100 protein-coding genes, 2 tRNA genes and 1 riboswitch (2 of these 103 running past the window's edge) are annotated in these 113,262 nt (G+C 70.1%); of the genes, 61 read left to right on the forward strand and 41 right to left on the reverse strand.

Annotated elements, in window-relative coordinates; all coding sequences use genetic code 11:
- A protein-coding gene (locus tag ACFPA8_RS05390) for a magnesium transporter MgtE N-terminal domain-containing protein (RefSeq protein WP_386443084.1) crosses the window boundary here: on the reverse strand, positions 1–630 show its start. It extends 705 nt beyond the left edge of the window; the window shows 630 of its 1,335 coding nt (coding positions 1–630); its start codon is at positions 628–630; its stop codon lies off the left edge, out of view.
- Positions 631–808: 178 nt separating this feature from the next.
- Between ACFPA8_RS05390 and ACFPA8_RS05395 the strand changes: the two genes are divergently transcribed.
- Positions 809–1,567: a hypothetical protein gene (locus ACFPA8_RS05395; RefSeq protein WP_386443087.1), complete on the forward strand. Its 759-nt coding sequence runs from the start codon at positions 809–811 to the stop codon at positions 1,565–1,567.
- Between the two features lie 78 nt (positions 1,568–1,645).
- Here ACFPA8_RS05395 and ACFPA8_RS05400 read toward each other — a convergent pair whose 3' ends face one another.
- Together ACFPA8_RS05400 and ACFPA8_RS05405 are read right to left on the reverse strand one after the other, a co-directional pair.
- A complete protein-coding gene (locus ACFPA8_RS05400) occupies positions 1,646–2,176 on the reverse strand; it encodes a hypothetical protein (RefSeq protein ID WP_386443090.1) in 531 nt (176 codons plus the stop codon).
- Positions 2,177–2,306: 130 nt separating this feature from the next.
- A complete protein-coding gene (locus tag ACFPA8_RS05405; protein ID WP_386443092.1) occupies positions 2,307–3,422 on the reverse strand; it encodes a magnesium and cobalt transport protein CorA in 1,116 nt (371 codons plus the stop codon).
- Between the two features lie 480 nt (positions 3,423–3,902).
- Here ACFPA8_RS05405 and ACFPA8_RS05410 point away from each other — a divergent pair, with 480 nt between their 5' ends.
- The 4 genes from ACFPA8_RS05410 to ACFPA8_RS05425 all read left to right on the forward strand — a co-directional run bounded on the left by ACFPA8_RS05410 (position 3,903) and on the right by ACFPA8_RS05425 (position 7,077).
- Positions 3,903–4,490 (forward strand): suppressor of fused domain protein, encoded by a 588-nt coding sequence (locus ACFPA8_RS05410; protein WP_386443095.1) that lies wholly within the window; start codon positions 3,903–3,905, stop codon positions 4,488–4,490.
- A gap of 119 nt (positions 4,491–4,609) precedes the next feature.
- Positions 4,610–5,248 (forward strand): DUF6758 family protein, encoded by a 639-nt coding sequence (locus tag ACFPA8_RS05415; RefSeq protein ID WP_386443098.1) that lies wholly within the window; start codon positions 4,610–4,612, stop codon positions 5,246–5,248.
- Between the two features lie 196 nt (positions 5,249–5,444).
- A complete protein-coding gene (locus ACFPA8_RS05420; RefSeq protein ID WP_386443101.1) occupies positions 5,445–6,290 on the forward strand; it encodes a PHP domain-containing protein in 846 nt (281 codons plus the stop codon).
- A gap of 178 nt (positions 6,291–6,468) precedes the next feature.
- A complete protein-coding gene (locus ACFPA8_RS05425; protein WP_386443104.1) occupies positions 6,469–7,077 on the forward strand; it encodes a MarC family protein in 609 nt (202 codons plus the stop codon).
- Between the two features lie 47 nt (positions 7,078–7,124).
- On the opposite strand, the gene ACFPA8_RS05430 is transcribed toward ACFPA8_RS05425, so the two are convergent.
- Entirely contained in the window at positions 7,125–8,087 is a 963-nt protein-coding gene (locus ACFPA8_RS05430; RefSeq protein WP_386443107.1) for an alpha/beta fold hydrolase, read from the reverse strand.
- Between the two features lie 142 nt (positions 8,088–8,229).
- On the reverse strand, positions 8,230–9,840 hold the full coding sequence (locus ACFPA8_RS05435; RefSeq protein ID WP_386443110.1) for a DEAD/DEAH box helicase: 1,611 nt from the start codon (positions 9,838–9,840) through the stop codon (positions 8,230–8,232).
- Between the two features lie 488 nt (positions 9,841–10,328).
- Here ACFPA8_RS05435 and ACFPA8_RS05440 point away from each other — a divergent pair, with 488 nt between their 5' ends.
- Positions 10,329–11,060, forward strand: coding sequence for a ferritin-like fold-containing protein (locus tag ACFPA8_RS05440; protein WP_386443113.1), 732 nt, complete (start codon positions 10,329–10,331; stop codon positions 11,058–11,060).
- Positions 11,061–11,270: 210 nt separating this feature from the next.
- Here ACFPA8_RS05440 and ACFPA8_RS05445 read toward each other — a convergent pair whose 3' ends face one another.
- From ACFPA8_RS05445 to ACFPA8_RS05460, 4 genes are all read right to left on the reverse strand, one after another.
- Complete coding sequence (locus ACFPA8_RS05445) at positions 11,271–11,558, reverse strand: hypothetical protein (protein WP_386443115.1); 288 nt, start codon at positions 11,556–11,558, stop codon at positions 11,271–11,273.
- Between the two features lie 135 nt (positions 11,559–11,693).
- Positions 11,694–11,924: a DUF3107 domain-containing protein gene (locus tag ACFPA8_RS05450; RefSeq protein WP_386443116.1), complete on the reverse strand. Its 231-nt coding sequence runs from the start codon at positions 11,922–11,924 to the stop codon at positions 11,694–11,696.
- Between the two features lie 166 nt (positions 11,925–12,090).
- Positions 12,091–12,714, reverse strand: a complete 624-nt coding sequence (locus ACFPA8_RS05455; RefSeq protein ID WP_386443118.1) for a TetR/AcrR family transcriptional regulator — start codon at positions 12,712–12,714, stop codon at positions 12,091–12,093.
- A gap of 124 nt (positions 12,715–12,838) precedes the next feature.
- On the reverse strand, positions 12,839–13,069 hold the full coding sequence (locus ACFPA8_RS05460; protein ID WP_386443120.1) for a hypothetical protein: 231 nt from the start codon (positions 13,067–13,069) through the stop codon (positions 12,839–12,841).
- 113 nt (positions 13,070–13,182) lie between these two features.
- Between ACFPA8_RS05460 and ACFPA8_RS05465 the strand changes: the two genes are divergently transcribed.
- The 7 genes from ACFPA8_RS05465 (at position 13,183) to moeZ (ending at position 23,284) form a co-directional block, all read left to right on the forward strand.
- Positions 13,183–14,223, forward strand: coding sequence for an alpha/beta fold hydrolase (locus ACFPA8_RS05465; RefSeq protein WP_386443123.1), 1,041 nt, complete (start codon positions 13,183–13,185; stop codon positions 14,221–14,223).
- 731 nt (positions 14,224–14,954) lie between these two features.
- Positions 14,955–15,806, forward strand: a complete 852-nt coding sequence (locus ACFPA8_RS05470; protein ID WP_386443126.1) for a DUF3152 domain-containing protein — start codon at positions 14,955–14,957, stop codon at positions 15,804–15,806.
- Between the two features lie 359 nt (positions 15,807–16,165).
- A complete protein-coding gene (locus ACFPA8_RS05475) occupies positions 16,166–18,295 on the forward strand; it encodes a DUF3492 domain-containing protein (protein WP_386443129.1) in 2,130 nt (709 codons plus the stop codon).
- The gene (locus ACFPA8_RS05480; RefSeq protein ID WP_386443132.1) at positions 18,292–20,007 is read left to right on the forward strand and encodes a hypothetical protein; all 1,716 of its coding nucleotides are present in this window, start codon (positions 18,292–18,294) and stop codon (positions 20,005–20,007) included. The genes ACFPA8_RS05475 and ACFPA8_RS05480 overlap by 4 nt, the downstream gene beginning before the upstream one ends.
- A gap of 150 nt (positions 20,008–20,157) precedes the next feature.
- Positions 20,158–21,225, forward strand: coding sequence for an NAD-dependent epimerase/dehydratase family protein (locus tag ACFPA8_RS05485; protein ID WP_386443134.1), 1,068 nt, complete (start codon positions 20,158–20,160; stop codon positions 21,223–21,225).
- Positions 21,213–22,043 carry a spherulation-specific family 4 protein gene (locus ACFPA8_RS05490; RefSeq protein ID WP_386443137.1) on the forward strand — a complete coding sequence of 277 codons (831 nt, stop codon included), beginning with the start codon at positions 21,213–21,215 and terminating at the stop codon, positions 22,041–22,043. Before ACFPA8_RS05485 ends, ACFPA8_RS05490 begins: the two co-directional genes overlap by 13 nt.
- A 62-nt stretch (positions 22,044–22,105) precedes the next feature.
- The gene (gene moeZ / locus ACFPA8_RS05495) at positions 22,106–23,284 is read left to right on the forward strand and encodes an adenylyltransferase/sulfurtransferase MoeZ (RefSeq protein WP_386443140.1); all 1,179 of its coding nucleotides are present in this window, start codon (positions 22,106–22,108) and stop codon (positions 23,282–23,284) included.
- Positions 23,285–23,461: 177 nt separating this feature from the next.
- Here the strand turns inward: moeZ and ACFPA8_RS05500 are convergent, their stop codons facing one another.
- A complete protein-coding gene (locus ACFPA8_RS05500) occupies positions 23,462–26,278 on the reverse strand; it encodes a flippase-like domain-containing protein (protein ID WP_386443142.1) in 2,817 nt (938 codons plus the stop codon).
- 297 nt (positions 26,279–26,575) lie between these two features.
- Here ACFPA8_RS05500 and ACFPA8_RS05505 point away from each other — a divergent pair, with 297 nt between their 5' ends.
- The 5 genes from ACFPA8_RS05505 to nudC all read left to right on the forward strand — a co-directional run bounded on the left by ACFPA8_RS05505 (position 26,576) and on the right by nudC (position 37,055).
- Entirely contained in the window at positions 26,576–26,959 is a 384-nt protein-coding gene (locus ACFPA8_RS05505) for an MGMT family protein (protein ID WP_386443145.1), read from the forward strand.
- A gap of 173 nt (positions 26,960–27,132) precedes the next feature.
- Complete coding sequence (locus tag ACFPA8_RS05510; protein ID WP_386444622.1) at positions 27,133–30,723, forward strand: ATP-dependent helicase; 3,591 nt, start codon at positions 27,133–27,135, stop codon at positions 30,721–30,723.
- A gap of 210 nt (positions 30,724–30,933) precedes the next feature.
- Positions 30,934–34,389, forward strand: coding sequence for a UvrD-helicase domain-containing protein (locus ACFPA8_RS05515; protein WP_386443148.1), 3,456 nt, complete (start codon positions 30,934–30,936; stop codon positions 34,387–34,389).
- Positions 34,390–34,462: 73 nt separating this feature from the next.
- Positions 34,463–35,986, forward strand: a complete 1,524-nt coding sequence (locus ACFPA8_RS05520; protein ID WP_386443151.1) for a dipeptidase — start codon at positions 34,463–34,465, stop codon at positions 35,984–35,986.
- A gap of 112 nt (positions 35,987–36,098) precedes the next feature.
- Positions 36,099–37,055: an NAD(+) diphosphatase gene (gene nudC, locus ACFPA8_RS05525; RefSeq protein WP_386443154.1), complete on the forward strand. Its 957-nt coding sequence runs from the start codon at positions 36,099–36,101 to the stop codon at positions 37,053–37,055.
- A gap of 97 nt (positions 37,056–37,152) precedes the next feature.
- Here nudC and ACFPA8_RS05530 read toward each other — a convergent pair whose 3' ends face one another.
- Positions 37,153–37,392 (reverse strand): mycoredoxin, encoded by a 240-nt coding sequence (locus ACFPA8_RS05530; RefSeq protein WP_386443157.1) that lies wholly within the window; start codon positions 37,390–37,392, stop codon positions 37,153–37,155.
- A 199-nt stretch (positions 37,393–37,591) separates the two neighbouring features.
- On the opposite strand from ACFPA8_RS05530, the gene ACFPA8_RS05535 reads away from it, so the two are divergent.
- The 5 genes from ACFPA8_RS05535 to ACFPA8_RS05555 all read left to right on the forward strand — a co-directional run bounded on the left by ACFPA8_RS05535 (position 37,592) and on the right by ACFPA8_RS05555 (position 41,466).
- On the forward strand, positions 37,592–39,835 hold the full coding sequence (locus ACFPA8_RS05535) for an ATP-dependent DNA helicase UvrD2 (RefSeq protein ID WP_386443159.1): 2,244 nt from the start codon (positions 37,592–37,594) through the stop codon (positions 39,833–39,835).
- A 274-nt stretch (positions 39,836–40,109) separates the two neighbouring features.
- A complete protein-coding gene (locus tag ACFPA8_RS05540) occupies positions 40,110–40,385 on the forward strand; it encodes a hypothetical protein (protein ID WP_386443162.1) in 276 nt (91 codons plus the stop codon).
- 133 nt (positions 40,386–40,518) lie between these two features.
- Positions 40,519–40,884, forward strand: coding sequence for a WhiB family transcriptional regulator (locus ACFPA8_RS05545; protein WP_386443165.1), 366 nt, complete (start codon positions 40,519–40,521; stop codon positions 40,882–40,884).
- Entirely contained in the window at positions 40,881–41,204 is a 324-nt protein-coding gene (locus tag ACFPA8_RS05550) for a hypothetical protein (RefSeq protein WP_386443167.1), read from the forward strand. The genes ACFPA8_RS05545 and ACFPA8_RS05550 overlap by 4 nt, the downstream gene beginning before the upstream one ends.
- Positions 41,205–41,268: 64 nt before the next feature.
- Complete coding sequence (locus tag ACFPA8_RS05555) at positions 41,269–41,466, forward strand: hypothetical protein (RefSeq protein ID WP_386443170.1); 198 nt, start codon at positions 41,269–41,271, stop codon at positions 41,464–41,466.
- Between the two features lie 105 nt (positions 41,467–41,571).
- Here ACFPA8_RS05555 and ACFPA8_RS05560 read toward each other — a convergent pair whose 3' ends face one another.
- The gene (locus tag ACFPA8_RS05560) at positions 41,572–42,954 is read right to left on the reverse strand and encodes an ABC1 kinase family protein (protein WP_386443172.1); all 1,383 of its coding nucleotides are present in this window, start codon (positions 42,952–42,954) and stop codon (positions 41,572–41,574) included.
- Between the two features lie 54 nt (positions 42,955–43,008).
- Positions 43,009–44,118, reverse strand: coding sequence for a ThiF family adenylyltransferase (locus tag ACFPA8_RS05565; protein ID WP_386443175.1), 1,110 nt, complete (start codon positions 44,116–44,118; stop codon positions 43,009–43,011).
- Between the two features lie 199 nt (positions 44,119–44,317).
- Between ACFPA8_RS05565 and ACFPA8_RS05570 the strand changes: the two genes are divergently transcribed.
- From ACFPA8_RS05570 to ACFPA8_RS05585, 4 genes are all read left to right on the forward strand, one after another.
- Positions 44,318–44,869 carry a M48 metallopeptidase family protein gene (locus ACFPA8_RS05570; protein ID WP_386443178.1) on the forward strand — a complete coding sequence of 184 codons (552 nt, stop codon included), beginning with the start codon at positions 44,318–44,320 and terminating at the stop codon, positions 44,867–44,869.
- A gap of 72 nt (positions 44,870–44,941) precedes the next feature.
- The gene (locus ACFPA8_RS05575; protein ID WP_386443181.1) at positions 44,942–46,603 is read left to right on the forward strand and encodes a TerD family protein; all 1,662 of its coding nucleotides are present in this window, start codon (positions 44,942–44,944) and stop codon (positions 46,601–46,603) included.
- A gap of 10 nt (positions 46,604–46,613) precedes the next feature.
- A complete protein-coding gene (locus ACFPA8_RS05580; RefSeq protein WP_386443184.1) occupies positions 46,614–47,297 on the forward strand; it encodes an AIM24 family protein in 684 nt (227 codons plus the stop codon).
- Between the two features lie 19 nt (positions 47,298–47,316).
- Positions 47,317–48,075 carry an AIM24 family protein gene (locus tag ACFPA8_RS05585; protein WP_386443186.1) on the forward strand — a complete coding sequence of 253 codons (759 nt, stop codon included), beginning with the start codon at positions 47,317–47,319 and terminating at the stop codon, positions 48,073–48,075.
- A gap of 113 nt (positions 48,076–48,188) precedes the next feature.
- On the opposite strand, the gene ACFPA8_RS05590 is transcribed toward ACFPA8_RS05585, so the two are convergent.
- Both ACFPA8_RS05590 and ACFPA8_RS05595 read right to left on the reverse strand, forming a co-directional pair.
- A complete protein-coding gene (locus ACFPA8_RS05590) occupies positions 48,189–48,731 on the reverse strand; it encodes an NUDIX hydrolase (RefSeq protein ID WP_386443189.1) in 543 nt (180 codons plus the stop codon).
- A complete protein-coding gene (locus ACFPA8_RS05595) occupies positions 48,728–50,284 on the reverse strand; it encodes a zinc-dependent metalloprotease (protein ID WP_386443192.1) in 1,557 nt (518 codons plus the stop codon). The genes ACFPA8_RS05590 and ACFPA8_RS05595 overlap by 4 nt, the downstream gene beginning before the upstream one ends.
- Positions 50,285–50,536: 252 nt before the next feature.
- Between ACFPA8_RS05595 and ACFPA8_RS05600 the strand changes: the two genes are divergently transcribed.
- The 3 genes from ACFPA8_RS05600 (at position 50,537) to ACFPA8_RS05610 (ending at position 53,872) form a co-directional block, all read left to right on the forward strand.
- Positions 50,537–51,634: an SDR family oxidoreductase gene (locus ACFPA8_RS05600; RefSeq protein ID WP_386443194.1), complete on the forward strand. Its 1,098-nt coding sequence runs from the start codon at positions 50,537–50,539 to the stop codon at positions 51,632–51,634.
- 148 nt (positions 51,635–51,782) lie between these two features.
- On the forward strand, positions 51,783–52,241 hold the full coding sequence (locus tag ACFPA8_RS05605) for a molybdenum cofactor biosynthesis protein MoaE (protein WP_386443197.1): 459 nt from the start codon (positions 51,783–51,785) through the stop codon (positions 52,239–52,241).
- Positions 52,242–52,777: 536 nt separating this feature from the next.
- On the forward strand, positions 52,778–53,872 hold the full coding sequence (locus tag ACFPA8_RS05610; RefSeq protein WP_386443200.1) for a YlbL family protein: 1,095 nt from the start codon (positions 52,778–52,780) through the stop codon (positions 53,870–53,872).
- 188 nt (positions 53,873–54,060) lie between these two features.
- Here ACFPA8_RS05610 and ACFPA8_RS05615 read toward each other — a convergent pair whose 3' ends face one another.
- Positions 54,061–54,633: a PPA1309 family protein gene (locus ACFPA8_RS05615; protein WP_386443203.1), complete on the reverse strand. Its 573-nt coding sequence runs from the start codon at positions 54,631–54,633 to the stop codon at positions 54,061–54,063.
- Positions 54,634–54,744: 111 nt separating this feature from the next.
- On the opposite strand from ACFPA8_RS05615, the gene ACFPA8_RS05620 reads away from it, so the two are divergent.
- The 4 genes from ACFPA8_RS05620 to ACFPA8_RS05635 all read left to right on the forward strand — a co-directional run bounded on the left by ACFPA8_RS05620 (position 54,745) and on the right by ACFPA8_RS05635 (position 59,926).
- Complete coding sequence (locus ACFPA8_RS05620) at positions 54,745–57,630, forward strand: UPF0182 family membrane protein (protein WP_386443206.1); 2,886 nt, start codon at positions 54,745–54,747, stop codon at positions 57,628–57,630.
- 86 nt (positions 57,631–57,716) lie between these two features.
- Positions 57,717–57,790: transfer RNA gene (locus ACFPA8_RS05625), tRNA-Met, on the forward strand.
- Positions 57,791–58,071: 281 nt separating this feature from the next.
- Positions 58,072–59,745 (forward strand): tetratricopeptide repeat protein, encoded by a 1,674-nt coding sequence (locus ACFPA8_RS05630; protein ID WP_465270229.1) that lies wholly within the window; start codon positions 58,072–58,074, stop codon positions 59,743–59,745.
- Positions 59,746–59,852: 107 nt separating this feature from the next.
- Positions 59,853–59,926, forward strand: a tRNA-Met gene (locus tag ACFPA8_RS05635).
- 193 nt (positions 59,927–60,119) lie between these two features.
- Here the strand turns inward: ACFPA8_RS05635 and ACFPA8_RS05640 are convergent.
- A complete protein-coding gene (locus ACFPA8_RS05640) occupies positions 60,120–60,536 on the reverse strand; it encodes a Fur family transcriptional regulator (protein ID WP_386443211.1) in 417 nt (138 codons plus the stop codon).
- A 110-nt stretch (positions 60,537–60,646) separates the two neighbouring features.
- On the opposite strand from ACFPA8_RS05640, the gene ACFPA8_RS05645 reads away from it, so the two are divergent.
- Positions 60,647–62,134, forward strand: a complete 1,488-nt coding sequence (locus ACFPA8_RS05645) for a catalase (RefSeq protein ID WP_386443214.1) — start codon at positions 60,647–60,649, stop codon at positions 62,132–62,134.
- 74 nt (positions 62,135–62,208) lie between these two features.
- Here the strand turns inward: ACFPA8_RS05645 and ACFPA8_RS05650 are convergent, their stop codons facing one another.
- Together ACFPA8_RS05650 and hisN are read right to left on the reverse strand one after the other, a co-directional pair.
- Positions 62,209–62,619, reverse strand: a complete 411-nt coding sequence (locus ACFPA8_RS05650) for a CBS domain-containing protein (RefSeq protein ID WP_386443216.1) — start codon at positions 62,617–62,619, stop codon at positions 62,209–62,211.
- 194 nt (positions 62,620–62,813) lie between these two features.
- A complete protein-coding gene (gene hisN / locus ACFPA8_RS05655) occupies positions 62,814–63,608 on the reverse strand; it encodes a histidinol-phosphatase (protein WP_386443218.1) in 795 nt (264 codons plus the stop codon).
- A 167-nt stretch (positions 63,609–63,775) separates the two neighbouring features.
- Here hisN and ACFPA8_RS05660 point away from each other — a divergent pair, with 167 nt between their 5' ends.
- Entirely contained in the window at positions 63,776–64,366 is a 591-nt protein-coding gene (locus ACFPA8_RS05660) for a TetR/AcrR family transcriptional regulator (protein ID WP_386443221.1), read from the forward strand.
- 72 nt (positions 64,367–64,438) lie between these two features.
- Here the strand turns inward: ACFPA8_RS05660 and rsgA are convergent, their stop codons facing one another.
- From rsgA to ACFPA8_RS05675, 3 genes are all read right to left on the reverse strand, one after another.
- The gene (gene rsgA / locus ACFPA8_RS05665; RefSeq protein ID WP_386443224.1) at positions 64,439–65,449 is read right to left on the reverse strand and encodes a ribosome small subunit-dependent GTPase A; all 1,011 of its coding nucleotides are present in this window, start codon (positions 65,447–65,449) and stop codon (positions 64,439–64,441) included.
- A gap of 11 nt (positions 65,450–65,460) precedes the next feature.
- Positions 65,461–66,834, reverse strand: coding sequence for a 3-phosphoshikimate 1-carboxyvinyltransferase (aroA, locus tag ACFPA8_RS05670; RefSeq protein WP_386443227.1), 1,374 nt, complete (start codon positions 66,832–66,834; stop codon positions 65,461–65,463).
- A gap of 120 nt (positions 66,835–66,954) precedes the next feature.
- Positions 66,955–67,668, reverse strand: a complete 714-nt coding sequence (locus tag ACFPA8_RS05675; RefSeq protein ID WP_386443230.1) for a M50 family metallopeptidase — start codon at positions 67,666–67,668, stop codon at positions 66,955–66,957.
- Between the two features lie 117 nt (positions 67,669–67,785).
- Here ACFPA8_RS05675 and ACFPA8_RS05680 point away from each other — a divergent pair, with 117 nt between their 5' ends.
- The 10 genes from ACFPA8_RS05680 (at position 67,786) to ACFPA8_RS05725 (ending at position 77,388) form a co-directional block, all read left to right on the forward strand.
- Positions 67,786–68,604, forward strand: coding sequence for an SOS response-associated peptidase (locus ACFPA8_RS05680; RefSeq protein WP_386443233.1), 819 nt, complete (start codon positions 67,786–67,788; stop codon positions 68,602–68,604).
- 80 nt (positions 68,605–68,684) lie between these two features.
- The gene (locus ACFPA8_RS05685; RefSeq protein ID WP_386443236.1) at positions 68,685–69,335 is read left to right on the forward strand and encodes an alpha/beta hydrolase family protein; all 651 of its coding nucleotides are present in this window, start codon (positions 68,685–68,687) and stop codon (positions 69,333–69,335) included.
- 375 nt (positions 69,336–69,710) lie between these two features.
- Positions 69,711–70,361: a sigma-70 family RNA polymerase sigma factor gene (locus ACFPA8_RS05690; protein ID WP_386444625.1), complete on the forward strand. Its 651-nt coding sequence runs from the start codon at positions 69,711–69,713 to the stop codon at positions 70,359–70,361.
- A complete protein-coding gene (rsrA, locus tag ACFPA8_RS05695) occupies positions 70,358–70,786 on the forward strand; it encodes a mycothiol system anti-sigma-R factor (RefSeq protein ID WP_386443239.1) in 429 nt (142 codons plus the stop codon). Before ACFPA8_RS05690 ends, rsrA begins: the two co-directional genes overlap by 4 nt.
- Before the next feature lie 220 nt (positions 70,787–71,006).
- The gene (locus ACFPA8_RS05700) at positions 71,007–72,557 is read left to right on the forward strand and encodes an HD-GYP domain-containing protein (RefSeq protein ID WP_386443242.1); all 1,551 of its coding nucleotides are present in this window, start codon (positions 71,007–71,009) and stop codon (positions 72,555–72,557) included.
- Positions 72,554–73,798 (forward strand): HD-GYP domain-containing protein, encoded by a 1,245-nt coding sequence (locus tag ACFPA8_RS05705; RefSeq protein ID WP_386443244.1) that lies wholly within the window; start codon positions 72,554–72,556, stop codon positions 73,796–73,798. Before ACFPA8_RS05700 ends, ACFPA8_RS05705 begins: the two co-directional genes overlap by 4 nt.
- A 174-nt stretch (positions 73,799–73,972) precedes the next feature.
- The gene (locus ACFPA8_RS05710) at positions 73,973–74,971 is read left to right on the forward strand and encodes a tetratricopeptide repeat protein (RefSeq protein WP_386443247.1); all 999 of its coding nucleotides are present in this window, start codon (positions 73,973–73,975) and stop codon (positions 74,969–74,971) included.
- A 181-nt stretch (positions 74,972–75,152) separates the two neighbouring features.
- Complete coding sequence (gene def, locus ACFPA8_RS05715; protein ID WP_386443250.1) at positions 75,153–75,791, forward strand: peptide deformylase; 639 nt, start codon at positions 75,153–75,155, stop codon at positions 75,789–75,791.
- A gap of 271 nt (positions 75,792–76,062) precedes the next feature.
- On the forward strand, positions 76,063–76,815 hold the full coding sequence (locus ACFPA8_RS05720; RefSeq protein WP_386443253.1) for a D-Ala-D-Ala carboxypeptidase family metallohydrolase: 753 nt from the start codon (positions 76,063–76,065) through the stop codon (positions 76,813–76,815).
- Between the two features lie 42 nt (positions 76,816–76,857).
- Positions 76,858–77,388: a hypothetical protein gene (locus ACFPA8_RS05725; protein ID WP_386443256.1), complete on the forward strand. Its 531-nt coding sequence runs from the start codon at positions 76,858–76,860 to the stop codon at positions 77,386–77,388.
- Positions 77,389–77,465: 77 nt separating this feature from the next.
- On the opposite strand, the gene ACFPA8_RS05730 is transcribed toward ACFPA8_RS05725, so the two are convergent.
- The 6 genes from ACFPA8_RS05730 to ACFPA8_RS05755 all read right to left on the reverse strand — a co-directional run bounded on the left by ACFPA8_RS05730 (position 77,466) and on the right by ACFPA8_RS05755 (position 84,813).
- A complete protein-coding gene (locus ACFPA8_RS05730) occupies positions 77,466–78,557 on the reverse strand; it encodes a ribonucleotide-diphosphate reductase subunit beta (protein WP_386443259.1) in 1,092 nt (363 codons plus the stop codon).
- A complete protein-coding gene (locus tag ACFPA8_RS05735) occupies positions 78,554–81,022 on the reverse strand; it encodes a ribonucleoside-diphosphate reductase subunit alpha (RefSeq protein ID WP_386443262.1) in 2,469 nt (822 codons plus the stop codon). The genes ACFPA8_RS05730 and ACFPA8_RS05735 overlap by 4 nt, the downstream gene beginning before the upstream one ends.
- 154 nt (positions 81,023–81,176) lie before the next feature.
- A riboswitch (cobalamin riboswitch) is annotated at positions 81,177–81,266 on the reverse strand.
- A gap of 93 nt (positions 81,267–81,359) precedes the next feature.
- Complete coding sequence (locus tag ACFPA8_RS05740; RefSeq protein ID WP_386443265.1) at positions 81,360–81,860, reverse strand: GNAT family N-acetyltransferase; 501 nt, start codon at positions 81,858–81,860, stop codon at positions 81,360–81,362.
- 79 nt (positions 81,861–81,939) lie between these two features.
- Positions 81,940–83,559 (reverse strand): monocarboxylate uptake permease MctP, encoded by a 1,620-nt coding sequence (mctP, locus tag ACFPA8_RS05745; RefSeq protein WP_386443267.1) that lies wholly within the window; start codon positions 83,557–83,559, stop codon positions 81,940–81,942.
- Positions 83,556–83,828, reverse strand: coding sequence for a DUF3311 domain-containing protein (locus ACFPA8_RS05750; RefSeq protein ID WP_386443270.1), 273 nt, complete (start codon positions 83,826–83,828; stop codon positions 83,556–83,558). The genes mctP and ACFPA8_RS05750 overlap by 4 nt, the downstream gene beginning before the upstream one ends.
- A gap of 187 nt (positions 83,829–84,015) precedes the next feature.
- On the reverse strand, positions 84,016–84,813 hold the full coding sequence (locus ACFPA8_RS05755) for a GntR family transcriptional regulator (RefSeq protein ID WP_386443273.1): 798 nt from the start codon (positions 84,811–84,813) through the stop codon (positions 84,016–84,018).
- 337 nt (positions 84,814–85,150) lie between these two features.
- Here ACFPA8_RS05755 and ACFPA8_RS05760 point away from each other — a divergent pair, with 337 nt between their 5' ends.
- The 6 genes from ACFPA8_RS05760 (at position 85,151) to ACFPA8_RS05785 (ending at position 93,241) form a co-directional block, all read left to right on the forward strand.
- Positions 85,151–86,419, forward strand: coding sequence for an extracellular solute-binding protein (locus ACFPA8_RS05760; protein ID WP_386443275.1), 1,269 nt, complete (start codon positions 85,151–85,153; stop codon positions 86,417–86,419).
- Positions 86,420–86,571: 152 nt separating this feature from the next.
- Complete coding sequence (locus ACFPA8_RS05765) at positions 86,572–87,558, forward strand: carbohydrate ABC transporter permease (RefSeq protein WP_386443278.1); 987 nt, start codon at positions 86,572–86,574, stop codon at positions 87,556–87,558.
- The gene (locus ACFPA8_RS05770; RefSeq protein WP_386443280.1) at positions 87,555–88,397 is read left to right on the forward strand and encodes a carbohydrate ABC transporter permease; all 843 of its coding nucleotides are present in this window, start codon (positions 87,555–87,557) and stop codon (positions 88,395–88,397) included. Before ACFPA8_RS05765 ends, ACFPA8_RS05770 begins: the two co-directional genes overlap by 4 nt.
- 96 nt (positions 88,398–88,493) lie before the next feature.
- Complete coding sequence (locus ACFPA8_RS05775) at positions 88,494–90,080, forward strand: glycoside hydrolase family 3 protein (protein ID WP_386443282.1); 1,587 nt, start codon at positions 88,494–88,496, stop codon at positions 90,078–90,080.
- 170 nt (positions 90,081–90,250) lie between these two features.
- Positions 90,251–91,273 (forward strand): SIS domain-containing protein, encoded by a 1,023-nt coding sequence (locus tag ACFPA8_RS05780; RefSeq protein WP_386444628.1) that lies wholly within the window; start codon positions 90,251–90,253, stop codon positions 91,271–91,273.
- Between the two features lie 471 nt (positions 91,274–91,744).
- Complete coding sequence (locus ACFPA8_RS05785; protein WP_386443284.1) at positions 91,745–93,241, forward strand: sensor histidine kinase; 1,497 nt, start codon at positions 91,745–91,747, stop codon at positions 93,239–93,241.
- A 252-nt stretch (positions 93,242–93,493) separates the two neighbouring features.
- Here ACFPA8_RS05785 and ACFPA8_RS05790 read toward each other — a convergent pair whose 3' ends face one another.
- Positions 93,494–93,757, reverse strand: coding sequence for a WhiB family transcriptional regulator (locus tag ACFPA8_RS05790; RefSeq protein WP_027747983.1), 264 nt, complete (start codon positions 93,755–93,757; stop codon positions 93,494–93,496).
- A gap of 316 nt (positions 93,758–94,073) precedes the next feature.
- Positions 94,074–95,042 (reverse strand): diacylglycerol/lipid kinase family protein, encoded by a 969-nt coding sequence (locus ACFPA8_RS05795; RefSeq protein WP_386443288.1) that lies wholly within the window; start codon positions 95,040–95,042, stop codon positions 94,074–94,076.
- A 90-nt stretch (positions 95,043–95,132) separates the two neighbouring features.
- Between ACFPA8_RS05795 and ACFPA8_RS05800 the strand changes: the two genes are divergently transcribed.
- Complete coding sequence (locus ACFPA8_RS05800; RefSeq protein ID WP_386443291.1) at positions 95,133–95,555, forward strand: hypothetical protein; 423 nt, start codon at positions 95,133–95,135, stop codon at positions 95,553–95,555.
- A gap of 135 nt (positions 95,556–95,690) precedes the next feature.
- Here the strand turns inward: ACFPA8_RS05800 and ACFPA8_RS05805 are convergent, their stop codons facing one another.
- The 6 genes from ACFPA8_RS05805 to ACFPA8_RS05830 all read right to left on the reverse strand — a co-directional run bounded on the left by ACFPA8_RS05805 (position 95,691) and on the right by ACFPA8_RS05830 (position 101,128).
- The gene (locus tag ACFPA8_RS05805; protein ID WP_386443294.1) at positions 95,691–96,671 is read right to left on the reverse strand and encodes an RNA polymerase sigma factor SigF; all 981 of its coding nucleotides are present in this window, start codon (positions 96,669–96,671) and stop codon (positions 95,691–95,693) included.
- The gene (locus ACFPA8_RS05810) at positions 96,668–97,090 is read right to left on the reverse strand and encodes an ATP-binding protein (RefSeq protein ID WP_045862715.1); all 423 of its coding nucleotides are present in this window, start codon (positions 97,088–97,090) and stop codon (positions 96,668–96,670) included. The genes ACFPA8_RS05805 and ACFPA8_RS05810 overlap by 4 nt, the downstream gene beginning before the upstream one ends.
- Before the next feature lie 255 nt (positions 97,091–97,345).
- The gene (locus ACFPA8_RS05815; protein WP_386443296.1) at positions 97,346–97,831 is read right to left on the reverse strand and encodes a GNAT family N-acetyltransferase; all 486 of its coding nucleotides are present in this window, start codon (positions 97,829–97,831) and stop codon (positions 97,346–97,348) included.
- Between the two features lie 9 nt (positions 97,832–97,840).
- Positions 97,841–98,749: a 1-aminocyclopropane-1-carboxylate deaminase/D-cysteine desulfhydrase gene (locus tag ACFPA8_RS05820; RefSeq protein WP_386444631.1), complete on the reverse strand. Its 909-nt coding sequence runs from the start codon at positions 98,747–98,749 to the stop codon at positions 97,841–97,843.
- Positions 98,750–98,882: 133 nt separating this feature from the next.
- The gene (locus ACFPA8_RS05825) at positions 98,883–99,473 is read right to left on the reverse strand and encodes an N-acetylmuramoyl-L-alanine amidase (protein ID WP_386443299.1); all 591 of its coding nucleotides are present in this window, start codon (positions 99,471–99,473) and stop codon (positions 98,883–98,885) included.
- A 65-nt stretch (positions 99,474–99,538) separates the two neighbouring features.
- On the reverse strand, positions 99,539–101,128 hold the full coding sequence (locus tag ACFPA8_RS05830; protein WP_386443302.1) for a hypothetical protein: 1,590 nt from the start codon (positions 101,126–101,128) through the stop codon (positions 99,539–99,541).
- A 229-nt stretch (positions 101,129–101,357) separates the two neighbouring features.
- Between ACFPA8_RS05830 and ACFPA8_RS05835 the strand changes: the two genes are divergently transcribed.
- Together ACFPA8_RS05835 and ACFPA8_RS05840 are read left to right on the forward strand one after the other, a co-directional pair.
- Entirely contained in the window at positions 101,358–102,755 is a 1,398-nt protein-coding gene (locus tag ACFPA8_RS05835; RefSeq protein ID WP_386443305.1) for a transcriptional regulator, read from the forward strand.
- 88 nt (positions 102,756–102,843) lie between these two features.
- The gene (locus tag ACFPA8_RS05840) at positions 102,844–103,374 is read left to right on the forward strand and encodes an NUDIX hydrolase (protein WP_386443308.1); all 531 of its coding nucleotides are present in this window, start codon (positions 102,844–102,846) and stop codon (positions 103,372–103,374) included.
- 72 nt (positions 103,375–103,446) lie between these two features.
- Here ACFPA8_RS05840 and ACFPA8_RS05845 read toward each other — a convergent pair whose 3' ends face one another.
- Together ACFPA8_RS05845 and ACFPA8_RS05850 are read right to left on the reverse strand one after the other, a co-directional pair.
- Positions 103,447–103,683, reverse strand: coding sequence for a hypothetical protein (locus ACFPA8_RS05845; RefSeq protein ID WP_386443310.1), 237 nt, complete (start codon positions 103,681–103,683; stop codon positions 103,447–103,449).
- Between the two features lie 114 nt (positions 103,684–103,797).
- Complete coding sequence (locus ACFPA8_RS05850; RefSeq protein ID WP_386443313.1) at positions 103,798–104,706, reverse strand: LysR family transcriptional regulator; 909 nt, start codon at positions 104,704–104,706, stop codon at positions 103,798–103,800.
- Positions 104,707–104,855: 149 nt separating this feature from the next.
- Here ACFPA8_RS05850 and ACFPA8_RS05855 point away from each other — a divergent pair, with 149 nt between their 5' ends.
- Together ACFPA8_RS05855 and ACFPA8_RS05860 are read left to right on the forward strand one after the other, a co-directional pair.
- A complete protein-coding gene (locus ACFPA8_RS05855; RefSeq protein ID WP_386444634.1) occupies positions 104,856–105,713 on the forward strand; it encodes an EamA family transporter in 858 nt (285 codons plus the stop codon).
- A gap of 9 nt (positions 105,714–105,722) precedes the next feature.
- Positions 105,723–106,877 (forward strand): methyltransferase, encoded by a 1,155-nt coding sequence (locus ACFPA8_RS05860; RefSeq protein WP_386443316.1) that lies wholly within the window; start codon positions 105,723–105,725, stop codon positions 106,875–106,877.
- Between the two features lie 430 nt (positions 106,878–107,307).
- On the opposite strand, the gene sodN is transcribed toward ACFPA8_RS05860, so the two are convergent.
- On the reverse strand, positions 107,308–107,703 hold the full coding sequence (gene sodN / locus ACFPA8_RS05865) for a superoxide dismutase, Ni (RefSeq protein ID WP_386443318.1): 396 nt from the start codon (positions 107,701–107,703) through the stop codon (positions 107,308–107,310).
- A gap of 152 nt (positions 107,704–107,855) precedes the next feature.
- Between sodN and sodX the strand changes: the two genes are divergently transcribed.
- Entirely contained in the window at positions 107,856–108,338 is a 483-nt protein-coding gene (sodX, locus tag ACFPA8_RS05870) for a nickel-type superoxide dismutase maturation protease (RefSeq protein WP_386443321.1), read from the forward strand.
- On the opposite strand, the gene ACFPA8_RS05875 is transcribed toward sodX, so the two are convergent.
- Entirely contained in the window at positions 108,224–108,871 is a 648-nt protein-coding gene (locus ACFPA8_RS05875; protein ID WP_386443323.1) for a CGNR zinc finger domain-containing protein, read from the reverse strand. The two genes, sodX and ACFPA8_RS05875, sit on opposite strands and share 115 nt — an antisense overlap.
- 86 nt (positions 108,872–108,957) lie before the next feature.
- On the opposite strand from ACFPA8_RS05875, the gene ACFPA8_RS05880 reads away from it, so the two are divergent.
- Positions 108,958–109,746, forward strand: a complete 789-nt coding sequence (locus ACFPA8_RS05880) for a class I SAM-dependent methyltransferase (RefSeq protein ID WP_386443326.1) — start codon at positions 108,958–108,960, stop codon at positions 109,744–109,746.
- A 127-nt stretch (positions 109,747–109,873) separates the two neighbouring features.
- Here ACFPA8_RS05880 and ACFPA8_RS05885 read toward each other — a convergent pair whose 3' ends face one another.
- Positions 109,874–111,070 (reverse strand): NAD(P)-dependent malic enzyme, encoded by a 1,197-nt coding sequence (locus ACFPA8_RS05885; RefSeq protein ID WP_386443328.1) that lies wholly within the window; start codon positions 111,068–111,070, stop codon positions 109,874–109,876.
- 613 nt (positions 111,071–111,683) lie between these two features.
- Here ACFPA8_RS05885 and ACFPA8_RS05890 point away from each other — a divergent pair.
- Both ACFPA8_RS05890 and ACFPA8_RS05895 read left to right on the forward strand, forming a co-directional pair.
- Positions 111,684–112,640 (forward strand): ABC transporter substrate-binding protein, encoded by a 957-nt coding sequence (locus tag ACFPA8_RS05890; RefSeq protein ID WP_386443331.1) that lies wholly within the window; start codon positions 111,684–111,686, stop codon positions 112,638–112,640.
- A 52-nt stretch (positions 112,641–112,692) separates the two neighbouring features.
- A protein-coding gene (locus ACFPA8_RS05895) for an amino acid ABC transporter permease (protein ID WP_386443334.1) crosses the window boundary here: on the forward strand, positions 112,693–113,262 show its 5' portion. Its footprint extends 396 nt past the window's final position; only the first 570 of its 966 coding nucleotides appear in the window; it begins with the start codon at positions 112,693–112,695; its stop codon lies off the right edge, out of view.

Here is a 113,262-nt window from a genome sequence, read left to right on the forward strand (position 1 = left end):
CCCGGCGACCTCCGTGCGGCGCTTCGCGGAGAGGTGGTGCAGGGTGTTGGCGATGTCCGCGGGGCGCATGTGTTCGAAGGTGGAGAGCAGAGTGGCGGCGCCCTGCTCCTTCTCCTCCAGCGCGAAGCCCGTCACCGCCGACCACTCGACGGTCAGAGTCTCGCCGCGCCGTCTGAGCGCACCGCCCTTGCCGCGGCGTACGAAGACCTTGTCGATCTGCCAGTCACGCCGGGCGGGCAGCTGCTGCATCCCCACATCCAGGACGGTGACCTGTTCCCCGGTCCCGGTGAGGGTGACGCGCCTGTCCAGGAGCTCCCCGAGCACCAACGTTTCAGCAGGGCGCTGCTCGAAGCGCCGCATGTTCACCACTCCAGTGGTGATGACCTGACCGGACTCGACGCCCGTCACCCGCGTCATGGGCAGGAAGACCCGTCGTCTGCTGACCACTTCGACGACGAGTCCCAGCACCCGCGGAGGCCGCGCGCGCCCCGCCTGCTCCCCGTCCGCGGCGGGCTGGTCCCGGAGCATCACGACGACGTCGCGCACCCGTCCGACCTGGTCACCGTTGGGGTCGAAGACCGCGATGCCCGCGAGGTGCGAGACGAAGACCCGGGTGGCGCCTGCGGCCATCTGTCGGGCCTCCTCTTCCGTCCGCGCTCCGGCGCCTGCGCACCGTTTGTCGGCTTCAGCCTAGCCTGGCGGCCCCTTGTGAGACCGTGCAGGATGGTCCGGACGGCTGCCGTCCGGAACCACTCGCGGGCCCCGGTAAGGTGCGGTTCCCCGGCCCGATCTCCAGGAGGTTGCCGACGTGGTTGGATGCGCCCGCACGCGAGGAGGCGCGGCCCTGAGGGGGGCCGTCTGCGCGGGACTTGCAGCGGCGCTGGCCGCATGCGGAAGCGGCGACCCCGACGAGGGCACGAACGGGATCGGCAAGCTGTCCGCGACGCGGATCGAGAAGAAGGCCAGGGCGGCGGCGGAGAACGCCGATGCCGTCAAGCTGGCCGGCAACGTCGTCAGCAAAGGGCAGACCTACCGTCTGAACATGCGCCTCAAGCGCGACGGCGCCACGGGCAAGGTCTCCAGAGGTGGTTCGGCCTTCTGGCTGCTGAAGATCGGCAAGGCGCTCTTCCTCAAGGCCGACGCCGGCTTCTGGGCCCGCCAGGGGAAGGGCGGCGAGGAGCCGTCCAGGTCGGACATCCAGGCAGCGGGCAAGCTCGACGGCAAGTACGTCAAGGTCCCCTCCGACGATCCGGCGTACGAGCAGCTCAGCGGCTTCGCCGACATGCGCGTGCTGCTGGACGGACTGCTGACGATGCGCGGCAAGCGTGAGACGGGGGAGCGCGGCGAGGTCGACGGCGTACGGACCATCCGCGTCATGGCCGGCGAGGGCGGCGGCGGCATCGTCGACGTCTCGCTGATCGGCAACCCCTACCCGATGCGGGTGGAACGCGGCGGAGGCGCCGGCTCGCTCGAACTCGACGACTGGAACAAGGAGTTCGAACTCCAGGAACCCCCGAAGAACCAGATCGTCGACTACGGCCGGAAGATAGCCGAGAGCCGGGGCTGACCGCTCCGGCTGTCCCGGCGGGCACCTGTGAGTTCCTGGTACCGCAGGTGCGCAGGGCCCGGACGAGCGGACCGGACCTCAGGAGTCGGCCTGGCGCCGCCTGCGGAAGAGCAGCTTCGGCAGCGCCGCCGGAATTCGCCGCCGCGTCGTCGCACGAGTGGGCAGCGGAACGGCCGCCTGCGCGTCGTCAGGCATCGAACCCGGCTGTTGTACGGGCGGGCCCGCCGGTTCCAGCCGCAGAACCCGGCACTCCCGCGCCCAACGGTCCGCGACGGTCTGGAAGTCGGGTGCGTTGAGCCGCTTCCCCCTGAGTTCGCCGACAGTCGTCTCCCAGCGTTCCGTACGCGGCGCCAGCTCCACCACACGGGCCGGCCAGACCACGAGCCGTCCGCCCTTGTCCTTGCTGCGCACGCTGACGGTGGCGGTTCCCCCGTCCGTCAACTCCAGTCCCTCCAGGGGCTGTTCCAGCGGTCCGTCGCCCAAGAGACACGCGGCACCGTCGTGCCACACGTGCCACAGTGACCGGGCGGGGCCTTCCGGCCCCCGTACCCAGATGAGGCCGGACTTCTTGCTGGCCTCCTCGACGAGGGCCTGATCGAGCAGCGTCATACGGGCAGGCTACCGGGCCGGACAGGTGCCGGGGCTTCCGCCAGGAGGGTGCCTTGACGCCCGCTGTCAACACCGGGCGTCAAGGCACGAGACGGGGCTCAGTCTTCAGAAGTAGCCACCGGCGCCGTACTCAAAGCCAGCCGTTGCGCTTGAAGCCGCGGTAGATGGCGACACAGATCGACGCCGTCACGGCCATCACCGTGGGATAGCCGTATTTCCAGTGCAGTTCAGGCATGTAGTCGAAATTCATCCCGTAGATGCCCGCGATCATCGTGGGCACCGCGAAGATGGCGGCCCATGAAGTGATCTTGCGCATGTCCTCGTTCTGCGCCACCGTGGCCTGGGCGAGATTGGCCTGCAGGATCGAGTTGAGCAGGTCGTCGAAGCCGAGCACCTGCTCGTTCACACGCGTCAGGTGGTCGGCGACGTCGCGGAAGTACTTCTGGATCTCCGGGTCGATCACCTGCATGGGACGCTCGCTGACCAGCTGCATCGGGCGCAGCAGCGGCGAGACCGCACGCTTGAACTCCAGTACCTCGCGCTTGAGCTGGTAGATGCGTCCGGCGTCGCCGCCGCGGCGGCCGTTGCCCGCGGTGTTGGAGAAGACCTCGATCTCGACCTCGTCGATGTCGTCCTGGACGGCGTCGGCGACCGCCAGATATCCGTCGACGGTCTGGTCGGCGATCGCGTGGAGCACCACGGAGGGCCCCTTGGCGAGCAGTTCCGCGTCGTCCTGGAGACGGTGCCGCAGTGCGCGCAGCGAACCCTGGCCGCCGTGCCGCACTGTGATGATGTAGTCCCGTCCTGTGAAACACATCACCTCGCCGGTTTCCACCACCTCGCTGGTGGCGGTGAGTTCGGCGTGCTCGACGTAGTGGATGGTCTTGAAGACGGTGAAGACGCTGTCGTCGTAGCGCTCGAGCTTCGGACGCTGATGTGCGTGCACGGCGTCCTCGACGGCAAGGGGGTGCAGTCCGTACTCCGTGGCGATGCCGGAGAACTCTCTCTCGGTCGGCTCGTGCAGACCGATCCACACGAACTCGTGCCCCTCGCTGGAGCGCACCTGCCGCAGTGCCTCGGCGGGCGTCATCTGGGCTTTGACGCGCTGCCCGTCCCGGTAGACGGCGCAGTCGACGACGGCGGTGCCCGAGTCGTCGGTGCGGGTGTTCTCGTACTGGTACGCCGAACGGCCGCCCTTGCGCAGGGACGGGCGTACGGCAGCGCGCAGGTCTCGGATCATCGACATGCTGGGCTCCTCGGGGATGCCGAGCCGTCGGCCGGTGCAGCGCTGCCCGGAATGTAAACCTACGGTTCCTGTACTGCGCAGGGGGCCGGAGGTCTGCAAAGCGGGTACCGCTCAGGCCGGTCGCGACGGCGTTCGCTGGTTCGCAGTCGTACGGGGTGGAGCGAAGCTCTGGCACTCTTCCGTGTCGCGGAACCCCGCGGAGAAATCCCGGAGGAAAAAGGCGCCCTGTGTGGTTTCACCGGTGAACCGATGGGGGAGTAGGGCGCTCAGGAGTGGGGCCGCGGTGGGACGGAAGAGCAGTTGGTACTGCACGGTCGACTCGGATCCATGTCAGTCCCACCTCCTCCGGCCGGTCCCTCTTGAGGGACGATTCGCATGCCTGACCAGCAGCCAAGGTAACACCGCTGGAGGACTGCTTCTGCCGGTTCCGGCTCCACCTCGCGTCTCTTTGCCACCTCCTTACGTGATTATCCTCGCGGCATGGCTCACGTATCGGAACTGGTGGAGGCGCGGCTGCGTTCGGCGCTCGGCGTACCCGAAGCGCGGGCGTCGGTGACGTTCCTCGGCACGGAGCGGATCGACGTGCTGCGCTTCGCGGACGGTGACCTGGTGCGTTATGCCACGCTCGGGATGTCGGCCGCCCCCATGACCGACCCTTCCGCGGCCCTCGCCGACCCCGAGCGCGGGCCGCGCGCCGAACTGGTCCTGTCCGTACGGGCGGGTGCCGCCAGGACCGACGAGGTGCTTCGGCCGCTCGCCGTACTGGCTGCGTCCCCTCAGGTCGAGGGCGTCGTCGTGACTCCCGGCGCCTCGCTGGACGTCGGCGAACCGCTGTGGCCGGAAGCGCCGTTCACGTCCGTCCTGGTCGCCGAACCGGGCGGTCTGGTCGAGGACTTGGCGCTCGACTCCCCCCTGGATCCGGTGCGTTTCCTGCCGCTGCTGCCCATGACGCCCAACGAGGCCGCCTGGAAGCGTGTGCACGGCGCCGGAGCGCTCGAGGAGCGCTGGCTGAAGCACGGCACCGACCTGCGTGACCCGCTCCGTGCCGCTGTGCCGCTGACGGACTGAGCCGGGCTCTGTCGCACCGTGGGGCAGGTGAGGCGAAGAGCGGGCGACCGACGGGCTTCGGCCAAGTTGGGACGGGTGATCCTTGACGCGGACGCGGCCGGGGAGGACCGTTGTGTGTCATGAGGGGCGAACCCAGTTGCCCGAAATGCGGTGGCCGGGTGCGGGCGCCCGGACTCTTTGCCGACTCCTGGCAGTGCGATCTGCACGGCACGGTGCACCCGCTCCAGCCCGTCGTTCCCCCCAGCGTCGAAGCGCTCGCCGTGGCTGTCGGACGGACGAAGGTGCCCGTGTGGATGCCGTGGCCGCTGCCGGTCGGCTGGCTGTTCTCGGGCGTCGCGTGTGCGGGGGACGACAGAAGCGGCGCGCGGGCCACCGCTGTTGCGTGCTCCGGGCCGGGCCCGCTCGGCGGTACCGGTGAACTCATCCTGGTGGCTGAGGAGTTGGGCGTCGGCCTGGGTGCGCGGTACGCGGGCGTGGACGGTGTGGACCCCGGGCCCGGCATGTGCGTCGACAAGCCTCCGCCCGTGAAGGTGCTGGCCGCCGGACGGCCGACGCCGCTGTGGCACGTCCCCGGTTCGGCCAGCGACCGGGCGGTCTTCGCGGGTGAGGCGCGCGGACTCTGGCTGTGGGCGATCGTCTGGCCGGAACAGTCCGGGCTGCTGATGTACGACGAGCTGGTGCTCACCGACCTGCGGGACGCGGGCGCCGAAGTCGACCTGCTCCCTTGCGGGACACTCTCGTCGCGCATCATCTCCTGAGCCCCCGCCAGGGCCGGACGGACCGGCTCTCCCGCTGCCGCGGACTGGCCGCGCCGGCCCGTACCGGGTGCGCTGCCGGACCCTCCTCGCGCGACGGCCCGGCCCCTCCGTCCGCCCGGCGAGTGCGCCGGGGGCGGCGGTTATCGTGGGAGCACCCCCTGCTCTCCGTCCCCGTCCGTAGCTGGAGCTCTGCACCGTGCGCATCGACCTGCACACCCACTCCACCGCCTCGGACGGCACCGACACCCCGGCCGGGCTGGTCCGCAACGCCCGGGAGGCCGGGCTCGACGTCGTCGCGCTGACGGACCACGACACCGTCTCGGGCCACGAGGCGGCCCTCGCGGCGCTGCCCTCCGGGCTCACGCTCGTCAGGGGGGCGGAGCTGTCCTGCCGGCTCGAGGGCGTCAGCCTCCACATGCTGGCCTACCTCTTCGACCCGGCGGAACCCGAACTCGCCCGCGAGCGCGAGCTCGTACGGGACGATCGCGTCCCCCGCGCCCAGGGGATGGTCCGCAAGCTGCGCGAACTGGGCGTCCCCGTGAGGTGGGAGCGAGTCGCGGAGATCGCCGGCGAGGGGGCCGTCGGCCGTCCGCACATCGCCACCGCCATGGTCGAGGCGGGCGTCGTCGGGAGCGTCTCGGACGCCTTCACCACGGAGTGGCTCGCCAACGACGGGCGGGCGTACGTCGAGAAGCACGAACTCGACCCCTTCGACGCGCTGCGGCTGATCAAGGGGGCGGGAGGAGTGGCTGTCTTCGCGCATCCGCTCGCCGCCAAGCGCGGCCAGTGCGTACCCGAGAGTGCCATCGCGGACCTCGCGGCAGCCGGCCTCGACGGTCTCGAGGCCGACCACATGGACCACGAACCGGCCACCAGGGCACGGCTGCACGGTCTCGCCGCCGATCTGGGCATTCTCGCCACCGGCTCCAGCGATTACCACGGCAGCCGAAAGACCTGCCGCCTCGGGGAACACACGACGGATCCCGACGTCTACGCCGAGATCGCCGCCCGCAGCTCGGGTACCGAGCCCGTCACGGGCTGACGCGCCGGCCCCGCCGCACCGCGTGCGCCCGCGCAGCGGCTGCCGGGACGCCTCGCGATCAGTGCGCTGCGTGGCCGGTGGCACGCCCGGGACCGGTCGACGGTGCCCAGCCCCCGCCACGTCCTCCCCCGTCCACTCCCGGGCGCTATGCCGCCCGGCCTCGCAGCAAGGCAACGCCGTGTTCGACTTCGCGCTCTTCGGCTCAGTGTTCATCACCCTGTTCGTCATCATGGACCCGCCGGGAATCACGCCGATCTTCCTCGCGCTGACGTCCGGCAGGCCCGTCAAGGTGCAGCGCCGGATGGCGCTGCAGGCGACGGCGGTGGCGTTCGGCGTCATCACCGTCTTCGGACTGTGCGGGCAACAGATCCTCGACTATCTGCACGTCTCCGTGCCCGCGCTGATGGTCGCCGGCGGACTGCTGCTTCTGCTCGTCGCGCTCGATCTCCTGACCGGGAAGGCCGACGAGCCCTCGCAGACCAAGGAGGTCAACGCCGCCCTCGTACCTCTGGGGATGCCGCTGCTCGCGGGGCCCGGCGCGATCGTCTCGGTCATCCTGGCCGTGCAGGACGCCGACGGCCTCGGCGGCCAGGTCTCGGTATGGGTGGCGATCCTCGCGATCCACGTGGTGCTGTGGCTGGTGATGCGCTACTCGCTGCTGATCATCCGCGTCATCAAGGAGGGCGGTGTGGTACTCGTGACCCGGTTGTCGGGCATGCTGCTGTCCGCGATCGCCGTGCAGCAGATCGCCAACGGCGTCGAGCAGTTCATCGCAGGCCGGGCCTGAGACGAGGGGACCCGGGACGAGCGGGACGAGCAGGACGGGCGGCGAGGTCAGCCCGAGGTACTGCTCCAGAAGTCCGCCATCGCCCGAGCCGTCTCCCCGGGCCGTTCCGCATTGGGTGAGTGCCCGGCGCCCTGCACGACGGTACGGACCGCGCCGAGCCGTACTGCCATGTCGTCGAGCAGTGGCACGGCCCATGCGTAGTCGACCGATCCGGACAGCACGTGCACGGGGAGCGCCGGCCGGTCTGATCCCGCGGCGGAGACGGCTGCGGCGAGTTCGTCGACGCGGTCGGGCTCGGCGATCAACCGCTGTGCCGTCACGGACAGTTGTTCCGGCACGTGTGCCAGCCAGCGCTCGTGCATGAATTCGGCGACCTCGGGCGGCGTCGTCTCGTCGGCGGCCTCGACGGGGTCCAGTTCGCGCATCGCCTGCCAGATCTCCTCCGCGGTCATCACCGGCAGGGCACCCAACAGCAGTTTCAGACGGTGTTGCTGGGAGGCGGAGACAGCAGCGGGACCACTGCTCATGAGGGTGAGGGACGCGAAGGGCGTCCGGTCACGCAGCACGGCGTCACGGGCGATGAGACCACCGAGCGAATGACCCAGCAGATGCACTCGACGAGCCGACTGCGCACTGCGCGCGCCGTGCGGGGGGTTCGCCGCGTGGCTGCCGTTGTCGCTGTCGTGCAGTACGTCGTCGTCCTGTTGCAGCGCCTCCGCCAGGGCCAGCGCGTCACGAGCGAGCTCTGTCCGCGAGTACGCGGCCTCAGCGCGCGGTCCACCAGTCTCGTACTGACCGCGCTGGTCCACGGCCACGGCGCGGAACCCGGCGTCGGCCAGCGGCTCCAGCAGTGCGATGAAGTCCTCTTTGCTGCCGGTGAAGCCGGGCAGCAGCAGCGCGGTGCCCAGGCGCGGCACACCCGCGTCGTGCACGGCGAACTCGCCGCGCGCAGTGTCCAGTCGGTACGCGCGGACTGCGGACGGCGGCACGAGGAACGGCGGCTTGCTCATGCGAGGACGCTACCGCCCCGTCGTCGTACGGACAGCTGGACGGTTGCCCTGCATCTGCACAGCGTCGAGGCCCGGACCCACCAGGGTCCGGGCCTCGACGCATGGATGCCCATAACAGCCGGAGTTCCGGCCGGGCAGCAGATCAGCTCTCCGGAGCGGCCTGCGGCTGCTGTGCCGCCTTCGCGCCACCGCCGCGCGTACGACGGCGACGGGCCGGCTTGGCTTCCGCCGCGCCGGCGGTCTGGCCCGGCTGCTCGCCGGTGGCAGTCGCCGTGCCGGCCGACTTCGCACCTGCCGCAGCCGTCCCCTCCTGCGCCTTCCCCGCACCGGCTCCGCCACTGCGGGTACGGCGGCGGCGCCGCGGCTTGTGCGGACCGGCGTCCTCGACGGCGGGTGCCGGAGCTGCCGCCGGCGAACCGGCGGTCTCGTCCGTGCCGTCGAGGGGCTGCCCGTTGCGGGTGCGCCGCCGCTGACGCGGGGGCCGCGTGCGCTTGGGACGCTCCGCCTCCGGCGCCGCTGCGCCTCCACCACGGCCACCACGGCCGCGGCCGGGACCGCGTCCCGTCTCGCCCAGGTCCTCGACCTGCTCGGCCGAGAGACCCGCACGGGTGCGCTCGGTGCGGGGCAGTATGCCCTTGGTGCCCGAGGGGATGCCCAGCGCCTCGTACAGGTGCGGGGACGTGGAGTACGTCTCCTCCGGCTCCCCGAGGCCCAGCTCCAGCGCCTTGTCGATCAGCTGCCAGCGGGGGATGTCGTCCCAGTCGACGAGCGTGACGGCCGTACCCGAAGCGCCCGCACGGCCCGTACGGCCGATGCGGTGCAGGTAGGTCTTCTCGTCCTCCGGCGTCTGGTAGTTGATGACGTGCGTCACGTTGTCGACGTCGATGCCGCGGGCGGCCACGTCGGTGCACACCAGGACATCGACCTTGCCGTTGCGGAAGGCGCGCAGCGCCTGCTCCCGGGCCCCCTGGCCCAGGTCGCCGTGGACGGCGCCCGCGGCGAAGCCGCGCCGGGTGAGCTGGTCCGCAACGTCGGCGGCGGTCCGCTTCGTACGGCAGAAGATCATCGCGAGCTCGCGGCCCTCGGCCTGCAGCATGCGGGCGACCATCTCCTGCTTGTCCATGGAGTGGGCGCGGAAGGCGTGCTGCTTGGTGTTGGCCACCGTCTGGCCGACGTCGTCCGGCTCGGAGGCACGGATGTGGGTGGGCTGGCTCATGTAGCGGCGGGCCAGAGAGATGACCTGGCCGGGCATCGTCGCCGAGAACAGCATGGTCTGCCGCTTGACCGGCAGCATCTGGATGATCTTCTCGACGTCCGGCAGGAAGCCCAGGTCGAGCATCTCGTCGGCCTCGTCGAGGACGAGCGTCCGCACGTCGGACAGGCGCAGCTTCTTCTGGCCCGCCAAATCGAGCAGCCGGCCGGGGGTGCCGACGACGACGTCGACGCCCTTCTTCAGAGCGTCGACCTGGGGCTCGTAGGCACGGCCGCCGTAGATCGACAGCACTCGGACGTTGCGGACCTTGCCCGCGGTCAGCAGGTCGTTCGTCACCTGCTGGCACAGCTCTCGCGTCGGGACGACGATCAAGGCCTGCGGGGAGTCGGTGAGCGACTCGGGCTGCGCCCGGCCGTGCTCGACGTCGGCGGGAACGGTGACGGAATCCAGGAGCGGCAGGCCGAAGCCCAGCGTCTTGCCGGTGCCGGTCTTCGCCTGGCCGATGACGTCGCCGCCCGCGAGGGCGACGGGCAGGGTCATCTCCTGGATCGGAAAGGGCGTGCTGATGCCGACGGCTTCCAGCGCCTCGGCTGTCTCGGAGAGGATCCCGAGATCTCGGAAAGTCGTGGTGGTCAGGATGCTGGCCTATTCTGTGTGACGCGCGAGGAGGCGGCGAGGAGGGTCGTACCGCGGTGACCCGGGGGCGGCGTCTTCGCCGGCCCGCCGGACTGTGCGGGACCACTGGCTCTCGCTCAAGCGCTCTTCACGCGAGCGGTCCCTCCATGGTCACGGGACGTGTGGGGAACACGCGCCTCGCGGAGGGCGGTCAGGTCGGAGCCGATCGGGCCTCCGACCGGGCATCCGCAGTCTTGCGTACGTGCATCCCGCCGAGCTGGCGGGAGCCAATATCACTGTACCCCGGATCCGTGCATGTGTACCGGGCCGATTGTTGTGTACGAGTTCACTGAGGCCGGGGAGGCCTGTCAACGGGGCGTACCGGCCGGATGACGCGGGCTATCGTGCTGGGCATGGAGACGCCTGAGAAGACCCCCGCCACCGAGCACACCGGTACTGCCACGCAGAACTGGGAAGAGGCGTCCGCGGACGCGACCTACCGGGCAGCTGTCGTTGATCTGCTGGGAGCGCTGGCCTACGGCGAACTCGCCGCCTTCGAGAGGCTGGCGGAGGACGCGAAACTCGCGCCGACCCTGGCCGACAAGGCGGAGCTGGCGTCCATGGCCTCCGCCGAGTTCCAGCACTTCGCGCAGCTGCGGGAACGGCTCGCTGTGATCGATGTGGAACCGACCGAAGCCATGCGGCCCTTCGCGGCGCCGCTCGACGAGTTCCACAGGCTGACCGCGCCGTCGGACTGGCTGGAGGGCCTGATCAAGGCGTACGTCGGGGACTCGATCGCTTCGGACTTCTACCGCGAGGTGGCCGTGCGGCTGGACTCCGACACCCGCGCGCTCGTGCTGGGTGTGCTCGATGACACAGGCCACTCCAGCTTCGCCGTCGAGAAGGTGCGGGCAGCGATCGAGGCGGACCCGAGGGTCGGCGGGAGGCTCGCGCTGTGGGCACGGCGGCTGATGGGCGAGGCCCTCTCGCAGGCACAGCGCGTGGTCGCGGAGCGGGACGCTCTGTCGACGATGCTGGTGGGCGGTCTCGCGGACGGCTTCGACCTCGCGGAGGTGGGGCGGATGTTCTCCCGGATCACGGAGGCGCACACCAAGCGGATGGCGGCGCTGGGCCTGGCTGCGTGACCGGCCCGGTGCTGACCGCGTCCCGTCGGTGTGCCCGTCCGCGCGTGCTGTTCGCACGAGTGCGGTGAACGGACTTCGGGGACGCGGGCTGTGCCGCCCGTACGGGGGACCGCCGAGCGCCTCCCGGACTTGACTCTGTGACCAGCCGCCCGGCAGAGGCGTCGACAGGTGGGTGGCTGCGGCCGGCATCCGTCGCCGCAAGGGACACCGCTAGGGCATGGGCGGACTGATCACGTTCGCCGGCAGGCGGTGAGCGGGCCGTACGTCCACGATCAGCAGTGAGAGGATCGCCACACTCACCACTGCCGAGACCGCGAGAGTCGTCAGCGTGTGCCCGCTGCCCAGTACGACCCTGCAGATGAGTCCGCCCACGAGCGCTGCGGCCGGCCCGGTCACCAGGACCAGAGGACCGCGCGGGAGCCGTTCCGGGAGCTGACGGACGGCTGCGCAGGCGATGACAAGTCCGAGGGCCGTGGCGCCGAGTGCCTCCCAGAACATGGGACCTCCTCCGGTTACGGCCGACGTGCTGTTCGGTCGTTCCCGTACTCCCCGTATGGCGCACACGCGAAACGGCGGCCCCCCGAAAGATTCGGGGGGCCGCCGCCGTTCCGTACGTGTGTCTTGCGCGGGTGCTCAGATAGTGCCGAACCCCACCTTGCGGCCCGTGTGTTCACCGATCTCGACGTAGGCCACGCGCCCTGCCGGGACCAGGATCTTGCGGCCGTGCTCGTCCGCCAGGTTGAGCATGCTCGAGCCGCCTTCGGCCAGTGCAGCCGACACCACGCTCTCGACTTCCTCGGGAGACTGCTTGCTCTCGAAGACGATCTCGCGGGGCGCGTGCTGCACGCCGATCTTGACCTCCACGGCTATGTCCCTCCGAACGGTCAGTTGTTACGCGGTCAGCCGCGCTGTACGGAGCACACATTAGCCGGACACCTTCCCTGGCAGGGGGCCGCCCGGGCACGCCCGCAGCGAACACCGCACGCCCGCAGCGAACACGGTTCGTGTCGCTGCGGGCGTGCGGAGCGTCTCACTGCATCGGGAAGCCGGCGATGCCTCTCCACGACAGGGACGAGATCAGCTTGGCCGCCGCGTCGCGGGGGATCGGCTGCCCCGAACCCAGCCAGAAGCGGGCGGTGATCTGTGCCATCCCGCACAGGCCGACGGCCAGCAGCATCGACTGCTCGCGCGGCAGCTTGGTGTCCTCGGAGATGACTTCGCTGACGGCTTCCGCGCAGTCCAGGCTGACCTTGTCCACGCGTTCCCGCACAGCGGGCTCGTTGGTGAGGTCGGACTCGAAGACGAGCCGGAAGGCACCGCCCTCGTCCTCGACGTAGGCGAAATAGGCGTCCATCGTGGCCGCCACGCGCTGCTTGTTGTCCGTGGTCGAGGCGAGCGCTGTCCTCACTGCCTGCAGCAGCGATTCGCAGTGCTGGTCGAGCAGCGCGAGATAGAGGTCGAGTTTGCCGGGGAAGTGCTGGTAGAGCACGGGCTTGCTGACGCCGGCCCGGTCGGCGATGTCGTCCATGGCCGCCGCGTGGTAGCCCTGCGCGACGAACACTTCCTGGGCTGCTCCCAGCAATTGGTTGCGTCGGGCCCGGCGCGGCAGGCGCGTGCCGCGTGGGCGCGCTTCAGTTTGCTCGATGGCTGACACGCCGCCTCCCTGATCGGTCTGTCTGCGCGCGGAATGCGCTGCGCCCGCCATCGTACTTTTGGGTAACCGCAGTGTGACTCCTGCGGTCCGATAATTTCAGCTGGCAGGCAGTGCAACGGGCGCTTTATCGGTACTCATCCTCTTCCAGTTCCACCACGCGCGCCTGCTCGGCGGCGTCGGCGGGGTCGGCCTCGATGTCGGTGCGGCCGGTGATCGGTTCGTCCCGCTGGCGGAGCAGGTCGGCATGTTGCTCCGCGGCGTCCTCCGGCGGAGCCTCCAGCCCTGCCGGCTGCTCCTCCGGTTCCTCTTCGTATCCGTCCTCGACGTTGTCCGGGTCGATCGGGTCAACAGACATGCACGCTCCCCTTTCCAGGAAGGACGCCTCCTATTCGAGGCTACGACTAGACGTGAGTGACGTGTGACGGCGAACACATGAGGAGTCGTGTGATCGTCTCGTAACATTGCCCCATGTCGTCGACCGAACACCCGGAAGCAGCCGGGGCCGCCGGAGCGCCCAGCGCCGCCGAACCGGTGCCGCCGTCCGGTGCTCCTTCGGCGCACGAGGGCGAGGTTCTCCGCTCGGTCGCCCTGCCCGGGCTGACTCTGAACGTCCGCTCGCGCCCGCCGCGGCAGCAGGGCCTGCCGCCCGCCCTGTACGTCCACGGCCTCGGCGGATCATCGATGAACTGGTCCGCGCTGATGCTCGAGCTGGCCGGTGACGTCGACGGCGAGGCGCTGGACCTGCCCGGCTTCGGCATGTCCCCGCCGCCCGACGACGGCAACTACTCGGTCTCGGCCCACGCCCGGGCCGTGATCCGCTACCTCGACTCGTCCGGCCGTGCCCCCGTCCACCTCATCGGCAACTCGCTCGGCGGGGCGATCACGACGCGGGTCGCGGCGATCCGGCCGGACCTCGTACGGACACTCTCGCTGGTCTCGCCCGCCCTGCCCGAGCTCCCGCCGCAGCGCACCGCTCTCCCCACGGCGCTGCTCGCGGTGCCCGGGGTCGCGCGGCTGTTCGGCCGGCTGACCAGCGACTGGTCCGCGGAGCGGCGCACGCGAGAGGTGCTGGCGTTGTGCTACGGCGACCCGGCTCGCGTCTCGGACGCAGGGTTCGCCGCAGCGGTCGAGGAGTACGAGCGCAGACTGCGGCTGCCGTACTTCTGGGACTCCCTCGCCCGTTCCGCCCGCGGCGTCGTCGACGCCTACACCCTGGGCGGCCAGCATTCGCTGTGGCGGCAGGCGGAACGTGTGCTCGCTCCGACGCTGCTCGTGTACGGCGGACGCGACCAGCTCGTGAGCTTCCGGATGGCACGACGCGCGAGCGCCGTCTTCCGCGACAGCCGCCTGCTTGCGTTGCCCGAGTCAGGACATGTGGCAATGATGGAGTACCCGGAGATCGTCGCGTGCGCATTCCGTGAACTGCTTGTGGATACTGCTCGGTTGACGGGTCAGGTCGAGGTGGGCAAGGCTGCGTCCTCGACGCCCGTACACCCGAAAGGTGACTAGTGGGACGCCATAGCCGCAAGGGGCGCGCAAAAGCCGGCGACCCGCCCGACCGGGCGGCGCAACGAGGCGACTCCGCGCCTGCGTACGGCATGGCACAAGAGGACCCGTCCGGTCCGAGAACATCCGCGCCCTACGCTCCGGACCCACGGGACGGCGCGTCGAACGGCGGTCAGACGTGGCACGGGAACGGCCATGGGTATTCGGTTCGCGGCGGCCACCCCGAGCAGCGTGAACCAGGCGGCGGCTGGGGCGCGGATTCCACCGGTCCGGGTTCCGGGGCGGGCCGCACGGCCGGACGGGTGCTGCAGGGGGCCCCTGGAGCGGCGGCCGGAATGGGCCACTCCGTCGGCCCGCGGCAGGAGTACCTGGACGCCTTCGACGACGACCTCTTCGGGAGCGGTGCGGCAGGGGCCGTACGCGCTCCCGCTCCGCGTCACCCCGGTGGGGGCGGCCCTGATGCTGCTCCGCTGCGCGCGCCCGGCGGGCGCCGTCCCGGGCGGCCCGGGACCCCGGGGCCGTGGGACGGTTACGGGCAGAACCCCGGGTTCGGTGACGACGGGCAGAGCAGGCATGATCCGCGTCTGCACCCGGGACACGGGCACGGACCGGGATACGGCCCGGGCCCGGGACGCGTCCGGGCACCTGGCAGAGGGCCGGGCGGACCGGGGCCGGGTCCGGGACAGCCGGAGTTCCCGGAGGGGCGGAACGCCTCGACCGGGAGCATGCCGCGCGTGTCCGTTCCCGCCCCGGCGCCGCGGCCGAAGAAGGGCGGCAAGGGCCGTGTGGTCACGGGCGTCCTGGCACTCGCTGTGACGACGGTGCTGGCCGTGGTCATCGGCGGACAGGTCGCCGGAGGTGGCGACACCAGCCGGAACGGAGCCACCGGACAGACGGACGACCGCGGTCAGACGGACGGCGGAACGACCTCGCGGTCGGAGGACGGGCGTGGCGCACCGGGGGCACCGGAGAAGGCGGCACCCTCCTACGCCCAGCAGATGTCCGAGGTGCTCCCCCTCGAGCCCGACTTCAAGGGCAAGGGCACCTTCACGGCGGTGAAGGGCGAGGAGCGGGGCGCCGAGGGCGGCGGCGAGGTGCTGCGCTACCGCGTGGACGTCGAGAAAGGGCTCCCCCTGGCGTCGGGACTGTTCGCGAAAGCCGTGCACAAGACGCTCAACGACGAGCGGAGTTGGGCCCACGACGGTGAGCGGAGCTTCGAACGGGTGGACGGCAAGGAAGCCGACTTCGTGATCACCCTGGCGAGTTCTCCGACGACGGACGTGTGGTGCGCGAAGTCGGGTCTGGACACCAGCCAGGAGCGGGTCTCCTGCGACTCGGCCTCCACCGACCGCATCATGATCAACGGGTACCGGTGGGCACAGGGCGCGAAGACGTTCGGCGATCACCGCATGTACTCGTACCGGCAGATGCTCATCAACCACGAGGTGGGCCACAGGATCGGGCTCAACCACGTGGGCTGTTCCAAGGACGGCGCACTTGCGCCGGTCATGATGCAGCAGACGAAGACCGTGACGACCGACGGGGCGACCTGCAAGCCCAACGCGTGGCCGTTCCCGAAGGGCTGACGGTCCGCGTCTGTGCGGTCGGCGGTCGTCTGTGCGGTCTGCGGTCGCGGTATGCCGCGTTTCAGGTGAAGCGGAACCTCTCCGCTTGCTCTTCTCCCCGGCCGGAATCTTCTTCCGCAGACGCATCGGCGGCCGGGCGCCCACTGTCGTGACCCTGGCTGGAGTGCGGACCGATTTGCGCCTCTAGCGCATGGGAACGTCCGACTGGTCGGTAAGTCACGGGCATTCACCCCTTTCGGTGGCGCGACGGACAACCGTCCATGGTGTGCGAAAGGCGCGAATAGCGTCTTCCTCCGTCACGCCACTCAGCCTTTCGGGCGGTGGCTCAGCTCGAATCATCGGTCGGGGGTGGTGCGTCCGTGCGCATCGCATTGCTTACGGAGGGTGGCTATCCCTTTGCGCGTGGTGAGGCAGTGGTCTGGTGCGACCGGCTGCTGCGCGGCCTCGACGGCCATGAGTTCGAGGTGTACGCGCTGAGTCGCAGCGCGCGGCAGGAGACTGCCGAATGGTGTGAACTTCCCGCCAACGTCGCCCAGGTGCACACAGCGCCGCTGTGGGACCGAGCGCGGATGCGAGGCGGGGCGGCCGCCCGTGCGGCCGACTGCTCGGCAGGCCACCGATGGCTCTCCCGGGCAGGTGCCGGTGCTGTTCGCAGCGGGACGTACGGACGGCGCGAGCGGCGCCGGTTCGCCGAGTGCTTCCACGAGCTGGCCTCTGCCGTCTGCGCCGTCGGATCGTATGACCCCCCGAATCCGCAGGACGAGCGCCCCGGCAGCGAACAGGCCGGAGCGGAAGGCCAGTTGACGGACCGTTTCGCCGCAGGGCTCTACGGGCTGGCCGAGCTCGCCCGCGAGCACGGCGGTCTGACGGGCTCCTTCCGCTCCGAACTCGCGATCCGCGTGCTGCAGTCCGCGTGCCGCGCGCCCGGCACTCTCCGCGCCGCACATGGCGTGGGCGTCAGCGATCTGCTGACTGTGGCGGAACGCCTGGAGCGCGCGCTGCGTCCGCTCTCCCTCGACTGGTACGGGTGCTCGGGCGGCGACGACAGCGGTGGCGGCCATGCGCACGGCCCCGGGCAGGGCGGTGGCTGTGAGGCGGGGAACACCTGGCCGGGCCTGGCCGGTGTGGACCTGTGTCACGCAGTGGGCGGCGGTCCTGCCGCGCTGCCGGGACTTCTGGCGAAGCGATTCTTCGGTACGCCACTGCTGATCACCGAGTACGGCGTGCGACTGCGGGAGCACTATCTCGCCAGCGCAGCAGAAGCCGTCGCACCGACTACTGCGGGTGCCCCCGTGCGGGCGCTGCTGGCCTCGTTCCAGCGGCAGTTGGTGCGGGAGGCGTACTCACAGGCGCAACTCATCACACCCGGGAACACGCACGCGCGTCGCTGGCAGGAGCGGTGCGGAGCGTCGCGCGAGAAGCTGCGCACCGTCTACGCCGGCATGGACGCCACGCCGTTCGCTGAGATCGGTGAACTCGCCGACAGCGCGAAGCGGGGCGGCGTCGCGCCGCGCGACAGCGAGACGGACGCGGACAGTTCGACCCTCGTGTGGGTGGGACGCATCGGACCGGAGAAGGACCTGATCGGTCTTCTGCACGCCTTCGCCGCCGTCCGCACGGCGATTCCGGGGGCGCGGCTGCGCGTCGTGACGACGTCTCCCGGCAGAGGGGCCGAGGCGGTGGAGTACGCGGCGCGTTGCCGCGCCCTGGCGGTGCAGCTCTTTCCCGACGAGGCGGACGCCGCCGGTGCGGTGGGTGAAAGTCCCGTTTCGTTCGACGAGTTGGGCAGTCCTGCTGTGCCCACGCGTGCGCACGCGTACGGAGCGGGCTGCGTGGTGGTGCTCTCCAGTTCGGTCGAGGGCTTTCCTGTCTCACTGATCGAGGCGATGTTCTGCGGGCGGGCCACTGTCTCGACGGACGTGGGCGCGGTGTGCGAGGTCATCGGCGGCACAGGGCTCGTCGTACCGTCGCGCAATCCCCGTGCTTTCGCGGACAGTTGTGCGGCTCTGTTGCGTGACCCGGAGCGCAGGGAGCGGCTCGGGGCGGCGGCGCGGGCACGCGCACTCGAACTTTTCACTGTCGAGCAGAACGTCGAGGCGTTCCGCGGCATCTATCTGGAGTTGATGTCGCGTTGGCCCGTCCCCGAGGGCAGTGGGACGGCAACGACTCATGGCGGCGAGCCGCAGCCCTTCGGACGTCCTGCCGAATCGCGGGTGCCGGGCCGCTGGACCGACGGCACGAACGGCACGGCGGCTGTGGCCGCGTCCCGTTCTGTCTCTGCCGGGCTCCGCGCGGGCGTGCGGCGCCCGTCGGCACCCGTGCTGCAGGGCGTGCGCGCGGGCGTCGCGTCGGCAGCGGCGCCCCGGTCCCGCCTGCGTCCCTCCGCCCCGAGCTGGGCTCGGCCGGACCTGCCGGACAGCGCAGCGATCGGACCGCGGATGCGACAGCAGAGCGTGCGGACGGAGACCCGGAAGGAAGACCGCAGATGAGCGTTCGCAGACCCCCGAGCCCGGGCACGGCCGAACCGGACCGTCCGGCCGCCGCCTGCCCGTACGAGCCAGGCGACCCGGTGGGTGGAGAGGCCTGGGACGTGCGTTCCTGGGCGCTGCTCGCCTCGTCGGACGTGTCCGCGGACGTGCCGGACAGTGCGGCGCGGGTCCCCGCGGCGAGGGCGAAGCCGTCCGACGGCTCGGACGCAGCGAGCAGCAGGTCCATGGGGGCAAGCCCCGGGAGCCGGGTTCCAGGACCCCGGGAGGCCCGTCCGACTGCGCGCGCGGTGACCGGCCCGGCGGACCCCGTCAGGGAGTTGATGCACCGGCACCGCGGACTGTGCGAACGAGCTGTCGATCCGTTGGAGATCGCTGCCGGTCTTGAGGCTGTGGGCGTCACCGACCGTACTGCGGCACGTTTCCGCCATCGTGACGTCTTCTCCCTCGCCGAGGAGCTGTTCGCGCGGGTACCGCGTGCTGACGGGGAGCGAGACGTACTGTCCTCCCGCTCTGATGCCGGCCCTTCGCACTCTTCCGGTGGCAGCCGCAACCGCAGCCGTGCGTCGCACTGTGCGGGCGGGCGTATCGCCCGGTGGATGCTGAACGCGTTCCTGGTGCTGCTGCCCGCGATGTTGACCGGCGTGTGCGTGGCGCTGTCCGAGTCAGCCCTGGTGCGTCAGGCAGACGGACCGGCTGTCGCCGCCGGTGTCGCCACGGCCGCATTCGCTGTCGGGCTGTCCGTGCGATTTGTGCTGTGCCGTCTCGCCGGGGCGAAGGCCGGTCTGCCGACCCTGCTCTCAGCCGGCTGGCTGACCGGCGTCGTCGTCTGCACGGACCGGCTGCAGGGAGGACAGGACGGCTCCGCCGGGGAGGGCGCGGCGGGAGCGGTGAGCGCCGCAACCGTGCCGCTCGCACTCGCGTGCGCTCTCGTACCGGCCGTGCTGTGCGCCCGCCGGTTCGCAGTAGGGGCGCGGCGGAGACTGGCGGGCAGCCGCACACTGGACGATTTCGCGGCGGGTATGTGGCCGCTGTTGACGGCGACTGTGGCTCTTTTCGCCTTGCTGATGCCGGGACTTCAGGTCGTCTTCGCCCAAGCGGCGGGGATCGTGGTCGGCCCGGGCGAGCGAGGCGGTGGAGACGCAGGAGGCAGCGGAGCCGGAAGCAGCTCCGTCTCCGCCGAAGTGCTGATGTCCACCACAGCCCTGGGGATGCTGCTGTTCACCGCACTGCTGCTGACTGCGCACGGGTTCCGGCGAGCTGCTTCGACCGGGCTGGGCGTCGCCTGCGGGGTGGAGACAGTCGTCCTCACCGTGGGGGCGGTCCCCGCAGGGGGAAGCGCCCCCGGGCCTCTGCGTCCGGAGCTCGTACCGGCAGCTGTCTGCGCCTGCGTCGCGCTGGGGCTGCTGGCCTGGGCGTACCGGCTGCTCGGCGGGGCCTTCGCCCATCACGGGGGAGGGCGGGAGTCCCGCAGCGTCCGCAGCGCCCCGAGGCACTGCGCGGACTGTGCGCGTCCCGGTGACGGAGTGCACCGCTCCGACGAAGGTCATCGTTCTCACGACGTACACAGCTCTCACGACGTCCGCTGTCCTCACGACGAGCACAGCTCTCACGACGTACACAGCTCTCGCGACGTGCACAGCTCACCTGACGAGCACGGCTGCTGCGCCGAGCCCGACGCGCACAGCGAGACCCCCTGGGGCGCGACGCCCTGAATCGCGACGGCCACCACCGTCACCCCCACCACGCCCATCCCCGTACGCCCGCCCAGGCCGCGTACGCACCCACGACACGACTAAGGAGCAAGGCCGGATGACCACGGCACAACCGTCACACCGCACTGACGAGCACCTGGAGGTCCCGCGATGAGAGTCCTCCTGCTCGGTGCGAGCGGATACCTCGGGCGCTTCGTCGCCGACAGACTGCTGGCGGACCCCGCCGTGCAGCTCACCGCCCTCGGCCGCGACGACGACGCCGATGTGCGTTTCGACCTGGCCACAGGAAGCCCGGGAGCGCTGACCCGCTTCCTCGACGCAGTGCACCCCGGCGTCGTCGTCAACTGCGCGGGCGCCACCCGCGGAGGAGCACGTGAGCTGACGCGTCAGAACACCGTCTCGACCGCCACCGTCTGCGAGTCGCTGCGGCGCAGCAGCTGTGACGCGCGGCTGGTGCACGTCGGCTGCGCCGCGGAGTACGGGCCGTCACAGGCGGGTTCCTCCACCGGCGAGGCTGCGACGCCGCGCCCCGGCGGGCCGTACGGCGTGAGCAAGCTGGCCGCGACGGAGCTGGTCCTCGCGTCGGGCCTGGACGCCGTCGTTCTGCGGGTCTTCTCACCGGCGGGACCGAGCACCCCCGCCGGTTCCCCGCTGGGGCGGCTGGCGGACGGCATGCGCCGGGCGATGCAGCAGGGCGAGACCGAGCTGAGGCTGGCCGGACTCTCCGTGCAGCGCGACTTCGTGGACGTGCGGGACGTCGCGCGTGCAGTGCACGCCGCTTCGCTCTCCGCGGCACAGGGAGTCATCAACATCGGGACGGGCAGGGCGGTCCGCCTGCGTGACGCTGCGTCCGTGCTCGCGAGAGTCGCCGGGTACGGCGGGGCCCTGCACGAACTGGAACCGTCCAGCGGGCAGGGGGCAGCAGGGCCGGGGGCGCTCAGCTCCAGCAATCCGGGAGTTCCGTCCGGGACTGCCGGCGCTCCGGGGCCCGCCTCCGCGGCCGGCACTTCGTCGGCCGCTGTCGGCACGGCCCATGTGCCGTCGCCCGCCGGGCCCTCGTCCGCGGCGGCGCCGACGGCGTACCACTATCCGGACGGCTGTGGCAGCTGGCAGCAGGCGGATGTGAGGACGGCGCGCGACCGGCTGGGATGGCGCCCGCGCATCGGCCTCGAGGAGTCGCTGGCCGACATCTGGATGGAGGCGGCATGCCGCATCTGATGAGCCCCGGAACGCTCCCCCTGCCGGCTGAGACGGCCGGCCGTACGGGCCTGGGGGTGCCCGGGTGGGCCCACCCGATGCTCGCGCCCCAGGAGTGGGCGGCACTGGCGCATCCCGGACTGCCGTTGCACTGGGCGGTCCTCGACGTGGCCGGCGGTCCCGGCACCCGTCCCGACTCGTACTGCCTGGCGTCGGCGGACAGGCTGCACAGTGCGGGAGTGGCCGTGCTGGGTCATCTCGACATGCGGGACGGGGCACGTTCGTTCGGCGAACTGGTCTCGGATGCACACCGCTACCTCGACTGGTACCGGGTGGACGGCTTCTACCTCGCGCACTGCCCGTCCGGCCCTTCGCAGCTCGCCGATGTCGAGCGGACGGCGGCGACGCTGCGGGCCCTGTGCGTTCAGCAGCGTCGTCACCGTGAGCGGCACGCGCTCGCCGGCCGGGCGGCGCCGCCGGGGTCCGCGGCCGCTCCGCGTCCGTCCCCTGCGCTCGTCTTCGGGCACGGCAGCCACCCGCATCCCGGATACGCGGAACTGGCCGACCAGTTGGTGACGTTCTCCGGCGGCTGGCCCGACTACCGGTGGTCGCAGGCGGCCGAGTGGACGGCGACCCACCCTGCGGAGCGCTTCTGTCACCTGGTGCACAGCGTGCCGCGCATGCACATCGAGGAGGCGATGCGCATCGCGCGCTGGCAGGGGGCGGCCACTGTGTACTTCACGGACAGGTGCGCGCGGGGCGGCCGGAACCCCTGGGAAGCACTGCCCGGCTACTGGGACGAGATCGTCTCGCGCCTCGGACCGGGTGTCTCGGAATGAGATAGGGCGTGGCAGTGTTGCGGAAGAACAACCGTACGTTTCCACCGACCGACGGAGTCCCCGTGTCGCTGCCACCCCTGGTCGAGCCGGCTGCCGAGCTCACCGTTGACGAGGTCCGCAGGTACTCGCGCCACCTGATCATCCCGGATGTCGGGATGGACGGGCAGAAGCGGCTGAAGAACGCCAAGGTGCTCTGTGTGGGCGCCGGCGGCCTCGGGTCGCCCGCACTGATGTACCTCGCCGCCGCGGGCGTGGGAACCCTGGGGATCGTGGAGTTCGACGAGGTCGACGAATCGAACCTGCAGCGCCAGATCATCCACAGTCAGTCGGACATCGGTCGTTCCAAGGCGGAGTCCGCCAAGGACACAGTGCTGGGCATCAACCCGCACACCACCGTCAACCTCCACCTGGAGCGTCTCGACTCGTCCAACGTGAAGGAGATCTTCGCCGGCTACGACCTGATCGTGGACGGCACCGACAACTTCGCCACCAGGTATCTGGTCAACGACGCCTGCGTGCTGCTGGGCAAGCCCTACGTGTGGGGCTCGATCTACCGCTTCGACGGTCAGGCGTCGGTCTTCTGGAGCGAGCACGGTCCTTGCTACCGCTGCCTCTACCCGGAGCCCCCGCCGCCCGGCATGGTGCCGAGCTGCGCCGAGGGCGGCGTGCTGGGCGTCCTGTGCGCCTCGATCGGTTCGATCCAGGTCAACGAGGCCATCAAGGTGCTCGCCGGCATCGGCGATCCGCTGGTGGGCCGCCTGATGATCTACGACGCCCTGGAGATGAGCTATCGCCAGGTCAAGGTCCGCAAGGACCCCGACTGCGCCGTGTGCGGTGAGAACGCGACCGTGACCGAGCTCATCGACTACGAGGCCTTCTGCGGCGTCGTCTCCGACGAGGCGCAGGAGGCCGCGGCCGGGTCGACCATCACCCCGAAGCAGCTCAAGGAGTGGATGGACGACGGTGAGCGCATCGAGGTCATCGACGTGCGCGAGCCGAACGAGTACGAGATCGTCTCGATCCCGGGCGCGAAGCTCGTCCCCAAGGACGAGTTCCTGATGGGCAGCGCGTTGCAGGACTTGCCGCAGGACAAGAAGATCGTCTTGCACTGCAAGACGGGTGTCCGTTCTGCGGAAGTCCTGGCCACGCTGAAGGACGCCGGCTTCGCCGACGCCGTACACGTCGGCGGTGGCGTCATCGGCTGGGTCAACCAGATCGAGCCGGACAAGCCGGTCTACTGATCACATCCGCCAAGGGGGCTGCGACGACGGTCAGCAGCCCCCTTCGCGTATGTCTTCGCACTGGGCGGCTCCGCCGACGTACGAAGCGGTGGAGTTACCGGCCTCTCTTCCGGTGCGGCTTGTCGTGGCGTGCCGTTGCGGCATCTTGCGCGTCCGCAGCCGGCGCGCGCCGTGTGCTCAGATCGAGCCCCTGCGCGTCAGGTGCGTGAACGACAGCCAGCCCGGGCCCACGGGCAGCCACAGCGTCATCAGCCGGAACAGCAGTACGGCCGGAGTCGCGATCTCCTTCGGCACCCCGAAGGTGATCAGACCGGCGATCAGCGCCGCCTCGACCGCGCCGAGGCCGCCCGGCGTGGGAGCCGCCGAGCCGAGAGCGTTGCCCGCGAGGAAGACCACCGCGATGCTCGCGTAACTCGCGTCGTGCCCGAACGCCCGTACGCAGGCGTCAAGGCACATGACGAAGAGCAGCGTCATCAGCAGCATCCCGCCGATGCCGGTGACCAGTTTCCGCGGTCTCTGCACCACGTCCAGCATCCGCGGCACGACGCCCGCGAACAGCGAACGGAGTCGCGTGGAGACGAATCTCCGCAGGGCGGGGATCGCCGTCACGATCAGCACGAGCACGGCAGCCGTCAGCAGTCCCGCGATGACCGTCCTGGACGGTGAGAGGGTCGGTGTGTGCTCGGTGCCGGTGAGATAACCGAAGAAGAGCAGCAGCGTGATGTGGCTGCCCAGCCCGAACAGCTGCGAGGCCCCGACGCTGGCCACGGCGTGGCCCGGACGGACTCCCGAGCGCTGCAGGAACCGGGCGTTGAGTGCGACGCCGCCGACAGCGGCGGGGGCGACCAGTTTCACGAAGGAGCCCGCCACTTGAGCGACGACGGTCCGCAGGAAGGGCACCTTCTCCGGTACGAAGCCCAGGAGCGCCATCGCCGCGGCGAAGTACGTCAGTGAGGAGAAGAGCGCCGCGCCGCCGACCCACGCCCAGTTCGCCTGCCCGACGACCTCTCCGAAGTTGACCTGCGTGAGCTGCGACAGCAGGAAGTAGGCGGCCAGCGCACCGGCGATGAACGTCACGAGGGTGCGGGGCCTGACCCGTTCCAGCCTGGCCGGCTCTATGGGCGCCTGCGGTCTGACCAGCAGTACCTGCTGGCGGATCTGCGCGAGCAGGTCCTCCTCCCGCGCCTCCTCCAGCGCCTCGTCCACGGCTCTCTTCTGCGCGTTCTTCTCCGCGCGGAGCGACCTGCGGTCCTGCTTCTGGTCCGCGGCCGCGTCCACTTGCGTGCCCGAGGCCGGACCGTGGAGGTGTTCCCTGGCCTCCTTGTTGGCGCGCGACGCCTCGATGACCGCTTCACGTTCGCGCTGTGCGCGCTCCTTCGCGAGACGGCGCAGTGTGTGGCGCGTGCTGCGGCTGAGCGCGATCGGCTGCAGCATCGGCAGGCTGTCGGCGACGGAGTCGGGGCCCAGCACGTCCACTGCCGCGGCGACCGCTCTCTCCGCGCCGACGCGCAGTCCGAACGTCGTCAGCAACTGTGCGATGTCCATGCGCAGCACGACGTCGCCCGCGGCGATCTCACCGCCCCGCAGGTCGGTCAGATAGACGGTGCCCGAACTGTCGACCAGCAGCGCGTCACCGACCAGCCTGCGGTGGGTGATCCGGCGGGACTGCAGTGCTTCGACCTGCCGCCACGCCGCCCGCATCAGCTTGTCCGTGACCTCTTCGTCCGGGAGCGAGTCGAGTGTGCGGGCGTCGATGTGCTCGTAGACGAGCATCACCGCATCGGGCCCCAGCTCCGAGGTGGCGATCAGCCGGGGGGCGTTGGCTCCGGCGGCGATGGCGGCGTACGCGAGCAGCGCCTCCTGTTCGAGAGCCTGGCGCAAGGACTGGAGACTGCGGTTCTGGATCATGCCGCGCAGCGTCAGCCGCCGCCAGACCCGGTAGAAGAAGCCGTGAGCCTGCTGTTCCCGGTCGACGACTGTCACGTCGATCGGCGGGCCGCTCTCCAGCGTGACGCGGTAGCGGCGGCCGTGGTCCCCCGCCTCGGTGCCGTCGAGCCCCCCGGGGTCCTCGACGCGCAGCGCGCTCACCGGGTGGAAGCCGACGCGGCGGAGCCCGGCGAGCAGCGTCTGGCCAGTGGGACGGACGTTGGGCGTACCGACGGCGTACAGGGTGCCGTACGCGACCGACCAGCCGATCAGCACCGTGACGATGATCGAGAACAGGGTCGAGTAGCCGGGGAAGAGGACGGCGAAGGCGTTCAGCAGGAGCACCGCCCACAGCAGGACACGCCAGCGCGGCCGGCGGGCCATGCCGACGGCGGTCATGTAGGCGATCACCGGGGCGAGATAGCTGTGGACGGGGGTGGTGAGGTCGGAGTCGGTGATCTGCTTGGTCAGGACGTCCCGTACGGAGTCCGGTGCGGCCTGAGCCACCCACAGGTCTATGGCGAGGGAGGCACCGTGCGCCAGGACGGCGGCGAGTACGCCGTCCGCGATCCGCAGCCCGTCCCGCTTGATGAGCCTCTCGATGGCGAAGGCGACGGGGACGAGGAGGATGACGATGCTGGAGGTCAGACCGGTCAGGCTGATCAGCAGCGGAGGGGCCTGCTGTGTGCCTTTGTCGATGTCCTGTTCGAGACCCGCGGTCGTGCCGTGCGCGAAGTTCGCGATGACCAGCACGATCGTGATGCCGAGCAGTCCGAGCCCCAGGCGCAGCAGATCGGACGGGCGGTGCACACGGGCGGGGAGCAGCGGCTCGTCGCTCTCGACCCGTTCGGTCATTTCCTCGCCCTCGGCAGGGCCGCCGCCGGTGTCGCTGTCGGCGTCACCGTCCGCGCCACTGTTGTCGCCGCTGTCCTCGGAGGAGCGGGCCGCTCCCGCCTTCCGGCCCGGGGTATGCGAGGACGCGGACGTGGAGGGTGACTGTGCGGAGGGCCTGGAGGCCGAACCGTCGGCACGGACGAGGCGGCCCTGGCGGGACGCACGTTCCGACATCTCCCGGGCAGCATCGTCGGCGGTGCCGCCCTCCTCGTGAGAAGCGCGTTCACCTCGCCGCTGCCCGGCCGCCGTTCCGTCTTGATCCCGTATCACTCGTCACCGCCCGCATGATGGTGGCATGGCGGAACCGCCCGGGGCCCGCCCAGGGGCCCCTTTCGGGCAACGCGCGGCGGACGGCGAACAGCACGGCCTGCTGGGGAGCCGTTGTCGGTGGCGTACGGCACCATGGCCCGTATGCATGGGAGCGAACCACCCGGCCCCTCTTCCTCTCCGCCCGGCCGGCAGGGTCAGCAGATGCCCGCCGGGCGCTCCGAGCCGTCCGACGCCCCCGACTCGTCCGGGCCGTCGGCACCGGCCGAGCTGCCCGAGTACGCAGAGCGCGTCCTGGACACCGCGGATCGCATCCCGCCCGGCCGGGTGCTGACCTACGGTGACGTCGCCGAGTGGCTGGAGGAAGGCGGGCCCCGCCAAGTGGGCCGCGTGATGGCGCTCTACGGCGGGGCCGCCCCCTGGTGGCGTGTCGTACGGGCTGACGGGGCGCTGCTGCCGGGCCACGAACTGCGGGCGCTGGAGCACTACCGGGCCGAGGGGACGCCGCTGCGCGAGGCGGGACGCGCGGCCGAGGGACACATACCGCGGATCGACATGCGCAGAGCACGGTGGGACGGCGGGGACTGACCACTTCCTGCGGCTGCTCACAGTCATCACCTTCCGCCATTCCCGCGCGCTGCCCGCAGCGAGCCACCCGTACGGAGTACACGAGTACCGCGCTGCGGCCCGTGTGCCCGCTGGCGTAGCGTCTGCACCACTCAGCACAGACCCTCCCCGAGGCGATCCACGTGAGCTCCTCCATCCCGTCCGACGCGCAGCGGCCACCCCCCGGTGACCTCGCCCCGGCCCCCGGTACGTACCGCCTGGTGCGCACGCCGCCCGCGCCCTCGGACCCTCCTGCCTTGGACGCACAGCAACGCCGGGTGGTTGACCATTCCGACGGGCCCCTGCTCGTGCTGGCGGGACCCGGAACGGGCAAGACCACGACGCTCGTCGAGGCCGTAGCCGAGAGGGTACGGGCGGGCGGCGACCCGGAACGCATCCTCGTCCTCACCTTCAGCCGCAAGGCCGCGGTCGAACTACGCGACCGTATGGCAGCGCGCCTGGCCGGTGACACCGGTACGGATCACGAAGCCGTACCGCCTTCCGGACGGGCGGCAGCTCCGCAGGCGACCACCTTCCACTCGTACTGCTACGCGCTCGTCCGGGCCCACCAGGACGCGGACCTGTTCGCCGAGCCGCTGCGCCTGCTGTCCGGACCGGAGCAGGACCTCTACATCCGCGAACTGCTGGAGGGCCAGCTCGCGCTGGAAGCCGAGGGCCGGGGCCGCATCAGCTGGCCGGACGAGCTGCGTGCCTGCCTCACCACCCGCGGCTTCGCCGACGAGGTACGCGCAGTGCTCGCCCGGAGCAGGGAGCTGGGCCTGGGTCCCGAAGCCCTCGGCACGTTCGCACGGCGCACCGGACGTCCCGACTGGGCAGCGGCTGCGGCGTTCCTCGCGGAGTACTTGGACGTGCTCGACGCGCAGGGGGTGCTCGACTACGCGGAACTCGTGCACCGCGCCGTCCTGTTGGCGGAGAGGGAGGAGATCGCGGCGGAGCTGCGGGAACGGTACGACGCCGTGTACGTGGACGAGTACCAGGACACCGACCCCTCGCAGGTCCGGCTGCTCCGAGCACTGGCGGGCGGTGGGCGCGACCTGGTCGCGTTCGGAGATCCCGACCAGTCCATCTACACGTTCCGCGGCGCGGATGTGAACGGCATCCTGGACTTCCCGGAGGTCTTCCGGCAGCGCTCGGGCAGGGCCGCTCCCGTACACGTACTGCGCGCCGCCCGCCGTTCCGGTGGCCGGCTGCTGGCCGCCACCCGCGAGATCACCGCGCGCATCCCGCTGACACGCCTGCTGGCGGAGGCCGTACGTGCCCACCGCGGGCTGGTTGCGCAGCGTCCCGGGGGCAGCGTGGAGACCTACACCTTTCCCACCGTGGGAGCAGAACTCGACAACGTCGCGGACTTCTTGCGCCGCGCCCATCTCGAAGACGGCGTCGCGTGGAGCGAGATGGCGGTCCTCGTCCGTGCGGGCGGACGTTCGATACCCGCTGTGCGCCGTGCGCTGACGTCCGCCGGTGTTCCTCTGGACGTGGACGGCGACGATGTGCCGCTGCGTCACGAGCCTGCGGTGGCGCCCCTGCTCACGGCTCTGCGGGCAGTGGCGCGGGCTGCGATCTCGTCAACAGCCGCCGAGCCGGCACGACCTGATGTACCACAGCAGATCGGACGACCGGACAGTCGCCTGGGCGTCAGCACAGACGCACGACGGGACGACCGACGGGACAGCAGCACGGACGGACGACAGGCCAGGAGCACGGACGCACGGGACAGCAGCACGCAGCCCACCCGTCCGGCCTCTGTCCGCGCGTCTGCCCCGACAGCCGACGACTGGCTCGACGCGGAGACCGCCCTCACGCTCCTCACCTCGCCGCTCGGCGGGATGGACGCGGCGGACCTGCGCCGTCTCGGGCGGGCGCTCCGGGAGGAGGAGCGGGCGGCGGGAGAGAGCATCCCGCGTCCGTCCGACGTGCTGCTCACCGAAGCGCTCGCCGAGCCCGAACGCCTCGTGGCGCACGACCCGGCGTACGCCAGGGGCGCGCAGCGTCTGGGGCTGTTGCTCCGTAAGGCGCGGGAGCTTCTCGCGGGCGGCGGAACCGCCGAGGAAGCCCTGTGGCTGCTGTGGGACGGCACGCCCTGGCCCCAGCGACTCGAACGTGCCTCTCTGCGCAACGGCGCTTCCGGACGTAACGCCGACCGCGATCTGGACGCCGTCTGCGCATTGTTCGCCGCCGCGGCACGCGCAGAGGAACGCAGCGGCGGACGCGGCGCGTTGAATTTCCTGGAGGAGATCGACGCCCAGGACATCGCCGCCGACACACTGACGGGCCGTGCCGTACGTCCCGACGCCGTACGGCTGATGACCGCGCACCGCTCGAAGGGGCTGGAGTGGCGTCTCGTCGTCGTCGCGGGCGTCCAGGAGGGGCTCTGGCCGGATCTGCGCCGCCGGGGCTCGCTGCTGGAGGCCGACCGCATCGGAGGCGACGGCCTCGCCGAACCGCTGTCTCCCGGGGCGCTGCTGACGGAGGAACGCAGACTGTTCTACGTGGCGGCCACGCGCGCCAGGGAGCGGCTGATCGTCACCGCGGTGCGTGCTCCGGCAGACGACGGCGACCAGCCTTCCCGGTTTCTGGGCGAGTTGGGCGTCGAACCCAAGTCCGTCACGGCCAGGCCCCGGCGGCCCCTTTCGGTCTCCGCGCTCGTCGCCGAGCTGCGGGCCACGGCCGTCGATCCCGCAGCGTCGTCCGCTCTGCGTGAGGCCGCAGCTCAGCGCCTCGCCCGACTCGCGGCGATGCACGACGACGAGGGCTACGCGCTCGTACCGGCAGCACATCCGCAGCGCTGGTGGGGTCTTCACGAACCGACGCGGTCCGAAGTGCCGCTGCGGGACCGGGACAAGCCAGTCGTCCTGTCCGGCAGCGCGCTCGACCAGTTGGCCAACACCTGTGCCCTGCAGTGGTTCCTGGCGCGAGAGGTGAAGGCGGACGCTCCCGCCACTGCCGCGCAGGGCTTCGGCAACGTCCTGCACGTGCTGGCCGACGAAGTCGCTTCGGGAGGTACGCCGGCCGACCTGGACGTACTGATGGAACGCCTGGACACGGTGTGGGACGGGCTCGCATTCGAGGCGCCGTGGAAGTCGCGCCAGGAGAAGGAGAGCGCGCGGGCGGCGCTGGAGCGGTTCCTCCGCTGGCATGTCACCCAGCGCGGCGAAGGGTCCGGGAGACGCCAAGTTGCGGGCTCCGAGATCGGGTTCGACGTCACGCTGGAGGCGGGGGAGTACGAGGTGCGCATCCGCGGCAGCGCGGACCGGGTCGAGAGCGACGCGGCGGGGCGCGCCTACGTCGTCGACTTCAAGACCGGCAGAACGAAGCCCAGCGGGACCGAGGTCGCGCGCCACCCGCAGCTCGCCGTCTACCAGTTGGCCGTGCGCGAAGGGGCAGCCGACCACCTCTTCGACGGCGAACGTCCGGAACCGGGCGGCGCCGAGCTGGTGCATCTCCGGCTCGGCGCAACGCAGCGCGACGGGGGCGGCACACTGCCCGTGGTGCAGCGTCAGGAGGCCCTGCAGAACCCCTTGCAGGACGAATCGACGGCACAGCGCGCCCCTGGCGAACCCGTCGAGGAGAACGGGGGAGAGGAGTGGGTCGGCGAACTGCTCGCCACGGCTGCCGGCCGGGTCCTGGACGAACGCTTCACCCCCTCACCCGGCCAGCACTGCACGCACTGTTCGTTCCGCAGTGCGTGCTCGGCGCGTTCCGAAGGACGGCAGATCGTCGAATGAGGGACGGTCGGGCCGCCGTCCTCCGCGGAGCAGCCGGCTGCCGCGCCGTCGGCTTGCCCTGCTCCCTCCATCCTTGCGGCAGTTGACGACACGGCAGGTCGACGGCAGGTCGACGACAGGTCAACCGCGAGGCAGACGGCAGCATCGCCGAGGAGCCGTCTTCCACGGCTGCCGCGGCAGTTGTCGGTGCCGCCCGTTAGCGTCTCTTGCGTGCCCGCACGACTCAGCGACACCGAACAGCTCAAGGAGCTTCTCGGTGTTCCCTTCACCCCGGAGCAACTCGCCTGCATCACGGCGGCTCCCGCTCCCCAAGTGATCGTGGCCGGTGCGGGTTCCGGCAAGACGACGGTGATGGCAGCCCGCGTCGTGTGGCTGGTGGGCACCGGGCAGGTGCTGCCCGAGCAGGTGCTGGGACTCACCTTCACCAACAAGGCGGCAGGCGAACTGACGGAGCGCGTGCGCAGAGCGCTCGTACGCGCGGGGGTCACCGATCCCGACCCGGTCGACCCCGAACACGCCCCGGGCGAACCGCAGATCTCCACGTACCACGCCTTCGCGGGACGCATCCTCACCGAGCACGGGCTGCGTCTGGGGATCGAGCCCGGGGCCAGGCTGCTCGCGGACGCCACCCGCTTCCAGCTCGCGGCGGGCGTCCTGCGCTCGGATCCCGGCCCCTTCGAAGCGCTCACGAAGACCGTCTCCGCGCTCGTCGAGGATCTCCTCGCGCTGGACGCGGAGCTGTCGGAGCATCTGGTCGCTCCGGACGGACTCCGTTCGTACGACACCGGACTGCTGGCCCAGCTGCGCGACGCCCCGCTCACCAATGCCACGCTGCGCAAGGTGCCGGAGGCGGCCCTCGGCCGCGCCGAACTGCTGGGCCTCGTCGAGAAGTACCGCGCACGCAAACGGGAGCGCGACCTGCTCGACTTCGGGGACCAGATCGCGCTGGCGGCAACACTGGCGCGCGACGTGCCGGAAGTCGGCCGCATCCTGCGCCAGGAGTTCCCGGTCGTACTGCTCGACGAGTACCAGGACACGTCGGTGGCTCAGCGCGTGCTGCTCGCGGGCCTGTTCGGTGCCCCGAGCGGGGAGGGGAGCGGAGGCGCAGCCGCGTCCGCCGGTGCCGGCCATGCCGTCACCGCTGTGGGAGACCCCTGCCAGGCCATCTACGGCTGGCGCGGCGCGTCGGTGGCCAACCTCGACGACTTCCCGCACCACTTCCCGAACGCGGACGGCACCCCGGCACAGCGCTTCTCGCTCAGCGAGAACCGTCGCAGCGGCGGCCGGCTCCTCAGCCTCGCCAACTCCCTCGCCGCGCCGCTGCGCGCACGCCACGAAGGTGTCGAGGCGCTTCGTGCGGCCCCAGGAGCGGAGCGCGACGGGACAGTGCGATGCGCCCTGCTGACCACGCACACCGAGGAACTGGAGTGGCTGGCCGACTCGCTCGCCCACCTCGTGCGAACGGGCACACCGCCCGGTGAGATCGCCGTACTGTGCCGCGGCGCGGCCGACTTCGCCGAGATCCAGGGTGCGCTGGTGGCACGCGAACTCCCGGTCGAGGTGGTCGGTCTCTCCGGACTGCTGCACCTTCCGGAGGTCGCCGACCTCGTCGCCACCTGCGAGGTTCTGCAGGACCCGACGGCGAACGCCTCTCTCGTCCGTCTGCTGACGGGCCCGCGCTGGCGGATCGGCCCCCGAGACCTCGCGCTGCTGGGGCGGCGTGCCCGACTGCTCGTACAGCATGCGCACCACCAGGACGACGACCCGGCCGGCCGGCTGGCCGCCGCAGTGGAAGGCACCGACCCCGCAGAGGTCGTCTCGCTCGCCGACGCCCTGGAGACCTTCCTGGAGTCGGACGGGTACGAGGACGACCTCCCCTTCTCGGCAGCGGCACGTATGCGGTTCGCCAGGCTGGCCGCCGAGATACGCGACCTGCGGCGCTCCCTGGCCGACCCGCTGATGGACGTACTGCACAGGGTGCTGACGGCGACCGGCCTGGAGGTCGAACTGTCCGCGTCGCCGCACGCGTTGGCTGCCCGCCGCCGCGAGACCCTCGGCAACTTCCTCGACGTCGCCGCGGGCTTCGCGGCAGTCGACGGTGAAGCGACACTGCTGGCGTTCCTCGGGTTCCTGCGTACCGCTGCGCAGTACGAGAAAGGCCTCGACAGTTCGCTGCCCGGCGGTGAGAACACCGTGAAGGTCCTCACCGCCCACAAGGCGAAAGGGCTGGAGTGGGACGTCGTCGCAGTGCCGGGACTCGTGGCGAAGCAGTTCCCGAGTGAACAGCCCCGCGAGTCATGGCTCCGCAGACCGCGAGTCCTGCCGCACGCCCTGCGCGGTGACGCGTCGACGCTGCCGGACGTGGCGGAGTGGAACGCGAAGGGCGTCAGGGACTACGACACCGCGATGCGCGACCACCAGGCCACCGAAGAACTCCGCCTCGGCTACGTCACCTTCACTCGCCCCCGCTCCCTGCTGCTCGGTTCCGGCCACTGGTGGGGACCCGCCCAGAAGAAGCGCCGGGGCCCGTCCGTCTTCCTGGAGGCCCTGCGGGAGCACTGCGACGCCGACCCCTCACACGGTGAGGTCGAGCGCTGGGCGGACGCTCCCGCAGACGACGCGGACAACCCTCTGCTCGCGGCCGCGGCAGACGAACGCGCCTGGCCGATGCCGCTGGACGCGGAGGCCATGGCGCGGCGGCGTGCGGCGGCGGACGCGGTTCGCGCACACCTGGACGAAGGCCGCGGCAGTGGGGATGCGGAGACCGCAACCCCGGATCTCACGCCGGATCTCACGCCGGATCTCACCCCGGAGGAGGCCAGGCTCGCCGTCTCCTGGGACCGTGACCTGGAAGCGCTGGAAGGGGAGTTGCGGCGCTCCCGCCGCACCGAGCGGGACGTCCCGCTGCCCGCCTCCCTCACCGCGTCCCAGCTGATGCGCATGGCGGCCGACCCCGACGGGTTCGCGCGGGAGCTGGCGCGTCCCATGCCCCGTCCGCCCGAGCCCGCTGCCGCCCGCCGGGGCGTGCGCTTCCACGCCTGGGTGGAGTCCCGGTTCGAGGAATTGACGCTTCCGATGCTCGGACCCGACGAGTTGCCCGGCGGCGAGGACGACGGCGTCCAGCCGCCCGAGATCGCGGACGAGCGGGATCTGGCAGCTCTGAAGGAGGCCTTCCGGCGCTCGCCGTACGCCCACCGCTCTCCGTACCGCGTCGAGGAGCCCTTCCAGCTGGAACTCGCGGGGCGCGTGATCCGTGGACGCATGGACGCCGTCTACCGAGAGGTCGGCCCCGACGGCACGGAGACGTACGAAATCGTCGACTGGAAGACCGGCAGGTCCCGCGCCGCTGATCCCCTGCAGCTGTCCGTCTACCGCCTCGCGTGGGCCGAGAAGGCCGGAGTGCCGCTCGCTTCCGTCTCCGCGGGATTCCTCTACGTCCGCAGTGGCGAACTGGTGCGCCCCGCCGGACTCCTGGACCGCTCGGGCCTGGAACGTGTCCTGAGCGGCGACGGGAGCACCGAGGACCTCGGCGAGGGCACAGCGGCCGGTACGGGGGAAGAACAGCCGTCACCCGAGACGGAGAGCGCCACGGGCCCCCGCCCCCCGAGGGACGGAGCGAGACCAACGGGTACGGACGCACAGGCAGGCGCGAGGGGCCCGGGGTGAGCAGGCACGGCGCTCGGTAGCGCCCCCGTACGCGATGCGGATGGTCGCCCGAATGCCGGATAGGCTGCCCGGCATGAGCAGCAGCCCGGCAGCTCCGGACGACGCCGTCCGGGCCTGCATCGAAGAGTGTCGTGCCGCCTTCCTCGACGACCTCGTGGACTGGCTGCGCATTCCGTCCGTGTCCGCCGACCCGGCGCACGCGGACGACCTCACGCGCAGCGCCGCCTGGCTTGCGGGGAAGCTCACCGCGACGGGATTCCCGGTCGCGGAGATCTGGGAGACGCCGGGTGCGCCGGCCGTGTTCGCGGAGTGGCCGTCGGGCGACCCCGAAGCCCCCACCGTCCTCGTCTACGGACATCACGACGTGCAGCCCGCGGTCCTGACGGACGGATGGCACTCGGAGCCCTTCGTTCCGGAGGTACGCGACGGCCGTCTGTACGCGCGGGGCGCCGCCGACGACAAGGGACAGGTCTTCCTGCACACACTGGGCGTACGGGCGCACCTCGCCGCGACTGGCCGCGCCGCCCCCGCCGTCAACCTGAAACTGCTCATCGAGGGCGAGGAGGAGTCCGGCTCACCGCACTTCCCCGACCTGGTCCGGGAGAAGGCCGGCCGTCTCGCCTGCGACGCCGCGATCGTCTCCGACACCGGCATGTGGTCTGCGCAGACGCCGACCGTGTGCACCGGCATGCGGGGGCTGACCGACTGCCAGATCGACCTGTACGGACCTGACCAGGACATCCACTCCGGCTCGTTCGGCGGTGCAGTGCCCAACCCGGCCACGGAGGCCGCCCGGCTGGCGGCGCGTCTGCACGACGAGGACCACCGCGTCACGCTTCCCGGTTTTTACGACGGCGTCGTCGAACTCTCCGAGGAAGAGCGGCAGCTCTTCGCCGAGCTTCCGTTCGACGAGGACACCTGGCTCCGTACGGCGCACTCCTACGCCACCCTGGGCGAGCGCGGCTACACCACCCTGGAGAGGATCTGGGCCCGCCCGACAGCCGAGGTCAACGGCATCGGCGGCGGGTACCAGGGCCCCGGCGGCAAGACCGTCATCCCGTCGAGCGCCCAACTGAAGCTCTCCTTCCGGCTCGTCGCGGGCCAGGACGCGGAGAAGGTCCAGCAGTCGGTCCGCGACTGGGTGTCGCGGAGCCTGCCCGCCGGCATCCGGCACGAGATCACGTTCTGGGGTGCCACACGCCCGTGTCTCACGCCCCTCGGCCATCCCGCGCTGCAGGCAGTCGTGCGGTCGATGGAGCGGGCGTTCGGAACGCAGGTCCGCTTCACACGTGAGGGCGGCTCCGGCCCTGCGGCCGACGTGCAGGACGTGCTGGGGGTGCCGGTGCTCTTCCTGGGCATCTCCGTCCCTTCGGACGGCTGGCACGCTCCCGACGAGAAGGTCGAGCTCGACCTCCTGATGACGGGGGCCGAGGCCGCGGCCTGTCTCTGGTCGGACCTCGCTGAGAACTGGAGCCCCCGGAGCACGCAGAGCCACACGCCCAGGCAGGCGGCCGAGCAGGCGCAGCGCCCGTCACAGCGCCCGTCACACAGCCCGTCACAGAGCCGGGCCCGGAGCGAGCAGGACAATGCCGGATGACGCCGGCCCGCACCCGCCGCGACCGGCCCACGTGCGCTCCGCCGTCGCACACGCACAGCACCCCGTAGCCCCACGCAACGAGCATCACTCGCAGGAGGAGCAGGAAGCCCACGTGACCACCTCGACCGACCGCCGCAGCGCCACCGACACCTGCCCCATCACCCTGACCGCCACCGGCGGCATCGACCGCGCCGCGAACCAGCGGATGGACGAGGCCTGGCTGGCGGCGGCATGGAGCCACCCGACGACACGGGTCTTCGTGGTCTCCGACGGCCAGGCGCTGATCGAGGACGACGGCGCGGGCCGCACGGAACTGGTGATGATGCCGTCGTTCGACGCCCCCTTCACCGAGGCCCACCGCTACTTCCTGGGCATCGACGAGGACGGCGTCCGCTACTTCGCCCTCCAGAAGGACGTGTTGCCGGGGCGCATGGACGACATCGCGCGCCCCGCCGGGCTTCGCGAAGCGGGCGTACTCCTCTCGCCGCGTGACGCCGAACTGATGGCGCACGCCGTGGGGTTGGAGAACTGGCAGCGCACACACCGCTTCTGCTCCCGCTGCGGCGAACGTACGGTCATCGCGGCGGCCGGACATCTGCGCCGCTGCCCGGCCTGCGGAGCCGAGCACTATCCGCGCACCGACCCGGCCGTGATCATGCTGGTGACGGACGACAAGGACCGTGCCCTGCTGGGGCGGCAGATCCACTGGCCGGAGGGACGCTTCTCCACGCTCGCCGGGTTCGTGGAACCCGGTGAGTCGCTGGAGGCCGCGGTCGTCCGTGAGGTCGGCGAGGAGGCGGGCGTCGCGGTCGGCGAGGTGGAGTACGTGGCCAGCCAGCCCTGGCCCTTCCCGGCCAGCCTCATGCTGGGCTTCATGGCGCGTGCCACCTCACCGGAGATCCGGGTGGACGGCGACGAGATCGAGGAGGCCCGGTGGTTCTCCCGCGAGGACATCAGGGAGGCGATCCGCACCGGAGAGGTGCTGCCCCCGGCCGGCATCTCCATCGCCGCGCGCCTGGTGGAGCTCTGGTACGGGGGTCCGCTGCCGAGGCCCGAGCGGAAGCACTGAGCGGGGCGAGCACACGTCCAGGTGCACGAAGGCCCCGCCGCGAGGGCGGGGCTTCGGTGCCGCGGGAGCGGGGCGCCCGGCCGGCGCCGCGGTTTCCTCAGCCCAGGGCGGCCTGCACCTGTGCGAGCGACGGGTTGGTGAGCGTCGTCCCGTCGGGGAAGAGCAGGGTCGGCACGGTCTGGTTGCCGCCGTTGGCCTTCTCCACGAAGTCCGCCGACTCCGGATCGTGCTCGATGTTGATCTCGGTGTACGCGATCCCCGCGCGGTCCATCTGGCCTTTCAGCCGACGGCAGTAGCCGCACCATGTGGTGCTGTACATCGTCACGTTTCCCGCCATGGGTCTTCGCGCTCCTTCGTGTCCGTTGGTGCCTGAGGGAACGTACGAGCGAACCGGACCATTCCCGGGTCGCCGGACTGCCCGTACGGCGGTCCGGGGTGCCTCCCCACGGACGGCCGGTGCAAGAGTCCGTAGGACGATACGACTTCAGCTGTGGACAAGCGTCACGGCCTTCCGGACCACCTGGCAGCATGGCGGGGTGACAGCAGCAACGGACCCCACCCTGTTCTCCCAGCCCGATCCGGACGCGTACGCGCCCCCTCGTGACGCAGACGCGGTGCTGGAGGGGCTCGATCCGGAGCAGCGCGAAGTGGCCACGGCACTTCACGGTCCGGTCTGTGTGCTCGCCGGTGCGGGCACCGGCAAGACCCGCGCCATCACCCATCGCATCGCCTACGGCGTGCGCGCGGGCATCCTGCCTCCGGCCGGCGTGCTCGCGGTCACCTTCACCAGCCGTGCCGCGGGGGAGATGCGGGGAAGGCTGCGCCAGCTGGGGGCGAGCGGCGTCCAGGCGCGTACGTTCCACTCGGCGGCACTGCGGCAGCTCCAGTTCTTCTGGCCGCGGGCGGTCGGGGGCGAACTGCCCCGGCTGCTGGAGCGCAAGGTCCAGCTCGTCGCCGAGGCGGCGGCGCGCTGCCGCCTGCGCCTCGACCGGAACGAACTGCGGGATCTCACCGGGGAGATCGAGTGGTCGAAGGTGACGCAGACGGTGCCGGAGGACTACCCGGCCGTGGTGGCCAAGGCGAGCCGGGTGCCCCCGCGCGACCCGGCGGAGACCGCCCGCGTCTTCGGCATGTACGAACAGCTCAAGCGTGACCGCTCGGTCATCGACTTCGAGGACGTGCTGCTGCTGACGGTCGGTGTGCTGCAGGACCGTCCCGACATCGCGGAGACCGTCCGCGGGCAGTACCAGCACTTCGTGGTCGACGAGTACCAGGACGTCAGTCCGCTCCAGCAGCGGCTGCTGGAGCTGTGGGTGGGGGACCGGCAGAACCTGTGCGTCGTGGGGGACGCGAGCCAGACGATCTACTCCTTCACGGGCGCCACCCCGGACCACTTGCTCAACTTCCGCACCCGGCATCCGGACTCCACCGTCGTCAAACTCGTGCGGGACTACCGCTCCACGCCGCAAGTCGTCCACCTGGCCAACGGCCTGCTCTCCCAGGCGACCGGCCGCGCCGCCGAGCACCGCCTGGAGCTGGTCTCGCAGCGGGAGGCCGGCCCCGAACCGGCGTACGTGGAGTACGCGGACGAGCCGTCCGAGGCCGAGGGCACCGCCAAACGCATCCGCGAGCTGATCGACTCGGGTGTTCCGGCCAGCGAGATCGCCGTGCTCTACCGCATCAACGCCCAGTCGGAGATCTACGAGCAGGCACTGGTCGACGCCGATGTGCCGTACCAACTCCGGGGCGCCGAGCGGTTCTTCGAGCGTCCGGAGGTCCGTGAGGCAGGCGTGGCGCTGCGCAGCGCCGCACGTTTCGGGGAGAACGACACCCTCCTCGACGGCGCCGTGGACCTTCCCTCACAGGTACGCGCCGTCCTCAGCGGCAACGGCTGGACTCCGGACCCCCCGGCCGGCTCCGGAGCTGTGCGCGACCGCTGGGAGTCCCTGGCGGCCCTCGTCCGGCTGGCCGAGTCCCTCACGGCGGCCCGTTCCGCGGCGGGCAAGGAGCCCCCGGCACTGGGCGACTTCGTGACGGAACTGGACGAGAGGGCCAACGCCCAGCACGCCCCGACGGTCGAAGGCGTCACCCTCGCCTCCCTCCACTCCGCCAAGGGCCTCGAATGGGACGCGGTGTTCCTGGTCGGGCTGACGGAGGGCATGATGCCGATCACCCACGCCAAGACGGACGTGCAGGTCGAGGAGGAGCGCCGTCTGCTCTACGTCGGCGTCACCAGGGCACGTCGCCATCTGACTCTCTCGTGGGCGCTCTCGCGCTCGCCGGGAGGCCGCGGCGGCCGGAGGCCGAGCCGGTTCCTCAACGGGCTGCGCCCCGGAACGACCGCGACGGGCGCACGTACCGCCGGCGGCCGCGGCGGCGTCGACCGTGGGCGGAGCGAGGGCAGCCGGACGCGCAAGCGCCGCGGACCTGTTCAGTGCCGGGTCTGCGGACGTTCGCTGACGGACCCGGGCGAGATGAAACTGATGCGGTGTGAAGACTGCCCGTCCGACCTCGACGAGCAGCTCTACGAGCGGCTGCGCGAGTGGCGTTCCGAGCAGGCGAAGCAGTTGGGGCAGCCCGCGTACTGCGTCTTCACCGACAAGACGCTCCTGGCGATCGCGGAGACGGTGCCCGACGGGGAGGCCGCGCTGGCACGGATCTCCGGAGTGGGGGCACGCAAGCTGGAGCGGTTCGGTGCTGATGTCCTCGCGCTGTGCGCGGGCGAGCAGTTGGGCAGTGAGAACACCGACGATTCGGAGGATGAACCGTCCGTGCCCTGATCGCCGGGTCCCGCGGAACCGCCCGGCCCCGAACCGGGCCCTCAGCTTCAGCGGGGCCGCGCGCCCTGCTCCGACGGAGTCCTGCACCTGCTCCGGAAGGTTTTCAGGAGAGGGCGGAAAAATAGTTTGCGCGCGCTGTCCGGAGCACCATAGCCTTCCGGACGTGGACAGGGCGGGGGCTTTTCGCCCCACCCCATCCATGCTGTACTGACTCCTGCACGTTTGCGGATCTGCTTCGGTTGATCCCCCGAGTCGCCGAGAGGAGGCGAGCCCAGTGATCAGCTTCATCACCACCAACCAGATGACCGACCGCTCGGTCGTCGCCTCATGCCTGCTCGGCTCCCGGCTCAACGGCACCGGTGTGTCCCGCGTCGTTCCCAGCGGCGGCGTGCGACAGGCCAAGGGGGTCGCGGTAGCGGCAGCAGTGGCACAGGAAGCGACCTACGCCCTCACGTTCGCCGCCGCTGATGCAGGCATCCGCAACGAGAAGCCGAAGCACAACCCGATGTGGGCCTTCCGTGGGCTCGAACCCTGGAGAGATCCAGCCTGATCGGCAAGATCAGGTCGGCACCTTCCAGGGCCGCGGAACCCACACCGGGATCCGCGGCCCTTCTGTTTGCCCCCGTCCGGCCACCAGCCGGGCCGACAAGACAACAGACATCGACAGACGAGGAATTCCGGCAGTGCACCCCGACACGCACACCCCGTCACCCACGACAGACCTGATGCCGCCTGACGCCACCACGGAGGACCCTGTGCCCGCCCCGCTGATCACGCTCACCCAGCTCGACGACGCCATCGAGCGCCTCGACGTCACCGTGCCCTGCCGTTCCTACGACCCCGAGGTCTTCTTCGCCGAGGCTCCGGCCGACGTGGAGTACGCGAAGACGCTCTGCCAGACCTGCCCGCTGCGCGAGGCCTGCCTCGCCGGCGCAAAGGACCGCCGTGAGCCGTGGGGCGTCTGGGGTGGCGAACTGTTCATCCAGGGCGTGGTCGTTCCCAGGAAGCGTCCGCGTGGCCGCCCGCGTAAGAACCCGGTCACGGCATGACGACCGCCGGCACGATCGACCGCCCGATGACGCGCGATCCGCAGCTGCGTCACCTTCCGAAGCAGGACCCGACGATGACACCCACCTCCGAGACTCCCGACCGATCCGGAATCGACGCGAAGTCCTCGCGTCAGAACAGGAACCGAGAAATGCAACTCATGCCGGAATCCCTGGCCCGAGCCCATATGAACGACCGCCTGCACGAGGCCGAGTCGCAACGCAGGGCCCTGCGCGTCACGTCGGCCCGTCGCCTTCAGCGCCGCGCCGAACGTGCCTCCATGCGCGCCCGCCGGGCGATCGCCATGGCGGTCATGCAGTGAATCAGCGGAGAGCCGGGGCGTCATGCCCCGGCTCTCGGCTTTGCACGGCGATAACTTTCGAAGAATGGACGACGAGAAGAGCAACGCGGGAGAGGCGCGAGAGACCTCCTGCACCGGTTGCGGAAAGGCCGCCCGGGAGGTCCCTGTCCCTGTGAGCTGGGTGAGCTCCCATGAGAAGGGCGAGGCCCGCTACTTCTGCGAGAACTGCGCGCGCGAGAACATCAGAGCCATCGAGGGGCGTCTCGATTCGTCCTGGTGGTGAGCAGTCCGCCGCCTTCCGCTGCTACTGCCCGACATCCAGCAGCTCGGCCCGTTGGTGGCCGGCCACCAACGGCTCGACGCGCAGTACCCCCGCAGGTGCCGCCGATCACGCAGGTTGCCCCTCCGTGGGGAGGAGGTCCTCGTCCCCGTCCTCACCGGCGAAGCCGGGTACCCAGGCTTCCATCTCCTCCCGCATCCGCACCGACGCCCCGAGCTGGCACAGCACGCCGATAGTGCTCAGCGTCACCCGGTGCAGGAGCAGATACGAGGGCGGCAGATTGAGCTGCTTGCCCAACTGGTGGGCGGGCGAGCGCGGATCGGCGATGCGCGCGGCCTGCTCGCGCATCCAGCTCCGGTCGAAACGGAAGGCCTCCGCCCGCGCCGGTTCGATGACGGGGACCAAGTAGTCCAGTACTTCGGCCGGTTCCAGCTCGATGGAGTCCTTGACGAACCCTTCCGCGCGCAGAAGTTCGTAGACGGCCTCGGCCTCGCCCTCGATGACCATGCGCAGCGCCGTGCCGATCACGGGCGGCAGCCCCTCCGGAAGCCTGTCCACGGTGCCGAAGTCCATCACCCCCAGCCGCCACTGGCCGGTGCCGTCCTCCGACCCGTCCCCGGGTATCAGCCGGAAGTTACCGGGATGGGGGTCGGCGTGCAGCAGTCCGGTACGAGCTGTGCCGGAGCAGAGGAAGCGGGCCAGAAGCTGCCCCGCCCGGTCCCGTTCGTCCTGGGAGCCCTCGGCTATCACCTCGGCCAGCGGGACCCCGTCCATCCACTCGGTGACCAGCACCTGCTCGCACTGGTGCACCACGTCTGGGATCACGACATCCGGATCATCCGCGAACTCCTCCGCGTAGGTCCTCTGAGCCTCGGACTCCAGGCAGTAGTCAAGCTCTTCGCTGACCCTGTCGCGCAGTTCGGAGATCAGGGGCTTGATGTCCATCCCTGGTATGAGGGGGCCCAGCAGCAGGGCGAACCTTCCGAGCTGGGTGAGATCCGAGATCAGTGCCTCACCGGCGCCTGGATACTGCACCTTCACTGCGACTTCACGTCCGTCATGCCAGACGCCTCGATGGACCTGGCCGATCGATGCCGCTGCCGAGGGCTTGTCCTCGAACTCCTCGAAGAGGTCCCGCCAGTCCTCGCCCATCCGCTCGGTGAGCACCTGGTGCACGGTACGGGTCGGCATCGGCGGGGCGGCTTCCTGGAGCTTGGTCAGCGTCGCCCGGTATGGCCCGGCGATCTCCTCCGGAAGCGCCGATTCGAAGACGGAGAGCGCCTGCCCGAACTTCATGGCGCCCCCCTTCAGCTCACCCAGCACCTTGAACAGCTGCTCTGCCGTTCGCTGTTGGAGGTCGTGGCCCACCAGATCGGCTGACAGGCCGCCGATGCGCTTGCCCAGTCCCCAGGCGGAGCGGCCTGCGAACCCCAGAGGCAGTGCAGCCAGCTTCGCGGTACGCGTGACTGCCTTGCGGGGGAGATCGGACATGGGCCCCTCCAACTTCCAGACGGCTCTACCGGACAGCACCGAGGACGGCGGCCATCAGGCCATTGTGGCCTCTTCCAGGACTCCCGCCGAGGGTGGGCGTTCCGCTGTCACCAAAGCGGCACCGCACGGACACCCAGGATGAGCTGAGAACTGTTCGGTGTCACCGGTCAGATGCGGCATGGAGAAGCGCACCCTGTAGCCCGCCGCGCAATCGCCGTCGCCGTCCAGATGACTCAGCGCGTAGGAGGCGATGGCCCCCGCGACCATCGTCGCCAGCGTGACATCGCACGCAGGAACCCCCGCCCGCCGTCTCCCCGACGTTCGCCACTGCCCCACGACCAGCGGCCAGCTCGGTTCACGCTCGGCCCGTCCACGCAGGAGGCATCCCGCGCAGGGAGAGACCCCCGGGAGGACCAGCGGCCCCACAACCCCTGTGCTCTCCACCACTCCGCCGTACAGATGCGGTGTCCCTGCCTGGACGAACCCTTCCGAGGCCGCCGGATCCGGGGCGTAGGCGTCCAGGCCGTCGCGCGGCGTCATCACCACCAGGCCGATCGCCCCCCGGACACGGGCGCGTGCCCGGGAGCGCCAGGGCCTCACCCTGCTGACCGCCTTTCGGGCAGCGGCATCACGGCGTTCCCCGACCGCGTCCGCCGCGATGCCGCCCGGCATGGCGTCCCACGGTTCCACGTGACCCCCGTCCACGACGTCGACCTCGCCCACCCCGGCAGCTGACAGCGTCGATGCGACCAGCGCCCCGACCCGCCCCGCTCCCCGCACCTGGACGCACTTCTCCCTCCGGGCCACGAGTCGGCGCAGCCCACCGCCCGGCTCCCGGTGCACCACGGACAGTGACCCCAGGTCGGGCCGCAAGCCCTCGCTCACACGTGCCGCGGCCTGCCGGTCCGCGGTGGCGTCGTCGAGCACTCCGGCCGAGGAGAGCCTCTCCACCAGCCGGTCCGCCGTCGTGGGGGAGAGGCCAAGCCGGGCGGCCTCTTCCCGCAGCTGGACGAGACTTCGCGTCCCGTCCATCAGCTCCATGAAGCCCGCGGTCGTGTCGTCCACCGGCCCCAGCAGTACGGCGTGTGCAGGCGCCGCGCCGTACTGCACCGTCTGCCTGTCACGCCAGGCCCGCCGCAGTGCGGGCTTGATCATCGGATGCATGCGTTTCCCGTTCCGTGCTGTGCCGTCCAGTCCTGGCTCTCTGCCGCCGGGGACAGAATGCGGTTACGGGACCAGAGGCCGCCGGAAGTTATCCACAGGCTCGGGAAGTAGTCGTATGAAGCGAGTGCGTATCGGGGTAAATGCCTCGAACCCGACCGGAGGTGGGACTTCCGTCAGTGTCAGCGGGTAACGTCGATGCGTGCCCGCCGACCCGCTGAACAGCACCAGCCAGCAGGCGGTCGAAGTGCGTCGCAGCGCGCGCCGCAGACGTACGGTCTCCGCCTATCGCGAGGGTGACCGCACCGTCGTGATGATCCCTGCCCGGATGTCTCCGGACGAGGAACAGCGCTGGGTCGGTGTCATGCTCGACAAGCTGGCGGCCCAGGAGAGCAAGCGCCTTCTGGGGGACAGTGAGCTGGCCGCACGCGCCGCCCAGCTCTCCGAACAGTATCTGGAGGGCCGCGCGCAGCCCGCGTCTGTGCGCTGGGTCACCAATCAGAACACCCGATGGGGTTCCTGCACGCCCGCAGAGGGCAGCATCCGGCTCTCGCACCGTCTGCGCGGCATGCCTGAATACGTCGTCGACTACGTCCTCCTGCACGAACTCGCACACCTTCTCGTGCCCGGACACGGCCCGCGGTTCTGGCAGTTGCTGGACGTCTATCCGCGTACGGAGCGGGCGCGTGGCTTTCTGGAGGGAGTCGTCGCCGCCGACCGGCTTCCCCATCTTCCTGCCGCACGCGACGAGTGAACTCCGCGTTCCATTGGATAACCTGACGTTTTCAGCGACATGCATCTGCGGACGGGGGGACGGTCGTTACGTATGGCCAGGGAATTCCAGCGCGGCCACAAGGCCAAGATCAGTGATCTGACAGCCGGGCGGGATCTGTACGTGGGTGTGCAGATCGCCGGTCCCGGACTCTCCTTCGACATCAGCTGCTTCGGGCTCGACGCCGACGAACGGCTCTCCGACGACCGGTACTTCATCTTCTTCAACCAGCCGAAGTCGCCGGAGGAGTCGCTGCAGCAACTCGGCGAACAGGCAGGCGACACGGAGTCGTTCCGGGTGACGCTGGACAAGATCCCTTCGCAGATCAAGCGTCTCTCGTTCACCGCCGCTCTCGACGGTGACGGCCAGATGTCCCAGGCCGGGGCGGGCTACATCCGGATAGTCGCCGGCGGTGAAGAGGTGGCGCGGTATTCGTTCGACGGCTCGGAGTTCAGTACCGAACGCGCCGTGATGCTCGGGGACTTCTACTTCAAGGACGAGTGGCGGTTCGCCGCCGTGGGCCAGGGCTTCGACGGCGGCCTCGACGCGCTGCTGCGCAACTTCGGCGGCGAGGTCCTGGAAGAAGAGGAGCAGGCAGCGGCAGAACCCGCTCAGGCTCCGGGTTTCGCGCCTCCGGGAGGTGCCACGCAGGCACCGGGCTTCGCGCCACCGGCAGGCGCGGGTGACGGCGCGCCCGCTCCGGCCGCGAGCACTCCACCCGCCGCGAGCGCCCCACCGCAGCAGGCTCCGACCTTCGGTGCACCACAACCGGCAGCCGCGCAGGGAGCTCCGGCTCCGGGGACGGCGGCACACGCCTCCGCTCCGACGATCGCCGCCCCCGACGCCTTCTCCCCCGGACAGGCCCCGCCCGTCCAGCCGGCGCCTCCCGGCCCGCCGGGACCGCCCCCGCAACAGGCTCCCCCTGCGCAGACGTACAGCCCTCCGCAGGCGCCTCAAGCACCACACGCGCCACAGGCTCCGTTCGCCCCGCAGGCGCCCCAGGCACCCCAGGCCCCCTTCGCCGCTCAGGCCCCGCAGATACCCCAGGGACCCGCCGCCGGCATGGGCGTCACGCTCGACAAGTACCGCGAGGCCCCCACGGGCCAGCGCTGGACGCTGCAGAACGAGCAGCTGACCCGCGTCGATCTCGGTATCGACGGCCAGCCCGTCCTCGCCCGCCAGGGCAGCATGGTCCTCTATCAGGGGAAGGTCGACTTCAGCTACAAGGGGGCGGGCTTCCGCGGCCGGATCGTCGGCAACGCCACCGGCCAGGAGATGCAGCTGATGCGCTGCACCGGCGGGGGCCAGGTCTTCTTCGCGGAGGAGGCCGCGACTCTCCACCCGATCGAGTTGCAGGGAGACTCGATCTGCGTCTCGGCGGACCACGTCCTCGCGTTCGACGAGGGTCTTCAGTACGAGGTGCGCAGGATCGAGGGCCACGGCATCCCCGGCGGCGCGCTCTTCACGATGGTCTTCCAGGGCACGGGCACCGTCGTCGTCACCACTCAAGGCCCGCCTGTGGTCCTTCCGGTCACCCCCACCACCTTCGCCGACGCCGATGCCGTCGTCGCCTGGTCCGCGGCGGCCCAGGTCATCGTCTCCAGCCAGGTCCGGCTTCGCCGTCAGGCCTATCCCGGGCACAGCGGCGAGACAGTGAACCTCCAGTTCCGCGGTGCGCCCGGAAACTTCATCGTCGTCCAGCCCTACGAGGTGTGAGGAGCCCGTCATGGATCAGCAGCTCATCGCGGGCTACGCCCCGTCCCAGCCCGTCGCCCGAATGGAGAACCACGGGCCGCACATGCTCAAGGTCGTCATGCAGAGCGGCCACGATCTCTTCGCCCGCGTCGGTTCGATGATCGCCTACGAGGGCTTCGTGCAGTACGAGCCCAACCCGCCGGCGGTGCGTCAGCGGGCCTCCCAGTGGCTCACCGGCGAAGGTGCGCCGCTCATGCGCTGCCACGGCGACGGCCTGCTCTACCTGGCCGACTACGGTGCGAACGTCGTCGTCCTGAACCTCAACGACGAGAGCATCTCCGTCAACGGCACGAACCTTCTCGCCTTCGACGCCCATCTCGAATGGGGAGTGCAACGGGTGAAGGGCATGGCGAAGTTCGCAGGCCAGGGCCTCTTCAACGTGGCGGTCTCCGGCACCGGCTGGGTGGCTCTGACCACCCGTGGCCAGCCCGTCGTCGTCGACTGCGGCCGCGGCGAGGACGAGACGTCCGTGGACCCCGACGCCCTCGTGGCCTGGTCGACGCATCTGAAGATGAAGGGGAAGCGCAGCTTCAAGGCGTCCTCGATGATCGGGCGGGGCAGCGGTGAGGCCTACCAACTGGGCTTCTCCGGCCAGGGATTCGTCGTCGTACAACCGAGCGAGGACAGCGCCGACCGCCTGCGGGCACGAGGCTGACGGGGGAGGACGAAGGATCATGCAGAGCCCGCTTTTCGGCTACACCGAGGTCCAGAGCCAGGACCGCTACACACTGCAGAACCCGAAGCTGCTGCGCGTCTCCCTCACCGGCCATGAGGACGTGCTCGCCCGCAAGGGCAGCATGGTCGCCTACCAGGGAATGCTGGAGTTCGACGGGGAGTACCAGACGCCTCAGCAGCGGCGCGCGAGAGCGAGGACGGGCGAAGGCCTCGACCTGATGCGCTGTTCCGGGCAGGGAACCGTCTATCTCGCCAACCTCGCCCAGCACGTGCACGTGGTCGACGTCGAACGCGACGGCCTGACCGTCGACAGCGCCTACGTCCTCGCCCTCGACTCCCACCTGCACTGGGAAGTCATCGCGGTCGACAGCCAGTTCGGTGTCTCCGGGTCCGGCAAGTACAACCTCAACATCACGGGGCAGGGCAAGGTCGCGCTGATGACCTCCGGCCTGCCCCTGATGATGCGCGTCTCGCCGGACGCCTACTCGAACGCGGATGCCGACGCGGTCGTCGCCTGGTCGAGCTCCCTGCGCGTACAGATGCAGGCGCAGACCAGCGCTTCCCAGGTGTGGCGTCGCCGCGGAAACACCGGCGAGGGCTGGGAGTTGAGCTTCATGGGCCAGGGGTACGCCCTCGTCCAGCCGAGCGAACTGCTCCCTCCCCAGAATGCCGTGGTCGGCCAGGGACTCCGCGCGCAGTACGGCATGGGCCCGCACGGAGCGGCCGGCCAGAACCAGGGAAACATCTTCACCAACTGAGCAGGCCGACGATCCGGGGTCCTGTGGGGAGACCGAGTCCCTTAGGAGACCGGCCCCCCCCCAAACGAGACCGGGCATCCCGGCTGTGCTGGTTCAGCCCAGCACAGCCGGGCTCAGTCCGCCCTGTTCCCGACCATGGCGCGTACGTGCTCCGTGAGCCGGACCACCGACTCGTCGGCAACAGCCGCGACTTCGTCGTAGCCGAACCAGCGCAGCTCCAGCGACTCCTCGCTCACCTGCTCCAGCGAGCCCGCAGGCGCCAGCGCCGCGTACTGGACGTCCAAGTGCCAGGCGCACGGCGTCTGATGCCGGTCGAGCCGCACCGGCCCGCCCGGCATCAGCGTCAGACCGCCGATGCCCGACTCCTCCGAGGCCTCCCGCAGGGCGGCCTCCTCGAGCGTTGCGTCCTCCGGCTCGCAGTGCCCGCCCATCTGGAGCCACATCCGCAACTTGCGGTGCAGCGTCAGCAGGACGCGGGCCCCTCCCGGATCGATCACAAGGGCACTGGCCGTGATGTGGCCGTCCTTGCACGCCTTCCACATGCCGTCCGGGTGGGACCGCAGATGACGGACGTAGTCGCCGCGCAAGCGCTCCTGGCCCTCGTCGGGGGCAGGCCATCGAGTCAGTGTCCGCGCGGCGTCCTCGAGCAGGTTCACTTCTTCCCGTCGGTGTCGGTGTCGTCGTCGCCGTTGCCCTCGCCGCCGCTCGCGCCGGAGTCTTCGCTCGCGGAGCTCTTGCCGCTGCCGGCCCCCTCGGCGGCGTCCCCCAGCATCTTGTCCAGTTCGGAGAAGTCGGCGTTCTCGCTGTGCACGAAGCCGTCCGGATCGTCCAGGTCGGCCGCGGTGGGCAGCATGTCGGGGTGGGCCCACAGCCCGTCGCGTCCGTCCACGCCCCTGGCGTCCGTCAGCGAGGCCCACAGCCGGGACGCGTCGCGGAGCCTGCGGGGACGCAGCTCCAGCCCGATCAGGGTGGCGAACGTCTGCTCCGCGGGCCCGCCCGAGGCCCGGCGCCTGCGCAGCGTCTCCCGGAGAGCTGAAGCCGACGGCAGGTGAGGCTCGGCGGCCGCGTGAACCACCGCGTCCACCCAGCCCTCCACCAGGGCGAGAGCCGTCTCCAGCCGTGCCTTCGCGGCCTGCTGCTCCGGTGTGTCCTCAGGCTGGAACATGCCCTGCTGGAGTGCTTCCTGCAGTTCCTCGGGCCGCTGCGGGTCGAACTGGCCGACCACGTCCTCGAGCTTGGAGGTGTCGACCTTGATGCCCCGGGCGTACCCCTCGACTGCTCCGAAGAGATGCGACCGCAGCCACGGCACGTGGGCGAAGAGCCGCTGATGGGCGGCTTCACGGAGCGCGAGATACAGCCGGACTTCATCCTGCGGGACGCCGAGCCCCTCACCGAGCACGGACATGTTCCCCGGCAGCAGCGCGGCCTTTCCGGGCGGGCCCAGCGGCAGTCCGATGTCGGACGAGCCGACCACCTCGCCCGCGAGTACGCCCAGGGCCTGACCGATCTGCGTACCGAACATCGCGCCGCCCATGGAGCGCATCATCCCGAGCAGCGGACCGGCCATGGCCTGCATCTCTTCGGGCAGCACGTCCCCCATGGCCGCACCGACGCGCTCGGCGACCGGGTCGACCAGGTCCTTCCACACGGGGAGCGTCAGCTCGACCCACTCGGCACGGCTCCACGCCTCCGCGGTGCCGGAGCCGGACGGCAGGGACGTCGCACCGTCCAGCCACAGGTCTGCCAGCCGGACGGCTTCCTCGACCGCGGCGCGGTCGCTCGGGCCGATGCTGGCGTCCTTCGTGGCCTTCTCCGAACCCTCCGGAAGAGCGTCATGGCCGGGCGGCCCGGCTGCGACGGTCTGCCGGGCGATGTCCTTGGCCATCTCCCAGTTCACCGGGCCGCCCTCGTAGGAGAGCATCTGGCCGAGTTTCTGGAAGGCGGCACCGAGGTCGTTGGGGTCCATGCCGCCCTGACCGCCGCCGAGCGAACCGAACATCGCTGCAAGCGGGTTGTCGGCGCCGGATCCACCCGGGACCCCGCCGAACCCGAAGGGCCCGGGGGCCCCGCCGCGGCCGCCCTGGCCGCCGCCCTGACCGCTCTGACCACCTTGGCCACCCTGGCCGGCGCCCTCACCCTTCTTCTTGCCCTCGTCCCCGTCTTCGGGCTCCTCGGGAGGTACGCCGAATCCGAATGGGAAGTCACTCACGGGTTTCCTCGGCTCTGTCTCGTGGGTCTGGTGCGTGCAATGTCCTGCAGATCTCGCCGGACGGTGCGCTGACGTTGGCTCGCAGGAACGAGCTGGTGGACTACGTTGGACTGGACCGGCTGGCCGAAGGGGACCAATCGGGATATACGCGATTCTGCACGGATCTCGTCGGCTCCACCTCCAGCCTAGACACCCGTCAGGCAGGATGGAGCCTGCGCACCTCCTACCAGAAACAACCGCTGGAGACGACCGGTGAGTTCCTCCGAGAGCAACGTTCGCGCAGCGCGAACCCCAACCGTCGCCGTGACGGGCGCCGCCTCGGGGGTCGGGGCGCTGCTGACGGAGCGGCTTGCCGCTTCGGAGGAGATCAAGCGCGTCATCGCCCTCGACGAACGCCGAGGTGAGGTCAGCGAGGCGCAGTGGCACACGCTGGACGTCCGCGACCCCGCCATCGCCGACCGCCTCCGCAACGACGGGGACCCGGTGGACGTCGTCGTCCATCTCGCCCTCGATCTCGATCTGGAGACCGACCCCACCGCCCGGACCGCACTCAACGTGCGCGGCACGCAGACGGTGCTCACGGCAGCGGCGGCAGCAGGTGTGCGACGTGTCGTGCTGTGCACGTCGACGATGGTCTACGGCGCCCTTCCCGACAACGACGTACCGCTCAGCGAGGACGCCGAACTGCGCGCCACCGCCGAGGCGACCGCCGTCGGCGATCTTCTGGAGATCGAACGGCTCGCCCGCCGTGCCCCCCGGGCGCACCCCGGACTCAACGTGACCGTCGTACGCCCCTCGGTGCTCGTGGGTGCGGGCATGGACACCGCCCTGACCCGCTACTTCGAATCACCGCGGCTGCTGGTGGTCGCCGACTCCCGTCCCTGCTGGCAGTTCTGCCACGTCGACGACCTCGTCGGTGCCCTGGAGTACGCGGTGCTGGAGAAGGTCGACGGCGAGTTCGCCGTCGGCTGCGACGGGTGGCTGGAGCAGGAGGAGGTCGAGGAGCTGACCGGGATCCGGCGCATGGAGCTGCCCTCGGCGGTCGCTCTGGGCGCGGCTTCCCGACTGCACCGGCTGGGGCTGACGCCCTCACCTGCGGGCGATCTGGCGTACACCATGCACCCCTGGGTCGTGTCCGGATCACGACTGCACGACGCGGGCTGGCGGCCTCGCTGGACGAACGAAGAGGTGCTGGCGGAGCTGCTGGAGGAAGTCGCCGGACGCCACACCCTCGCCGGACGCCGGCTGGGACGTACAGAGGCGGCCACCGCAGCGGGTGCGGGCGCGACAGTCGCTCTGCTGGGCACGGCCGCTCTCGTGCGCAGGGCGCGCAAGCGTCGCGGGCTGTAGGCGCGCGACGCGCCCGCTCGCCGGCCGCCGCAGCCTGCCGCACCTCGCGCGACGGTGCCCTGCCGGTGCGGGTACGCAGAGGGGGACGGCCCCGGCCGCGCGGCTGCACCCGGTTCCGCTGGTGTGAGGCGTAGGGCAGCATGAAGGCATGGCGCAGAAGTTCGATCACCCCGGTGAACAGGCGGCGGCGGACCCGATCCGGTTGCTCGGTATCCGGGAGACCCCCCTCTCCGTGGACGAGGTTTTCGCTGCCGTGGGCGACGCGTCCTCGGGAGGCACCGCACTCTTCGTGGGGACGGTCCGCGACCATGACGGTGGCGAGGACGTCACTCGTCTGGGGTATTCGTCGCATCCGACCGCCGAAGCCGAGCTGCGCCGGGTCGCGGAGAAGGTGGCCGCCGATTTCCCTGTGCGAGCGCTCGCAGCCGTGCATCGGGTGGGCGAGTTGGAGGTGGGGGACCTCGCAGTCGTCGTGGCGGTCTCCTGCCCTCACCGCGGCGAGGCGTTCGACGCGTGCCGCCGCCTCATCGACAACCTCAAGCACGAGGTCCCGATCTGGAAACACCAGACTTTCTCGGACGGCACAGAAGAATGGGTCGGCGCGTAGCGCTGTCCATTCGGGGTGGCTGGGTGACGGGTGGGAGGGTCGGCGCGTAGCGCTGTCGTTCCGGAACCCGGGTGGGCGGTATGGCGTACAGCCGTCACCGTGGCAGGCGAAGGAGACCCCGCGCAGGGCATGTTCCGCTTGCGTAACCGGGCCCCGCGAAAGAGCGTTGTCCTGCCGAGAGTTAATCTGCTCATCGGCCGTTGTGCTCGGCTGATGTCCGTCGGGCGACGTGTTCACAAGGGGTCGGGAGGTCTTCGTGGCAGCACTCTCGTGGTTGCTGATTCCGATTCTTGCGGCTGTCGCTGCCGGCGTGTGGAGCAGCTGGGCGAGCCGGCGCCGTACCGGCATGCCGGACTCGGCGGGAGTCGCTGGTTACGAGCGTTTCCGCGCCGCCATGGAGCGTTCACGGGACGAAGAAGCCGGACATTCGGCGGGGCGCGATTCCGCCACGGAAACGTTTGGGCAGGGGTCCCGTCCGACGCCGGACAGACCGGCCCGGACAGCCGAATGACTGTGCGATCCCGTACTGTCGTGCCATGCCACGCCGCACCGCGACGATGCTCGCATCCACGCTGCTGCTGATAGGTCTGCTCTGTGCAGGGGTGCTGATCAAGGTCCCTTACGCAGAGATGTCGCCGGGCCCCACTGTCAATACGCTCGGTGAGCACGACGGTGAACCGGTGCTCAACATCAAGGACCGCAAGACGTACGAGACGTCGGGCCATCTGAACATGACGACGGTCCGCGTCACGGGCGCCGACTACCGGATGAACCTGGCGGAGGCGGTCAGCGGCTGGCTCCAGCACGACAGTGCGGTCGTACCGCATTCGACGCTCTACCCGGAGGACAAGTCGGCCAAGGAGGTCGACGAGGAGAACGCCGAGGAGTTCAGCGCCTCCCAGGAGAGCGCGAAGGTCTCGGCGCTCAGGGAACTCAAGATCAAGGTGCCCTCGTACGTCATCGTCGGTTCCGTGGTCAAGGGCGGGGCCTCGCAGGGCAAGCTGCACGCCGGGGATGTCATCCGCGCTGTCGACGGCAAGAAGGTGACGGCCCCCAAGGACGTGGCGTCGGTCATCACCAAGCGCAAGCCGGGGGACGAGGTCCGTTTCACCATCGTTCCGGCGGCCAAGGCCGAGGCCGCGGAGAAGGCCGGGAAGAAGCTGTCCTCGCGTGACGAGACCCGGATAACCGTCGGCACGAAGAAGGCCGAGGACGACGGACGGGCCATAGTCGGCATTCAGCCCGCGATCGGGCACGCCTTCCCCTTCGACATCGACATCAAGCTCGCCGACGTCGGCGGCCCGAGCGCCGGACTGATGTTCTCGCTCGGCATCGTCGACAAGCTGACCCGCGAAGATTTGACGGGCGGCTCGTTCGTCGCAGGTACAGGCACGATCGACGACAAGGGCAAGGTCGGGGCCATCGGCGGCATCCAGATGAAGACGGTGGCCGCCCGGGCCAAAGGCGCCAAGTTCTTCCTGACCCCCGAGGACAATTGTCCCTCGGCGGCCAAGGACAGGCCCGCGGGCCTCACCTTGGTCAAGACCGGCACGATCGGCGACGCCATGGACGCTCTGACGAAGATCCGCAAGGACGACACCGCCGCGCTTCCGAAGTGCAAGGCGAGCTGACGGCTGCGCCCTTCTGCGCGCTCCCCCTGTGGGAGCGCGGCCCCCGGACGAAGCCCAGGGCCCCCGCTCATGCGTACTCCGTGCACGTTCCCGTGCCCCGGTCCGGTGCGTGCCTCGGCCCCCGTGCTCGGGCTGCACTCACTGCCCGTCCACGCGCAGTGAGTGCCCGTGCGACTCCGCGACCGCAGTCACTCCTCGAACGTCGCCGCCAGTGCCTCCGCAAGCCCGGGGACCAGGCCGGCTCCCGTGAGCACCTCTGTCGAGGCGTCCTTCTCCCGCAGCCGCAGAGCCGACTCCCGTGTGCCGTCGCGGAGCACCGCAACCGTCATACGGACCTCCTGCCGCTCGGGATGCTCGGCGACCCACCGCGTGAGCTGGTCCTCGGCCCCCTCGCTCTGCAGTTCCTCGGGGATGGCGTCCTCGGCGGACTGCGGCAGCATCAGCCGTTCCACTGTCATCGCGCAGCCCGCCACGGAGTCAGGCCAGGCGATGGTCGCCAGGAACTCGTCGAGCGGGGCTCCCGTGGGGAGTTCGTCCTGTTCCACCGGCGTGAGCGATGTGCCCGGCCTGCCGGTGTCGTCGAAGCCGAGCTGTCCGGCCAGTTCGGGTTCCTCTTCGCGCAGCTGAGCGGTGTCGACCAGGGCGAAGAGGCGGCTGGGCTGGTCCCAGCCGAGGCCCGCCGCGTACTCGTCGAGCTCCAGCACCGCCTGGGTGAGCGGGTTGGAGGCCAGGGGCGTGCCGTCGGTTGAAAGGTTGTCCATCCCTATATCGTGCCGCCTTCCACCCCGGGATCGGGAACTGGGTAAAGGTTCGTTAAGTTGCATGAGTGGGCCTACTATGCGGGCCCGTCCTCATTCACTGCGATCTTCGAGGTGCGCACCTTGGCTTTCCAGATGCCGGACCGGGGCTCAGGCGGTCCCTCAGGGCCACGGATCAGAGTGGGCCGCCCGTCCCGGCGTGCCCGTACGCTGCTGATGACAGTGGGCGTGCTCGCGGTGCTGGCCATGCTGTTCGTCATGTTCGCCGGGTTCTGGACCGACTGGCTCTGGTATCGCTCGGTGCAGTACAGCTCGGTCTTCACCAAGACCCTGTGGACCAAGGTCGGCATGTTCGCCTTCTTCGGTCTGCTGATGTCCACGGCTGTCGGACTCAACATCTGGCTCGCGCACAGGCTGCGTCCGCCGCTCAGCGCCATGTCGCTGGAGCAGCAGAGCCTCGACCGGTACCGCATGAGCATCGCCCCCTACAAGAAGTGGGTGCTGCTGGGCGTCACGGCGCTCGTCGGGCTGATCGCCGGGGCGTCGGCCGCCGGACAGTGGCGCACGTGGCTGATGTGGGTCAACGGCGTCGCGTTCGGCAAGACGGATGCGCATTTCGGCAAGGACATCTCGTTCTACGCCTTCGACCTGCCCTGGTACCGCTTCCTGCTCAGCTTCGGCTTCGCAGCGGTCGTGCTGTCGCTGATCGCCGCCGCACTCGTGCACTACCTCTACGGCGGGCTCCGCATCACCACTCCGGGCGCCCGGGCGACCGCGCAGGCAACCGGGCATCTGTCCGTGCTGCTGGGCTTCTTCGTCGCTCTCAAGGCCGTCGCGTACTGGCTGGACCGTTACGGGCTGGCCGTGAAGTCCGGCGACTTCAAGGCGACCGACAACTGGACCGGCCTGAAGTACGTCGACGCCAACGCCTACCTGCCGGCGAAGACGATCCTCTTCTGCATCGCCATCATCTGCGCACTGCTCTTCTTCGCCACCATCTGGCGCCGTACCTGGCAGCTGCCGGTCATCGGCTTCGGCCTGATGGTGCTCTCGGCCATCCTGATCGGCGGCCTCTACCCGGCGATAGTGCAGAAGTTCCAGGTGCAGCCGAACGAGCAGGCCAAAGAGACGCCGTACATCGAGAAGAACATCAAAGCGACGCGCGACGCCTACGACATCAACGATTCGCAGGTCAGCGACTATTCGGGGACGAGCAAGAAGGGCAAGGAGGAGCTGCGCCAGGCCGCCGACGACACCGCGAGCACGCGCCTCCTCGACCCGAACGTGGTCTCGCCGACCTTCCAGCAGAAGCAGCAGGTCCGCGGCTACTACCAGTTCCCCGCGACGCTCGACGTCGACCGCTACAAGACCGAGGACGGCAAGGAGCAGGACACCGTCGTCGGTCTCCGGGAGATCAACACCGAGGGCATCCCGGAGAAGAACTGGATCAACGAGCACTTCAAGTACACCCACGGCTACGGAATGGTCGCCGCCAAGGGCACCACGGTGGACAAGGACGGTGCGCCGGCCTTCACCGAGCAGGACCTTCCGCCCAAGGGCAGTCTGGGCAAGTACCAGGGACGCATCTACTACGGCGAGAAGACCAACCAGTACTCGATCGTGGGCGGTCCGCAGAAGGAACTCGACTACGCGGACGACGAGGGCGAGAAGACCTACACCTACACCGGCAAGAGCGGTGTGAACCTGTCCAACCCGGTCAACCGCGCCGCGTACGCCGTGAGCTTCAACGAGCCGCAGATCCTCTACTCCGGAGCGATCGGTGAAGGCTCCCGGATCCTCTACAACCGGACGCCCAAGGAGCGGATAGAGGCCGTCGCGCCCTGGCTGACGATCGACGGAGACCCGTACCCGGCGGTCGTCGACGGCCGGATCAAGTGGATCGTGGACGCCTACACGACCTCGGACGGCTACCCGTACTCCTCGCGTACGACGCTGGGAGACACGACCGCCGACTCGCTCACCAGGGACGGCCAGCGTGCGGTGGTCGCACGGCAGAACCGGGTGAACTACATCCGCAACTCCGTCAAGGCGACGGTGGACGCGTACTCCGGCAAGGTCGACATGTACCAGTGGGACAAGAAGGACCCGGTGCTGAAGACCTGGATGAAGGCGTTCCCGGACACGGTCAAGCCGAAGAGCAAGATCGGCGGCGACCTGATGGACCACCTGCGTTATCCGCAGGACCTGTTCAAGGTGCAGCGCGAGTTGCTGACCCGCTATCACGTCACGTCCCCGTCGCAGTTCTACAGCGGCAGTGAGCGCTGGCAGATTCCTGACGACCCGACGCACAAGGGCAACGCGGTCCCGCCGTACTACCTGAGTCTGCAGATGCCCGACGAGAAGAAGCAGACGTTCTCGCTGACGACGACCTTCAACCCCAACAAGCGGGAGACGCTCGGCGCGTTCATGGCCATCGACGCCGATCCCCGCAGCTCGGGGTACGGCAAGATCAAGATGCTGAGGCTGCCGTCGAACACGACTGTCTCCGGCCCCTCGCAGGTGCAGAGCAAGTTCAACTCCGATCCGGCGATCGCCGAGTCGCTCAACCTCCTCAAACGGGGTGACTCCGAGATCGAGTACGGCAACCTCCTGACGGTGCCTCTGGAGGGCGGCCTGCTCTATATCGAGCCTGTGTACGTGCGCGGTGCGGGCACCAACTACCCGCGGATGAGGAAGGTTCTCGTCACCTACGGCGAACGCATCGCATTCGAGAACACGTTGGGCCAGGCCCTCGACAAGGTCTTCGACGCCAAGGGCGACGCGGACGAGGGTGAGGAACCCGACCAGCCGCCGGAGGAACCGCCGGCGTCCGGTGACGCGACCGTTCAGGAAGCGTTGCAGAAGGCGCAGGAGGCGTACGACGACGGCCAGCGCGCTCTCGAGAAGGGCGACTGGAAGGAGTACGGCAAGGCGCAGGACGACCTCGAGGCCGCCCTCGAGGACGCGCGCAACGCCGAAGAGGAAGCAGAGAAGGAGTAGTCGGGGCCGTTGCCGGCCCCGGTCCGGGGCCGGACTGCCGTGTGCGGAGCACCCCGCGCCGTGGTGTAGAGTTGTCATCACAACGGCGCGGGGTGGAGCAGCTCGGTAGCTCGCTGGGCTCATAACCCAGAGGTCGCAGGTTCAAATCCTGTCCCCGCTACTGAAGATGAAGGGCCCGGATCCTCAAGGATCCGGGCCCTTCGTTCTGTCCACACGCCGAGCGCCCAACACCCTTTCGTGGCAAGCGGTTTGAGGTGTCTCTCTGTCGGGAAGTCGACAAACCTCTGAAGTGACCTCACTTGGTGGTGGTATTCCAGGTGTACGTGGGTTGCGGGTGGTGCGACGATGGTGCTTATGGGGGACAAGGTGAGGCTCGACGGTCCACCGAGGACCGGCGCGAGCCGGACTGGTATTGACAACGACACCGAAGGCGCCGCAGCGATGAGCGTCCTCGGGGCTCAACTGCTGCGCCGCGGCGACCTGGACGGAGCCGAAGCGCCTCTGCGTGCGGCCACCTCTGCCGGTGACCGCGCCGCAGCGAACAATCTGGGGGTTCTGCTCCACCAGCGCGGCTACGCCGAGGAGGCTGCCGGCTGGTGGCGTGTGGCCGCCGTGGCCGGATCGGCTGCTGCGGCGCACGCGCTGGGAAGGCACCACCGTGAGCGCGGGGACGAACCCGCGGCGCACTACTGGCTGCTGCACTCCGCGGAGTGCGGCCACCCGCTGGGCGCCTACGCCCTCGCGGATCTCCTCGAGCACCGCGGTGAGGACGGCGCCGAGAAGTGGTTCCGTGCTGCCGCGGAGCAGGGGCACAGAGAAGCCGCGTACCGCCTGGCTCAGATCGTCAGCGCACGAACGTCCGTGCCGGCCGCCGAGGGGGAGGAGGGCGAACAGGCCGCGGACAAGGCCGGCGGGGAAGCGGAGCAGTGGTACCGGCAGGCGGCCGCGCGCGGTCACCGTCGTGCCGCTCTGCGGCTCGGCGCGATCCTGGAGCGCCGTGGTGAGCTGAAGGAGGCCGGCCGCTGGTATCTCACGTCCGCCAAGGACGGTGAGCCGCGGGCAGCGTGTGCGCTGGGCTTCCTGCTGCGCGACGCGGGCGACGAGGAGAGCGCGGCCGTCTGGTGGCGCAGGGCCGCGGAGGACGGTGACGGAAACGCCGCCAACGCCCTTGGTGCCCTGCACGCCGACCGCGGTGAGCGCCAGGCCGCCGAACGCTGGTACCGGGTGGCTCTCGAAGCCGGCTGCGACAACGGCGCGTTCAATCTCGGACTGCTGTGTGCGGCGCAGGGCCGTACGGCACAGGCCGAGCAGTGGTATCGCCGTGCCGCCTACGCGGGTCACCGCGAAGCCGCCAACGCCCTCGCCGTGCTGCTTCTGCAGCGCGGCGACGCGGACGGTGCCGAGCCGTGGTTCTCCAAGGCGGCCGAGGCAGGCAGCATCGACGCCGCCTTCAACCTCGGCATCCTGCACGTGGGCCGCGGCGACCACCGCACTGCACGCGTCTGGTACGCGAGGGCGGCCGCGGCAGGTCACGCCGAGGCTGCCCTGCAGGTCGGCATCGCGTTGATGCGCGAGGGCGACGAGCACGGCGCCGAGCGGCAGCTGCGCTGCGCTGCGGGCGGTGGAAGCGTCGAGGGCGCCTTCCGGCTCGGTGTGCTTCTCGAGCGCCGGAGGCCGCAGGAGGACGCTGCCGGTGCGACCGACCTGCTCAACAGCCGTCCGGAGTACGAGGAGTGGTACGAGCGGGCAGCCGAGCAGGGCCACCGTCGTGCTCAGGTACGGCTCGGCATGTGCGCGGCGGCTCGCGGCGAGATCGTCGACGCCGCCCGCTGGTACCGCGCCGCGGCGGAGGCCGGAAGCCCCAACGGGGCGTTCAACCTGGGCCTGTTGCTGGCCCGCGAGGGCAGTGAGCCGGAGGCTGCGCTGTGGTGGACGCGGGCGGCCGAGGCGGGACATGGACGCGCCGCTCTCCGTCTCGCGCTCCTGAGTGCCCGGCGGGGCGAGTTGGAGCAGGGGCAGTACTGGTGCGCGCAGGCGGTCGAGCTGGGTCCGGCCGAGGTGGCCGAGCGTGCGGCCAAGCTGCGTGACGCGCTGCGGTCGGATCTGTCCGCCTGACCGGGCGGTCCTGCGCCTTGTGCGCGGGGCCGCCCGGGTACGTCGGGGGCGTAGGGAAAGCGATTTGCGCTGGTCGTCGCAGCAGGGTTAGAGTTACGGCACAACGGCGCGGGGTGGAGCAGCTCGGTAGCTCGCTGGGCTCATAACCCAGAGGTCGCAGGTTCAAATCCTGTCCCCGCTACTGAAGATGAAGGGCCCGGATCCTCAGAGATCCGGGCCCTTCGTCATGTCCGCGTGATGGCGCTCACGGGGGCCTTCACCGCGCAGGTGGCGATCACCGGTGCGGACGCCGTACGCCGGCGGGCGCACTCGAGCAGAACGCCCGCGACCTCGGCGGAGGTGACGCGGGTTCTGTGGAATGCGTGGCGCGGCGCTCAGGCGGAAGTGCACTGGGGGCACGTGCCCCGGTAGGTGATCGTGGCGTCCGCGATGGTGAAGCCGTAACGCTCGGTCTCGGGGAGGTTGGCGAGCGGGTCGCCTGACGGGTGCACGTCGCGGATGGTGCCGCACTGCGAGCAGACGAGGTGCTGGTGCGTGTGCCGGGCGTTGGGGTCGTACCGCTTCGCACGCCCGTCGGTGCTGACTTCGATCACCTCTCCGATGGAGACGAGCTCACTCAGCGTGTTGTAGACGGTGGCACGCGCGATCTCGGGCAGGCGCTCGGAAGCGCGGGCATGCACCTCGTCCGCCGTGTAATGCACGTGGTCGCCGTCGAGCACCTCGGCGACGACTCGCCGCTGCGCGGTGAGCCGCCAGCCACGGTCCCGGAGCCGCTCCAGCAGGTCACTCATGCGTAAAGCCTAGCAGTGCCGGGGTCCGGGAAAAGAACCCGTATGGAAGTAGTCACCTTCTTGACTTAGACAATGTCCAATGTAGGGTCGGAGGTCAGCTCAGCACAGGCATGAAGCAGGAGGAGCACGACGTGACGGTGCAGGAGAGGGCCACCGGCCCGCTGACGACGGAGTCCGGTGCCCCGGTCGCCGACAACCAGCAGAGCCAGACCGCCGGGCCCGGCGGCCCCACATTGATCCAGGACCAGCTCCTGCTGGAGAAGCTGGCGCACTTCAACCGTGAGCGCATTCCGGAGCGCGTGGTGCACGCGCGCGGCGCCGGGGCCTACGGCACCTTCACGCTCACGAAGGACATGTCGCAGTACACGCGGGCGGACTTCCTCACCGGTGTCGGCAAGCAGACGGAGACGTTCCTGCGCTTCTCGACGGTGGCGGGCAACCTCGGTGCGCCCGACGCGGTCCGCGACCCGCGCGGCTTCGCGCTGAAGTTCTACACCGAAGAGGGCAACTACGACCTCGTCGGCAACAACACACCGGTCTTCTTCATCCGGGACGCCATCAAGTTCCCCGACTTCATCCACACCCAGAAGCGCGACCCGTACACGGGCTCGCAGGAGGCGGACAACGTCTGGGACTTCTGGGGTCTCTCGCCCGAGTCGACGCACCAGGTGACCTGGCTGATGGGCGACCGCGGCATCCCCGCCACGTACCGGCACATGAACGGGTACGGCTCGCACACCTTCCAGTGGAACAACGCCGACGGCGAGGTCTTCTGGGTCAAGTACCACTTCAAGACCGACCAGGGCATCCAGACCCTCACCAACGAGGAAGCAGACGCTCTGGCGGGCAAGGACCCGGACAGCCACCAGCGGGACCTGCGTGAGTCCATCGAGCGCGGCGACTACCCGTCGTGGACGGTGCAGGTGCAGATCATGCCCGCGGCCGACGCGCCGAACTACCGCTTCAACCCCTTCGACCTGACCAAGGTCTGGCCGCACGCGGACTACCCGCCGATCGAGATCGGCAAGCTGGAGCTCAACCGCAACCCGGAGAACATCTTCGCCGAGGTCGAGCAGTCGATCTTCTCGCCGCACCACTTCGTGCCCGGCATCGGCCCGTCCCCGGACAAGATGCTCCAGGGCCGTCTCTTCGCGTACGGCGACGCCCACCGCTACCGCGTCGGCATCAACGCCGACCACCTGCCGGTGAACCGTCCGCATGCCACTGCCGCGAACAGCCACGGCCGGGACGGCCTGATGTACGACGGCCGGCACGGTGGGGCGAAGAACTACGAGCCCAACAGCTTCGGCGGCCCGGCTCAGACGGACCGGCCGCTGTGGGAGCCGATCGCGGTCTCCGGAGTCACCGGCGACCACGTGACGCCGTCGCACACCGAGGACGACGACTTCGTCCAGGCGGGCAACCTCTACCGGCTGATGCCGGAGGACGCGAAGCAGCGTCTGATCGACACGCTGGCGGGCTTCCTCTCGCAGGTTTCGCGGGACGACATCGCCCAGCGGGCCATCGAGAACTTCCGCAAGGCGGATGAGGACTACGGCAAGCGACTGGAGGCCGCGGTCCAGGCCCTGCGCGGCTGACCCGACAGCTCGCCGTAAGAACCGGAGGGACCGGATGCGTTCCGGTCCCTCCGGTGTGTCGGTGAGCGGTGCAGTCACACCGCGAGGGTGGAGGGGGCTCCTTCGGTTCTGGCGGACCAGCAGCGCACGATGTCCCGTACGGACACGACGCCGACCGGCTCCTGTCCGTCCAGCACGATGAGGTGGCGGAAGCCGCCGTGGGTCATCGCTTCAGCTGCCTGTTCGAGAGTCCACTCCGGCGTCGCGAAGACGACGTCGGTGGTGGTGTGGTCGTGGGCCGACTCCTGGTCGGGGTCCTGGCCGGCGCCGAGGGAGTTGAGGACGTCACGCTCGGTGAGAATCCCGACCCCGCTCGTGTCGGGGTCGAAGACCACTGCCGCGCCGACCCGCCGGGCGGACATCAGTGCGGCGGCCTGGCGCAGGGTGTGGGCCGGGCCGATCGTGAGGACGAGGCTGCTCATGGCTTCGCGGACGAGGGTGGGCATGTTCGTGGGCCACCTCCTGGCGGAACCGCTTCCCCTTCGAGAAGCAATTCACAAGGGCACAAGCTTACGAACCCTCATGTTCACATGCCATCGGAGGCACAACAAGGGCGCGTGCGGACGCCCGTGACGGGACGGGAGAGCCGGCGGGTGGCGAATGCTGCCGCCACCTGCGCAGTCCTGCTCCGGAACGTAGGTCAGGCCGTCAGATAACCGAGCACTTCTTCGTGGAGCAGCCCGTTCGAGGCCACCGCGTTGCCGCTGTGCGGCCCCCGTCGGCCGTCGAGCCCGGTGAACGTGCCGCCCGCCTCCTGCACGATGATCGCGTTCGCCGCCATGTCCCACAGGGACAGCTCGGGTTCCGCACAGGCGTCCACCGAGCCCTCGGCGACCATCATGTACGGCCAGAAGTCCCCGTAGCCGCGTGAGCGCCAGCAGGTCCGGGTGAGTTCGAGGAAGCCGGGCAGCATGCCGCGCTCCTCCCAGCCGTGCAGCGAGGAGTACGCGAAGGAGGCGTCCCGTACGGCCTCCACCTGGGAGACACGCAGCCGGGTGGCCTGCGACAGGCTGCGGCCCGTGTAGGCGCCGCCGCCCTTCGCCGCCCACCAACGCCGGTTGAGGGCGGGCGCGGACACGAGCCCGACGACGGGCTGGTCGCCCCCCTCGCCGAGCTCGGTGAGGGCGATGAGGGTCGCCCACACGGGCACACCTCTCACGTAGTTCTTGGTGCCGTCGATCGGGTCGATGATCCACCGGCGCGAGCCGTGGCCTTCGGTGCCGAACTCCTCGCCCAGTACCGCGTCTCGCGGCCGGGTGCGCTTGAGAGACGTACGGATGAGCTCCTCCGCCGCCTTGTCGGCCTCGCTCACCGGAGTCAAATCCGGCTTTGTCTCGATCTTCAGATCGAGAGCCTTGAACCGCTCCATCGTCGCGGCGTCGGCAGCGTCGGCCAGTACGTGGGCGAGACGCAGATCATCGTGGTAGTCCGGCATGTGTGAACAGTATCGACCAGGCCGGTGGCCAGCCACAGGGCAATGCCAGGGCGCAGCCAAGTGACTGCGGGCCATTCGGGCCGACGGGTGTGTGCGCGCTGTCTTGACAGGGCCTGGCGGCCCGTCAATTCTGTCCCGCACCCCAGCCGCCGGGCACGGAGGCAACGATGCCTACTGCACGCGAGACACTGCTCGAGGCCGCGCACGCGGCTGTCGGAACGCAGCCGTGGGCGGGCGTGCGGATGGTGGACGTCGCCGCTGCCGCAGGAGTCTCGCGGCAGACGCTGTACAACGAGTTCGGGACCAAGGAAGGGCTCGGCGCGGCCTTGGTGAACCGTCTCGTCGACGGTTTCCTCGACGGCGCCGCGCGGGCCGCCACCGAGGCCGGACGCGGGGAGGACCCTGCGGCGTCGTGTGCGGGCGCGGCGGCGTGGATGCTGCGCGCCGCTCGTGACGAGCCCGTCGTGCGTTCCGCGCTCACCGGGTGCTGGGGTGCGCAGATGCCGCTCCCGGGAGTCGCCGGGAGCGCGGCCGGGGTGCCCTCCGCAGAGCCGGGGCGGATGGCCGCGGCCCTCTGCGAGCGCATGGTGTCCTCCCTCTCGCCCAACGGGCACGCGGGGAAGCTGAACCGGGCCTGTGAGGCAGGAGTTCGGATCGCGCTGTCCTTCGTCGTGGCACCGCCCGCGGAGCGGGGGGACGAGGAGGCGCTCCGTCAGATCCAGGACGTCGTGCGGGCGCTGCTCGCGGACTCGCACTGACCGCGGCCCCGAGGCGCACTGTCCCGGTGATCTGTCGGTTGTCCGCGCGGGCGGCCGGACAGTGCGATCGGGTCAGTCCCCTTCGCCCTGCTCACGTGTCTCCAGCAGTCTCCGCAGCGAGTAGAGCCGCTGCGGATCGGCGTGGCCCTCCGCCACCCACCGGTCGAGGGCGCAGTCCGGTTCGTCGTGGCTGCAGGCCCGCGGGCAGTCGGCGGTGCCCGGTTCGAGGTCGGGGAAGGCGCCGATGACCCGGGAGGGGTCGACGTGGTGGAGACCGAACGAGCGCACGCCCGGAGTGTCGATCACCCAGCTCCCCTCTCCGGCCAGCGGCAGGGCGAGCGCTGAGGTCGTGGTGTGCCGGCCGCGTCCCGTGACGGCGTTGACGTGGCCTGTGGTGCGCCGGCGCTCTTCCGGCACCAGGGCGTTCACGAGGGTCGTCTTGCCGACGCCGCTGTGCCCGACGAAGACGGTCGTCAGTCCGTACAGCAGCTCCCGCACTCTCTCCGCGGCCTCGCCCTGCTCCAGCTCCGCGCGGCTCGTGACCACGTGACGCAGGCCCAGTGGCGTGTACTTCGCCAGCAGCGGTTCGGCGGGTGAGAGATCGGACTTGGTCAGTACGAGCAGGGGTTCGAGCCCCGCGTCGTAGGCGGCCACCAGGCAGCGGTCGATCAGGCGCGGTCGTGGTTCGGGGTCGGCGAGGGCGGTGACGATGGCGAGCTGGTCGGCGTTGGCGACGACGACGCGTTCGAAGGGGTCGTTGTCGTCGGCTGTTCGCCGCAGCACCGACGTGCGTTTCTCCACGCGCACGATGCGCGCGAGAGTGTCCTTCGCGCCTGAGAGGTCACCGACGAGGGCGACGCGGTCCCCGACCACCACGCCCTTGCGGCCCAGTTCGCGTGCCTTCATCGCAGTGACCGCGCGGTCCTCGACGAGGCAGGTCAGGCGGCCCCTGTCGATGGTGAGGACCATGCCTTCCGCCGCGTCCTCGTGCTTGGGACGGTTGTGCGTACGCGGGCGGGTGCCCTTGCGGTTGGGGCGTACACGGATGTCGTCCTCGTCGGTGTGCTTGCCGTAGCGGCGCATGGCGGAGGCCCTCAGGCTCTCTCTTCGACGCGCTCGCCGCCCGGCCGGGCACTGTGCGCGGCATCTGCCCGTTCGCCGAGCATGTCCGTCCACAGCCGGGGGAAGTCCGGCATGGTCTTGCCCGTCGTGGCGATGTTCTCCACCTCTACGCCCTCGACTGCGAGGCCCAGCACGGCGCCGGCGGTGGCGAGGCGGTGGTCGTCGTAGGTGTGGAAGACGCCGCCGTGCAACGGGCGGGGGCGGATGCGCAGTCCGTCCCCGGTCTCGGTGACGTCCCCGCCGAGGCCGTTGATCTCCTTCGTGAGCGCGGCCAGCCGGTCCGTCTCGTGGAGCCGGAGGTGGCCCACGCCGCGCAGTACCGATTCGGAGTCGGCGAGGGCGGCGACGGCGGCGATGCCGGGGGTCAGTTCACCGACGTCGCCGAGGTCGACGTCGAGGCCGTGGACGCGGCCGCTGCCGGTGAACGTCAGGCCCCGCTCGTCCAGTTCGCACGAGCCGCCCATCTCGGTGAAGATGCGGCGCAGGGCGTCACCGGGCTGTGTGGTCCGCTCCGGCCAGTCGCGGACGGTGACCCGCCCGCCGGTGACGAGGGCCGCAGCGAGGAACGGCTGCGCGTTGGACAGGTCGGGCTCGACGACCAGGTCGCGGCCGTGCAGCGCGCCGGGGGCGACGCGCCAGACATCCGCCTCACCGCCGTCCTCGGGGGCGTCGACCTGGACGCCGGCCTTGCGGAGCATGTCGACCGTCATACGGATGTGCGGTACGGACGGCAGGGTTCCGCCGGTGTGACGTACCTCGGCGCCATTGTCGAACCGCGGCCCGGACAGCAGCAGCGCGCTGACGAACTGGCTGGAGGACGAGGCGTCGATCTCCACGCGGCCACCCGGGAGCGAGCCGCTGCCGTGCACGGTCATCGGCAGACGGCCGCGGTCGCCGTCGTCGAGGCGGGCTCCGAGGGCTCGGAGGGCGTCGATCACGCCGTGGAGCGGACGTTCGTAGGAGCGCGGATCGCCGTCGAAGCGGACGGGACCGTCGGCGAGAGCGGCGAGCGGGGGCAGGAACCGCATCACCGTGCCGGCGTTGCCGACGTCGACCGTGGCCGGCCCGCGCAGCTGGGCGGGGGTGACGCGCCAGAACTCGCCCGCACCGTCCGGGTCGGTGCCCTCCTCCACGGCCACGCCCAGTGCGCGTACCGCGTCCGCCATCAGCAGGGTGTCCCGTGAGCGGAGCGGCCGGCGCAGGCAGCCCGGGCCGGCCGCCAGCGCGGCCAGCACGAGGGCGCGGTTGGTGACCGACTTGGACCCCGGGACGGCGACGGTCGCGTCGACGGGAGAGGACGCGGACGGTGCAGGCCAGAGGTCGGCGGAGGGCGAATGCGCGGTCATGCGATTCACTTTAGTCGCTCGGCTCGTCCGTCCTTTCGGGTGGAAACCCCGGATGCTCCCGGCCAGGGCGTGCGGTCGGGACTCGACCCGTCACGCGTGATGTCCCCTTCGCGGGGGCGGTCACAGATCCAGCAGCCAGCGCCCGCCACCGGTCAGACAGCAGAGCGTGACCACGTGGAAGAAGAGCAGCCAGACCACTGCGGGGACGTGAGTGAGCCGGGAGAGCTGATCGGCGTCCGAGTCGGCGGCCCCTCCGCGGCGGCGTTTCCCCTGCAGTTCGAAGACGGGACGTACGCCGCCCAGGAGCAGGAACCACACGGCCCCGTACGCGAACGCCGCCTGCACCTCGGGCTCCGTCAGCCAGCTGACCAGGAGGAAGAGGCCGCCCGTCAGGAACACGGTGAGCACCCCGTAGGCGTTGCGGATCATCACGAGCATGAGCAGCAGCAGCGCGGTGGCACTCCACAGCAGCAGCGTGATGTGGTTCGCGGCCAGCAGCCAGGCGCCGCCCAGTCCCAGCAGGGAGGGCGCGGTGTAGCCGGCTGCGGCGGTGAGCACCATGCCGATGCCGGTCGGTTTGCCGCGGGAGAGGGTCAGGCCGGAGGTGTCGGAGTGCAGGCGTATGCCGTCGAGCCGCCGGCCGGACAGCACCGCGACGAGGCCGTGGCCGCCTTCGTGGGCGATGGTCACCGCGTTGCGCGAGAGGCGCCATACGCCGTGCGGCAGTACGACGCAGAGGGCTATCGCCGCGGTGGTCAGGACGAGCCACTGGCTGGGGTCCGGCTGCGTGCCGGAGACCCGGTCCCAAAGTCCGGCGATGCTCGTGGTGTCCATGTATTTCCCAGTCCTCCCCGAACCTGCTGTGCGTCGTCTCACACCGCCCCCGCTGCGGAACGTGCTTCTCCGTGAACGCGCAGCGCTGCTCGTCAGTGCCGTGGCAGTGTGGCACTTATGTGCGGACGGTATGCAGCCAGCAGAAGACCGGAGGACCTTGTCTCACTTTTCGGTGTGGAGAAGTGGGAGCCCCAGGAGGCGTTGGCCCCCGACTGGAACGTGGCACCGACCAAGGAGGTCCACGCAGTCCTCGACCGTCCGGTGAAGGGCACGGGCGATCCCCGTCCCGTGAGGCAGATGCGGAAGCTCAAGTGGGGTCTCGTGCCGGCCTGGGCACAGTCCCCGGACCTCGGCGCGAAGATGATCAACGCGCGTGCCGAGACGGTGCACGAGAAGCCGGCCTTCCGGCGGCCGTTCGCCGCTCGCCGCTGCCTGCTGCCTGCCGACGGCTATTACGAATGGTGCACGGCCCAGAGCGAGTTGCGGATGGAGCAGGAGGGGAAGAGGAAGCGGCCGCGGAAGCAGCCGTACTTCGTCTCGCCCGCGGACGGTTCGGTGATGGCCATGGCCGGGCTGTACGAGTTCTGGCGGGACAGCACACTGCCCGACGGCCATCCGCACGCGTGGTGGACGACCTGCACCGTGGTCACGACGGAGGCGGAGACGGCGCCTCTGGCAGGTCCCAGCGGCGAGGACGGTCCGAAGTCCCTGGCCGACATCCACCCCCGCATGCCGCTGATGCTGCTGCCGGAGGTCTGGGACGCCTGGCTGGACCCGGCCCGCCGCTCGGAGGAGGAACTGCGGGCGCTGCTCGAACCGCCGCCGCCCGGGACGGTGCGCGCCTACCCCGTCTCCACGGACGTCAGCAACGTACGGAACAACGGCCCCGAGCTCGTGCACGAACTGACCGGGCCGGAGGTCGGCACCCTCTTCTGAGGCAGGCCGCAACGCCTCCGGGGACGCGCAGGGCGCTGGGACGCGGACGTACGCGCCGGGCCCCGCCGGTTCGCGGCAGGATGATCCTCATGAGCGAGATCGTGAAATCCCCCGCGGGCGACGCCCGCATCACCTGGCACACGGCGGAGAACGCACAGGCGGTGCTCGCGCTCGGGCACGGCGCCGGTGGCGGAATCGAGGCTCAGGACCTGCAGGCGCTGGCACGGGTGCTTCCGCAGGCCGGGGTCGGCGTCGCACTGGTCGAGCAGCCGTGGCGAGTGGCCGGGAAGAAGGTCGCACCGGCCCCCAAGACCCTCGACGCGGCCTGGCGCGCGCTGTGGCCTGCGCTGTGCGCGCCCGGCCTGCCCGTCGTCGCGGGCGGTCGCAGCGCCGGGGCACGGGTGGTGTGCCGTACGGGCAGTGAACTGGGCGCTCGCGCGGTGCTCGCCCTGTCCTTCCCGCTGCATCCTCCGGGGAAGCCGGAGAAGTCCCGTGCCGGGGAGCTGACGGGGGCGGGGCTCCCGGCGCTCGTGGTGCAGGGCGGGCGGGACCCCTTCGGACGCCCGGAAGAGTTCCCCGAGGGCACGCGGATCGTGGAGGTGCCCGAGGCCGACCATTCCTTCCGGGTCCCGAAGCGCGCGGCCGTCGGGCAGGAGGAGGCGCTGGGCCTGCTCACGGAGGGAGTGGGGAGCTGGCTGGCCGGGCTCGGCCTCGCGTCCACCCGCGCATGAGCCGCGCCCAGGCGGCGTGCCCCGGCCGGTGCACATGGGCACTGGCCGGTCCGGGCAGCGCACGGGCGTGACGCCCTGTCGGCGCGCGCCCCGGGCAGGCCCGCGCCAGGCCCGCTCACGGGATCGGGCACGCGCAGCGGGAATGCCGGGCCGGGGGTGCCGTGTTGTTGGCACCGTTGGAAGTGTCACCGACAAAGGGAGCCGCCAGTCATGGGATCTGTCGCATGCCCACAGCGTCCGCAGGCCGTTGACCTGGACTGGGCCACGGTCGCGCTGGCTGGGGGTACGACGACTCCGGCGGCACGGGGTGCGGAACGTCGTCTATTCTCCGGTTCGGGCGGGTCCGCGGCCGGATTCGCCGAAGCACCGGAGGAGGTGGGTCCGGTCACCGGGACCGAAGACGGCGGGAGTGCCAGGCAGGAGACCGATGCGGAGCGCAGTGCGCGCTTCGAGCGGGACGCCCTGGACTACCTCGACCAGATGTACTCGGCAGCGCTGCGCATGACGCGGAACCCGGCAGACGCCGAGGACCTGGTGCAGGAGATGTACGCGAAGGCGTACGCCTCGTTCCACCAGTTCCGGGAGGGCACGAATCTCAAGGCGTGGCTGTACCGGATCCTGACGAACACCTTCATCAACTCCTACCGGAAGAAGCAGCGCGAGCCCCAGCGCAGCGCCGCCGAGGACATCGAGGACTGGCAGCTGGCGCGTGCCGAGTCGCACATGTCGACGGGGCTGCGTTCGGCCGAGGCCCAGGCGCTCGACCACCTTCCGGACTCCGACGTGAAGGAAGCGCTTCAGGCCATTCCGGAGGAGTTCCGCATCGCGGTGTACCTGGCGGACGTCGAGGGGTTTGCCTACAAGGAGATCGCCGACATCATGGGGACGCCCATCGGCACTGTCATGTCCCGGCTGCACCGTGGGCGGCGGCAGCTGCGCGACATGTTGGAGGACTACGCGCGTGACCGGGGCCTGACTCCGGCAGGCGCGGCGCGGTCGCACGACGGGAAAGGCTCAGGCTCATGAGTTGCGGAGAGCCGCACGAGACGGACTGCTCTGAGGTACTGGACCACCTGTACGAGTACCTGGACCGGGAAATGCCGGACAGCGACTGCGAGAAGTTCAAGGAGCACTTCGACGAATGCTCGCCGTGCCTGGAGAAGTACGGCCTGGAGCAGGAGGTGAAGAAGCTCGTCAAGCGCTGCTGCGGTCACGACGACGTCCCCTCCGACCTCCGCTCGAAGGTGATGGGGCGCATCGAGCTGATCCGCGCGGCCGAGGCCGAGGGCACCAGCGGTGAAGTGGCGGGCGATGTGCCGGGCGAGGTGCCGGGTGAAGGGGCAGACCGGCCTTCCGCCCCTGCTGAGAACGGCGACGAAGACGCCCTTCACGCGCAGCAGGCCCCGTCACCGGCCTCGCCGTCCGCCAAGGGCCGGAAGAAGTTCGCCTGACCGGGCTGTGTTCAGCCGGGCACTCCACCGTTCTGTTTACGCGTCCAACTCGTAGGTCTACTACGGCAGTTGAGGCGCCCGCACCAGCCTTTCGAGGGTGGAACCACTCGAACGTGTGAGGCTTTCCCCTCCCGTGCGAGCCAATGCGGGGAAGGGCCTCCACTCTCTCTCCGCTCGTCCTATTCTCCCCTTCCGGCGTGGTACGGGGAGGAGTTGCACGATGCGTGCAGGGGGAGCGGCGTTGCCGGGCGCAGCGCGCTGGCTCATCGCGTGCGCGGTGGGTGCTGCCGCATGGTGCGTTCTTCCCGCCGTGCAGGGACCGTCGGGCCCCGAGTGGAGTGTCCTGCTGCCGCTGGCAGCGCTGTACGCCGCATGCGAATACGCCCCGCGCTGCCCGCTGATGAGACTCATGGGGCACAAGGTGCCGGGCAACATGGGGGCTTTCTTCCCTGTGCTGCTCACCGGAGCGTTTCTGCTGCCGCCGGCCGTCGCCGCGCTCGTGGCGGTGCCGGGGGCGCTCATCGGCCGCGTCGAACAGCGGCATGCCGCTGCCCGGCGGTGCTGGCACGCCGCGCAACTGGCGCTCGCCGCCTGGTCCGCTGCGTACGTCCACCTGCTGCTGTCCGGCACCGGGGGGTTCCGGGGAGAGGCGTCCTTCGAGCCGGCAGCGGAGGGCTTTCCGGGAGTGCTGACGTCCGCGGCTGCTGCAGCGCTCACCTTCTGCCTGGTCACCACGGCTCTCGACGGTGCCGTACTGGTCGCTGCCGAGCGGTGTGCGCTACGAGCGGCCTGGCGTGGTCAGTTCGCGCGAGCCGCTCCGCCTCATCTCCTGCACGGGCTGGTCGGTCTGATGATGGCCGTGCTCTGGCGCAGTTCGTACGGTCCTGTGGCGGCGTTCTTCGTGCTGCTCCCCATGTACATCTGCTGTTGGGTCTTCGCGCAGTACCACCGGGAACGAAGCGCCCACCAGTCCACCGTCCGCGCGCTGGTGCAGGCAGTCGACATCAAGGACCGCTATACACGGGGGCACAGTGAGCGCGTCGGCCGTGCCTCCGTTCTCATCGCTCGCGAGCTCGGGATGGACGAGGAGCGCACAGAGGCGTTGCGCTTCGCGGGCATCCTGCACGACGTCGGCAAACTCGGCGTTCCCACACGGCTGTTGCGCAAGGACGGGCCTCTCACCGACGAGGAGCGGCGGGTCATCGAGCTGCACCCGGAGTACGGGCACGAGATGGTCCGCGGCATCGGCTTCCTGGGGGAGGCGCGGTCCGCGATCCTGCACCACCACGAGCGTCTGGACGGCAGCGGCTACCCGTACGGTCTCTCGGGCACGGAGATCCCGGAGTTCGCCCGGGTCGTGGCGGTGGCCGACGCGTTCGACGCGATGACGTCGACCAGGAGTTACCGGCGGGCGCGACCCGTGCAGGCAGCAGTCGCGGAACTGCAGCGGTGTGCGGGCACACAGTTCGATCCGCGAATGGTGGGGGCGCTCGCCGGCGCGCTGGACCGGCAGGGCTGGTCGCCGGCCGTCACTGCGGACGGGCCGAGCGGAAACGTACCGGCAGCCCGCGAACAGGCCCCGGCGGGGGCCGGACGGGCGCGTGCCGCGCCCCCGCCCACGCGCGACGAACGCCGTACGACGACTGACGAGGGTCGTACCGAAGGAGCCCCCGGCAGCAGGCTGAACTCTGCCGGGACCGCCGGGAACGGTTCCTCCGGCGCTGCCGGTTCTGGCGTCACGCCCGCCCGGCCCTCCCGTCCGCACACATGAGGTACTTGGTCGCCCTCAGCAGGGGGGCGGCGGTGTCGTTGGTCATCGCCGCGCTCGGACTCACCTTGTGGCGCGGTCTCGAAGAGCCGCACGTGGCAATGGCGTTCGGGTCGGTCATCGCCGTCGGCGAGGCACTGCGTGTGAAACTGCCGGGCAGTGACCACGACAAAACCGCGCGTTCCAGTGCGCCTCTGGGCGCTGCCGGAGCGCTGGGTTACGCGCTGCTGGGCGAAGTGGGCGGCAGGGCAAGCGAACACGGTGTGCTGCAGTGCGTCGCCGTGATGACCGTCGCCGCTCTCGCGGGACTGGTGCCACGCACAGCGCGGGGTTCTTCCATCACACTCGACCACGCGGTACGCGGAGTTCTCACGGTCGGCTTCGCCGCCACCTGTTTCCAGCCGCTGTACAACTCCGGTGTGCTGGCGCAGTGGGTCGGCGACGGCCCGTACTACGCGCTCTGCCTGCTTGCCGTCACACTCCTGACGGGCCTGTGCGACGCAGTGCTCGCGGCGATGTTCTCCGCGCAGCGCACCGGCTGGCCCCTGGGCTCGCTCCTGCGCGGTCAGTTGCGTGCGCGCGTCGGAATCGGTCCGGCGATCGCTGCCACGGGGGCGGTCATCGCTCTGGCAGTGGCCGTCGCCGGACTGTGGGCGCTGCCGGTCTTCTGCGTGCCGCTGCTGCTCACACAGTTCTCCTTCCGCCGCTATGCATCCGTACGGGAGACCTACCGGCAGACCATCGCGTCCCTGGCCCGCGCGACGGAAGTGGCCGGCTACACACCGCACGGGCACGCGCGCAGGGTTGCCGCGCTCAGTTGCGCGGTGGGGCGCGAGCTGGGCCTGACCGAGCCGGATCTCACCGTGCTGGAGTACGCCGCGCTGATGCACGACATCGGCCAGCTCTCGCTCGTCGACCCCGTCGCCGACGGAGCGACGGCGCAGCTCGATCCCGATCTGCAGCGGCGGATCGCACTGCTGGGAGGCGCGGTCGTACGGCAGACGGGAGTGGCCTCCGAAGTCGCCGTAGTGGTGGAACGACAGGCCGACCCTTTCCGTGACCAGCCGCTCACAGCTCGTATCGTCCGCACAGTCAACGCGTACGAGGACATGGTGGCCGGGAAGGCTGAGATGGAGAGCTCGTTACGCGCGCTGGAGCGGCTCAGGCTGGGGTGTGCACATGACTACGAATCACGCGTGGTGGAGGCGTTGTCACGCGTGGTGGCGCGCGGCCCCGCGGCGTGACTCCCGGGTAGTGAGCAGGCCCCCGTACGGGCATGGTTGGATGCGAGAGGGGAACTGCGGAGAAGGCGCACAGACAGTGCTCACAGTGCGAGGGCGGCAGACGAGCAGCGCATCGGCGGCGGGAACGAGAGCAAGCAGCAGCCGGTCAACAGGCGGGAATCAGGCGGGAACATCGTGAGGATCTTCGGCAAGGTTCGGCACCGGCCCTCCGCCTCGTGGCGGCAGGCGACGGACCGTGCCTTCGCGCTCATCGGCGACGGGCGTTACGAGGATGCCGACGCCTTGCTCACGCAGGCCGCCGATCTGGAGCCGTGGCTGTCCGAGTCGTGGTTCAACCTCGCACTGCTGCACAAGTTCCGGCACGACTGGGAGCAGGCGCGCACTGCCGGACTGCGTGCCGTCGCACTGCTGGAACGGCAGACCGGAGCCCCCGACTGGTGGAACGTCGGCATCGCAGCCACGGCGCTCCAGGACTGGCCGCTCGCCCGGCGCGCTTGGGAGGCGTACGGCCTCCGCGTACCCGGACAGTCGCAGAGTGCCGCAGTCGCCGAGCCCACCGGCATGCAGCTGGGCAGTGCGGCGGTACGGCTCTCGCCCGAGGGCGAGGCCGAAGTCGTGTGGGGCAGGCGTATCGATCCGGCACGCATGGAGATCCAGAGCATCCCGCTGCCGTCCTCGGGGCGGCGCTGGGGTGAGGTGGTGCTGCACGACGGCGTGCCCCACGGCGAGCGGACCACGAGCAGCGGCCCGACCTTTCCCGTCTTCGACGAGATCGAGCTGTGGGCGCCTTCCCCCGTGCCGACGTGGGTGGTGCTGTTGCAGGCCGCCACGGAGGCCGACCGGGACGCGCTGGAGCGGCTGGCCGCGGATGCCGGTTTCGCGGCGGAGGACTGGTCGAGTTCGGTACGGCTGCTCTGCCGTACCTGCTCCGAGAGCCGTATGCCCGTCGACGACGGTGACGGCCCGGCCCACATGGATCCGCACGATCACAGTTCGCCGGGACATCCCGGCCCCTTGGGGCACATGACACCGGGCGGCCCGGGTGACGTGTGGGTGCCGGAACGGGAGTGCGGGCTCGCGGCACCGGACGGCCTGGTGCGCGGCCTGTTGGACAGCTGGGTCGCGGACAGCCCAGAGAGCCGTGAGTGGCGCGACCTGGAAGAGGTCTGCTGAGCGGCTGTCGGCGCAGTACCGCACCCGGCCGCATGTCCCGAGCGCTCCGTCGCACGTTCGTGGGGGTCCTGCCGCCGGCCTGCGGTGACCGGAAGACGCGGGAGGAGCCGCCGGGCGCCCGGCTAGGCTGTAGGGCGACGATCCGTGTGGCGAGCAGGTGGCAAGGAAGGCAATCGGCGGAATGGCGCAACAGCAGCAGGAGATCAGCGAGGAGCGCACCCCTGTGGAGTTCGTGGACGACACCAGGGACTGCGAGGCGCGCGAGAACGCTCACCGCGAGCGCGGCACCGCCCGTCCGATCACCGTCGTCGGCAATCCGGTGCTGCACAAGGAGTGCAAGGACGTCACGTCCTTCGACGACGAGCTGGCCTCACTCATCGACGACATGTTCGCGAGCCAGCGGGCCGCAGAGGGTGTCGGCCTCGCCGCGAACCAGATCGGCGTCGACCTGAAGGTCTTCGTCTACGACTGCGTCGACGACGGAGGCGTGCGGCACGTGGGCGCGGTGTGCAATCCGGTGCTCGACGAACTTCCGGCGGAGCGCCGCAGTCTGGACGACTCGAACGAGGGCTGTCTCTCCGTGCCCGGGGCGTACGAGTCTCTCGCGCGCCCCGACTACGCAGTCGTGCGCGGCAAGGACGCCGAGGGCAAGCCGATCGCCGTCGAGGGCACCGGTTACTTCGCCCGCTGCCTCCAGCACGAGACGGACCACCTCTACGGCTACCTCTACATCGACCGGCTCTCGAAGCGTGAACGCAAGGACGCCCTGCGGCAGATGGCGGAGGGCACGCCGCGGTACGAGACTGTGCCCAACAAGTAGGCGCGGGAGGGGAGTCGGTCCTTCCCGACCGGGCACTTCCGGACCGGGCCGCGGAACGTTCCCGTCCGTGCCGGGCCGCCTGCCGACGAGCTCTCGAACGTCCCCGACAGACGGCAACCGCCGCCCTGCGTACCGCGTCGGGCGGCGGTTGCCTGTCGTGGAGCTTCGGATTCAGTGGCCTCGTCCATTGGCATTTCCTGTCGCTTGTTGACGCCTTCACCATGTCACGACAAGCTCTGGTGTTGCTCCCCACACTTATGGAGGCATACGTATGCCCAGACGTACGGTCAGAACCGTGCTCGCACTTGTCATGGTCGCGGCAGCCGTCCTCGTGGGCTCCGCTGCCAGTGCGAGCACCGACCCACAGATCAAGGCGGCTGACGGGTGCTTCAGCTGGGACCGCACCCTCTCGGAGGGTGCTTCCGGCGACGACGTCACCCAGCTCCAGATCAGGGTCTCCGGATATGCGGACAGCGGTGCCGTACTCGGCATCGACGGGCAGTTCGGTCCTGCCACCAAGGCCGCCGTCACACGCTTCCAGGAGGCCTACGGGCTCGGGGCGAACGGCGTCGCCGACGCCGCCACGCTGCAGAAGATCGTCGACCTCCAGGACGACGACTGCACGCCGGTGCACTTCTCGTACGACGAGTTGAACAACTGCAACTCGGACTGGAGCGGTGGCGCTGTCAGCGCCGCCGAGGCCAAGGCCAACGCCCTGCGCACCATGTGGAAGCTCGAGGCCCTGCGCCACGCGCTCGGCGATCAGCCGATCAGGGTCACCAGCGGTTTCCGCTCCAAGGCGTGCAACGACCAGGCCGGCGGCTCCGCCACGAGCCGTCACCTCTTCGGCGACGCGGCCGACCTCGGGGTCTCGCCCCACTCCTTGTGCACGCTGGCCAAGGAATCGACCAACCGCGGCTTCTTCGAGATCCTCGGCCCGGGCTACCCGAACCACGACGACCACACGCATGTGGCTCATCGCTCGACCAAGTTCTGGAGCGCGCCCAACTGCGGCGTTCAGTAAGTCAGACGCTCCCTCTTCATCGCAGGAAGGAACCAACCCCCCATGAACAGAAAGATCGCGCTGCGCGCAGCCGTCGGCAGTTCGGCGGTTGCCCTCGCACTCTTCTCCACGATGTACGTCGCCGAAGCCACCACCGCGGAGCCCAAGGACACCGGTGCGCTCGCCAAGATGAGCCACTCCGCGGCCAAGGCCAAGCTGGACAGCGCCGGAATCGGAATCCGCTCCAGCGGCGGCTGCTCGGACCGGAACAACCCGTCGTGCACCTCGCTTGAGCAGGTCAACTCGGCGTCGATCGACGGTGCCATCACGCTGAAGGGCGCCAGCGGCTGCGCCCTGACCGTCACGGGCGGAACCGAGACGGGTCACGCGGACGGCCAGTACAGCCACTGGAACGGCTACAAGCTGGACTTCGCCATGTCGAGCTGCCTGACCAGCTACATCAAGAACACGTTCACCTCCATCGGTGGCAGCAAGTGGGAGTCCGGCTCGGGGAACATCTACTTCGACGAGAGCAACCACTGGGACGTGACGTTCCACAACTGCGGTGGCTGCTTCAAGGGCGGCAAGGGCTGACCGAAGGCATCACGCAACACCACGCACAGCGAGGGGGCCGCGCCGGCAGCGCGGCCCCCTCCGCGTTCCACCCGGGTTCAGAACTCGTCGTCGAAGGAGACCGATCCCTCGACGGCGACCTGATAGGCCGAGGCACGGCGTTCGAAGAAGTTGGTCAGTTCCTGCACGTTCTGGAGCTCCATGAACGAGAAGGGGTTGCTCGCCCCGTAGCGGGCAGGGAAGCCCAGCCGCAACAGCCGCTGGTCGGCGACCGCCCGCAGATACTCCTTCATCGACGCGGTGTTCATCCCAGGCAGTCCCTCACCGCACAGGTCGCGGGCGAACTGCAGTTCCGCCTCGACGGCTTCCTCCAGCATCGCCGTGACTTCCTTCTCCAGTTCCGCGTCGAAGAGTTCGGGCTCCTCCTGCCGCACGGTGTCGACCACGTCGAAGGCGAAGGACATGTGCATCGACTCGTCGCGGAACACCCAGTTGGTGCCCGTGGCGAGGCCGTGCAGCAGCCCGCGGGAGCGGAACCAGTAGACGTAGGCGAAGGCGCCGTAGAAGAACAGCCCTTCGATGCACGCGGCGAAGCAGATCAGGTTGAGCAGGAACTTCCTGCGGTCCGCCCTGCTCCGGAGCCGGTCGATGCGCTCCGCCCCCTCGCCGCCCTCCATCGCCGCCATCCACCGGAAGCAGAACTGCGCCTTCTCCCGGATCGACGGGATGTTCTCCACCGCCGCGAAGGCTTCGGCCCGCTCGTCCACATCGGGCAGGTACGTGTCCAGCAGCGTCAGATAGAACTGGACGTGCACCGCCTCCTCGAACAGCTGCCGCGAGAGATACAGCCGCGCCTCGGGGGAGTTGATGTGCTTGTACAGGGACAGCACGAGGTTGTTGGCCACGATCGAGTCGCCCGTCGCGAAGAAGGCGACAAGCCGGCTGATCATGTGCTGTTCGCCGGGCGTCAGCTTGGCGAGATCGGCGACGTCGGAGTGGAGGTCGACCTCTTCCACGGTCCAGGTGTTCTTGATGGCGTCGCGGTAGCGGTCGTAGAAGAGCGGATAGCGCATGGGGCGCAGCGTCAGTTCGAACCCGGGGTCGAGCAGGTTCGCGCGCTTCCTTGCGGACGTGTCCGCCGCAGCGGCCGCCTCCGCGGCACCGGCCGGGTTCGTGGAACTGGTCGTCACTGGCACGCCTCACAGGTCTCGGGGTTCTCAAGGGAGCAGGCGGTGGCTTCGTCCACCGCCGGGACGGGGCCGTCGGCGGTCTGCGCCGTCTCCGCCGTGGCCTGTACGGGCCCGGGGGAGGGGAGCCGGGCACCGGCGGCGGAGCCGGCAGCACGGGCGATGCGCGTCGCAGGGCGCGACCGCAGGTAGTACGTGGTCTTGATGCCGCGCCTCCAGGCATAGGCGTACATCGAGCTGAGCTTGCCGATGGTGGGGGCGGCCATGAAGAGGTTCAGCGACTGGCCCTGGTCGATGTACGGGGTACGGGCGGCGGCCATGTCGATGAGGGAACGCTGGGGCAGTTCCCAGGCCGTGCGGTAGAGCCTGCGGACCTCGTCGGGCAGTTGTTCCAGGTCCTGCACGGAGCCGTCGGACTCCCGCAGCGCCTCGCGGACATGCTCGTCCCACAGGCCGAGACGCTTCAACTCCTCCACCAAGTAGGCGTTCACCTGGAGGAATTCACCGCTGAGCGTCTCCCGCTTGAAGAGGTTGGAGACCTGCGGCTCGATGCACTCGTACACTCCTGCGATCGCCGCGATGGTGGCGGTGGGTGCGACGGCCAGCAGCAGCGAGTTGCGCATTCCCGTCCGCGCGATACGGGCGCGCAGCTCCGCCCAGAGCTCCGGCCAGGCCGACTCCTTCCCCGCCTGCGGGTAGTGGTCCGGATGCAGCACGCCGCGTGCGGTGCGGGTCTCCGTCCAGGACGGATGCGGGCCGTGACGCTCGGCCAGCTCCGCGCTGGTCCCGTACGCCGCGAGCATGATGCGTTCGGAGATGCGTGCCGAGAGCTCGCGTGCCTCGTCGGAGTCGAAGGGCAGCCGCATGCGGAAGAAGACGTCCTGGAGCCCCATCAGGCCCAGTCCGACCGGGCGCCAGCGGGCGTTGGAACGGCCGGCCTGCTCGGTCGGATAGAAGTTGATGTCGACGACGCGGTCGAGGAAGGTCACCGCTGTGCGGACCGTGGCGTCCAGGCGCTCCCAGTCCATCGTCCAGGTCGTCTCGCCGTCCGTGCCCCGGGCCGTCAGATGCGCGGCGAGGTTGACCGAGCCGAGGTTGCACACGGCCGTCTCGGAGTCGTCGGTGACCTCCAGGATCTCCGTGCACAGGTTCGAGGAGTGCACGATGCTGCCCTGCTCCGCGGTCTGGTTGGCGGTCCGGTTGGCGGTGTCCTTGAACGTCATCCAGCCGTTGCCGGTCTGGGCCAGGGTGCGCATCATGCGTGCGTACAGCTGACGGGCCGGGACCTGCCGTACGAAGCGCTCCTCTGCCTCGGCCTTCCGGTACGCGGCGTCGAACTCCTCGCCCCACAGGTCGACGAGTTCGGGTGTCTCGGACGGGGAGAAGAGCGACCATTGCGCGTCCGCCTCGACCCGCCGCATGAACTCGTCGGGAATCCAGTGGGCGAGGTTGAGGTTGTGGGTGCGGCGCGCCTCCTCGCCGGTGTTGTCCCGCAGTTCGAGGAACTCCTCGATGTCGGCGTGCCAGGTCTCGAGGTAGACGCAGGCGGCACCCTTGCGCCGGCCTCCCTGGTTCACGGCGGCGACGGACGAGTCCAGGGTCCGCAGGAACGGGACGATGCCGCCGGAGTGTCCGTTCGTCCCACGGATGAGTGAACCGCGTGCGCGGATACGCGAGTAGGAGAGGCCGATGCCCCCGGCGTGCTTGGAGAGGCGGGCCACCTCCTGGTAGCGCCGGTAGATCGAGTCCAGCTCGTCCAGCGGCGAGTCCAGCAGGTAGCAGGACGACATCTGGGCGTGCCTGGTGCCGGAGTTGAACAGCGTGGGGGACGAGGGGAGATAGGCCAGCGAACTGGTCAGCCGGTACAGCTCGGCGACCTCGTCGACCGCCTCCGCCGAACCGTCCGCAGCGAGTCCGCAGGCCACCCGCAGAAGGAAGTGCTGGGCTGTCTCGATCACTTGACGGTTCGTGGGGTGGCGCAGCAGATAGCGCGAGTGGACCGTCCGCAGGCCGAAGTACCCGAAACGGTCGTCCGCGCCGTCCGCTGTGGCCTCGTCCACCAGCTTGTCCAGGCGGTCCGCGTGGGCCCGTACGAACGCGGCCGTCCGGTCGGAGATCAGACCTTCCCGGTGGCCGGTACTGACGGACGAGGAGAACGAGACGCAGCCCTGTGCCTCGGCCTCCTCGCGGACGGCGAGGGTCAGCAACCGGGAGGCGAGCCGGGAGTAGGCGGGTTCCTCGCCGATGAGGCCGGCGGCCTCATCCGTCGCCAGTCCGCGCAACTCCGCTGCGCTGCCGCCGTTCCGGTGCCCGCGGAGAGCGGCGGCGGCGATCCGGGCCGGGTCGGTGGCGGGCAGGTCGGCGGCGAGCTCGGTGAGGGTGCGCAACAGCGCGGATTCCGGTGTGTGCGAATGTGCGGGTCCGGCGCTGCCGGCTGGTGCAGCCGGGTCGGCGGGTGCGATGGTCACGGGACGGGCTCTCCCTCGCTCGGTGGAACTACGAGGATCACGAGGGAGGTACGCGGCAGGCGCGTGCGGGCATGGCGCATCGACAGCAGGCACACCGCGCAAGCGTCCACCGGCCCATCCCTCGGGACCCGGACGTCTTCGAAGCAGCCGGGCAGGCATTCGGACTCGCGAGGGCTCCCCGGTGGCCCGAGGGCAGCACATCGCACACCGTTGCGGGACAGTTCCGGACTTGCACCGGATTCCCCTGCGCGGCAGCGGGGACGAGCATACATGTTGTGGCGCTTGTCGCGAGCAGGCCCCACATCTTGTGCCGACGGGGCAACCGCTCAGCAGCGGCTCACAATTCCAGGGCGAACGTGATCAGGGAGAGCCCCGGAATCGGCCCCCAGTCCCTCTCGGGGGTACGGACGAACCCCAGCCGCCCGTACAGACGGTGGGCGGGGAGCATCGCCGGGTGGCTGGAGAGCACGAGCCGTTCCAGGCGGCCCTCGCGCGCCTTGTCCATGCAGGCCCGGACCATGGCCTCGCCGATGCCACGGTTGCGGCCCTCGGAGCGCACGGCCAGCATGCGGAACTCGCCCTCCCGGGGGCCCGCGATCTCCGCGTACTCCCCGCCGTCGCCCGCGTAGGTCACCGTGCCCAGCAGCGCTCCCGAGCCGCCGTCGACGGCGACCAGGACCTCCGCGTGCCCGGCACGGTGCCGCGCGGCGCGCAGCACGGAGAGGTAGGGGTCCGCCTCGCCGAAATCGAGCAGGCCGTCGTCGAGATACGCCCGTGCCGTGAGCTCACCGACCTCCTCCAACTCGTGGTCGAGTGCGGCTCTGATCGTGATGTCCATGGAGTGAGCATGCCGCAGCCCACTGACATCGGACGTCAGCGGGCTGCGGACTACGGCCTGCTCAGCTGTGCGGGGAGACTCAAGGCGCCGCAGTGGGGGCGGGCAGCTCCTCCTTCACGCCCGGATCTCCGGCGTCCGCCGTGTAGTCGGAGGGGTGTGTCTCATCGGCGCCGTCCGGGGCCTTCACGGCTCGCAGCACGAAGGTCAGGGCGACAGCGACCACCGCGTTGAGCACGAAGGCGGTGAGGCCGATGTATCCCATCTGCCCGATCCCGGGGATGATCTCGTTGGAGCCGCCGAAGTGCTTCTGGACGGGAGAGGAGACGTTGTACGCCGTCACCGTGCCGTAGATCATGCCCACCGCCCAGCCGGCGAGCAGCGCCCAGCGGTGGAACCAGCGCGTGAAGAGACCGCCCACCAGAGCGGGGAACGTCTGGAGGATCCAGATGCCGCCCAGGAGCTGGAAGTTGATCGCCACCGTCTTGTCCATGCCCAGTACGAAGACGAGCGCACCGACCTTCACCAGGAGCGAGACCACCTTGGAGACGGAGGTCTCCTGCGCCGGTGTCGCGTCGGGCCGGATGAAGTCCTTGTAGATGTTCCGGGTGAAGAGATTCGCCGCCGCGATGGACATGATCGCGGCGGGTACCAGCGCGCCGATGCCGATGGCTGCGAAGGCGACACCGGCGAACCAGTCCGGGAACATGTTCTCGAAGAGCTGGGGGATCGCCAGTTGCCCGTTCTTCAGCTTGATCCCGGCCGCGATCGCCATGAACCCGAGCAGCGCCAGCAGGCCGAGCATCAGCGAGTACAGCGGCAGGATCGTGGTGTTCCGGCGGATCACGTTGCGGCTGCCGCTGGAGAGCGTGGCCGTGATCGAGTGCGGATACATGAACAGAGCCAGCGCGGAGCCGAACGCCAGGGTGGCGTACGCCCACTGGTTGTTCGGGCCGCTGACCAGTTCGCCCTTCGGCTTTCCGGTGGCCGGGTTGGTCTGCGAGAGCGCGTCGCCGGCCTTGGCGAAGATGTCGTCGAAACCCCCGAGCTTGATGGGGATGTAGATGATCGCCACCACGATGACGATGTAGATGAGCGTGTCCTTGACGAACGCGATCAGTGCGGGCGCGCGCAGCCCCGACGAGTAGGTGTACGCCGCCAGCACCCCGAAGGCGATCAGCAGCGGCAGGTCCTTGAGGAACCAGTGCGTCGACTCGCTGCCGCCGACGCCCATCACGTCCAGGACCGCCTGGATGCCCACCAGTTGCAGCGCGATGTAGGGCATCGTGGCCAGGATGCCGGTCACCGCGACCGCGAGCGAGAGCCCCTTGGAGCCGAACCGGCCGCGTACGAAGTCGGAGGTCGTCACGTAGCCGTGGCGGTGCGAGACCGACCAGAGCCGCGGCAGGAACGTGAAGATGAGCGGGTAGACGAGGATCGTGTACGGGACGGCGAAGAAGCCTGCGGCTCCCGCCGCGTAGATCGCCGCCGGGACCGCCACGAACGTGTACGCCGTGTACAGATCGCCGCCGAGCAGGAACCACGTGACCCAGGTGCCGAAGCTCCGTCCGCCCAGACCCCATTCGTCGAGGCTGTTGCTGTTCTCCGCCCTGCGCCAGCGGGCCGCGAGGAAGCCCATGGCCGTGACGAGCAGGAAGAAGAAGACGAAGACCGCCAGTGCGGTGACGTTCACTCCGCTCATCGCGCATCGCCCCCTCGCGCTGCGCGCCGCTTGGCGTCCTCACGCTTGACGAGCCGGTACGCGACCATGGTCATCACGGCGGACACGGGGACCCAGAGCATCTGGTACCAGTAGAAGAAGGGCAGCCCGATGAAGGTGGGTTCGAGGCGGGCGTAGGAGCCGACCCAGAGCATGGCGACGAACGGTAGGAGCAGGCACAGCCCGATCACGACTCGCGTCGGCGTGATGACGGGCGACTCGGTCTCTTCTGGTTCGGGTGGCGCTGGCATGCCGGGGCTCCGTCCGTCGGTTATCTCCTGTCGAGACGCGCAGGAAATCTAAACGAACGGTTCGGTTCCCGTCACTACCTGCACGGATAACGGAACAGCACCTTTTGCTTCACTGGAGGCGGGTCGCCCCTTCGTGGGGCGCGCGGTATGTCCGTGGCACCGCGCCCGCTCCGGCACGCGTCCGGCGTCAGTCGTTTCGCCCGTGCTGCGGCCGCTGGAGATTGGCGACGAACTTGTAGCGGTCGCCGCGGTAGACGGAGCGGACCCACTCCACAGGCTCGCCCTCGGTGTCGAGGGAGTGCCGGGAGAGCATCAGCATCGGCAGTCCCACATCCGTACCGAGCAGTCCCGCCTCCCGCGGGGTGGCGAGCGAGGTCTCGATGGTCTCCTCCGCTTCCGCGAGATGGATGCCGTACACCTCGGCGAGGGCCGTGTAGAGCGAGGTGTACTTCACGAGGCTGCGGCGCAGCGCCGGGAAGCGCCGCTGCGAGAGGTGCGTGGTCTCGATCGCCATGGGTTCGCCGCTGGCCAGCCGCAGCCGTTCGATGCGCAGTACGCGCCCGCCGGTCGGTATGTCGAGTGCGGCGGCGAGGCGGTCGTCGGCGGTGACGTAGCCGATGTCCAGCAGCTGGGACGTCGGTTCCAGGCCCTGGGCGCGCATGTCCTCGGTGTAGGAGGTGAGTTGCAGCGCCTGGGAGACCTTGGGCTTCGCGACGAAGGTGCCCTTGCCCTGGATGCGCTCCAGCCGTCCCTCGACGACGAGTTCCTGCAGGGCCTGCCGGACGGTCGTACGCGAGGTGTCGAACTCGCTGGCCAGCGTGCGCTCGGGAGGGACGGGCGTACCGGGCGGCATCGTCTCGGTCATCTCGAGCAAGTGCCGCTTGAGCCGGTAGTACTTGGGCACGCGTGCGGTCCGCGCGCCGCCGTTGCCGCTTCCCGACTCCGGCTCTGCCGCGGCTGTGACCGCGCCCCCGTCCGTGCTCATGGCTCGACTCCCCGCCTTTCCTCGTGCTGCCGTCTCCGGCTTCCTCCGGGTCGTGGACCGGCTGAGTGCCCTTGCCCGGCTCCCGTTGGGCTTCGGCTGCGAGGACGGCTCCGGGGGAGGTCCCGGCCCTGGTCCTCGGCTCTGCTTCCGCTTCGGGGCTCTCATCGTGGCACGTGCGCGGGTGAACGGGGCCGCCCCGCTCAGATGTCGTTCCGATAACGGAACCGGCTGCGGGCATTCTCCGCCGTTGACACCCTTATAGGTCTAGGCCAAGCTGCGGACTGGTCTAAACCATTACGGTCATCACGTCACGTCAAGGCCGTTCCAGGAGGATGCTGTGAAGCGACGACTCATGGCCGCGACCGCAACCGCGGCTCTGCTTGCGGCTGTTACGGCCTGCGGATCCGGTGGGCAGACGGAGTCCGGGGCGGACGGCTTCGAGGGCCAGACCCTCACCCTGTGGGCGATGGACGGTTCCACCCCCGAGCAGTGGGAGAAGGACGTCAGGGCGGCCTTCGAGAAGAAGACGGGCGCCAAGCTGAAGCTCGAGGTCCAGCAGTGGAACGGCATCCAGCAGAAGATCACCACTGCGCTCTCCGAGTCCGATCCGCCCGACGTCATCGAGGTGGGCAACACCCAGACACCCGCCTACGCGAAGACGGGCGGTCTCGCCGATCTCGGCGACCTGAGAAAGAGCATCGGCGCGGACTGGACCGAGTCCGTCAACAAGTCGGCCGTCTACGGCGGCAAGCAGTACGCGGCCCCCTGGTACACGGTCAACCGCACCGTCATCTACAACAAGAGGATCTGGGCCGAGGCCGGACTGAAGGAAACCCCCGAGACGCGCGCGGAGTTCTTCGACGCCCTGGAGGCGATAGAGAAGAAGACGGACGCCGAACCGCTCTATCTGCCCGGCCAGAACTGGTACTTCTTCGACGGCCTCCTCATCGGCAAGGACGCCGGACTGGTCAAGAAGCAGGGCGGCAAGTGGGTCTCCAACCTGTCGGCCCCCGAGGTCGGCGAGGCCATGAAGCTCTACGCGAAGTACGCCTCCTTCTCCGACGCCCCCAAGGACAAGGACGAGGCGACTCCGCAGCAGGCCGAGGTCTTCGCCAAGGGGAAGACCGGTGCCTTCATCGGACTGGGCTGGGAGGCGGGAACGGCCGTCGAGGCCAATCCCGGGATCGAGAAGGACATCGGCTACTTCACCATCCCCGGCGAGAGCGCCGGAAAGCCGGAAGGCGTCTTCCTCGGCGGCTCGAACCTCGCCGTCGCCGCGGGAAGCGAGAAGCAGGAACTCGCCCGCGAATTCCTCAAGATCGCGCTCTCCGACAAGTTCGAGGGTGCGCTCGCCGAGGAGGGTGGCGTGATCCCGAACAAGGCGTCCCTCCAGAAGAAGGTCGAGGGCAATCCGGCGGCCGAGGCGGCAGCGCCCGCAGTGGCAGGCGGCGGTCTCACCCCGCTGATCCCGCAGTGGGCCGCTGTGGAGAATCCGCCGAACCCGGTGAAGCGCTACATGACGGCCGTGCTCAAGGGCACGCCGCACGCCGAGGCGGCCGAGTCGGTCGAGGAAGAGATCGACAAGCGGCTCTCCCAGGAGCAGTGACCGCCGGCCGGGGCACGGAAGTCCGGCCGGACCCGTCTGCCGGACCGTGGTGGTCGCGCCGCCGGAGGGGCGGCGCGACCACCGGCAGTACGCATGAACAGCCCGACAGGCAGGCGACCGGACGCCCTTCGACCACGCGAGCTGGAGCCCAGATGTCAGTGCAGATACACGAGGCGCCGACTTCCGCGCGGAGCACGCCCCCCGGCGCGGGGCGGGACGGTACGCCCCCTGCGGAGACGGAGGGAGCGCGCAGGCGCGGCGCGCTCCCGTACCTGCTCCTGCTGCCCGCGTTCGCGGTGACCGCCGTCCTCCTCGGCTGGCCGCTCGTGATGAACGGGATGCTCTCGTTCCAGAACCTCAACATGACGCAGCTGATCCAGCACGTCACCGAGTGGACGGGAACGGACAACTACCGCAGCACACTCGGCAGTGAGGACTTCTGGAGAGTCACACTCCGCTCCGTCCTCTTCACCGTCGTCAACGTGGTCGTGATCATGGTCGGCGGCACGCTGACCGGACTGCTGCTGGCGCGTCTCGGCCCCCGCATGCGGCTGTTGCTGTCGGCCGGTCTCGTACTCGCCTGGGCGATGCCCGTCATCGCGGCGACGACCGTCTACCAGTGGCTCTTCGCGCAGCGCTTCGGCGTGGTGAACTGGCTGCTGGACGCCGCCGGTCTGCACTCCATGGCCGGCTACAACTGGACGGGCGGGCAGCTGTCGACCTTCTTCGTCATCTCGCTGCTCATCGTCTGGACGTCCGTGCCGTTCGTCGCCGTCAACCTCTACGCCGCGACCACGACTATCCCCAGGGAACTGTACGAGGCGGCGGCACTGGACGGAGCCGGCGCCGTGCAGAGCTTCCGCACGGTCACGCTGCCGTTCCTGCGGCCCTTCCTGCTGGTGACGACGTTCCTCGAAGTCATCTGGATCTTCAAGGCGTTCCCGCACATCTTCGCTGTCAACGAGGGCGGGCCGGACCGTCTCACCGAGACGCTGCCCGTGTACGCCTTCGTCGAGGGCGTCGGCAACCAGCACTACGGGACGGGCGCGGCCATCTCCGTGCTGACGATCCTGATCCTGCTGGCCCTGATGTCGTACTACCTGCGCATCGCACTGAAGCAAGAGGAGGACGAACAGTGAAAGGGTCACAGTCCGGCCGTCTTCGGGGACGCGTCTGGCCGAACGTGACGGCGCTCGTGCTGTTCGCGGGCTTCGTCTTCCCCGTCTACTGGATGTTCAGCACAGCCCTGAAGCCCGACGCACAGATCATCAGCGAGGAGCCGGTCTGGTTCCCGTCCAGCCCCACACTCGAGCACTTCGCCACCGCGGTGCAGGCGGAGCACTTCTGGACGCTGGTGCGCAACTCGGTCACCGTCACGCTCCTCGCGGTGGGCCTCGCCCTCCTCATCGCGCTCTTCTCGGCGTTCGCGCTCGCGCGGATGCGGTTCAGAGGACGGAAGGGCGTCATCCTCACGTTCATGATCGCGCAGATGGCCCCCTGGGAAGTCATGGTCATCGCGATCTACATGACGGTGCGTGACGCCGACATGCTCAACAGTCTCGTGCCGCTCACGCTCTTCTACACGGTGATGGTCCTTCCGCTGACGATCCTCACGCTGCGCGGCTATGTCGCCGCGGTGCCCAAGGAGTTGGAGGAGTCGGCCATGGTGGACGGCTGCGGCCGGACTCAGGCGTTCCGCAAGGTCATCTTCCCGCTGCTCGCCCCCGGGCTGATGGCGACGTCGCTGTTCGGATTCATCACGGCGTGGAACGAGTTCCCGATGGTGCTCATCCTCAACAAGGACGCCGAGGCGCAGACCCTGCCCCTGTGGCTCTCCCGGTTCCAGACCGCGTTCGGCGACGACTGGGGAGCGACCATGGCCGCCGCGTCGCTCTTCGCCCTGCCCATCCTGCTGCTCTTCCTCTATCTGCAGCGCAAGGCGGTCGGCGGGCTCACCGCCGGCGCCGTGAAGGGCTGAGGCCCGATTCTCCGCTCATCCCGCCCGTCTCCCGCCCGCACCCGCACGTCCGCCGTCCGGCGGCGAAGGGCCGACAGTGAAGGGACAATGCGCCACATGACCACGCTCGCAACCGGCACCGAGAGCCTCACCCGGGACGCGCTCACCGTGCTGCAACCCGGCTTCACCGGCACCAGCGCGCCCGAATGGCTGCTGCGGCAGCTCGGCGAAGGTCTCACTTCCGTCGGCCTGTTCGGCCGCAACATCGAATCACCGGAGCAGCTCGCCGCGCTCACCGCCGAGCTGCGGCGCGTACGTCCCGACGTACTGGTCGCGATCGACGAGGAGGGCGGGGACGTGACCCGCCTGGAGGCGCGTTCCGGCTCCTCCTTCCCCGGCAACCTCGCCCTCGGCCACGTCGACGACCCCGAGCTCACGCGGGCGGTCGCACACGAACTCGGCCGCCGTCTCGCCGCCTGCGGGGTCAACCTCAACTGGGCGCCCTCCGCCGACGTCAACTCCAACCCGGACAACCCCGTCATCGGCGTCCGCTCCTTCGGCGACGACCCGGCGCTGGTCGCCAGGCACACCGTCGCCTGGATCGAGGGCCTTCAGGCGGCGGGGGTCGCCGCATGCGTGAAGCACTTCCCCGGTCACGGCGACACCGCAGTCGACTCCCATCACGCGCTGCCCCGCATCGACGCGGATCTGCGCACCCTGTACGAACGTGAACTCGTCCCCTTCCAGGCGGCGATCGCCGCCGGCAGCAAGGGCGTCATGAGCGCCCACATCCTGCTGCCCGCCCTCGACCCCTCACTGCCCGGCACGCTCAGTCCCGCGGCGCTCACCGGTCTGCTGCGCGCACCGCGGGAGAAGGGCGGTCTCGGCCACACGGGGCTGATCGTCACGGACGGCATGGAGATGCAGGCCATCTCCGCCACCTACGGACTGGAGCGGGGCAGCGTCCTCGCCGTCGCCGCGGGCGCCGACGCCCTGTGCGTCGGCGGGGGACTGGCCGACGAGGAGACGGTGCTGCGCCTGCGCGACGCCCTGGTACGGGCCGTGCTGGAGGGCGAACTGACCGAGGCCCGGCTCGCGGACGCCGCCGCACGCGTACGGTCACTCGCCGGCTGGGCCGGCAGCCCCGCGGGCAGAGCACCCCTTCCCGAGGGGGAGAGCGGCGGACGCGACGTCGGGCTGGAAGCGGCCCGCCGGGCCTTGCGCGTCACCGGGCCGGAGCCCCACCGGCCCCTGACCGGGGCGCCGTTCGTCGCGGTCTTCTCCCCGACGGCGAACATCGCGGTGGGAGGCGAGACCCCGTGGGGCGTGGCCGCCGAACTCTCGCTGCTGCTGCCCGGCACGGAGGCGGCGACGTACGGGGCGGGACGGGCGGGCGAGGCGGGCGGAGCGGCCGGTTCGGGTCAGGGCCCGGGCGCGGGAGGCCCGTCCGGGCTGGTGGAGGAAGTGCTGCGGGCTGCGGGCGGCCGTAGGATCGTCGCCGTGGTACGCGACGTCCACCGTCACCGCTGGATGGCCGGCGCCCTGGACGCCCTGCTCGCCGCCCGTCCGGAGACGGTCGTGGTCGAGATGGGAGTGCCCCAGGCTCCGCCCGCGGGAGCGCTGCACATCGCCACCCACGGAGCCGCCCGCGTATGCGGACGGGCAGCCGCGGAGGTCATCGCCGGCAAGGGGGCCGGCGTCTGAAGCCGCGGTACGTCCGTCACGCACCACCGAACAGCCCCCTGGAGGCAGCCAGCATGTCCGCCCCGTCGGCTTCGACACCCGCCTCGTCGCCCCTTCCGGACCGCGGCGGGGAGCAGCGCACGGCCCCGCCCGCCGCTCCGCCACCGGAGAGCCGCAAGCCGGGCCGCATCATGGCCGGAGAGATGGCCGAACAGCCCGCCGTGCTGCGCCGCATCCTGGACGAGGGCGCGCCCCGGATCCGCGAGGTCGCCGAGCAGGTGGCCGCCCGCAGCCCCCGCTTCGTGCTTCTCACGGCGCGCGGTACGTCGGACAACGCGGCGCTCTACGCGAAGTATCTGGTGGAGATCCTGCTGGGCAAGCCGTGCGGGCTCACGTCGATGTCCACCACCACCGCCTACGAGGCGAAGCCCGACCTGACCGACTGCCTCGTCATCACCGTGAGCCAGTCGGGCGGCTCCCCGGACCTGGTGGCCTCCACGAAGGCGGCACGCGAGGCGGGGGCGCTGACCCTCGCCGTGACCAACAACTCGGGCTCTCCGCTCGCGGAGGTCAGCGAGTTCCACATCGACGTACTGGCCGGTCCGGAAGAGGCCCTTCCGGCCACGAAGACCTACACGGCCGAACTCCTCTCCCTGTACCTGTTCGTCGAGGGCATGCGTGGCGGCAGCGGTGTGGAGAAGGCCAAGGCGCTGCCGGACCTGGCCCGCTCCGTCCTCGACCGCCAGTCCGAGGTGAAGGCCCTGGCGGGGCGCTACCGCTTCGCGGAACGGATGGTCCTCACCTCCCGCGGCTACGGCTATCCGACGGCCAAGGAGGCGGCGCTGAAGCTGATGGAGACCAGCTACATCCCCGCCCTGTCCTACTCGGGCGCCGACCTGCTGCACGGCCCGCTCGCCATGGTCGACAACGTCTCCCCCGTCATCGCGGTCGTCACCGAGGGCAAGGGCGGCGAGGCGCTCCAGCCTGTGCTCGACAGGCTCCGCGACCGCGGTGCCGACCTCGTCGTCATCGGCAGCGAGGACGCGGTCGCCCGTGCCTCCGCCGGCTTCGCCCTGCCCACCGGGCTTCCGGAGGAGCTTCAGCCGGTCCTGGAGATCATCCCGCTGCAGATGCTCGCCTACGAGGTCACCATCGCCCGCGGCCAGGACCCCGACGCGCCCAGGGCGCTGGCGAAGGTGACGGAGACCCGCTGAACGTCCGCCCGGGGCCGCCCGGAGGACCTACGCGAGGGCGCCCGGCCAGTACGGACGGGCGCCCGGCGTGTACGGACGGGCCTGATCCGCGGGCCCCCCGGGCGCGGTACCGCTCCGGTACCGCGCCCGGGAAGCACTTCGGGCCGCGGTACCAGGGCGGGACCCTCAACCCGCCCGGCACCGCAGCCCGGAGCCCGGAGACCGGGGCGCAGTCAGGGCAGAGAGCGCCGCGATCTCGCTCCGCCCTCCTGTGCGGGGAGGGCAGAAGCCTGTGTTACTTCGGGTTCATTGTGGACTAGACCACTCTTGTCTGTCCATGCCATCGCGGATTTTCATCACCAGATGACGAAGTCCGGGTGCGATACGCAACGGATTCCGTCGTGCCGGTCACCGGTTGTGGACGCAGCGTGGAGGACCCGTCCCCGCCACCGTCCCCGCCACCGGGCACGGACCGCCGGTAGGCTCGCCGCTGTGCCCTCGATGAACGACCTCGTGCGCCAGCACACGGACCTCTCCGACACCGACCTGGAGTGGCTGCACCTGCTCATCTCCGAGTGGCAGCTGCTCTCGGACCTCTCCTTCGCCGACCTCGTGCTGTGGGTCCCCACGCGCGACGGCACCCGTTACGTCTCGGTGGCGCAGATGCGTCCGAACACCGGCCCCACGTCGCATCAGGACGACATGGTGGGCCACCTCGTGCCCCGCGGCCGGCGCCCCCTCCTCGACGCGGCGCACGACGAGGGAAGGATCGTGCGGGAGGGAGACCCGGAGTGGCGCGAGGAGGTCCCCGTACGCGTCGAGTCCATCCCGGTGCGCAGGGAGGGCCGTGTCCTCGGGGTCATTGCGCGCAACACCAATCTGCTCACGGTCCGCACGCCGAGCCGGCTCGAACTCACGTATCTGCAGAGCGCGTCGGACCTCGCGCAGATGATCGCGGCGGGTTCCTTCCCCTTCTACGGGCAGCAGCTCGACATCGACCACATCCCCCGCGTCGGTGACGGCCTCATCCGGCTCGACGCCGACGGTGTCGTCCAGTACGCGAGCCCCAACGCCCTCTCCGCCTACCACCGGCTGGGCCTGGCGACCGAGATCGTCGGACTCCACCTCGGCCAGGTCACGGCGGAACTCGCGCCTTCCCGTGCCCCGGTCGACGAGGCCCTGGTCAAACTCGCCAGCGGCTGGGCGCCGCGCGGTGCCGAGGTCGAAGCCAACGACTGCGTCGTGCAGTTGCGCGCGATCCCCCTCAAACCCAAGGGCACCCGCATCGGTTCACTGATCCTGCTGCGCGACATCACGGAGCTGCGCCGCCGCGAACGTGAGCTGATGACGAAGGACGCCACGATCCGCGAAATCCACCACCGGGTGAAGAACAACCTTCAGACGGTGGCCGCGCTGCTGCGACTGCAGGCCCGCAGGATGGACTCCGACCGTGGGAGGGAGGCGCTCAACGAGGCCGTGCGACGCGTCGGTTCCATCGCCATCGTGCACGAGACGCTCTCCCAGACACTGGACGAGAGCGTCGAGTTCGACGAGATCGCGGACCGCGTCCTGGCGATGGTGGCGGAGATCTCACCCGGTCGTGTCAACGGGCACCGCACCGGCCATTTCGGCGTGCTGGAGGCGGAAGTCGCCACGCCCCTCTCCATGGTGCTCACCGAGGTCCTGCAGAACGCGCTGGAGCACGGCTTCGGTCCGGGCGAACAGGGCACGATCGAGGTCGGTGCGGTCCGGAGCGGAGGCACAGGCAAGGAGCCGGGGCGGCTGCTGGTCACCGTGCAGGACGACGGCTGCGGACTTCCGGAGGGATTCGAGGCCAAACAGGCGGGCAACCTCGGTCTGCAGATCGTACGGACGCTGGTGGAGGGGGAGTTGGGCGGCGAGTTCGACATGGTCCCAGCGCCGGGCGGCCGTGGCACGCGTGTCGTCTTCGACCTCCCGGTCGCGGCGGAGAAGCGCGACAAGCGCTGAGACGGCGACGGCTCACGCAGGCAGATGCCGGGACGGCAGGCGCGAAGCGTCATGTGCCGCAGGGCTGTTGAGCGGCGCCCGGCATCGGACACGCGATCGCCTCGGCTGAAGACGGCCGGGAGACCGGGCCCGGACAGACGATGAGCCCCTGTCCGGTCGGACAAGGGGCTCAAGGTCTTTTACGCGGTGCGCGTCTCGGCACTGCGTGCTGCGGCTCGGGATGCAGCGATTGGCAGGGTGTGAGCGTCAGGCTCAAGCGGTCGCGGCGTTGTTCCGCGCCCGGTTGCGAGCGGCACGGCGCTTCATCGCGCGGCGCTCGTCCTCGCTGAGGCCACCCCAGACACCGGAGTCCTGACCGGACTCCAGGGCCCACTGCAGGCACTGCTCCATAACGGGGCAGCGGCGGCAGACGGCCTTCGCTTCCTCGATCTGCAGCAGCGCAGGACCGGTGTTGCCGATGGGGAAGAACAGCTCGGGGTCTTCCTCGCGGCAAACGGCGTTGTGACGCCAGTCCATGGCTGCTACCTCTCCTCGTGGGTTGGTGCTGATGCTTGTGAATGTGAACGCTTTCACGAATCCTCCCGCAAGGGAAGGGGCGCCGTTCGACTGTGATACGGGTCCCAGTGGAATGAGAGGGAGGATTCGGACGCTTGGGGGCCGCCGTGAGGGGCCGTCCCGATCGCCATGAAGAGACTCGCAAACCTCGGCGGCGGATACAACCCCCTCCGGAAAGTTTTTTTTGATTCCTTGGTGTCGACTCACTCACAGTCGTACTTCCAGGGGGTGCACCCTGGTTTAAACGTTCGAGTGAAAGGACTTTCGTGGCTTCCGCTTAAGCAATCACACGCAGTGCACGGCGTACGCCTGTGAAGTTCACGCTCGTACGCACTCCTAGGTGGTCTCCGTCCATCTGAAACGGCAGTGGTGCCTGGGAATGCAAGGTGAAGTCCTTCAGGTCGTGCAGGGTTACCGCATGTCTACCGCGAGGCCCGCGCCGGGGGCTCGAGGTCAGCAGCTGGGTGCCGTAACGGCCCACCGCGAGGGATGTCAGCCGGGAGAGTCCGAGCACGTCGAGGGCGGTGTCGAAGGACGCCCGGGGGGCGGCGTAGACGGGCTTGTTGCCCAGGTAGGTCCAGGGAGCGGTGTTGCAGACTATGGAAAGCACCAGATCCTCGACGGGCTGCTCGCCCTCCCGCTCCAGCGTGATGGTGCCCTGGCTGCGGTGCTGCTCCTTCAGGAACTGCCGCAGCACTTGCCGGACATAAAGAGCATGGGTGGAACGCTTTCCCCGCTCACGCTGCTGTTCGACCCGCCCGACCACGCCGGCGTCGAACCCGAAGCCCGCGCAGAAGGTGAACCAGCGCGGCTGCACTCCCGCGTCGTCCGTACCGGGGACGCCGGAGGCCAGCCCGAGGCCGATCGTGCGTTCGCGGCGGGTCTCGATCGCGTTCAGCAGTGCGCCCGTCGCCTCGACTGCGTCGTTGGGCAGACCGAGGGCGCGGGCGAAGACGTTGGTGGAACCGCCGGGGACGACAGCGAGACGGGGGAGGCGTTCGGGGTCCGGACCTTCGTGCAACAGGCCGTTGACGATCTCGTTGACGGTGCCGTCCCCGCCGAGCCCGATGACGAGTTCCGTCTCTCCGTTCTGTGCTGCGAGGCGGGCGAGTTCACGCGCGTGGCCGCGTGACTCCGTGGTCGCCACGTCCAGTTTGAGATCACTGGCCAGCGCGTGCGTGATCACGTCACGCGTACGCAGGCTGGTGGTGGTGGCGACCGGATTGACGACGAGGAGAGCGCGCATGGGGTGCAGCGTACTCATCGGCCGTGCCGGGCACAGGGGAGTGGGCACCGGCCTTTCGAACCGGCGTGCGCGGAGGGCTACGCTGCTCCTGTGTCAGCTGTGAACGAGACCTCCTCCGCCGCCGGCCGTCCACGACGGCTCACGACAGCCGCCGTACTGACCGCCCTGGAAGGTCTGGTCGTGGCCGCTTTCGGCGTGACGTCGCTCGTGATGCTGGCGACGGACAAGCCGGACGGGATGGTTCAGGCAGTCACGATGGCGCTGACGGTCCTGGCGCTGTCCGTACTGCCGCTGGCCGCGGCGCGTGGCCTGTGGCTGCGCCGCCGGTGGAGCCGCGGCCCTTCGATGATCGTGCAGTTGATCGCTCTGCCGACGGGCTACCAGATGGCGCAGAACGGCGGCGTGTGGATCGCCGGAGGCACCGCGATCGCGCTGACGGGCGCCGTTGTTCTCGGCTGTCTGGTCAACTCGACAGCGACCGAAGCGCTGGGCATCGGACCGCGCGACGCCTGAGGCGCCGCAGCACGGGACGTCCGGCTGGGCGCCTTCGCGGTGCGGCCACGTGTACAGCTCGCGCATCCACGTGCGCGCGCGCCCACCCATTGCGGATGGACGCGCGCGACTGGCGTGGTGCTGGCTGTGCCGGCTCTATTCCTCCACGAGCAGCCGGTCGCGCAGCTGGGCCAGAGTGCGGGCCAGCAGCCGGGAGACGTGCATCTGGGAGATGCCGACCTCCTGCGCGATCTGCGACTGCGTCATGTTCCCGAAGAAGCGGAGCAGCAGGATCTTCTTCTCCCGCGGCGGCAGCTCCTCCAGAAGCGGTTTGAGTGATTCGCGGTACTCGACACCTTCGAGGGCGTCGTCCTCCGCCCCCAAGGTGTCGGCGACTGCGGGGGATTCGTCGTCGGTGTCGGGAACGTCGAGCGAGAGCGTGCTGTAGGCGTTCGCCGACTCGAGGCCCTCGAGCACCTCCTCCTCGGAGATCGACAGGCGCTGCGCCAGTTCGTGAACTGTCGGCGCCCTGCCGTGCAGTTGAGAGAGTTCGGCTGTGGCCGACGTGAGGGACAGCCGCAGCTCCTGCAGACGTCGCGGGACGCGGACGGCCCAGCCCTTGTCGCGGAAATGGCGCTTGATCTCGCCGACGACGGTGGGAGTGGCGTACGTGGAGAACTCCACGCCGCGCTCAGGGTCGAAGCGGTCGACGGACTTGATCAGGCCGATCGTGGCCACCTGGGTCAGGTCGTCGAGAGGCTCACCGCGGTTGCGGAAGCGGCGGGCCAGGTGCTCCACCAGCGGGAGATGCATCCGCACCAGGTGGTTGCGCAGCTCGGCGCGCTCGGGAGAGCCGTCGGGCAGGTTGCGCAGCGCGATGAACATGGCGCGCGCTCCGCTGCGGTCGCGCGGGTCGAAATGCGCGAACTGGGTGGCCCGCGCAGCACGCGCGCCGGGCCCGGGGCCGAGTCCGTGGGTCTCTTGCTTCTGCATGTCCATCGCGTCCGCCCGCTCTGCCTGCTCCGGTCGCTGACTGGTGGGGTCGGCGGGGTGCGGCCTGGCCTGCTCGGGCACGACCGGGTCGGCCGCCGCACCGGTGCGGCCTGTCCCATGCTCCCGTGCCTCGTGCGCTGTCACGGCGCTCCGGGGCCCGCACCGCGCTTCTTGTGCAGGCTGATGCTGACCGTACGGTCGTCGGAAACCGCCGAATCCACCTCGCCGGCCAGGGCTGAGAGCACAGTCCAGGCGAAGGTGTCGCGCTCAGGGGCCCGCCCGTCGGTCGTGGGTGCCGAGACAGTGACCCGGAGGGAATCACCCACGAGCCGGAAGACACAGCTGAGCACGGAGCCCGGCACGGCTTGCTGGAGGAGGATCGCGCACGCCTCGTCCACGGCGATGCGCAGATCCTCGATCTCGTCGAGGGTGAAGTCCAAGCGGGCTGCGAGTCCGGCAGTGGCCGTGCGCAGCACCGACAGATAGGCACCCGCCGCGGGCAACCGGACCTCGACGAAGTCCTGTCCGTCCTGCCCCACGGGCTCACCTGCGATCTGGGACACCCTCACCTCCAAGGTGGCACAAGCCGGTTCGGCTCGTTCGCTGTTGCGCGTGCGCGGTCCGCCGCGCAGCCGTGGATCTCTTCCACGGAGAACCAACGGCCTGACGCTGTCGATGGTTCGCCTGCGACGCTATCGCGATCCGCGACCTGATGTCGCCCGCACGGATCTACGGCGCCCCAGCACATGAGCGTCACCCATAGTAAACATATGGGCACTGTCCGTGGCTAGGGGTCGTAGGTCGTGAATCCGAAGTGGTTACGCTGCGTTGACACTTGCCAGTGCGCGCAGCGGCTCTCCGGACATGCGGAAGACCGTCCAGTCCTTCATCGGTTCGGCCCCGAGTGATCTGTAGAAACCGATGGAGGGGTCGTTCCAGTCCAATACCCACCACTCGAAGCGTTCATAACCCCGTTCGACACAGATTCCGGCAAGGGCTGAAAGCAGTTCCTTGCCGTGTCCCGCGCCGCGAGCGGAGGGACGTACGTAGAGGTCTTCCAGATACACACCGTGAGTGCCCGTCCAGGTCGAGAAATTACGGAACCACAGAGCGAAACCGACGGGGTCACTCTCCGTGTCCGCTTCGGCGATCAGTGCGAAGACGGCGGGGTGTTCGCAGAAGAGAGCATCGTGCAGCTGTTCCTCGGTGGCTCTCGCGTGCTCCAGCGCCCGTTCGTACTCGGCCAGTTCGCGGATCATCGCGTGGATGGCCGGCACGTCGGCAGGGACGGCGGATCTGATCATGCGGCAAGGCTAACCCCGTGCTGTGACAACGGCCGCGACGGTACTGCCCCGGGTGAACGCACCCTCTTCCGCGAGCGTCGTGAGCCCGAAGAGCAGCTTGGCGACGTAGATCATCTCCAGGGGCGGCAGGCCGTGGCGGGCGGCGAAGTCGGCCGCGAAGCCGGTCAGCTCGGGGGTGCTGCGGGCGTAGCCCCCGAAGTGGAACCGACTGTCCAGACGCCAGTCGCCCCGGGGGCCGCCGAACGCCGATCGTTGCAGGTCGCGGACCTCGCCGCTGAGGAAGTCGCCGCGCAGGACGGGGACGCCGAGCGCGCTTCGGCCCGGGCCGAGCCCGGCCGCCAGGCCCGCGAGGGTGCCACCGGTGCCGCAGGCGACGGCGACCACGTCGGCACGGTCGCACAGTTCGCGGCCCAGGGCCGTACAGCCTTCGACTGCAAGGGAGTTGCTGCCCCCTTCGGGTATGACGAGGGTGCCCTCCCGGCCGGGGAGCCCGAGGTGGTCGCGCAGCTGTGCGAGGTAGTCCGTTTCCCGGCGGCGCCGGTATGCGGCACGGGAGACGAAGTGCAGACGCATGCCGTCGGCCGCACAGCGGGCGAGGGAGGGGTTGAGCGGACGGCGGGCCAGTTCGTCTCCCCGGACGACGCCCACCGTGGCCAGTCCGAGCATGCGTCCGGCGGCGGCCGTGGCGCGCAGATGGTTGGAGTAGGCGCCGCCGAACGTCAGGAGGGTGCCGGCTCCGGAATCGAGCGCAGCACGCAGATTAGGGGCGAGTTTTCGCCATTTGTTGCCCGGAAGGGCGGGGTGGATCAGATCGTCGCGCTTGAGCAGGAGACGCACGCCACGCCGCGCGAAGCGTGCGTCGTCGAGCTCCTGGACGGGCGAGGGCAGCACCGGTGCAGGACGGACGGCGGCGAGCAGCGCGTCCTCGCCTCCGTCGGCGGGGGCGGTTCCGCACGGCCGGCCGCGGTGGCCGGCGTGCGGCGGAGGCTGCGGGGCGGGGGCGCTGCTGTTCACCGCTCCATTGTCGCGCCGCCCGCCCCTCCGGCTCCTGCTACTTCAGACGTGCAGCGATGCGCTTGCGCATCTCGTCCATCGTGAAGCCGCGCGGGTCGGTCTTCTGGTCCGTCCACTCCAGATGGCCGATCACCGAGCGCTCGTTCCAGCCGTGGTGCTTGCACAGCGCGGCGGCGGTGCGCTCGATGGCGTCGAGCTGCGCCTCGGGCCAGGGGTCCTCGCCGTCGCCGAGGTTCTCGCACTCGAAGCCGTAGAAGTAGCGGTTGCCGTCGGTGTTCGCCTGGTTGGGGTTCGGCAGGCTCTTCTCGGCGATCACCGCGCGTAGCACGTCGTCGTCACCGAGGCCCGCGTGGTTGGCGCGGCCGTGTCCGACCAGGTGAACGGTGCCGTCCTTGGTGATGGCGCCGTGCGCCAGCGGACCGGGCAGATCCGACCGGCCGTCGTAGATCAGGTCGACCGTCTCCTCGGCACCGCTGGTCACCGTGTGGTGGAGCATGATGCCGTGCACGGGACCCCAGGGGCCCTTGTGGTTGCGGTTGTGGTTGCGCCAGTCGCGCACCTCCTTGAATTCGACGCCCGCCTTCTCCAAGGCTTCGAGGAGGGTGCTCGCTGTGATGGGTGTGGCCATCTCGCCCCGTACCTTCCCTGTGCGCTCTCGTGGTGTTCGAGGGGTATGCCCCGCTCGTCCCGCACTTACTCCGCCGTCACCCTGCCGAGCGGCATGCCCGCCCGCGTCAACAGGCCCTGTACGCAGTGCTCCTGGGCGTACGGACGCAGCAGCCGCGGCATGCGGTCGCGGGCGCGGCGGGCGCGGCCGGACCGGATGAGGGCGGAGTCCTCGAGGAAGAGCTCCCAGGCGGCGCACGCCTCCTCCAAGCGGCCCTGCGCGAGCAGGAGTTCGGCCAGCTCCGCCTCGCTCAGCGCGCGGGAGCGGCATTCGCCCTCCGGGCGGAAGCGCAGCGAGGACCGCAGTTCACGTACGGCACCGTCGCGGTCGCCGAGCGCCGCCCGCACCTGGCCTGCCTGATAGTGCAGGGCGGCGTCCTGGTAGGCGCCGACGGGTTCGCCGTCGGGGCACTCCGGACCGGTGGTCAGGTCAGCGGGTGAACGGGCCAGTTCGTGCTCGGCACTGCGCAACGCGGCGAGAGCGCGGAGACGTTGGCCCTGGCCGGCCTGTGCGACGGCCAGCCCCGCGAACAGGAAGGCACGTGCCGAGGGCGCCGCGTCGGCGGGGGCGGACGCGCAGGCGGCCTCTGCCAGTGCGAGGCTCTGCCGCCGGTGTCCCAGCTGGTGTGCCTGGGAGCTGAGTGCCCGTCGCACCAGCGCCACGCCTTCGGGGTCGTCGCCCTCCTCCGCCAGCTCGGCGGCGGTGAGGAAGGCCCGCTGCGCGAGCCCGTGCCGCTGCTCGTCGGCGTAGACACGTGCCAGCAGGTAGCTCAACCGGGCGGCGCCCGCCACCAGTTGAGGGTGGTGGGGGCCCTCGCCGCCGGTACGCAGCCTGCGGACGAGAGCGGCGAGCGACGCGGCGAGCGTCGTGCGGATGTGACCGCCGCCGTGCCGGTCGGCCTGCTGGGAGAAGAAGCGCACGTGCTCGCGTACGGAGGCGACCTCGTCGGGCGCGGTGCGCCGCGCGGGCCGTCCGCCCCGGGAGGAGGGGGAGTGGTCCCGGGGCGGACGGGGACGGAGGGGCTCGGGCGTCTCGGTGGGTACGTCGCCGACGCCCTCGTGCCCCGGCTGCCGTTCGGCGCGCGGTGAACCGGCCCGAACCGCAGGGGAGTTGCCCTTCGCCGGAGCGGCCGGTCCGGCCGGACCGGGTGCCGACGGGTCGAGGAGCGTGAGCTGGTAGGGCGCCGCCGGCGGCGGGTCCGCCCGGGGCGGACCCACCACCGCGGCTGTGAGCGCGGCCAGTTGGTCGGCCGGACGGGACGGGCGTGCGCTGGAGATGTACGTCCACTCCGTCGGCTCCCCCCGGCCTTCCGCCGTCCGGGGCCCGTGGCCCCCGCTGCGTCCGTCGCCCATGCCGAGCTGCGTGACCGTGACCGGGCGGCCGAGCCGCCGGGAGAGGGCCTCCGCGATGAAACCCTGCACGCGGGGAGAGGGCCGGCTGCCGCGCAGCCAGCGGGCCACGGACGTGCGGTCGTAGCTGAGCCGGACTCCCGCCTCCGCGCCCAGTCGTGCGATGGCACGGGCGAACGCCTCCTGCGTCCACTGTGTCTCGGCGAGCAGGCCGCGCAGTGTGCTGTTCGGCGTCGGGTCGCGCCGGTGGCGTGCGTCAGGCTGCATGGCCGACCGCCCGGCGGACCTCGAAGTGGAATCGGATCGGGTCGTTCATGGTGCTGCTCCCTCCAGTTGCTCTCCGTACACGCCGCTGCGTACGGACTGCTTCCAGCGAACCGCACCTTCCGCTTCTCCGGGAGATGTGCTGTGTGCACGCACAGGTGGCTCTTTCACACCCCGTGTGAACGGATGTCCGTTACTCTGCGAAACAAGAGTTGGACGACCGGAGGGCGTGATGGAGCCCAACAGTCAACTGGACGTACTGCTTGACCAGTCCGGAATCTCCCGGGCCGGTCTGGCCATGAGAGTCAACCGTCTCGGGACGGAGAACGGCATGACTCTGCGTTACGATCACACGTCCGTCGCGCGGTGGCTGAAGGGCCAACGTCCGCGCGGCAGCGTGCCGGAGATGATCTGCGAGATCCTCGGCTCCCGCCTGGGACGCACGCTCACTCTCGGCGACATCGGCATGGGCGGCCCGCCGGGCCGCGGACCGGCGGCATCGGTGCAGGATGCCGGCGAGGGCGACCAGGCCGGTGAGGCCGGGGACGACGCCGGAGGCGGCGCGTCGCTCGGCCGGTTCGTGGAGCGGGCCGCCGTGTCCTGGCGAGCCGATCAGATGCACACGGACGCGCCCGGGCCGGGCCTGTTGCGGGGTGCGGCCGCGGTGGCACCCGTGTGGGAGTGGGAGAACCCGCCGGACGACCTGGACGTCTCGCACGAAGGCCCGCACGAGGTCTCCGAGTTGGACGTGGCGGTGCTGCACGCCGCGAGAGGGCACTACGAGCACCTGTACCGGAACGCGGGCGGCGTCGCGACACGCCCCCGCGTCGTCGGGTTCCTCACCGGCGAGGTGGCGCCGCTGCTGCGCGGCAGCTACGACGACCGGACGGGCCGCGAACTGTGCCGTGCCGCAGGGTCGTTGGCGGCCATGAGCGGCATCTGCGCCTACGACGCGGACGAACAGGGCCTCGCCCAGCGCTACTTCCACCAGGCGCTCCGTCTGGGAAAGGCCTCCGGCGACCGGCACTTCGGCGGATACGTCGTGGCGCTGCTCGTCAACCAGGCGCTCTTCCTCGGAGACGACAGGCGCGCCATAGCCTGCGCGGAGGCGGTGTTACGCACGCCGGGGCCGCACTCCACACCGGCCCTGGCGACCGATCTGTACGCGATGCAGGCGAGGGCGTACGCACGCATAGGGGACCGGCGGGGCGCGTACGAACGTATGCGGAGTGCGGAGAGCTGCTCCACGCGCATCCGTCCCGAGGAGGAGCCGGAGGAGACCGGCTACGTCCAGCCGGGCCTGGTGCAGGTGCGTCTGGCGGAGGCGCTGCTCGTACTCGGCGAGCTGGAGAGCGCCCGCCGGTATGCCGAGGAGGCGGCGAGGGCACCCGCCCACGTGCGCGGCCGGGTGAACCGGCTGGCCACGCTCACCGACGTCGAACTGCGCAGCGGTGCGACCGAGAGCGCCGCGGAGACGGCGGTGCAGATGGTCGACAACGCGCAGGGCATCGAGTCGCGGCGGCTGCGGCAACGTATGCGGCGGGTGAGGGAGCACCTGCTCCGGCATCCCGGTACGCCGGTCGACCGGGCGGCCAGGCTGATCGAGGAGACGCTGCGAGTGCCTCTCTGAGGGGAGGGAAGCGGGGCGGCGACTCTGTCAGAGGTACGCCGCAGCGTGCTGGGATGTGCCCAACCTCCGTCAGGAAGGGGGCACATACGTGCAATGGAAGAACCTGGGTGAACACACTGTGTACGAGAACCAGTGGTTACGGGTCAACCTCGCGGACGTGCTACTCCCGGACGGCCGTCATCTGGATCACTACCTGATCCGGCTGCGGCCGGTGGCGATGGCCACAGCCGTCAACGAGCGCAACGAAGTGCTGATGCTCTGGAGGCACCGCTTCATCACCGACAGCTGGGGGTGGGAGCTGGCTGCCGGAGTCGTGGAGGACGGCGAGGACCTCGCCGAGGCGGCGGCACGCGAGATGCTGGAGGAGACGGGCTGGCGGCCCGGGACGCTGCAGCATCTGATGACGGTCGAGCCCTCCAACGGGCTGACCGATGCACGGCACCACATCTACTGGTCGGACGGTGCCACGTATGTCGGTCATCCGGAGGACGACTTCGAATCGGACAAGCGGGAGTGGGTCCCGCTGAAGGAGACGCCGGAACTGATCGCCAAGGGTGAGGTCCCCGCGGCGAACACGGCGGCGGCGCTGCTGATGCTGTACCGGCTTCGGTTCGGATAGTCGCCCGGCACGCCTCGGTCCCCGGCCCGCACCCGCGGACCGGGGACCGAGGACCGGGCCCGGCCGTTACGTTCAGGGGTTGCGCAGGAAACCGTCCCCGTGCTGTGCGATGTGCTGCTCGAGTGCGGACAACGCCTGCTGCACCTCCGCGGGCGAGCCGCTGCCGCGCTGCTGGGCGTAGTAGGCGGCGCCGAGCCGACGCAGCAGGTCACTGCCGGCGCGCTGGGCCTGGACCTCCTCCATCTTCTCCTTGCCCTGCGCCAGTCCGCGCTGCGCCTGCTCCTTGGCCCTGTCGAGGAAACCCGCCATCGTCCTGCCTTCCGTTGCCTGCGTGTGCGTGCCTGCATGTGCGTTGTGCGACTGTGCGCGTGGGAAGAAGCCAGAAAGCACCTTCTGTCCCCGGCCCTTCAACGTATGCCGTGATCAGGCGGTTCCCCGCGCATCCCCGGCCAGCACGTCGAGTGCGAGTTCCACCAGCCGGGGGACGGCGGGGTGTCCTGGCCGTCCGGATCCCCGGGGCGTCTCACGCCACATGAGCATCAGCGGCACCTCGGCGGCACCGGCGAGCGGCTTGTAGACGACACCGGGATGCGGGTGCATCTCGGCGGTGGCGGAGGTGGAGACCCCCACCGCGTTGCCTGCCGCGATGGCGCCCAGCCAGTCGTCGGTGTTGGCGACACCGATCGTCGCGTTCTCCTCCGGCCGGATCTCCTCCGGCCACAGATCGAGCGTCGTCAGACCGGAGACGGTGTTCAGGGCGATCGGGTGCGCAGCGAGGTCTTCGAGGGTCAACGAACGGCTTTTTTCAGCCAGTTCACTGTCGGCGGGTACGGCGGCCACGCGGGGTTCGTTGCGGAGCCACTCGCCCAGCAGGCCCTCGGCGTCGGCGGGGATCATCGGCGCCCGTACGGCAGCGATGTCGACCTTCCCGCTCAGCAGGCCGGCCGTCCGGTCGTCGACGCGCAGCAGTTCGAGCGGCGTGTCCGGGTGACGCTCCTTCCAGCGCCGCAGCAGGGGCGTCGTGTGCCTGCCCAGTGCCGACCAGGCGTGCCCGAGGCGCAGCGGCCACGGACGCAGCCGCGCCGGGTCGAGCGCCTCGTCGACGACGGCCACGGCTGTCGCCGCCTTCTCCCTGAACCTGCGGCCCTCCGCGGTCAGCTCCAGATGGTGCGTCGAACGGTCCACGAGACGGGCGCCCAGGTGCTGTTCGAGCTGCCGCAGGGTCCGGGACAGAGCAGGCTGACTGATCCGCAGCACAGCCGCTGCGGACGTCACGCTGCCGGCGTCCGCGATGGCGAGGAACGCGCGCAGGTGACGCAGGTCGGCGGTCATGCCCACGGAGCATAGCCACCGGCGAAGTGGCATTTCACAGCTCGGCGCGACCGCCCTAGCGTGGCCGTATGACCACTGGTGACCACGCCGCGGTCGCCTCCCGCGGCCGTGCGGGCGGGCGGGGCGGAGGGAGGCTCGGCGCGGTCGGCATGGTCGTCGGCAGCGCCATGTCGCTGCAGCTCGGTTCGGCCGTCGCCGTCACACTCTTCCCCCGCGCGGGCTCGCTGGGCGTCGTCGCACTGCGGCTGGTCTTCTCCGCACTGCTCCTGCTCGTCGTGTGCAGACCACGTGTGCGCGGCCACTCGCGTACGGACTGGACCGCCGTCGCGGGCCTGGGGATCGCCCTGGGCGCGATGAACACGCTCTTCTACCAGGCCATCGACCGCATCCCGCTGGGTGCCGCGGTGACTCTGGAACTGCTGGGTCCGCTCGTGCTCTCGGTCGCCGGATCGCGGCGCCTGCTGAGCCTGCTGTGGGCCGTACTGGCGTTCACCGGGGTCTACCTGCTGGGCAGTAGCGGCTTCGGGCGCATCGATTTCGCCGGGGTGGCCTACGCACTGGCGGCCGGTGGCATGTGGATCGCCTACATCATCTTCAACTCCCGTACGGGTGCCCGCTTTCCGAGGGCGGACGGGCTCGCGCTGGCGATGGGGATCGCCGCACTGCTCAGCGCCCCGCTCGGCGTGGCCGACGCCCGCAGCGCCCTGCTGGACCCGGTGACGCTCGGGCTGGGCGCTGCCGTCGCGGTGCTCTCCTCGGGCGTGCCCTACACACTGGAGCTCTTCGCCCTCCGGCGGCTGCCCGCCGCGACCTTCGCCCTCCTGATGAGCCTCATGCCGGTGGCGGCGGCGACGGCGGGTTTCGCGGTGCTCGGACAGCGCCTGGAGCCGCTGGAGGTGGTGGCGATCGCGCTGGTGGTCGTCGCCAGCATGGGCGCGGTCCGGACGCCCCCGGCCCGCGGGGCGGACGCGCTCGGCGGGGATGGAGACCGCCCTCGCACGCCATAGGCTGAGCCGGTGAACGAGCGGCAGACGGTCGGCTGGACCGAGGACGACGAGGAACGTTCGGCGCTGTGGCGCTCGGAGAACGGCATGAAGCCGCCCCGGCGCGTGCAGACCGCCGACGACCGCATGACCGCCGACGCCGCCTACAAGCTGGCGTGCGAAGGCACGGCGCTGCTGTGGCGCGGCGACTTCCACGGGGCGCGCCAACTGCTGTCCGCCATGCGCCGCCGCGTCGACCGGAAGCAGCCCAGGCAGGGCGAGAGCCCTCGCGAGGACTTCCACTTGCAACGGCAGGCCCAGTCGAGGCGCGCGAGGGTGCTGGGCATGCTGCTCGTGCCGCTCGACGTCGATGCGGGGAGCGGGGTCCACTCCGTGCCGCTGCGACGTGCGCCCGAGGTGGGGGAGGCGTGCGCGGAGGCGTACGGGGAGCCGGTCCCCGGGCGTTCTCTCGTCCCGCTCCGCGAACTTCTCGGGGTGATCGGCGCGCACGAATGGCGGCAGAGGGGCGTGCCGGTCCCGGCGCTGGACGGAGAGCGCGTACATCCCGCCTACGGGGTGTTCTCCCCGGTGCGTGGTGAGTACGTCGACCTGGTGGCCCGTACGCGACTGCCGCCGGGCGGGACGGCGTTCGACATCGGAACCGGAACCGGCGTGCTCAGCGCCGTACTCGCCCGGCGCGGCCTGAACCGCGTCGTCGCGACCGACCAGGACCCGCGTGCACTGGCCTGCGCCCGCGACAACATCGGGCGGCTGGGGGCCGCCGCAACCGTGACGGTGGTGGAGGCGGACCTCTTCCCGCCCGGGGACGAGAGGGCTTCCCTGATCGTCTGCAATCCGCCGTGGCTGCCCGCCAAGCCCACCTCGCCCCTGGAGCACGCCGTCTACGACCCGGGCAGCCGCATGCTGCGGGGGTTCCTGGCCGGGCTCGCGCAGCGGCTGGTCCCGGACGGGGAGGGCTGGCTGATCCTCTCCGACCTCGCCGAACACCTGCAACTGCGCAGTCGCGAGGAGCTGTTCGGCTGGATCGAGGAATCGGGTCTGTCGGTCGCGGGCCGCGAGGACACCCGGCCGCACCACCCGCGCTCCGCGGACCCCGCCGACCCGCTGCACGCGGCCCGCGAGGCGGAGATCACGTCGCTGTGGAGGCTGCGGACCGCTGCCGCATGAGGCGGCGCCGGGCCCGCCGCACACCCGGGTGCAGCGGCGGGACAGGCGGGGGGCCTCCGGAGCCGGACCCTGCGACGGGCAGCCGTACCGGAGGAACCTCGGCATGTCCCGACCGGAGCAGACCGGGGGAAGCCGTGTCCGTCGACGCGGCTGCGGCGGGTGGGAGCCGCTGTTTCGGCGAGCTTCTTCGTGCACTTCGCGGTGAGCGCCTCCTGGGCCGCCCGGGTGCCGGCCGTCCAGGACGAACTCCATCCGTCCGCAGGGGTGTTGGGTGGCCGGAGCGGCCGGAGCGGCCGGAAGGGCGAGCGGGAGCGGGAGCGGACAAAAGACCGCACCCGGTCCGTCGTGGCGGCCGTGTGCGACGGCTCGCGGACCGGGTGCGGTCTGAGGACGGGCGGATGTGAACCGCCGGTCCACCGGCTCGAAGGAGTCAGCCCTTCTTCGTCTCCCAGAAGATCTTGTCGATCTGGGCGATGTAGTCGAGGGCCTTCTGACCCGTCGCCGGGTCGGTGGAGCCCTTCGCCGTGGAGAGCGCCTTCAGCGTCTCGTTGACCAGCTGGTGCAGCTCCGGGTACTTCTCGAAGTGCGGGGGCTTGAAGTAGTCGCTCCACAGCACCGAGACGTGGTGCTTGGCGAGCTCCGCCCGCTCCTCCTTGATGACAATGCAGCGGGTGCGGTAGGCCGGGTCGTCGTTGGACTGGTACTTCTCCTGGATGGCCTTGACCGACTCCGCCTCGATGCGGGCCTGGGCAGGGTCGTAGACACCGCAGGGCAGGTCGCAGTGGGCGCTGACCTGAACCGTCGGGGCGAACAGACGGGAAAGCATAAAGCCGTCCTTCCTCGTGATCGTCTTCTCACCTGTGAGATTACTCCGTGGGGGAGGCCATTTCGCGTGTGCCCCCGTGGGCTTAGGACAAAAGTCCAGTGTTGGCTGGAGCAGAACTGCCGGGACATGCCGGGACGAGGTGAGGCGCACACATGCCGGAGCGGGCGATCGAAACGGGCGGACACGGAAGGCGCGGGAACGGCGGCCCCGGCGGGGGTCCGCTGAAGCGGATCGGGCTGGCAGAGGTCTACAACCCGTCCATGACGCCCACGCTCCGGCCGGGCGACCGTCTGGTGGTGAAGTACGGCTCGGCTGTCCGTCCCGGTGCCGTGGTGGTGCTCCGGCATCCGTTCCAGCACGACCTGCTGATCGTCAAGCGCGCCGTGGAGCGGCGGCCGGGCGGCTGGTGGGTGGTCGGTGACAATCCGCACGTACGCAATGACAGTCGGGAGTTCGGCGTCGTACCCGACGATCTCGTGGTGGCACGCGCATGGCTGCGCCTGCGTCCGTCGGGAGAGGGTCAGCGGTCTTTCTGGCCCGCTGTGCGGTGGGCGTTCTCCGCGGTACGTCCCCTGGTGGCGCTGCGGGTGCGGCCGGGCTCCTCTTCGCTCTCCAGCCGCTTGCGGGCACGGTAGGCGGCCACGTTGGCACGGGTCGCGCAGCGGTCCGAGCAGTAGCGGCGGGAGCGGTTGGTCGACGTGTCGAGATAGGCCTGACTGCACGGGGACGCCTGGCAGATGCCGAGCCGGTCGACGCCGAGGTCGGTGAGGTGGAAGGCCAGGCCGATGCAGGCGGTGGCGGCGTAGCCGGCCGCTGTCGTGACGGGGTGCTCCGCCAGGTGCATGTGCCAGCGCGGGCGGCCTTCCTGGTCGAGGTTGCCGTGCCCGCTGATCTGCGGACTGGTCGGGAACTCCATCAGCAGCGAGTTGAGCAGGTCGATCGCCCGTGTCTCGTCGCCCTCCGACGCGGCGCTGAAGACGGCGCGCAGCCGGGTGCGTACGCCCCGGAGCCGGCCCACGTCCGCCTCCGCCGCGCGCCGGGCCATCTGGAGGTTCGGCCCGCACAGCTCCCTCACGGACTCCACCGACGTCAGGGTGTCCTCGCCGCGCTCCGGCTGCTCGGTGTTGACCAGGCGCACCGCCATGTCGGAGTAATGGGTGAGTTCCACTTGTGATCCTTACGGCCGCTGGTCTATCGTCGGGACTGTCGGTAATGGCTGTATTCGCTTAGAGGGTATTACGCCGAGGAGGGGCCGTGGCGACACACCTGGACACGACCGCCGGTCACGCGGACTGGCAGGTATGGCAGGACAGTTGGGACCGTCAGCAGGAGTGGTACCTCCCCGACCGCGAGGAGCGCTTCCGCGTCATGCTCGACATGGTCGAGGCGCTGGCGGGGCGCGAACCCAGAGTGCTCGACCTCGCCTGCGGCACGGGCAGTATCTCGGACAGGCTGCTGCGCAGGTTCCCGGCGTCCCGCAGCACGGGCGTCGACCTCGACCCCGCGCTGCTCACCGTCGCCCGCGGGCACTTCGCCCACGAGGGCCGCGTCGAGTTCGTCACGGCCGACCTCACCGACGCCGGATGGGTGGGGAAGCTGCCGCACGGTACGTACGACGCGGTGCTGACCGCCACGGCGCTGCACTGGCTCCGGACGCCTCAACTGAGCGCCCTGTACGGGCAGATCGCGGGAGTGCTGCGCACAGGTGGAGTCTTCATGAACGCCGACCACATGCCGGACCCCTCGACGCCCCGCATCAACGCGGCGGCACACGCCTTCGCCGAGCGCCGCCGCGAACAGGAGAAAGCCGCGGGGGCGCGCGACTGGGCCGACTGGTGGGGGGCGATGGCCGAGGAGCCGGCGCTCGCCGAGGTGGTCGAGGAGCGCTACCGCATCTTCGGCGACCCCACGAACGGCGACCACGCCGACGGTGAGGTCCAGTCGGCCGCGTGGCACGTGGAAGCGCTGCGTTCGGCGGGCTTCGCGGAGGCGCGGCAGGTCTGGTGCTCGCCCGAGGACGCGATGGTGCTGGGCCTCAGGTGACCGCCCGCCCCGCGCGGCGCGACGACAGGGGTCTCCGCCGCGGCGGGGGACGCGCACAAGTGAGGGCGGTACGGGCCCGATCGGCCCGTACCGCCCTCGACTCGCCTTCCCGGCCGTGCCGTTCACGTCAGCGGCGCGCGATGCCCTCCGCCCGCGCCGCCGCCGCGACGGCGGCCGTCACCGCTGGTGCGACGCGCTCGTCGAACGGGGAGGGGATGACGCAGTCCGCGCTCAACTCGTCGGAGACGACAGCCGCGAGGGCCTCCGCCGCGGCGAGCTTCATGCCCTCGGTGATGTCGGTCGCCCGCACCTGAAGGGCGCCGGCGAACACGCCGGGGAAGGCCAGCACGTTGTTGATCTGGTTCGGGTAGTCGCTGCGGCCGGTCGCCACGACTGCGGCGTACTTGCGGGCCACGTCCGGGTGGATCTCCGGGTTCGGGTTGGCCATGGCGAAGACGAAGGAGTCCTCGGCGAGGGTCGCCACCGCGGACTCCGGCACCGTACCGCCGCTGACGCCGATGAAGACGTCCGCGCCGTCCATCGCCGACTCCAGGGAGCCGGTGCGTCCCGCCTTGTTGGTGTAGCCGGCCAAGTCCCGCTTCACGTCGGTCAGATCGCCTCGGTCGGCGGAGACGATGCCCTTGCGGTCGCAGACGACGACGTCGCCGATCCCCGCCTCGACGAGGATCTTGGCGATGGCGACACCGGCCGCGCCCGCGCCGGAGATGACCGTGCGCAGGTCGCCGAGCGACCGTCCCTTCAGGCGTGCCGCGTTGCGCAGCGCGGCCAGGGTGACGATCGCCGTGCCGTGCTGGTCGTCGTGGAAGACCGGGACGTCCAGCCGTTCCTTGAGCTTGGCCTCGATCTCGAAACAGCGGGGTGCTGCGATGTCCTCCAGGTTGACGCCGCCGAAGGAGGGTGCGAGCCGGACGACGGTCTCCACGATCTCGTCGGCGTCGCGGCAGTCGAGTGCCACGGGGAAGGCGTCCACGCCGCCGAACTGCTTGAAGAGGATGGACTTGCCCTCCATCACCGGGAGGGACGCCTCGGCGCCGATGTCGCCCAGTCCGAGCACCGCGCTGCCGTCCGTGACGACGGCGACGACCTGCGACTTCCAGGTGTAGTCGTCCACCAGCTCCGGCTGGCGTGCGATGGCGCTGCAGATCTTGGCGACGCCCGGCGTGTAGGCGAGGGACAACTCCTCTGCGTCGCGCACCGGAACGGTCGCCTGCACGGCCATCTTGCCGCCGCGGTGCAGGGCGAAGGCCGGGTCGAACCCGTCCTCGTCCAGGCCGTCCTTCGAATTGACGATCTCCGCTGCCACTTTGTCGAACCCCTTTGTCGAATCTTCTGTGAGGGTGGCCGCTCCCTGGTTGAGGAACGGGCGGGAAACCACGTCCGCTGCCCGGCCGGCGGTTGGCCGCCGCCCAGGTGGTGGTCCCGGGCCGGCTGGGCCCGGGTGCGTCCCCGCGGGCTGTCGGGGCCCGGAGGGGAGAGACGAACGCCGGGCGCGCCGCACACGCGCCCCGGTCCCCGGGTGAGGGGTGTAATCGACCTTTCTACCGGACAAGGCCCTTCCGTTACGACCCGCTTCCCGTACGGCAGTAACCAGCAATCGGACATTAACTGACAGAACAGTCGGAAGGTGGCCGGACGCCCAGAAGTGCTGCACCGCGACAGCCCGTACGTGAACGGACCGCGACTCCGCAGCGGTGTGACGAAGGTCTCCTGCCGACTGAATGCGACACCTTGTACGCGACGCGTGAGCGACCTGTATTCGGATTGCGGGCTCCGTTATCCGATTTTGACTCGCCAGCCGTCGGTTACCGCCTGAACGGATGGCAGGATTTCCCCATCCCAGCCGCCCACCCATGCGGTCGTGACACCCGAAGGTGTGTGCCCGACCGGCCACCGCTCACCAGCAGGAGGACCCCGCCATGACCGCACGCACCCCCCGACGCCCGGTCACCGCCCCGGCACGGCGTGTACGGACTGCTGTGCCCGTCGCCCTCGCGGTGACCGGTGCTCTCCTGCTGACCGGGTGCGGTGACCAGACGGACGGAGCGTCGGACAGCTCGAAGGTCGAGGGCAGCAAGGCGCCCCTCTTCGACAAGCTGCCCAAGAAGGTCCAGGACAAGGGCGTTATCAAGGTCGGCACGGACGCCGCCTACAAGCCCATGGAATACAAGATCGGCCAGGAGATAGTCGGCCTCGACCCCGACCTCGCCGACGCCATGAGCAAAGAGCTCGGTGTGCGCTTCGAGTTCACCAACGGCACCTTCGACGGCCTGATCACCTCGCTCCAGACCGGCCGCTTCGACATGATCATGTCCTCGATGACGGACACGAAGGACCGGCAGGAGGGCCTGGACGACCAGGGCAAGAAGGTCGGCAAGGGCGTCGACTTCGTCGACTACCTCACGGCCGGCTCCTCGATCCTCGTCCAGAAGGGCAACCCCGAGAAGATCGAGTCCGTCGAGGAGCTGTGCGGCAAGAAGGTCGCCACGCAGCGCGGCACGACGTCGCACGAGATCCTCAAGGAGCAGACGGACAAGTGCAAGAAGGAGCGGAAGCGGCCGATCACCGTCGAACCGTTCGACAACGACGACGAGGCCCGGGTGCGGCTGAAGGCGGGCGGAGTCGTCGCGGACATCTCCGACTTCCCGGTCGCCGCCAACGCGGCCAAGGAGGGTGACGAGTTCGAGGTCGTCGGTGAGCAGATGGAGTCGGCTCCCTACGGCATGGCCGTCTCCAAGGGCAACGACAAGCTGAGCGGCGCGCTCAAGGCCGCCCTCAGCGCGATCATCGAGAACGGCGCGTACGAGAAGGCGCTCAAGAAGTGGGGCGTCGAGGACGGCGGTGTCTCCGAAGCGAAGATCAACAGCGGTTCCTGAGCCGGCGAAGGCCGCCGAACCGACGTTGTACGGACGCTGAAAGGCATCACCCATGACCGCACCACTCGACAAGGCGCACGGCGACGCGCCTCCACAGGGCCGTACGCCCCCTGAGGCGATCAAGGCGATACCCGTGCGCCACTACGGGCGCTACGTCTCCGCCGCCGTCGTCCTCGTTCTGCTGGGTCTCATCGTCAAGGCGTTCGCGGACGCGGACCTGACGTGGGGCTCCGTCGGCGAGTTCTTCTTCAACGACCAGATCATGGAGGGCGTCAAGAACACCCTCGTGGTCAGCGTGCTGTCGATGCTGATGGGCCTGGTGCTCGGTGTCGTACTCGCGGTCATGAGGATGTCGAAGAACCCGGTGACGTCCTCGGTGGCCTGGGGCTACATCTGGTTCTTCCGGGGCACGCCCGTCTACGTGCAGCTGCTGCTCTGGTTCAACCTGGCGCTCATCTTCCCCGTGCTCAATCTCGGTCCGATCTACAAGGACGAGATGACGGACGTCATGACGCCCTTCATGGCGGCCCTGCTGGGGCTCGGCCTCAACGAGGCCGCGTACATGGCGGAGATCTGCCGCGCGGGCATCCAGTCCGTCGACGAAGGGCAGACCGAGGCGTCA

The organism is Streptomyces ovatisporus, from assembly GCF_042653885.1.
Taxonomy (GTDB): domain Bacteria; phylum Actinomycetota; class Actinomycetes; order Streptomycetales; family Streptomycetaceae; genus Streptomyces; species Streptomyces ovatisporus.

What these genes read in the sequence shown, in the direction of transcription:
- ACFPA8_RS05795 (WP_386443288.1), bottom strand. Translation starts at nt 95,042, where the DNA reads ATGCGCGCTCTCCTCGTCGTCAATCCGGTCGCCACCACCACCAGCCTG.
- ACFPA8_RS05830 (WP_386443302.1), bottom strand. Translation starts at nt 101,128, where the DNA reads ATGCAGCCTGACGCACGCCACCGGCGCGACCCGACGCCGAACAGCACA.
- ACFPA8_RS05740 (WP_386443265.1), bottom strand. Translation starts at nt 81,860, where the DNA reads ATGGACATCACGATCAGAGCCGCACTCGACCACGAGTTGGAGGAGGTC.
- ACFPA8_RS05580 (WP_386443184.1), top strand. Translation starts at nt 46,614, where the DNA reads ATGGATCAGCAGCTCATCGCGGGCTACGCCCCGTCCCAGCCCGTCGCC.
- ACFPA8_RS05435 (WP_386443110.1), bottom strand. Translation starts at nt 9,840, where the DNA reads ATGACCCTGCCCGTCGCCCTCGCGGGCGGCGACGTCATCGGCCAGGCG.
- rsrA (WP_386443239.1), top strand. Translation starts at nt 70,358, where the DNA reads ATGAGTTGCGGAGAGCCGCACGAGACGGACTGCTCTGAGGTACTGGAC.
- ACFPA8_RS05850 (WP_386443313.1), bottom strand. Translation starts at nt 104,706, where the DNA reads ATGACCGCCGACCTGCGTCACCTGCGCGCGTTCCTCGCCATCGCGGAC.
- ACFPA8_RS05855 (WP_386444634.1), top strand. Translation starts at nt 104,856, where the DNA reads ATGGTCGTCGGCAGCGCCATGTCGCTGCAGCTCGGTTCGGCCGTCGCC.
- ACFPA8_RS05505 (WP_386443145.1), top strand. Translation starts at nt 26,576, where the DNA reads ATGCCCGCCGGGCGCTCCGAGCCGTCCGACGCCCCCGACTCGTCCGGG.
- ACFPA8_RS05415 (WP_386443098.1), top strand. Translation starts at nt 4,610, where the DNA reads ATGAGGGGCGAACCCAGTTGCCCGAAATGCGGTGGCCGGGTGCGGGCG.
- ACFPA8_RS05780 (WP_386444628.1), top strand. Translation starts at nt 90,251, where the DNA reads ATGGCCGGAGAGATGGCCGAACAGCCCGCCGTGCTGCGCCGCATCCTG.
- ACFPA8_RS05575 (WP_386443181.1), top strand. Translation starts at nt 44,942, where the DNA reads ATGGCCAGGGAATTCCAGCGCGGCCACAAGGCCAAGATCAGTGATCTG.
- ACFPA8_RS05815 (WP_386443296.1), bottom strand. Translation starts at nt 97,831, where the DNA reads ATGATCAGATCCGCCGTCCCTGCCGACGTGCCGGCCATCCACGCGATG.
- ACFPA8_RS05645 (WP_386443214.1), top strand. Translation starts at nt 60,647, where the DNA reads ATGAAGCAGGAGGAGCACGACGTGACGGTGCAGGAGAGGGCCACCGGC.
- ACFPA8_RS05705 (WP_386443244.1), top strand. Translation starts at nt 72,554, where the DNA reads ATGAGGTACTTGGTCGCCCTCAGCAGGGGGGCGGCGGTGTCGTTGGTC.
- ACFPA8_RS05430 (WP_386443107.1), bottom strand. Translation starts at nt 8,087, where the DNA reads ATGAGCAAGCCGCCGTTCCTCGTGCCGCCGTCCGCAGTCCGCGCGTAC.
- ACFPA8_RS05490 (WP_386443137.1), top strand. Translation starts at nt 21,213, where the DNA reads ATGCCGCATCTGATGAGCCCCGGAACGCTCCCCCTGCCGGCTGAGACG.
- ACFPA8_RS05640 (WP_386443211.1), bottom strand. Translation starts at nt 60,536, where the DNA reads ATGAGTGACCTGCTGGAGCGGCTCCGGGACCGTGGCTGGCGGCTCACC.
- ACFPA8_RS05555 (WP_386443170.1), top strand. Translation starts at nt 41,269, where the DNA reads ATGGACGACGAGAAGAGCAACGCGGGAGAGGCGCGAGAGACCTCCTGC.
- rsgA (WP_386443224.1), bottom strand. Translation starts at nt 65,449, where the DNA reads ATGCGCCGCTACGGCAAGCACACCGACGAGGACGACATCCGTGTACGC.
- ACFPA8_RS05700 (WP_386443242.1), top strand. Translation starts at nt 71,007, where the DNA reads ATGCGTGCAGGGGGAGCGGCGTTGCCGGGCGCAGCGCGCTGGCTCATC.
- ACFPA8_RS05560 (WP_386443172.1), bottom strand. Translation starts at nt 42,954, where the DNA reads ATGTCCGATCTCCCCCGCAAGGCAGTCACGCGTACCGCGAAGCTGGCT.
- ACFPA8_RS05565 (WP_386443175.1), bottom strand. Translation starts at nt 44,118, where the DNA reads ATGCATCCGATGATCAAGCCCGCACTGCGGCGGGCCTGGCGTGACAGG.
- def (WP_386443250.1), top strand. Translation starts at nt 75,153, where the DNA reads ATGGCGCAACAGCAGCAGGAGATCAGCGAGGAGCGCACCCCTGTGGAG.
- ACFPA8_RS05440 (WP_386443113.1), top strand. Translation starts at nt 10,329, where the DNA reads ATGGAGACGCCTGAGAAGACCCCCGCCACCGAGCACACCGGTACTGCC.
- ACFPA8_RS05465 (WP_386443123.1), top strand. Translation starts at nt 13,183, where the DNA reads ATGTCGTCGACCGAACACCCGGAAGCAGCCGGGGCCGCCGGAGCGCCC.
- ACFPA8_RS05550 (WP_386443167.1), top strand. Translation starts at nt 40,881, where the DNA reads ATGACGACCGCCGGCACGATCGACCGCCCGATGACGCGCGATCCGCAG.
- ACFPA8_RS05500 (WP_386443142.1), bottom strand. Translation starts at nt 26,278, where the DNA reads ATGTCGGAACGTGCGTCCCGCCAGGGCCGCCTCGTCCGTGCCGACGGT.
- ACFPA8_RS05775 (WP_386443282.1), top strand. Translation starts at nt 88,494, where the DNA reads ATGACCACGCTCGCAACCGGCACCGAGAGCCTCACCCGGGACGCGCTC.
- ACFPA8_RS05720 (WP_386443253.1), top strand. Translation starts at nt 76,063, where the DNA reads ATGCCCAGACGTACGGTCAGAACCGTGCTCGCACTTGTCATGGTCGCG.
- ACFPA8_RS05675 (WP_386443230.1), bottom strand. Translation starts at nt 67,668, where the DNA reads ATGGACACCACGAGCATCGCCGGACTTTGGGACCGGGTCTCCGGCACG.
- ACFPA8_RS05405 (WP_386443092.1), bottom strand. Translation starts at nt 3,422, where the DNA reads ATGTCGATGATCCGAGACCTGCGCGCTGCCGTACGCCCGTCCCTGCGC.
- ACFPA8_RS05610 (WP_386443200.1), top strand. Translation starts at nt 52,778, where the DNA reads ATGCCACGCCGCACCGCGACGATGCTCGCATCCACGCTGCTGCTGATA.
- ACFPA8_RS05400 (WP_386443090.1), bottom strand. Translation starts at nt 2,176, where the DNA reads ATGACGCTGCTCGATCAGGCCCTCGTCGAGGAGGCCAGCAAGAAGTCC.
- ACFPA8_RS05790 (WP_027747983.1), bottom strand. Translation starts at nt 93,757, where the DNA reads ATGGACTGGCGTCACAACGCCGTTTGCCGCGAGGAAGACCCCGAGCTG.
- hisN (WP_386443218.1), bottom strand. Translation starts at nt 63,608, where the DNA reads ATGCCGGACTACCACGATGATCTGCGTCTCGCCCACGTACTGGCCGAC.
- sodN (WP_386443318.1), bottom strand. Translation starts at nt 107,703, where the DNA reads ATGCTTTCCCGTCTGTTCGCCCCGACGGTTCAGGTCAGCGCCCACTGC.
- ACFPA8_RS05485 (WP_386443134.1), top strand. Translation starts at nt 20,158, where the DNA reads ATGAGAGTCCTCCTGCTCGGTGCGAGCGGATACCTCGGGCGCTTCGTC.
- sodX (WP_386443321.1), top strand. Translation starts at nt 107,856, where the DNA reads ATGCCGGAGCGGGCGATCGAAACGGGCGGACACGGAAGGCGCGGGAAC.
- ACFPA8_RS05585 (WP_386443186.1), top strand. Translation starts at nt 47,317, where the DNA reads ATGCAGAGCCCGCTTTTCGGCTACACCGAGGTCCAGAGCCAGGACCGC.
- ACFPA8_RS05605 (WP_386443197.1), top strand. Translation starts at nt 51,783, where the DNA reads ATGGCGCAGAAGTTCGATCACCCCGGTGAACAGGCGGCGGCGGACCCG.
- ACFPA8_RS05890 (WP_386443331.1), top strand. Translation starts at nt 111,684, where the DNA reads ATGACCGCACGCACCCCCCGACGCCCGGTCACCGCCCCGGCACGGCGT.
- ACFPA8_RS05680 (WP_386443233.1), top strand. Translation starts at nt 67,786, where the DNA reads ATGTGCGGACGGTATGCAGCCAGCAGAAGACCGGAGGACCTTGTCTCA.
- ACFPA8_RS05480 (WP_386443132.1), top strand. Translation starts at nt 18,292, where the DNA reads ATGAGCGTTCGCAGACCCCCGAGCCCGGGCACGGCCGAACCGGACCGT.
- ACFPA8_RS05650 (WP_386443216.1), bottom strand. Translation starts at nt 62,619, where the DNA reads ATGCCCACCCTCGTCCGCGAAGCCATGAGCAGCCTCGTCCTCACGATC.
- ACFPA8_RS05750 (WP_386443270.1), bottom strand. Translation starts at nt 83,828, where the DNA reads ATGCCAGCGCCACCCGAACCAGAAGAGACCGAGTCGCCCGTCATCACG.
- aroA (WP_386443227.1), bottom strand. Translation starts at nt 66,834, where the DNA reads ATGACCGCGCATTCGCCCTCCGCCGACCTCTGGCCTGCACCGTCCGCG.
- ACFPA8_RS05825 (WP_386443299.1), bottom strand. Translation starts at nt 99,473, where the DNA reads ATGGCCACACCCATCACAGCGAGCACCCTCCTCGAAGCCTTGGAGAAG.
- ACFPA8_RS05835 (WP_386443305.1), top strand. Translation starts at nt 101,358, where the DNA reads ATGGAGCCCAACAGTCAACTGGACGTACTGCTTGACCAGTCCGGAATC.
- ACFPA8_RS05630 (WP_465270229.1), top strand. Translation starts at nt 58,072, where the DNA reads ATGAGCGTCCTCGGGGCTCAACTGCTGCGCCGCGGCGACCTGGACGGA.
- ACFPA8_RS05725 (WP_386443256.1), top strand. Translation starts at nt 76,858, where the DNA reads ATGAACAGAAAGATCGCGCTGCGCGCAGCCGTCGGCAGTTCGGCGGTT.
- ACFPA8_RS05660 (WP_386443221.1), top strand. Translation starts at nt 63,776, where the DNA reads ATGCCTACTGCACGCGAGACACTGCTCGAGGCCGCGCACGCGGCTGTC.
- ACFPA8_RS05765 (WP_386443278.1), top strand. Translation starts at nt 86,572, where the DNA reads ATGTCAGTGCAGATACACGAGGCGCCGACTTCCGCGCGGAGCACGCCC.
- ACFPA8_RS05410 (WP_386443095.1), top strand. Translation starts at nt 3,903, where the DNA reads ATGGCTCACGTATCGGAACTGGTGGAGGCGCGGCTGCGTTCGGCGCTC.
- ACFPA8_RS05520 (WP_386443151.1), top strand. Translation starts at nt 34,463, where the DNA reads ATGAGCAGCAGCCCGGCAGCTCCGGACGACGCCGTCCGGGCCTGCATC.
- mctP (WP_386443267.1), bottom strand. Translation starts at nt 83,559, where the DNA reads ATGAGCGGAGTGAACGTCACCGCACTGGCGGTCTTCGTCTTCTTCTTC.
- ACFPA8_RS05530 (WP_386443157.1), bottom strand. Translation starts at nt 37,392, where the DNA reads ATGGCGGGAAACGTGACGATGTACAGCACCACATGGTGCGGCTACTGC.
- ACFPA8_RS05755 (WP_386443273.1), bottom strand. Translation starts at nt 84,813, where the DNA reads ATGAGCACGGACGGGGGCGCGGTCACAGCCGCGGCAGAGCCGGAGTCG.
- ACFPA8_RS05445 (WP_386443115.1), bottom strand. Translation starts at nt 11,558, where the DNA reads ATGTTCTGGGAGGCACTCGGCGCCACGGCCCTCGGACTTGTCATCGCC.
- ACFPA8_RS05845 (WP_386443310.1), bottom strand. Translation starts at nt 103,683, where the DNA reads ATGGCGGGTTTCCTCGACAGGGCCAAGGAGCAGGCGCAGCGCGGACTG.
- ACFPA8_RS05685 (WP_386443236.1), top strand. Translation starts at nt 68,685, where the DNA reads ATGATCCTCATGAGCGAGATCGTGAAATCCCCCGCGGGCGACGCCCGC.
- ACFPA8_RS05460 (WP_386443120.1), bottom strand. Translation starts at nt 13,069, where the DNA reads ATGTCTGTTGACCCGATCGACCCGGACAACGTCGAGGACGGATACGAA.
- ACFPA8_RS05615 (WP_386443203.1), bottom strand. Translation starts at nt 54,633, where the DNA reads ATGGACAACCTTTCAACCGACGGCACGCCCCTGGCCTCCAACCCGCTC.